At 65.1% G+C, this 91,500-nt stretch carries 64 protein-coding genes and 1 tRNA gene; 13 read left to right on the top strand and 52 right to left on the bottom strand.

Annotated features, from left to right (window positions below):
• Positions 1-51: 51 nt before the first annotated feature.
• From A39O_RS0111260 to A39O_RS0111245, 5 genes are all read right to left on the bottom strand, one after another.
• Positions 52-2,829: an nSTAND1 domain-containing NTPase gene (locus A39O_RS0111260; protein WP_020504760.1), complete on the bottom strand. Its 2,778-nt coding sequence runs from the start codon at positions 2,827-2,829 to the stop codon at positions 52-54.
• Between the two features lie 173 nt (positions 2,830-3,002).
• Positions 3,003-3,254 (bottom strand): type II toxin-antitoxin system Phd/YefM family antitoxin, encoded by a 252-nt coding sequence (locus A39O_RS0111255; RefSeq protein WP_020504759.1) that lies wholly within the window; start codon positions 3,252-3,254, stop codon positions 3,003-3,005.
• A 318-nt stretch (positions 3,255-3,572) separates the two neighbouring features.
• The gene (locus A39O_RS38315; RefSeq protein ID WP_211211570.1) at positions 3,573-3,668 is read right to left on the bottom strand and encodes a type II toxin-antitoxin system HicB family antitoxin; all 96 of its coding nucleotides are present in this window, start codon (positions 3,666-3,668) and stop codon (positions 3,573-3,575) included.
• Positions 3,669-3,674: 6 nt separating this feature from the next.
• Complete coding sequence (locus tag A39O_RS0111250) at positions 3,675-5,237, bottom strand: ATP-binding protein (protein WP_020504758.1); 1,563 nt, start codon at positions 5,235-5,237, stop codon at positions 3,675-3,677.
• Complete coding sequence (locus A39O_RS0111245; protein WP_020504757.1) at positions 5,234-7,366, bottom strand: DUF2235 domain-containing protein; 2,133 nt, start codon at positions 7,364-7,366, stop codon at positions 5,234-5,236. The genes A39O_RS0111250 and A39O_RS0111245 overlap by 4 nt, the downstream gene beginning before the upstream one ends.
• Before the next feature lie 530 nt (positions 7,367-7,896).
• Here A39O_RS0111245 and truD point away from each other — a divergent pair.
• Both truD and A39O_RS0111230 read left to right on the top strand, forming a co-directional pair.
• Positions 7,897-8,940 carry a tRNA pseudouridine(13) synthase TruD gene (truD, locus tag A39O_RS0111235; RefSeq protein ID WP_020504755.1) on the top strand — a complete coding sequence of 348 codons (1,044 nt, stop codon included), beginning with the start codon at positions 7,897-7,899 and terminating at the stop codon, positions 8,938-8,940.
• A 214-nt stretch (positions 8,941-9,154) separates the two neighbouring features.
• A complete protein-coding gene (locus A39O_RS0111230; protein ID WP_020504754.1) occupies positions 9,155-10,042 on the top strand; it encodes a DNA ligase in 888 nt (295 codons plus the stop codon).
• Positions 10,043-10,282: 240 nt separating this feature from the next.
• Here A39O_RS0111230 and A39O_RS0111225 read toward each other — a convergent pair whose 3' ends face one another.
• The 7 genes from A39O_RS0111225 to A39O_RS36510 all read right to left on the bottom strand — a co-directional run bounded on the left by A39O_RS0111225 (position 10,283) and on the right by A39O_RS36510 (position 21,796).
• On the bottom strand, positions 10,283-11,161 hold the full coding sequence (locus A39O_RS0111225; protein ID WP_020504753.1) for a transglutaminase family protein: 879 nt from the start codon (positions 11,159-11,161) through the stop codon (positions 10,283-10,285).
• Between the two features lie 10 nt (positions 11,162-11,171).
• Positions 11,172-13,757, bottom strand: a complete 2,586-nt coding sequence (locus tag A39O_RS0111220; protein ID WP_020504752.1) for a circularly permuted type 2 ATP-grasp protein — start codon at positions 13,755-13,757, stop codon at positions 11,172-11,174.
• Between the two features lie 457 nt (positions 13,758-14,214).
• The gene (locus A39O_RS0111215) at positions 14,215-18,783 is read right to left on the bottom strand and encodes a pilus assembly protein (RefSeq protein ID WP_026199321.1); all 4,569 of its coding nucleotides are present in this window, start codon (positions 18,781-18,783) and stop codon (positions 14,215-14,217) included.
• Between the two features lie 184 nt (positions 18,784-18,967).
• Positions 18,968-19,492 carry a pilus assembly PilX family protein gene (locus A39O_RS0111210; protein ID WP_245561875.1) on the bottom strand — a complete coding sequence of 175 codons (525 nt, stop codon included), beginning with the start codon at positions 19,490-19,492 and terminating at the stop codon, positions 18,968-18,970.
• Positions 19,489-20,667: a PilW family protein gene (locus A39O_RS0111205; protein ID WP_020504749.1), complete on the bottom strand. Its 1,179-nt coding sequence runs from the start codon at positions 20,665-20,667 to the stop codon at positions 19,489-19,491. The genes A39O_RS0111210 and A39O_RS0111205 overlap by 4 nt, the downstream gene beginning before the upstream one ends.
• Entirely contained in the window at positions 20,664-21,254 is a 591-nt protein-coding gene (locus A39O_RS33130) for a prepilin-type N-terminal cleavage/methylation domain-containing protein (protein WP_020504748.1), read from the bottom strand. The genes A39O_RS0111205 and A39O_RS33130 overlap by 4 nt, the downstream gene beginning before the upstream one ends.
• Positions 21,251-21,796, bottom strand: a complete 546-nt coding sequence (locus A39O_RS36510) for a GspH/FimT family pseudopilin (RefSeq protein WP_245561874.1) — start codon at positions 21,794-21,796, stop codon at positions 21,251-21,253. Before A39O_RS36510 ends, A39O_RS33130 begins: the two co-directional genes overlap by 4 nt.
• Before the next feature lie 709 nt (positions 21,797-22,505).
• Between A39O_RS36510 and A39O_RS0111190 the strand changes: the two genes are divergently transcribed.
• Complete coding sequence (locus A39O_RS0111190) at positions 22,506-23,714, top strand: lytic murein transglycosylase (RefSeq protein ID WP_020504746.1); 1,209 nt, start codon at positions 22,506-22,508, stop codon at positions 23,712-23,714.
• Between the two features lie 280 nt (positions 23,715-23,994).
• Here the strand turns inward: A39O_RS0111190 and A39O_RS33120 are convergent, their stop codons facing one another.
• From A39O_RS33120 to zwf (A39O_RS0111120), 13 genes are all read right to left on the bottom strand, one after another.
• Complete coding sequence (locus A39O_RS33120; protein WP_020504744.1) at positions 23,995-24,471, bottom strand: type IV pilin protein; 477 nt, start codon at positions 24,469-24,471, stop codon at positions 23,995-23,997.
• Between the two features lie 279 nt (positions 24,472-24,750).
• Positions 24,751-29,532 (bottom strand): pilus assembly protein, encoded by a 4,782-nt coding sequence (locus A39O_RS36505; protein ID WP_157639974.1) that lies wholly within the window; start codon positions 29,530-29,532, stop codon positions 24,751-24,753.
• Between the two features lie 41 nt (positions 29,533-29,573).
• Positions 29,574-30,086: a pilus assembly PilX family protein gene (locus tag A39O_RS0111170; protein ID WP_245561872.1), complete on the bottom strand. Its 513-nt coding sequence runs from the start codon at positions 30,084-30,086 to the stop codon at positions 29,574-29,576.
• A complete protein-coding gene (locus A39O_RS0111165) occupies positions 30,083-31,186 on the bottom strand; it encodes a PilW family protein (RefSeq protein ID WP_157639972.1) in 1,104 nt (367 codons plus the stop codon). The genes A39O_RS0111170 and A39O_RS0111165 overlap by 4 nt, the downstream gene beginning before the upstream one ends.
• A gap of 86 nt (positions 31,187-31,272) precedes the next feature.
• The gene (locus tag A39O_RS36500; RefSeq protein WP_020504740.1) at positions 31,273-31,887 is read right to left on the bottom strand and encodes a type IV pilus modification PilV family protein; all 615 of its coding nucleotides are present in this window, start codon (positions 31,885-31,887) and stop codon (positions 31,273-31,275) included.
• Positions 31,884-32,405: a GspH/FimT family pseudopilin gene (locus tag A39O_RS36495; protein ID WP_157639970.1), complete on the bottom strand. Its 522-nt coding sequence runs from the start codon at positions 32,403-32,405 to the stop codon at positions 31,884-31,886. The genes A39O_RS36500 and A39O_RS36495 overlap by 4 nt, the downstream gene beginning before the upstream one ends.
• 599 nt (positions 32,406-33,004) lie before the next feature.
• The gene (locus tag A39O_RS0111150; RefSeq protein WP_020504738.1) at positions 33,005-33,802 is read right to left on the bottom strand and encodes a Cof-type HAD-IIB family hydrolase; all 798 of its coding nucleotides are present in this window, start codon (positions 33,800-33,802) and stop codon (positions 33,005-33,007) included.
• Between the two features lie 54 nt (positions 33,803-33,856).
• Positions 33,857-34,519: a tetratricopeptide repeat protein gene (locus A39O_RS0111145; RefSeq protein ID WP_020504737.1), complete on the bottom strand. Its 663-nt coding sequence runs from the start codon at positions 34,517-34,519 to the stop codon at positions 33,857-33,859.
• Entirely contained in the window at positions 34,516-36,054 is a 1,539-nt protein-coding gene (gene zwf / locus A39O_RS0111140; protein ID WP_020504736.1) for a glucose-6-phosphate dehydrogenase, read from the bottom strand. The genes A39O_RS0111145 and zwf (A39O_RS0111140) overlap by 4 nt, the downstream gene beginning before the upstream one ends.
• An 80-nt stretch (positions 36,055-36,134) precedes the next feature.
• On the bottom strand, positions 36,135-37,151 hold the full coding sequence (gnd, locus tag A39O_RS0111135) for a phosphogluconate dehydrogenase (NAD(+)-dependent, decarboxylating) (protein WP_020504735.1): 1,017 nt from the start codon (positions 37,149-37,151) through the stop codon (positions 36,135-36,137).
• 391 nt (positions 37,152-37,542) lie between these two features.
• A complete protein-coding gene (gene glgX, locus A39O_RS0111130; protein ID WP_040527733.1) occupies positions 37,543-39,651 on the bottom strand; it encodes a glycogen debranching protein GlgX in 2,109 nt (702 codons plus the stop codon).
• A 16-nt stretch (positions 39,652-39,667) separates the two neighbouring features.
• Entirely contained in the window at positions 39,668-41,314 is a 1,647-nt protein-coding gene (gene pgi / locus A39O_RS0111125; protein ID WP_020504733.1) for a glucose-6-phosphate isomerase, read from the bottom strand.
• 214 nt (positions 41,315-41,528) lie between these two features.
• Positions 41,529-43,010: a glucose-6-phosphate dehydrogenase gene (zwf, locus tag A39O_RS0111120; RefSeq protein WP_020504732.1), complete on the bottom strand. Its 1,482-nt coding sequence runs from the start codon at positions 43,008-43,010 to the stop codon at positions 41,529-41,531.
• A 126-nt stretch (positions 43,011-43,136) separates the two neighbouring features.
• Here zwf (A39O_RS0111120) and glgA point away from each other — a divergent pair, with 126 nt between their 5' ends.
• The gene (glgA, locus tag A39O_RS0111115; RefSeq protein ID WP_020504731.1) at positions 43,137-44,672 is read left to right on the top strand and encodes a glycogen synthase GlgA; all 1,536 of its coding nucleotides are present in this window, start codon (positions 43,137-43,139) and stop codon (positions 44,670-44,672) included.
• A 146-nt stretch (positions 44,673-44,818) separates the two neighbouring features.
• On the opposite strand, the gene panD is transcribed toward glgA, so the two are convergent.
• The 5 genes from panD to pcnB all read right to left on the bottom strand — a co-directional run bounded on the left by panD (position 44,819) and on the right by pcnB (position 49,370).
• Positions 44,819-45,199 carry an aspartate 1-decarboxylase gene (gene panD, locus A39O_RS0111110; protein WP_020504730.1) on the bottom strand — a complete coding sequence of 127 codons (381 nt, stop codon included), beginning with the start codon at positions 45,197-45,199 and terminating at the stop codon, positions 44,819-44,821.
• 154 nt (positions 45,200-45,353) lie between these two features.
• Positions 45,354-46,205: a pantoate--beta-alanine ligase gene (panC, locus tag A39O_RS0111105; RefSeq protein WP_020504729.1), complete on the bottom strand. Its 852-nt coding sequence runs from the start codon at positions 46,203-46,205 to the stop codon at positions 45,354-45,356.
• Between the two features lie 160 nt (positions 46,206-46,365).
• Positions 46,366-47,166: a 3-methyl-2-oxobutanoate hydroxymethyltransferase gene (panB, locus tag A39O_RS0111100; protein ID WP_020504728.1), complete on the bottom strand. Its 801-nt coding sequence runs from the start codon at positions 47,164-47,166 to the stop codon at positions 46,366-46,368.
• Between the two features lie 339 nt (positions 47,167-47,505).
• On the bottom strand, positions 47,506-48,036 hold the full coding sequence (gene folK, locus A39O_RS0111095) for a 2-amino-4-hydroxy-6-hydroxymethyldihydropteridine diphosphokinase (RefSeq protein ID WP_020504727.1): 531 nt from the start codon (positions 48,034-48,036) through the stop codon (positions 47,506-47,508).
• Between the two features lie 2 nt (positions 48,037-48,038).
• Positions 48,039-49,370: a polynucleotide adenylyltransferase PcnB gene (gene pcnB / locus A39O_RS0111090; RefSeq protein ID WP_020504726.1), complete on the bottom strand. Its 1,332-nt coding sequence runs from the start codon at positions 49,368-49,370 to the stop codon at positions 48,039-48,041.
• Positions 49,371-49,497: 127 nt separating this feature from the next.
• Between pcnB and A39O_RS0111085 the strand changes: the two genes are divergently transcribed.
• The 4 genes from A39O_RS0111085 (at position 49,498) to A39O_RS33095 (ending at position 52,184) form a co-directional block, all read left to right on the top strand.
• Positions 49,498-49,573 (top strand) — tRNA-Glu (locus tag A39O_RS0111085).
• A 155-nt stretch (positions 49,574-49,728) separates the two neighbouring features.
• A complete protein-coding gene (locus A39O_RS0111080) occupies positions 49,729-50,448 on the top strand; it encodes a Crp/Fnr family transcriptional regulator (protein ID WP_040527731.1) in 720 nt (239 codons plus the stop codon).
• A gap of 256 nt (positions 50,449-50,704) precedes the next feature.
• On the top strand, positions 50,705-50,824 hold the full coding sequence (locus A39O_RS38305; RefSeq protein WP_245561868.1) for a thioredoxin domain-containing protein: 120 nt from the start codon (positions 50,705-50,707) through the stop codon (positions 50,822-50,824).
• A 7-nt stretch (positions 50,825-50,831) separates the two neighbouring features.
• Positions 50,832-52,184: a hybrid sensor histidine kinase/response regulator gene (locus A39O_RS33095; RefSeq protein WP_020504723.1), complete on the top strand. Its 1,353-nt coding sequence runs from the start codon at positions 50,832-50,834 to the stop codon at positions 52,182-52,184.
• Between the two features lie 46 nt (positions 52,185-52,230).
• Here the strand turns inward: A39O_RS33095 and A39O_RS0111065 are convergent, their stop codons facing one another.
• From A39O_RS0111065 to bioB, 8 genes are all read right to left on the bottom strand, one after another.
• Positions 52,231-52,899, bottom strand: a complete 669-nt coding sequence (locus A39O_RS0111065) for a response regulator transcription factor (RefSeq protein WP_083924630.1) — start codon at positions 52,897-52,899, stop codon at positions 52,231-52,233.
• 435 nt (positions 52,900-53,334) lie between these two features.
• Entirely contained in the window at positions 53,335-54,519 is a 1,185-nt protein-coding gene (locus A39O_RS0111060) for a PAS domain S-box protein (protein ID WP_157639968.1), read from the bottom strand.
• A 165-nt stretch (positions 54,520-54,684) separates the two neighbouring features.
• A complete protein-coding gene (locus A39O_RS0111055; protein ID WP_157639966.1) occupies positions 54,685-55,836 on the bottom strand; it encodes a hypothetical protein in 1,152 nt (383 codons plus the stop codon).
• Positions 55,837-56,042: 206 nt separating this feature from the next.
• A complete protein-coding gene (gene bioD / locus A39O_RS0111050; RefSeq protein WP_020504720.1) occupies positions 56,043-56,717 on the bottom strand; it encodes a dethiobiotin synthase in 675 nt (224 codons plus the stop codon).
• On the bottom strand, positions 56,717-57,589 hold the full coding sequence (gene bioC / locus A39O_RS0111045; RefSeq protein WP_020504719.1) for a malonyl-ACP O-methyltransferase BioC: 873 nt from the start codon (positions 57,587-57,589) through the stop codon (positions 56,717-56,719). The genes bioD and bioC overlap by 1 nt, the downstream gene beginning before the upstream one ends.
• Before the next feature lie 199 nt (positions 57,590-57,788).
• Positions 57,789-58,601 carry a pimeloyl-ACP methyl ester esterase BioH gene (gene bioH / locus A39O_RS0111040; RefSeq protein ID WP_020504718.1) on the bottom strand — a complete coding sequence of 271 codons (813 nt, stop codon included), beginning with the start codon at positions 58,599-58,601 and terminating at the stop codon, positions 57,789-57,791.
• A 40-nt stretch (positions 58,602-58,641) separates the two neighbouring features.
• A complete protein-coding gene (bioF, locus tag A39O_RS0111035) occupies positions 58,642-59,853 on the bottom strand; it encodes an 8-amino-7-oxononanoate synthase (protein WP_020504717.1) in 1,212 nt (403 codons plus the stop codon).
• Positions 59,854-59,904: 51 nt separating this feature from the next.
• Complete coding sequence (gene bioB, locus A39O_RS33090) at positions 59,905-60,936, bottom strand: biotin synthase BioB (protein WP_020504716.1); 1,032 nt, start codon at positions 60,934-60,936, stop codon at positions 59,905-59,907.
• 341 nt (positions 60,937-61,277) lie between these two features.
• Here bioB and A39O_RS0111025 point away from each other — a divergent pair, with 341 nt between their 5' ends.
• Positions 61,278-61,736: a PAS domain-containing protein gene (locus tag A39O_RS0111025; protein WP_020504715.1), complete on the top strand. Its 459-nt coding sequence runs from the start codon at positions 61,278-61,280 to the stop codon at positions 61,734-61,736.
• Positions 61,737-61,861: 125 nt separating this feature from the next.
• Here A39O_RS0111025 and A39O_RS0111020 read toward each other — a convergent pair whose 3' ends face one another.
• Both A39O_RS0111020 and A39O_RS0111015 read right to left on the bottom strand, forming a co-directional pair.
• Entirely contained in the window at positions 61,862-62,302 is a 441-nt protein-coding gene (locus tag A39O_RS0111020) for a DUF29 domain-containing protein (protein WP_020504714.1), read from the bottom strand.
• 16 nt (positions 62,303-62,318) lie between these two features.
• Positions 62,319-62,741 (bottom strand): hypothetical protein, encoded by a 423-nt coding sequence (locus tag A39O_RS0111015; RefSeq protein ID WP_020504713.1) that lies wholly within the window; start codon positions 62,739-62,741, stop codon positions 62,319-62,321.
• Between the two features lie 82 nt (positions 62,742-62,823).
• Here A39O_RS0111015 and A39O_RS0111010 point away from each other — a divergent pair, with 82 nt between their 5' ends.
• Complete coding sequence (locus tag A39O_RS0111010) at positions 62,824-64,035, top strand: glycosyltransferase (RefSeq protein ID WP_020504712.1); 1,212 nt, start codon at positions 62,824-62,826, stop codon at positions 64,033-64,035.
• A 208-nt stretch (positions 64,036-64,243) separates the two neighbouring features.
• Complete coding sequence (locus A39O_RS33085; protein ID WP_020504711.1) at positions 64,244-65,035, top strand: metallophosphoesterase; 792 nt, start codon at positions 64,244-64,246, stop codon at positions 65,033-65,035.
• A gap of 96 nt (positions 65,036-65,131) precedes the next feature.
• Here A39O_RS33085 and A39O_RS0111000 read toward each other — a convergent pair whose 3' ends face one another.
• The 5 genes from A39O_RS0111000 to A39O_RS0110980 all read right to left on the bottom strand — a co-directional run bounded on the left by A39O_RS0111000 (position 65,132) and on the right by A39O_RS0110980 (position 68,876).
• Entirely contained in the window at positions 65,132-65,896 is a 765-nt protein-coding gene (locus A39O_RS0111000; protein WP_020504710.1) for a queuosine precursor transporter, read from the bottom strand.
• A 40-nt stretch (positions 65,897-65,936) separates the two neighbouring features.
• Positions 65,937-66,503, bottom strand: a complete 567-nt coding sequence (gene dcd / locus A39O_RS0110995; RefSeq protein ID WP_020504709.1) for a dCTP deaminase — start codon at positions 66,501-66,503, stop codon at positions 65,937-65,939.
• A 74-nt stretch (positions 66,504-66,577) separates the two neighbouring features.
• Positions 66,578-67,369 (bottom strand): Uma2 family endonuclease, encoded by a 792-nt coding sequence (locus tag A39O_RS0110990; protein ID WP_020504708.1) that lies wholly within the window; start codon positions 67,367-67,369, stop codon positions 66,578-66,580.
• Positions 67,370-67,528: 159 nt separating this feature from the next.
• On the bottom strand, positions 67,529-67,972 hold the full coding sequence (locus tag A39O_RS0110985) for a tetratricopeptide repeat protein (protein WP_020504707.1): 444 nt from the start codon (positions 67,970-67,972) through the stop codon (positions 67,529-67,531).
• A 91-nt stretch (positions 67,973-68,063) separates the two neighbouring features.
• Positions 68,064-68,876 (bottom strand): inositol monophosphatase family protein, encoded by an 813-nt coding sequence (locus tag A39O_RS0110980; protein ID WP_020504706.1) that lies wholly within the window; start codon positions 68,874-68,876, stop codon positions 68,064-68,066.
• A 316-nt stretch (positions 68,877-69,192) separates the two neighbouring features.
• Between A39O_RS0110980 and A39O_RS0110975 the strand changes: the two genes are divergently transcribed.
• Positions 69,193-71,151, top strand: coding sequence for a transglycosylase SLT domain-containing protein (locus A39O_RS0110975; protein ID WP_020504705.1), 1,959 nt, complete (start codon positions 69,193-69,195; stop codon positions 71,149-71,151).
• Positions 71,152-71,435: 284 nt separating this feature from the next.
• Here A39O_RS0110975 and A39O_RS0110970 read toward each other — a convergent pair whose 3' ends face one another.
• The 4 genes from A39O_RS0110970 to A39O_RS0110955 form a co-directional block, all read right to left on the bottom strand.
• Positions 71,436-74,909, bottom strand: coding sequence for a PAS domain-containing protein (locus A39O_RS0110970; protein WP_020504704.1), 3,474 nt, complete (start codon positions 74,907-74,909; stop codon positions 71,436-71,438).
• A gap of 172 nt (positions 74,910-75,081) precedes the next feature.
• Positions 75,082-81,351 (bottom strand): PAS domain S-box protein, encoded by a 6,270-nt coding sequence (locus A39O_RS0110965; protein ID WP_020504703.1) that lies wholly within the window; start codon positions 81,349-81,351, stop codon positions 75,082-75,084.
• A 105-nt stretch (positions 81,352-81,456) separates the two neighbouring features.
• Positions 81,457-82,638, bottom strand: coding sequence for an EAL domain-containing response regulator (locus A39O_RS36490; protein ID WP_020504702.1), 1,182 nt, complete (start codon positions 82,636-82,638; stop codon positions 81,457-81,459).
• 78 nt (positions 82,639-82,716) lie between these two features.
• A complete protein-coding gene (locus A39O_RS0110955) occupies positions 82,717-83,262 on the bottom strand; it encodes a response regulator (RefSeq protein WP_157639964.1) in 546 nt (181 codons plus the stop codon).
• A gap of 222 nt (positions 83,263-83,484) precedes the next feature.
• On the opposite strand from A39O_RS0110955, the gene A39O_RS33075 reads away from it, so the two are divergent.
• Positions 83,485-84,225, top strand: coding sequence for a response regulator transcription factor (locus tag A39O_RS33075; RefSeq protein ID WP_020504700.1), 741 nt, complete (start codon positions 83,485-83,487; stop codon positions 84,223-84,225).
• Positions 84,226-84,869: 644 nt separating this feature from the next.
• On the opposite strand, the gene A39O_RS0110945 is transcribed toward A39O_RS33075, so the two are convergent.
• The 3 genes from A39O_RS0110945 to A39O_RS0110935 form a co-directional block, all read right to left on the bottom strand.
• Positions 84,870-85,646 (bottom strand): Uma2 family endonuclease, encoded by a 777-nt coding sequence (locus tag A39O_RS0110945; RefSeq protein WP_020504699.1) that lies wholly within the window; start codon positions 85,644-85,646, stop codon positions 84,870-84,872.
• Between the two features lie 347 nt (positions 85,647-85,993).
• Positions 85,994-88,027 carry an oligopeptidase A gene (gene prlC, locus A39O_RS0110940; protein WP_020504698.1) on the bottom strand — a complete coding sequence of 678 codons (2,034 nt, stop codon included), beginning with the start codon at positions 88,025-88,027 and terminating at the stop codon, positions 85,994-85,996.
• Between the two features lie 194 nt (positions 88,028-88,221).
• On the bottom strand, positions 88,222-91,233 hold the full coding sequence (locus A39O_RS0110935) for a type I restriction endonuclease subunit R (RefSeq protein ID WP_281170072.1): 3,012 nt from the start codon (positions 91,231-91,233) through the stop codon (positions 88,222-88,224).
• Positions 91,234-91,500: the final 267 nt, after the last annotated feature.

Genomic DNA, 91,500 nt, shown 5'->3' with positions numbered 1-91,500 from the left:
CTGCCGGGGCCGAGCCCATCCAACAACATCGCATACCGCGCTGGGCGCGGTTTAGTGTTCAGTGACCAGTGGATCAGTGTTCAGAGGAATGGGGCACGCACACACCACACGGAACCCAACCGAGCTGACACGGTTCGAGGGGAAGTCCCAGTTGCGGGAGACGACGCGCGCGCTGGCAGGGTCGAAGCTCCAGGAGCCGCCGCGCAAGGCACGGGCAGCGTCACCTTTCGTGTCCGTATCAGCCGGGTTTTTGTGCTTGTTGAGACACCATTCCCAAACATTACCGGCACAATCGAGCAGCCCGGCGGGTGAGACGCCCTGCGGATAGAGACCGACCGCCGTGGTCTGGTCCAGCTTGTGTGGTCCGGTCTGGTCATAGCGCTCATCCACGTTGGCGTAGCCGACCCGATAGTCCGTCCCCCAGGGGTAGTCCCGCCCATCCGGGTCGCCGGCCGCGCTTTCCCACTCGGCTTCGGTCGGCAAACGCACCAGGGTGTCGCCGCCGATCAGGCCGGCCGCCCGATAGCGGGCGGTGAGCCAGCGACAGAAGGCCAGGGCCTCGACCCAGGCGACATTGACGCGCGGGCGGTTGGGTGGCGTCCAGCGCGGATCACCCGGGGTCGGCCCAAGATAACCCTCCTGCCACCAGTCGGGGTTGTCATAGTCCGGCGCGTCGATGAACGCCTGGTACTGCGCATTGGTGATGGGATAGCGGGCGATGCGCAACGGCCGATCCGCGGTCGCGATCTCGATCCAGTCCAGATCCGGCAGGCCGTCGGCGCCCAGTCCCACCCCCGGCCGGTCATCACCCAGGGCGGCCAGCAGGTCGCCGATGCCGGGCCGGCGCTGATGCCAGGACAGGGCGTCGTCCTGCGCCAGCAAGCGGAGCACTTCGACCAGGCCGGCCCGCAGCCAGTCGGTCAGTGCCGGTGCCTGCGCCACCGCCCAGCGGCCGAACGCGGCACGGGTCTCCCAGGTGCGACCGGCCGCGGTCAGCCACAGCACTTGGGGCAAGGCGGCCGCGGCGCCGGCGGTGCCGCATTGTTCGAATGCGCCGAGGGTGAGGTCGCGCAGGTCGGCAAAGTCGTCGCGGGCCAGAAAGTAGGCCACCCGATCATCGCGGCGCAATTCGTCCCAGAGCCCGGCCTCCGCGAACTTAGCGCGCACTTCGGCCACCACGTCGGGGTGCGGGAGCAGGGTGTCGGGGCGCCCGCGCGCGTCCCAGCGGGCGGCGTCGCGCAGCACCTCGTCGCGGCGGATCAGCGCCTCGCGCTGGGTGCGAATCCACAGGGTCAGGCGCGGCCATTCGCGCAGCAGGGCCTCGTGGGCGACCTCGACCGTCGGCTCGCCGCCACGCCCGCGGTCGCAGACCAGCAGGCGCACGGCGTCCTGCGGGCGGTCGGCATCGCGGGCGAAACAGTCGATCAGCCGGCGTTCCGCGCTGTCGGCCGGCCATTGGGCGAGCGGTGCCCGGCGGCGGGTGGCGGCGCCGGTCTCGGGGTCGATGTGGACCAGGTGTGCGAAGACGCGGGGCAGGGCGGCCGGACCCTCGTCACCCAGCAGGGCGAGTCCGCGCTCGGCGCGCGTACTCAGCACGCCCGCGAGGCCGCCGACCACCTCGCGATAGCAGGCCAGCTGCAGGGTCCGGTCGTCGCCGGCGGCGAGACCGATGTCCTGCAAGGCGGCGGCGAGCAGGGCCAGGCCGCCGGGTTCGCGGTCGGCCTCCTGCACCAGTTGCGCGGTGAGTTGGGGTTCGATCGCCAGGCCGACGGCTTGGGCCGGACCTTCGATCATCCGTGCCAGGGCGAGCGGTCCGGGTGCGCCGAGGCCGTAGCCGCCGCGGTTCTGCGCCCGGCACAGGCCGGCATGGGCGATGACTTGGGGCAGGAAGTCGGAGCGCAGGGTGGCGATCACACGCAACTGCGGTGCTTCCAGGGCGCTCAGCAGCAGGTCGATGAAGGCGTCCCGGTCGGTGTCGGCGGCGGGCGTGAAGAGTTCTTCCAGTTGGTCGAGGATCAGCAGCCAGACGGGGCGGCCGTCCAGTAACTGGTGCAGGAACTCCGGGAAGGCGGCGGGGTCGGCGCGCAGCCGCCGCGCCGCCTCGGCGGGACGCAGGCGGCCGTCGCGCCAGTGCTCGCGGACGCTGTTGACCAGGGTGAAGAAAGGGTCGCCGTCGAGGGTCGGGGTCATGGCGCTAATCACCCAGTCACGGCAGCCGGGGATGGGCTCGGGTGTCGGGTGCTGCGGGTCCGGCGGTTCCGCCAGGGCGCGCCACAGACCGGCCTTGACTAGCGAGGACTTGCCGGAGCCGGAGGCGCCGCTGACGATGAGCAAGCGCCCGGCCGCGGGGTCGCGCAGCCGTTCCAGCAGATCCAGGGTCTCGGGCTCGCGGCCGAACAGCAGCCGGGCGAGCGCGGGGTGCCGGCCCCAGTCATAGGCCATGAGTCCGGGATAGGGTGAGCCGGCCAGGGCGACGCGGGGCGGCGGGTCGCAGCCGAAGAAGCGGGCGAGGACGGTGCTGCGCTCGGCGGTGTCGCGGTTGCCATCCTCGCGGCGGGTGCGGATTTCGCGGATCAGGGCGCAGACCGGGGGTGCGGCGGCGGGGTCGGGCAGGGCGCGGTAGTCGTGTGCACGCAGCCGGTTCACCAGCTCGGCGGCGACGGTGAGCGGTTTGCCGCCGAACTGAAAATCAGCGAGGGCCGGGTGGCCGTGCAGGGTCAGTTCCAGGAAGGCCCGCCGGTCGCGTTCCTCCTGCCATAGCGGCAGGCCGACGAGCAGGTCGCGCAGGGTCTCGGCGATCGGCAGGTCGCGTTGGGCGTGGGTGGGCATCCGCGTCGGCTCCGTGCAGGTTCGGGGGATGGTTTTCCGGCGGTGGGGCCGTTGTCAATGCCGTACCACCAAGGTATCCGTCAAATAGCGCTTAAACAGGTCGTCATTCGATTAAACCAACGGTCGCGCGATCGGTCAGCGCGTCCAGCATTCAGTCATAAATGATGCAGGTATCAAGCAGCAGGCGCATCACCGTCTCCGAGAAACAGGTTCTCGACCTGCGCCTGTGTCTCTGCCGAATTCCAATCGGCGCTGCGGGCAACCAGGCCCTTCCAGGCACCGGGCGGTTTTACCCGTGCTCGCTCGTAGGGAACGATCTTTGCTACCGGTACGCCGTTGCGTGCGAGCAGCACTTCCTCGCCGCGCTCGACGGCGGCGACCAGACTGGACAAGCGGTTCTTGGCTTCCAACAGATTGACTTGCATGAGGTCACTCCGCGGGCTGATGCTTTGCCAAGCTTAGCCAATGAGGCTCCGAAGTGCCATCGTCCGGACGGCCGTGCGTCGCGCACCGGTGGGCCTTGATCATCCTTTCGGCCAGCGACGGCCTGTCCGCAACTGGAGGTCGAGGCTTTAGCCGGCGGCAATTCCCGAGATCTCAAAGAACATCAGTGGTGCCTGCGCGCCGGACCGGCTAAAGCCTCGGCCTCCAGTCGCCGGAACGACGATCAAGGCCGTGAAGGGCCTCGATCATCATCTCGGCCATTGTGCCAACAACGAGGCCGCTGGTCCGCACAGCGGACCCTACGGGGCTGCCGAAAAACAGCCGGGTAGGTCCGGGACCACCACGCCAAAGGCGTTGCGGTCATCGCCCGCTTCGATCACGATTGGATATCTCACAGGGGGTTACCTCGTTTTCAGACCGGCCTGCGTCTCGACCTCGAACCCGACCACGGTGCGGCTGTCCCGGCTGAACTCGACCCCGATCAGGTGAATCGGTTGGCCGGCGGCGCGGTATTTGTCCGCGTAGCCGCGGTCTTTGATTTGCTGGAGTGCCCGGCCGTCGGGGGTCAGTTCGACGACTTTGAATTCAAAGAGATAGATGTGCCCATTGAAGCGTAGGGCCAGGTCGAGTCGGCCGTGGTTGCTGCTGTCTTCCGGCGTGAGGTCCAGACCCAGGGCGGCGAAATAGGTGTAGAAGACGCTGGCGTAGTAGCCTTCGTAATGCGCGATCCGGTTGTTGCGGTACCAGTCGCCGGGGATGCCGGCGAAGAAGGCGCTGAACAGGGCCTGCAGGCCCGGGAAGTCGTTGCTCAGCAGCAGTTGATGCAGCGATTTGCGGTGGCGGACCGACGCCTGTGCATCGGGCACCCAGGCGCGCAGCAGGCTGGCGTTGAGGCTTTGGTAAACTTCCCGATTGGGGTAGCGCAGCCGGTAATAGTAGTTGCCGCTGATCTCTTCTTCGCTCGCGATGGTCAGATAGCCGGCCTGGAACATCAGCGCCGCGGTGGGGATGTTGCCCACGTCGAAGGTCGCGAGGATGTCGGCGTCGGTCTCCAGCCGCCCCAGGTCGGGCAGCCAGCTTTCGCGCTCGGTGAGCAGATCGACCAGGAAGGTCGGGGTGCCGGTTTCGAACCACCAGGGACGGAATTTGCGCTCCGTAAAGAGCAGCAGCAGGTCGAACGGGTTGTAGACGGCTTCACCGGTCCAGTTGTACCCGTTGTACCACTCCCGAATCCGCTCGCGGTCCAGTCCGTCCAGTTCGGCGGCGAACACCTGGTCCAGGTCCACCTCGGTGTAGCCGCAGAGCGCCGAGTGCGCCGCCGACACCGTGAGGTCGCGCAGGTTGTTCAGCCCGGAGAACAGGCTGATCTTACTGAATTTGGACACGCCGGTCAGGAAGACGAAGCGCACATGCGCGTCTTCATCCTTGATGACTGAATACAGATCGCGCAGTCCGTTGCGCAGTTCGCGCGCGACCTCCGGCGTGCCGAGATTGTCCAGGATGGGCTTGTCGTACTCGTCGACCAGGATCACCACCCGCTCCCCGGCGGCGGCGTGGGCTTTGCGGATCAGTTCGCCGAAGCAGCCGGAGGTGGTCGGCTGTTCGCAGTGCAGCCCCAGGGCGTCCTGGTTGATCGAGAGCAACTCACGGATCTTCAGCGTCAGCCCGTCCGCGCTCTGGAGCAGGCCGCCGCCGAAGCTCAGGCGGATGACCGGCGCGGGCCGCGACCAATCCCAGCGGTCATGGATGAAGAGCCCGCGAAACAGCGGCTCACTGCCGGCGAAGATCTCGGCCAGGGTATCCAGGAACAGCGACTTGCCGAACCGGCGCGGCCGGGAAAGAAAATAGTGTGTGCCCTCCTCGATCAGCTTGAGGGCAAAGTTCGTCTTGTCGACGTAGTAATAGTCATCCTCGCGGATCTTGCGGAAGGTCTGGATGCCGATGGGCAGTCGCTTGCGGGTCATGGGGGGCTCGTGGCGGGGTGGATCGGGGTATGGCCCACGTCGGTCGTTGCGACGGTAGCAGGCAGCCGCTCGATCCTGATGCGGGCGACGCCGCGGTTGTTGCAGTAAAAGATGTCATCGAGCATGGGAAGGCGCAAGTCGACGTCGTTGACAAAGAACTCCAGCTTGCCGGTAACGTTCGGCTCGAAGATGGCGTCATAGCCGATGCTTTTCATACCGCGCCCCGATACGCCCGCGAGCAATGCGAACACCGGCTGGTCCGGGCGGCGAAAGAGCGGCTTGGCAAGTTTCAATAGCAGCGGCGTGGCGCCGCACAGGCCCTCGGGGCTGGCCGGCAAGGTGTCATCAGTCCATCCCGACCAGCGTTCGACCTGAATGCGGTACCGCTCGCCGACCTTGACCTGAAACCCGGTCTTGCAGCTGAAGGCGTTGGTCATGAACTCCAGGCGGTGGACCTCGCCGACGTCGAGCGTGCGCAGATCCGTCAGTTTCAGCTGTTCGTGTTTGAGCCTGTTGCGGGGAGTGAGCCTGCGGAAGCACCAAGCCGAGTGGATTTTACGACCCAACCAGAGCGGCAGATAGACGATCAGGGCGAACAGGCGAACCAGGAGGACGCGCGACAGGAAGGCGATCCAGCGCGCAGCAGACGTCTTGCTGATGCGCTCCGCCAGCGCGAGCAGGCGATACCGCGGTACCGTGCCCGAAGGGTGCGGGCGGTGGTGCGGGCACAGCACGGCCCACCCGGCGGTGGCGAGCTGATGTTGCCGGGATTTGAGCTGTTGCAGCAGCACCATGAGCAGGAGGAAGAACGCCGGGGGTCCCCACCGGGTCCAGGGCTGCGACAGGAATCGGTCGAGCCACTCGGGCATCCAGCCGGCCCAGGGTGTGGCGAGCGGTCCGGCGCCGCCGAGCCAGGCCCAGCTTTCCCGCAGCAGAAAGAGCACCACCGAGCACAAGACCGCGAAATAAACGAGCCGCCGCAGCCAGACGATCGCCCCGCATTGCGCCATCGCCCGGCGCCACTCGGCCAGTTGCTGCTGCGTGGGGGCGAGGCTCTTGATCAGCGAAGAATGTTCGGTGAGGTTGTGCGGCGCGTACTGATCGGTGGCTTGCGCGATGCGCCGCTGCACGCTCGGATGAATGACCAGATCGGCCTCGGTATAATCGGTGCGGATCGTTTCGGTGTCGCGCGGCGCAAAACGGTAGATGGCGCCCGGGCCGCTGCGCGAGTCGTTCAGGCGCCCGTGGGCGTTGGCCGTGCTCCGGATATGGTCCAGAACCGCGGGGTGCAAAAGCAGCCCCGGCGCGCCCGTGGCGGCCGGGCTCTGATCGAAGGCGGTGACCCGCTCGATCATCCACTCGAGGCTGAGCAGCGCCAGTTGCGGTTTGGGATAGCCGCCGCCGACGTTGGCGTGCACGCCGGCGAACCAGACCTGCTCGATGCGGCCGGGCTGGTCCTCGATGCGCTCGTCCCACAAGACCGGATGGAAGGTCTTGCGGGCGTCGTCGATGGACAGCGCCTGACAGCCGTGTGCGACCTGCGCGCTCAGAATCCGATCGGGAAAGTTGTAGTGAATGACCTTGTCAATGGCGTCGCGCAGTTCATCGAAGGGTACGCCCAAAGCGTCAACCGTATCCCAGACGCCGACGAAATGAACCGGTGTCGGTTCCGGGCGCGCGTAGTCTTGCCGAAAGTGCATGGGGATTTGGGGGTCGTTTTCACTGCGGCGCGCGGCGCAATAGGCGGCACGCAGGAGGCGCTCAAGATGCGCTTCGGAGCGGATCTTGTTGAGGTCGAGGATGCCGCACCGGGTGATCAGACCAGTCAGCAGGCGCACGGTAAAGGCGCCGCGACTGAAACCGAACAGGTAGATGCGGTCACCCGGCTCCCATTGCCGCACCAGAAAGCCGTAGAGGTCGCGCACGTTGCGGCTCAGGCCCCAACCGAATGCGCCGCCAATGGCCCGCAGCAGCTTCAGGTCTTGGGAGCCGACCCCATCGTCGTAGCAGCAGACTTGCCCGGGGTGATCTTGGACCAAGGCCTGATAGAGCCGCCAGACGTTGGTCTCGTAGCCAACCCCGCCGCTCTGGCCGGTACCGTCCGATAACAATACGATGTTTTTCGACATGGTCCTCTTCCGTTGGTGCCCGACCACCGGGCCTTGATCATCGTTGCGGCCGTCGGGTGGACAAGCGACAGCGCAGTCCACCGAATCCCGCGCCGCCGCTGGTGGACTGCGCTGCGCTTGTCCACCCTACGACGCCGCGTGGCCGGAACCCTGACCTAAGGCCCAAGATCGCAATGTGCGCGCGAGTCCCGCCCCCGGCCAAAATCTAGTACCCGCTGCCGGGTTTGTCAAAGACGGTCGGTACTGCTCAACGGCGCAACCCGTGGATTCCACATGAGCACTGCCGGCCGCAACGAGGCATTGATCGTCCAGGCACCCGCCGAAATGGTGATCAAGGTGGTATGGGGTTTGCGGGAAATCGCCTAAGATGCGCGTTTCGCCGCTGATGCTGGCCGGCAAATCCCTTGCGCTGGGCGGCTGTGTCGGCAATCTGCACGCAAACACTGGATTTTGTTTTTTTCATGCGAACGGACACCGTTATCGTGTGCGATGCCGATGAGCACTTATCGGTGAGAACTCCCTTTCACCAATTGCCGCGCGCTCATGGCCTGCCGCTGGGCAGCGGCCGGTTGCGCGTCGAGCCGGCGGATTTCGTGGTGGATGAGCAACTCGGCTTTGCCCCGGACGGCGAGGGCGATCATCTGCTGTTGTGGGTGCGCAAGACCGACACCAACACCGAATGGGCGGCGCGGCGGCTCGCGGAGGTTTCCGGGATCGCGCAGAAGGATCTGGGCTATGCCGGTCTCAAGGATCGGCGCGCCGTCACCAGTCAGTGGTTCTCCCTGCCGCGCCCGCGTGACCGGGAACCGGACTGGTCGGTGCTGGCCGCCGAGGGGATCGAGGTCCTGGCGGTCCATGCGCACCGCCGTAAGCTGCGTCGCGGCAGCCTGGCCGGCAATCGCTTTCGCATCCTGGTGCGCGAGTGGGCGGTCGACCGGGATCTGCTTGCCGACCGGAGTGCGGCGATCCGCCTCAAGGGCGTCCCCAATTATTTCGGTGAACAGCGCTTTGGCCGCGACGGTGCCAATCTGGCCCGCGCGGATGCGCTGTTCCATGGCGCCATCCGCCGTCCCTCGCGTCATCAACAGGGTCTGTGGCTGTCCGCCGCCCGTTCGCAGATCTTCAATGACGTGCTGGCCGCGCGGGTGCAGCGCGGCGATTGGGATCAGCCGCTGCCGGGTGACTGTCTCAACCTGGCCGGCAGCCATTCGTTCTTTCCGGCCGAGGCGATCGATGCGACCTTGATCGAGCGCTGCGTCCGGCTGGATCTCCACCCCACCGGCCCGCTGTGGGGCCGCGGCGATCCGCCCACCAGCGGCGCGGTGCGCACGCTCGAAGACGCGGTGGTCGCCGGTCTGCCCGGCTGGCCCGCCGGCCTGGCCCGCTTCGGCCTGGAGCAGGAGCGGCGCGCGCTGCGGCTGCCGGTGCCGGATCTCGCTTGGGCGCAGGCCGAGGGCGGTTGCGAGCTGACCTTTCAACTCCCTGCCGGGGCTTACGCGACCGCGGTCCTGCGTGAACTGCTGGAGTGGACGCAGGGCGGGGAGGACGAGTCAGGTTCCTGCGCGCTATCATAGCAATCTGCTATCCATTTCAACCGGCAAAAGGTCTTCGTGCGTGCGGTGTTGAGCCATGCCGACTATAACCTTGAAGGTTGGCAGTCGTGAGCAGAATCGAATCTCGATGAACAGCAGGTCGCTTCCGACCCTTCGTCTTCGCGCTGAACCGGACCCGTTCAGACTCCGCGCCCGGTGGCTTATTCTCCCGTTCGCGTTCGCCGTTTCCGTTGGCGTGCTCGCCCAGGAACCCGGAGTGTCCGGCGGCGGGGATGCGCCGATTGCGCTCCCAGGGACGGACGGCCCCGTTCCGAAGGGGCAGACCCAACCCGCCAAACCGGACCTGATGCTCGCCGAGGTCTACACGCCTGGCATCGATCTGTCCGATTACTGGGTCAGCGAGAAGCTCGACGGGGTGCGGGCCTACTGGGACGGTCAGCGCCTGATCACCCGTGCCGGCCATGTGATCGCGGCGCCGGACTGGTTTACCGCCGGCTTTCCCGCGGTTGCCTTGGACGGGGAACTCTGGCTGGGCCGCAAGGGGTTCGAGGCGCTGTCCGGCACCGTGCGCCGGCTGGAGCCGGACGCGGACGCCTGGGCCAAAGTGCGTTACATGGTCTTCGACCTGCCGGCCTCAAAGGACCCGTTCGGCCGTCGGCTGAGTGCCTTGCGCGCCCTGCTCGCCGAGTCTCCAAGCCCCTACCTGACACTGGTCGAGCAGTCGCGGGTGGCGGACCATGCGGCCTTGATGGCGCGGCTTGCGGCCGTGGTCCGCGACGGCGGTGAGGGGCTGATGCTGCATCGCGATTCCAGCCTCTACCGCGGCGTGCGCTCGGCCGATCTACTCAAGGTCAAACCCTACGAGGACGCGGAGGCGCGGGTCATTGGCCATCTCCCCGGCCAGGGCAAATACGCCGGGATGCTCGGCGCCCTGCTGCTGGAGGACGCGGACGGGCGGCGGTTTCGGATCGGTACGGGTTTCAGCGACGCCCAGCGCCGGGCGCCGCCGCCGCTCGGCAGTCTGGTGACCTACCAGTTCCACGGCCGTACCGAGCAGGGGTTGCCGCGGTTTGCGAGTTTTCTGCGGGTGCGTGAGCTTCCTCAAGAAGCCATTCGCGAATAAGCGCAACAAGCAAGTCCTCTCGACCGCTGCGTAGTCAGGGCTTCCAGCCCTGACCGTTTCAGTCCCGACGCCGTCAGGCCAGGATGGCCTGACGACGCACTTTCACGGTAAGCCTCGACCTCCAGCGTGGGAATGCCGTCCAGTCACTCCAGCGGCCGGTGGCGCCACGCGACGCTGGAGCGTCGCGACTTGCTCCCACGCTGGAGCGTGGGAGCCAGATCACAGCAACGGCGTCTCCTCCTAACCCTCCACCCGATTCACGTCCACCGCCACCGTCAGCTCATGCGAGCCGCCGCCGTAGAAGATCCCGCGCATGGGGGTCACGTCGTGGAAGTCACGGCCCAGCGCGGTGGTGATGTGCTGCTCGCCGGGAATCAGGTTGTTGGTGGGGTCGAAATCGATCCAGCCCAGTTCGGGGACCAGCACGGCGAACCAGGCATGGGAGGCGTCGGAACCCTGCAGTTTGGCCTGGCCGGGGGGCGGCAGCGTTTCGAGGTAGCCGCTGACATAGCGGGCGGCGAGCCCCAGCCCGCGCAAGCCGGCGATGGCGACGTGGGCGAAGTCCTGGCAGACCCCGCGCCGATGCTCCATGACCTCGGCGATCGGGGTGGCGATGGTGGTGAAGTGGGGGTCATAGGCGAATTCAGTGAAGATCCGTGCCATGAGGTCGCAGGTGGCCTCCAGGAGCGGTCGGCCGGGGGTGAACGAGGCGGCGGCGAAGGCACGCGCGGCGGCGTCCAGGGGGATCTGCGGCGAGGGCAGGGTGAAGATCTGCTTGGTCGCCAGCCGGGGGTGTTCCCGATCGCCCAGCAGGTCACGGACCAGTTCCCAGGCGGGGGTGCGTGACAGGTCCGGGATGTTTGGTCTCGTCACCTCGACTTCACTGACCGCGGTGACTTCCAACGCCTCGTGCGGCTGCTGGATCGAGAAATAGTTCACCCGGTTACCAAAGAAGTCCTCGTGCTCACGGTTGACCGCCGGCCAGGGGTCGACCCGCAGTTGGCTCAACAGACAGCGCTGATAGTGGCCTTGGCGCGGTTTCAGGTGAACCAGGCTATGACAGAGCGACACGGGCTCCGCGTACTGATAGCGGGTCCGGTGGCTGATGCGGTACTTCATCGTGCGTCTCTCACTTGACCACCCCGACCCGTCGCAACAGGCTGTGGGGTTGTTCCTCGTGGCGGAAATACTGGCCGGTCAAGGCGTCCGAGATCGCCGCCAAGTCGGATTCCAGATCTTTGAGTACGCGCTCCAGGATGATGCGCCGATGGGTGTGCGGGTCGGCTTGTGCCAGGGTGTCGATCTCGGCCAGACGCACCCCGGTCAGGCACTTCATCACCAGTTTCTGCGCCGGCGTGCGCCCCACCGCCAACTCGCCCTTGGGCATCTCGGTGACCAGCTTTTCCAGCGCGATCAACTGATAGGCCAGGGCGCGCGGGTTGCCTTCATCCTGTAACACCAGATCGAGCAAGGCGCCGACGCGGGTGCCGGCGCGATAGCGGCGACGGTAGGTGATGGTGCTGTCGGTGACCCCGAGGATGGCTTCGATCAGGGTCGCTTCATCCAGTTCGGAGTTCAGCGGAGTCAGGGTCGAGCGCAGCAGACCGGCCAGAGCCGCGCCGCGCTCCAGCCGGCGGCCGGTCTCCAGGAAATGCCAGCCCTCGTTGTGGGTCATGTTCTCCTGCGTCAGCCCGGAGAAAGCGACCAGCGAGGTGACCAGCGGGTCGAGTTCGTCCAGGGCTTGCGAGGGCTGGGTCGGTGGGTTGCCGGTCAGGGCGTGCAGCCGCGTCTCGATATCGCTGACGATGCGCCAGGTGTCCACCGAGAGGCGCTCGCGCACCGAATAAGCGGCCAGCCCCAGGGCCTGCAGCGTCTGGGGCAAGCCGCCCAGCCGCGCCGGATCGGCGATCAGCGACAGCAGTTCGGGCAGCGGGCTGCGCAGCCGGGCCTCCGCGCCGGCGCCGATGAAACCGGGGAACGCCTGGGTCTGATGCGTCAGGGCCTCGAGCAGTGACCGCATGAAGTAGGTGTCCGGCTTGGTGGTCACCAGATCGGCCCGTTCGGACAGCTTGAAGATGGTCATGCGCAGCAGCCGCACCAGACCCTCGGCCCGTTCCGCGTAGCGCCCGATCCAGAACAGGTTGTCGGCCACCCGGCTGGAGACCTCGCTCTCCTGGGTCACGGTTGGGCTCTGCGCTTCCCCGCTGATCAGCAGGGATTCCTGGCGCTCCGGTTCCGAGGCGAGCACCCAGGCATCCTTACCGATTCCGCCCAATTGGTTGCTGACCAGGGCGGCCCCGCCGGTGGCGAGCGCCACCCGTCCGAGCCCGCCGGGCATGACCGCGTAGCCGTCATCCTCGGCGCACAGGAAGGTGCGCAGCGTGATCGGACGTGGCTCTAGGCGTTGACCGATCAGGGTCGGGGCGGTGGAGGGCGTGACGCGCTCCTGAGCCACATAGCGGTGCGGAGCGGCCTGGATCGCGCTGACCAGGGCGGCGCGCGCCGCCGCATCCATCTCGGCCGGGAAGACACAGCGCCGACCGGGGGGCTTGCCGGCCAGTTTGACCACCAATTCATTCAGGTTGGCCAGCACATAGGTCCGCGCCCGCGGATCACCGCACCACCAGGTAGGGGTGTCGCGCAGGTGCAGGTCCTCACCCATCAGGTGGCGGCACAGTCCCGGCAGGAAGGCCATCAGGCCCGGGTGCTCCAGCACCCCGCTGCCGAGCGCATTGGCGACCACCAGATTGCCGGCCCGCACCGCCTGCACCAGGCCGGGCACGCCCAGGTAAGAGTCTTCGCGCAACTCCAGGGGATCGCTGTCGCTGCTGTTGATGCGGCGCAGGACGGCGTCGATGCGCTCCAGGCGCCCCAGGGTGCGCAGCCAGAGCGCGCCGTCGCGCACCGACAGGTCCCCGCCCTGCACCAGGGTATATCCCAGGTAGTTCGCCAGATAGGCGTGCTCGAAATAGGCCTCGCTCTGCGGGCCGGGGGTGAGCACCACCACCCGCGTGTGGCCGTCCCGCCCCGGGGCGAGCCGGGTGAGGGTGCGGCGCATGGTGCGGAAGAACCCGGCCAGGCGATGGACGTGCGAGTCGCGGAACAGGCTGGGGATGACCCGCGACAGCACCACCCGGTTCTCCAGCGCATAGCCGGCTCCGAGCGGGCTCTGGGCGCGGTCGCCAATCACCCGCCACTCGCCGTCCGGCGTGCGGGTCAGATCGGCGGCATAGTGGACGAGCGGGCGCCGACCGGCGACCTCGATGCCGTGACAGGGGAACAGGTACTCGGGATAGCCGTCGATGAGTTCGGCCGGCAGCAGGCCGCGCTTGATCAGGTCGCGCGGGCCGTAGAGGTCCAACAGGATCAGGTTGAACAGCTCGGCACGCTGCATCAGGCCGCGCTCCAGCACCGCCCATTCCTCGCTGCGGATCAGCAGCGGCAGCAAATCCAGTTCCCAGGGCCGGGACATGCCCTTGGTGTCGCCGTTCAGGTTATAGGTGACCCCGTTGTCGCGAAACATCCGTGCCGCTTCGCGGTAGCGCTCCTCGATGCCCGCGGGGCCCAGGGTGCGCAAGGCGTCCAGCAGATAGCGCCACTGCGGGCGCACCTCGCCCGCGCCCGGCCGCATCTCATCGAAGCAGTTGGGGAGCGGCAGGTAATCATCGACCAGTCCAGGGCTGGCCAGGACTTCTGCGGCATTGGGAAGGGGCATGGACAGGGACTCTTGGACTCTTGGCGTGTCGCTAGGGGTCGATTAGACACGGCGAAGGCGGGGGTGACAAGCATGAACCTGCCAAGATTCCGGCAGCCAAGCGGCGATCCTGACCCACCCCAGGCTTTCCGGTGACTTGCCCTAACCGCTTCGGAGGCGCCCCGATGTCCATGGTACTCACGTCCGAACCCCTGCCCTTGGTCGTCGACACCGACGGCGCGGTCCGAGTCGCCAAGACGCTCCCACGCTTCAGCGTAATAGTAAGTCGCGCCGTCGCGTATGGCACCACCGGCCGCTGGAGCGGCCGGACGGCATTCCCACGCCGGAGCGTGGGAACGAGAAACAATTTGGATATCGGTGAATGTAGGTGCGACTGAATTCGCACCTACATCCGATCCGATGGCGGGTGATATTCATGGGGCCGCCGGTCGGACCGACGTCCGGCCGGCGGTGGGGGTCAATGTACCTGCAGCCAGGAGCGCCGTCCGCCTTTCAGGTCGACCGGGTTCTCGGTGGTGACTTCGACACCGGCGTCCTTGGCCCCGCTTGCGAACTTATATTCGCGGGTCCCGGCGGCAATGATCGCCGGCTCTTGAATCGGCCCGACCTTGGACTTCTTGCCGGAGGGGGTGATCAGGACCGTCTGTCCGTCCTTTTGTTGGATGGGCGCCAGATCGAGCACGTTGAAGACCCCGTCGCCGTTGAGATCGAACAGCACCTCACTGACTTGTTTGCCGTCCAGGAGATTGAGTTCCATCAGCCAACCCTCGCCGCCGAAGTCGCAGACCACGTCGGAGGGGATCATGGTCGTGAAAATGATGCGGCCGCCGCGCGCCCGCGGCTCGGTGACCTGAATCTCGCCGAGCGCGCCCTCGTCCGGGTGCACGAGTCTGAGATACCAGCCGAGGTGAGTGCTTGGCGGAGTGCCCTCGGGTTTGTCGTCGGTCTTGTGCCAGACGATCTCGTTGGAGGTCGTCACGCGGATGTCGAAGTCCCCGAGGGCCTGCTCTTTGACGATTTTCTGCTCCAACAGGTGCTCGGTGCGGATATCGCTGGTCTCGTCGAAGCGATCCCAGACGCCGTAGAAGGCATTGATCTTCGCCTGGTCGGTGTTGGGGATGCGATCCGTGGTCCGGTAATAGGAGCCGGTGCCGAACAGAACCATGACACCGCCGAGCGGGTGGCGGACGACTTCCGGGCGGACCGTGATGGGTTGGTCATCGCCGCCAGCCACGGTTTGAGTCACATCTTCCGAGCGGCAGACCTCCTCCCACTTCTTGCATTGCCCTTTCTTCTTGCCGGCCGTGTAGTAACCACCGGTGCACTCGGTCTTGCATACCCTTTCAGACACCGTTACGGGTGTCCCGCTTTCCCCATTTCCGTTCTTGAACAGCGCGCGTCCGCCGAATGAAACCTCCCAGCCGCCGGCCGCGTTGGGCTCGAAACGCCACAGATGTCCTTTCAGATCACCCGCGTAGATGTAGTCCACTCGTGCATCACCGTCATGATCGATCGGGGCGACGCTGGAGAGTCCGTTCCCCGGGCCGGCGTCAGCAACGACCTCTTCCAGTAGTTCACCGGTCGCGGCGTTTACGAGATAGAGTGCGGCTATCCCCTCGGCACTTTCGTAGCCATTGCCAAAGGCCGCGGCCCAGACTCCGTTGTAGTTGTTGTCGGGCAGCCGCACGACGGCCGGCTTGCTGAAGGTGTAGCCCAGATCTTCGAAGCCCGTATCCCCGCCGACGATGTCCCAGAGCACTTGGCGGCGTGCATCGGCCTCGCTGCCCTGGAATTCCGCGGGATCGGTCACATCGATCGCGAACATGCCGGCCCCGCCGGCGCCGAGTCCGGCGACCAGGATGCTGCGCCATTGCTTACTGGCGCCCAGATAGGCGTCAGTGACCGTGGGTCCGAGGTCGACATAAAATTGGTGATTTGTCTGGTAAGCGAGCGTGGTGAGCACGCTCAATTTCGGGTAGAGGGCACGCGGTACGTAGGCGAACAGTTCCGCGCCGGTGTCGGCCTTGAAGGCATGCAGCATCCCGTCGTTCGCGCCGACATAGAGCACATGGGCGCGCCCGACCTGCGTGTTGGCAAAATCCTGGTAGCTCTCGGTCTCGAGGTCGTTCGGGAAAAAGGCGGCGGGCGGGCCGACGTATACCGGCTCCGAGTTGACGATATCCCCCAGCAGGGCATCGCGCGTGCGCAGTGTGCCTTTCGGCTGGCTGAGTTCGTCCGTTCGGCTGCCGCGCAGATAGTTGAGCCGCTGCTCGCCCGCGGTGTCCGCGGTGCAGGTTGGACAGGTCCGGTTCAGATTGGCTTTCTGGGCGGCGGCGATGCCGTCAGCGTTGGTGCTCTCCTCATCACCCCACCGGAAGGGCACGCCAGTGCGGCTTGCTTCGTTGGTGGTGAGAATGCGGCGGGTGCCGGCTTTGGCCTGAAGACCAACCTGGTCCTGGGCGTGCCAGGCGGCATCGTCGAGTGTGCCGTCGGGCTTGATCGGGAAAGCGATCAGGTCTCCGGTCCAGTTATCGGTGTCGTAGCGTGCCTGATAGATGCGGGTGTCGGTATTGAGCGTCACCGAATTGGCCGCGACCGAGGCGGAGGATGAGGTGGTGGAGATGATGTCGAGGAAGCGCGCGAGCGACGGGCCTAGTTCGGTCGGGTTGCTGGCGAAGAAGAATCCGTCCGGGCGTTTGTCCCCATCGGCATCCCACTCGGCCGGCTGATCCTGATCCGGGAATTTGTTCTTGTTGCCGTCGATGAAGCTGCCGTACTTGGCGGCGTACCACATGGGTTCTTCCAGTAAGCTGGCGGTCGAGTCGCCGAGGGTATAGGTTACGCTGGTTGCGGCCAGCGTCACATTGCAATTCGAGCACGCCTTCGGCTCGGTTGGGCACGGGAGCTTCTCGGAAACTCCGTTTGAGCACACATCGCAGATCGTGCAGCCGGTGACGCCGTTCGGATCCGTGTACTTAAAATTGTTGACCCCGGTGTGTACGTGAAACCCGTCTTGGGTGGTGCCGCCGATGACATAACCGAATCCCAGCTTATGATCAGTCGATTTCCGGTCGACCTTGGTCGTCACCGTCACGGTATTGCCGGTGATGGCATAGCTCAGGGTGCCTTTCATATCCTGGTCATAGTCACCCCCTTGTTCGCTGTCCTCCCAGTTGACGTAGACCTCGCCGGTACCAGCCGCGATGTCCTGATCGATGATCTTGAAGTCGACGATGGCGCAGTTGCCGTCCGGATTGGGGGTGAGGTTGCGGCAGGCGGGCAGAATGGAGACGGTGCGCTCGCCCCCGGGAACCGGGATGACCAGCTTAGGCGCGGCGGGCGACAGGGTAACGGCGCGGGTGGTCACCGTTTGCTCACCGGTCAAGGAACGGATATCGTTGGTGTGCGCCCAATGTGCCAGGCCGGCGGCGTAATAGGTGCCTGAGAGACGCGGCGCGCCGGGGCAGGCGCCACGGACGTCGCCTAGCGCGGAGACCTGTTTTCCGGTACACAACTGATTATTGTCCGTGCCGTTCTCCCCCACGAAGAAGTTATGGCCGCTGATCCCCTCGCTGTCCCCGACCGCGTCGGTTTTATCGGCGGCGCTTGGAGATCCGTTCAAGCCGCTTGAATTCATGCGGTCGTTATCGTAGGACGACTCGCTGGCGTTCAGCACGATAATGTCGCAGTGAGCGCACCAGTGTTTGTCCTCCAAGGGGTCATTCTCGTCGTTCAAGGGGTCAGTCCAGTCCGCTTTGGTCAGCCCCGTGATGTACGTATCATCGGTCGCGCTGAACTCTGAGGTGGCTGTCAGTCCGGCCATGTAGCGCAGCGATTCCAGATACATTTCGCTCAACGGGTTACCCCAGTTGCTGCACTTGCCTTCGTCGAAGAGGGATAAGGCCCAGGGGCAAGAGTCGGTCTCGTTGTAATACCCTTGACCACTGCCGTATTGATAGCGAGCGATGCGCAGGCGATCAAGGGTCGCGACGATTCCCGCCGCTCCGGTGAAAGTGCCGTCGGTTTTGGTATTGACCTCGTTGCTGAAGGCGGAGACGTTCTTGCGCAGCACGCCGCCCGATTTATTCTTGGCATAACTTCCGGTCAGCAGGCCGAACAGAAGCTTATCATCCTCGCCATAGGTGTGCAGGAGCCCCACCGGTTTGTAATGACTGTCGGGGTAGCGTTTGCACTCTTCCGCCCCGATCTTTCCCGCGACACAGACCTGGACCCGCGCGCTATAGTTCTTTTCGCCCAGCCCGTCGTTGCTTTTGTTCGGATCGGTGGTTTTCGATCCGGTGGTGTTGTCTCCGCTGGAGTTGGAGCCTTGCTCGTTGTCCCAGGTGCACTGCCAGCGCTCGTTCGCGGCCCAGTAACGAAAATCGCCCTTGGCGACACGGATTTGCGGTGGAGTCGTAATGTCTTGAGATTCCCCGGAGTCGGCGTAGGTGGTGTTGCACAGCGTCAGCTTTGGCGTATTGAAGGGGGTGAGTTTTGCGCTATCCGTTCCTTCATAATACTTGGCGAAGCTGTGGGCGTCACTCGGAATGTAGGCGCGTTCCAAGACGGTCGTCGTAGCGGTGTCGGTGGAACGGTGGCCACCATAAAGCACCTTGCGCACGATGTCCATGCGCGACATGGTCGCCCAGTTGAGAAAATTGCCGCTCCATTCCCCGGCCACCTCATCGCAATACGGCGTATTCGGGTTGGGGGCCGTCGCTTGTGGTTCGAATCGCCCGCCGTCGGTGGTGACGTAGCTGTAGCATTTCGTGGAATCAAAGTACCCGTAATATGCGAAATCAGGCACATAGCTGGTATCCGGAATACCGTCGCCGGTCAGGTCATTCCAGTCGGTATAGGCCTTGTAATAGAGCGCGTGATCGTTGGAGAGTACGAACAGGACGCGCGGCTTGACCGACTGGGTGACGGTCAGCGGGGTTGTGGCGATGTCGCTGACGGCCGCGGCGGTCGCCATGACGGCGGCGGCGAGCAAGCCGATGAGGGAGCTGAGTGATGGGTGCTTCATGTTCTGGTCCTCGCTGGAACGTTCCTGACTCCACTGCAATGCACGTAAGTCAAACCCGCTGACCGGGTGACGGCAGTTCCAAATCTCGGGAATCGCCACCGGCTAAAGCCTCGACCTCCAGTTGCGGACAGGCCGTTGCCGGCTGCGGTCGCCCAAATCGGGATCTGCTGGTTCGGCGGCCGGCTCAACGCCGATAGGTACTCTGTAATACCACGCGGGTGGTCGCCGAGCCGCCAAACCCCAACGCGGTGATGCGAAAGGTCGCGCGCTTCTCGCTGACGTTATTGACCCCGATGAGCAGGCTGTTACCCGGCTCTACCCCCGCCTCCATCATCTCAATGATGTAGCGCGGGCGCAGCGCGATCCCGATCAGATCATGCCCATAGATGCGGGCATTGGTGCTGTCGAGGTTGAACGCGGCCGGTACCTTCGCGTCGTCGAAGCGGTAAAGCCCGTTGCTGCCAACGAAACTCGGCAGCGAGGGCTGCACCAGCAATTCCTCGGCCTCCCGCAACGCCGATTCGGCCGCCTGGAAGGCCAGGTTGCGGTCTTGCAGGTTGCCGGCCATGCGCTCATCGGTCTTGATGGCCTTGAGTACGGTCAGGCTCACCACGCTCATCAGCAGCAGCAGAAACATCCCGACGATCAGGGTGCTGCCGCGGCTGCGGCGCCCGGCCATCAGGGGCATGAGGTGCGGCTGAGTGCTCACGGCACATACTTGCTGTTGCGCAAGGCAACCACGCTGCCGACGACGCGCCGTAAGCGGCGGTCCGTGGGTGCGGTGCTGATGCGCCCACTGGCCGGGATTTCGGCGTTGACGAGCTTCTCGTAGGTCAGACTGGCCGCTTGGGTGCGGATGTTCGGCTCCTGCGAGCGCAGCAATAGCAGGAAGCGCACGCTGACAACTTGCTCCCAGTCGGTCACCCGGTCGGCGGTCACATAGTCGTCTACCGACAGGCTGGAGTTCTTCACGGTGTCACGGCCGTACAGGACCTGGAAGTCTTCCACGTCGCGGATCAGTGTTTCAGTGATCACGTCGGCCTGCCCATCGACAAGTCCCAGGCTCTTGCGTGTCAATGCTGGTGAAGCGCCAGCGGTCACATAATAGGCATGGACGGCAAAGCGGCTGACCACCGAACCGGGGCGGAAGCTGCCGGTCTGAGCGTCGCCAGGGCTGTTGCAGTCGAAACTGCCGAACAAGCGATCGGTGCAGTTGCCTGGCTCCAACGCGGATGTGTCATGCAGGATCGTGTCGAAATTGGCCGTACCGCCCGGCTTCGTCTCAGTAGTAAGACCGGTTACCTGAAACACGGACGTTTGGGTGCAGGCAGAATTGGATGCCACCAGCACTTCGCCGACCTCAAACCCGTGTTTGAGCCCAAGCTGCATCTTCGCCGCGGTCGCATTGTCTTTGATCACGCTCCGTTCAACATCGATGGCGGCGCGCCGCACGATCAGGATGTCGGTGCCGGGTTGGAACTGACCGGTGAAGTCGGACGGCGGGGCTTTGGTTGCGGTGGCGTCGCCGTCATAGCCTTCGATTCCGCCGGTCCGCAACAGCCAACTGCCGCCGGCCTGGCCACCCTTGACGGCGTTACCCAGGGACGCGGTCGGGCCGCCGCAGGAGAGATACCCGGCCATGCGCAGATCGGTGGCGATAAAATCCACCGCGAAGCGCCCATGTTCGTCGAGTCGGGCCATGGTATCGCTCAGGACAGTGGCCTGCCTGGTACCGGCGTAGAGTTGGCCCAAGGCGGCAATCACGACCAAGCCGAGGGTGAGTGAGATCATGATCTCGATCAAGCTGAAGCCGCGCACAGCGCTACCGGGGGCCGGCGCTGCCGGACCCTGGCGGAACCCGCGTTGGGGCTGCTCGATCCTCATAGCTGGGTCATCACACAGACTTCCTGAATGGCGCCTGAGATCGCCGGGCCAAGGCAGGAGTTGCGTTGGGGTGCGGACGCGTTTTCGGCACGGGAGTCATTCCATTGTACCGCGACCAGGAAGCGGTCGTCGGTCCGCTTGATCCCTGCGTACCAATCGGGGAGCTTGGCGGAGTCGATGGCCTGCCACCAGGCGAGCAGGTCCAGGGTGACCCGATCGTCGTCATCGAACGCCAGGAGGGTGCCGAATTGGCACGGGCGCTGATCGTTCGTATCCCGAGTGGAGGTATTACAGAGTGTTGCGTCGTCGTAGCCGCCGCCGAGCGCCGTGACCAGAAGTCCGTTCTCACCCCGATTCACGCGCATCCGATCCACGATGTCGTAGGCGAGGGCGGTGGCCTGGGAGCGCGTCAAGGTGCTGCCCGCGGCCCGCAGCGCTAGCACTTGGGCCGTCGCCAGGCCGGCGAACGCCACGAGCGTGACCACCACGGTGACCAGGACCTCGACCAAGGTGAAGCCGCGCGGGTCAGCCCGCGACCCGCGACATTGAATGGCAGAGCCCCCGTGGCGGCGAGCGCGGACGATCATGAGCAGCCCGAGTCACTCTCGTTGATGTTGATACGTCCAAGATAGTTCAAGTCCAGGCCGCGGGATGCACCGCTGTCACAATAATTGAAGGTGCCGGCCACGTCCGGGTAGCCGGTGCCGCGGAAGGTGACGCCATCCGGCCGCGACTCGGTGGCGCTGGTGGCGGACGGGGGAACGATCGAGAACGCGGTCTGCTCGAAGCGGGCGACATGGATGATCTCATCGGTGCCGGTGTCGGCCACGTGATCTTCGTCGGCGTCGGTGAACACGATCCAGCCGTTGCGCCAGTTCGGCAGGTCGCCCGCGGTGCAGGTTTGCCCGTCGGTCGACGCACAAATCGACACGGAAACGCCGCGGCGGGCGGCCTCGCTGCGGGCGAGCGTGAAGGACGAGACCATCTCGGAGACGGCCTGGCCGCGCTGCATACTGGTCTGGATACCACCGAAAGCCGGTATGCCGAGACCCAAGGCCAAGGCGGCGGTGCTGACCGTGATCATCAGTTCCACCAGGGTGACGCCGTGCATCTTCTTTAATGTTTTCATCGTATTCTCGTAGAGGCTGTGCGTGTGATTCGTGAACTTGATCGTGATCGCGCGGGGATCGGGCCGGCTCAGTCGGGATGCGAGTCAGGCAGGGTGCGTTGCGTTAATGTGACTAATGCAGAAACCGTGCCATTCAAGAAGCGCGACACACGCGCCGTTCCGGCGCGGTCGGTACCACCAAGGGATGGCAGTAACCCTATGTCGCGTATGCTTTCTTTCTGCGACAGGACGGCGCCGGCGGTGGTGTGCTCCGTCGGTTCCTCAATCCCGGCACGGGTCGGGCGATTCAGGCGCCCCTCAGGCGTAAATTGGCAATTGCGCAAATTGCGAATTGATTTGCAATCCCTAGTCGGCCACTCTGGTAAAGTCTTGAAAGCTTGGCAAGAATATTGCTTTTTAAACGAGGGTTTGCTCGGGCACGTCGGGCAAACGGGCCTTGATCTTAATCCCGGCCAGCGGCGTGCGTAGTCAGGGCTTCCAGCCCTGACGGTGTCAGGCCAGGATGGCCTGACTACGCACCCGAGCCCTGACGGTATCAGGCCAGGATGGTCTGACTACGCACTTGAGCCCTGACGGTATCAGGCCAGGATGGCCTGACTACGCACCCGACGAGCCCAAGTGGCCGGAATCTTGATCGAGGCCTCCGGTTGCCAAGGCGCTATGACCTTATCATTAGGGCCGGCGTGGGCCGCGCGACGCGGAGGATCGCATGAAGGTGTGGTGTCTTGGTCTGGTGTTGCTCTGGAGCACCGCGGGTATCGCTCCGGCGGGGCGCGCGGAGTGCGGCGGCGACTTCGGTGACTGGCTGCAAGGCGTGCGGGTGCAGGCGCAGACTGCTGGAGTCGGCCCGTCCGCGGTCGCCCTGCTCGCCGGGGTGCGGCGCAGTGAGCAGGTGTTGACCCGCGACCAGTCACAGCAGGTTTTCAGCCAGGATTGGCAGACTTTCTCCGGGCGGATGGTGAATGCCTTTCGCTTGAAGTCCGGTAAGGCGCAGTTGGAGCGCTTCGCGGAGTCCTTCGCCGAGGCGCAGCAGCGTTTCGGTGTGCCGGCACCGGCGATTGCCGCCTTCTGGGGGCTGGAGTCGGACTATGGTGCGGTGCAGGGCAGGTTCAGCACGCTCGATGCCCTGTCCACCCTGGCGCATGACTGCCGGCGCCCGGACCTGTTTCGCCCTCAGTTGCTCGCCGCGTTGCGGTTGGTTGATCTGGGTTATGTGCGGCCGGAGGCCCTCACCGGTGCCTGGGCCGGGGAACTGGGTCAGCTCCAGTTGCTGCCGGCGGACTATCTGGCCTACGGAACCGACGGGGATGGCGACGGCCGGGTGGATTTGAAAACCAGTGCGCCGGATGTGATCCTGACCGCCGCGCGGTTTCTCCAGCAGTTGGGTTGGCGCGCCGGTGAGCCCTGGCTGGAGGAGGTCAGCCTCCCCGAGGCGTTGCCCTGGGAGCAGATCGCCTCCGCCGACGCATGGCCCCGGCGGCAATGGGCTGCCTGGGGGGTGCGTGGGGTAGCTGGAGCGGACCTGGTTGGCGACGAACTCCCCGCCGGTTTGCTGCTGCCCATGGGGCACAAGGGTCCAGCCTTTCTTGCCTACCCGAACTTCGCGTGCTTTCAGCGGTGGAACCAATCGATGGTTTACGCGACAACAGCCGCCTATTTCGCCGGCCGATTGGCCGGGGCGCCTGCGGCCCGGCGCGGGACTCCAGACCCCGGTCTATCGATTGATGAACTCAAGCGGTTGCAGGAAAAGTTCCTGGCGCTTGGCTATGCGGTCGGTGCCGCGGACGGCATCCTTGGCGCCAAGACCCGCGCGGCGGTGCGTCGGGAGCAGTTGCGGCGGGGGCTGCCGGCGGATGGTTGGCCGACCGCGGGGCTGGTAGCGGGCATTCCCGTTCCTGCGCAGGCAGTCGAACCCTGAACGAATGCCGTGTCGTTGTCGTAATCTGAGAAGCGATGCAACTTGGGCATGAGGTTTCGATCATCACCTCGATTACGACAACGACCGAGATGCCGGCCTCGATCGTAATCCCGGCCGGCGGCATGCGTAGTCAGGGCTTCCAGCCCTGACGGTGTCAGGCCAGGATGGCCTGACTACGCACCCGGCGAGCCCAAGTGGCCGGAATCTTGATCGAGGCCGAGATCCCAAAGGTGTTCCCTAATGAAACTGTTTAGCTTATTAGTGAACGGCTCCTAAGAGGCTACCAGCAAAGATCGGTTGTGCTTTCAGGAGTGGCTGCGGCATTGAATGCCGCACGGGCCGTCGTGTGATTGTACTGTAATCTGGCGCAGTCGGTATCGTCCGCCTGGCGGTCACGGGGGGTTGCGACTAGGGTGAACGCCTCGGCGGTTAGCGTGCCGGAGAGCAGATAATGACCGTCGATAGACCAGCCGTCGTCGTCTGTTGAGGCCGTGTCATTGTGAAAGGTGGGGCTGATGGCAGTGGAGTCTTCGTCCGACACCTGTGGACAGTCGGCATGATTGTAGCGGCGATAGCGGCTATAGCAGCGCTCCAACTGCTGGGCAACCTGCAGCAGTGACTGCTGCGCGTCGGTCCGCCGCATCTTACGGATTTGGCTCTGATAGCTCGGATAGGCGATCATGGCCAGCACGGCGATGATCGAGATGACGACCAGTAACTCGACGAGGGTGAAGGCTCGTTGCGAGCGATGTGACATGGATTTTTCTCCGAACCTGTTCATGGAGTATGACACGGGTGTAGCTCATCGGTCCGGCCATAGAAGCGGCTTCCAGTATCGTAGGGTGGACAAGCGCAGCGTAGTCCACCAGCGGCGGCGCGGGATTCGGTGGACTGCGCTAGCGCTTGTCCACCCTACGATCGGAACGACGATCAAGGCCGGTGCGGTGAGGAACGCACCGCACCAACCGCCGGTGGTTCGTTCCTCACCGCACCTGACCGCCTGACGCATCCGGCCGGCCGTAATGATGATCAAGCCTCATTGCAGTTGCATCCACGCGCGTCGGCCGCGTTCCGGGTCGCCGGGGTTTTCGAGTGTCACTTCAATCGCCGCCTCGCGTGCGCCGCTTGTATACTTATACTCCTTGGTGCCGGCGCTGATGATGGCAGGTTCCTGGATAATGCCGACCAGCGATTTCTTGCCGGAAGGTGCGCGCTTGACATCAGTTCCTTGCTCCCGCACCGTCACCAGGTCGGCGGCATTGAAGTAGGTATCCGCATTGAGGTCGAACACCACCTCGGTCATCCGTCCACCAGTCAGTGCGTTCAGCTCCATCAGCCAGCCGTCGCCGCCAAAGTCGCATAGTTCGGTGGTGGTGTCGGCGGGTATCAGCGTGGTGAAGATGATCCGTCCGCTACGCGCCTGCGGGTTGGTCACCTGCAACTCACCCTCGCCGGCGCCGTCCAATGGTTGGCGAAGCTCCAGGTACCAACCCAGGTGGGTGGGCGGGTCGCTGGTGGTCGGCTTGCCCGTGCCGAGATGCCAGTTGATTGGGTTGTTGGTGGTTACCCGCACGTCATAGGTGCCCGCGACGGCCTTTCCCAGAATCTGCTGCTTCAACAGATGACTGCGCTCGATATTGCTGGTCCCGTCGCGCCTGTCCCATATCCCGTAAAAAGCATTGATAATACTCGGGTGGGGGATGCGGTCGTTCTTGGGGTCGCTGTTGCCGCCGTCGCCCTTGCGGTAATAGGAACCGGTCCCGAACAGGACGACGACACCGCGCACGGGGTGGCTGACGACCTCGGGACGGACCGTGATCGCGGTGGTGACCGGGTCGGCGCCCTCGACGCTGCTGACCCCGTCGTTGAAGAGTGGGTCGCCGGCGAAGGAGACGATCATCCCCGCGTTGCCGCCTGGCTCGAAGCGCCAGAGATTGCCTTTGAGGTCGCCGGCATAGATGTAGTCAACGCGCGCATCTCCGTTATAGTCCACCGGGGCGACACTGGACAGTCCGTTGTCCGGACCATCATCGACGACGATCTCGGCTTTGAGTGTCCCGGTCTCGGCGTCGATCACATAAAGCACGGCCTTGCCGGCCGGGCTCTCATAGCCGTTGCCGAACACCACGGTCCAGCGACCCCCATAGGTATCGTCCGGCATGCGCACGATTGCCGATTTGCCGTAAGTATAACCGAGATGGGTGAAGCCGACATCGTCGCCGGTGATGTCCCACATGACCTGCGCAGCCGCTTCCTCCTCGCTGACCAGGTACTCGGCAGGGCGCGTAATGTCCAGTGCATAGACCCCGCGCCCACCCGCGCCAAGACCGCCGACCAGGATGGTGGTCCAGCTCGCTTTCCCCGGCAAATAGGCATCTCCCGCCGTGGCGCCACTGTCCACGTACGCCTGGTGATACTCCCGGTAATTAGATGCCGTCAGGGCCGCGAGCTTCGGGTAGACGGCGCGCGGGACATAGGCAAAGACCTCGGTACCGGCATCACCGCTTCCGGCGATCGTGTTGGCTGCTTTGAAGCCGTGTAACATGCCGTCGTTGGCGCCGACATAGATGACATGTTGGCGCGCTGCTTGCGCGGCGGCAAAGGCACTGTAAGGCGCTGCATCCAGATTGTCCGGATAGAAGGCCGCGGGCTCTCCCACATAGATCGGATTGGAGTTCACCACGTCTCCCATGAGATGGATACGGGTGCGGAGCAGCCCTCCATTGGCCGCCTCGTGCGTCCGACCGCCTCTCAGGTAGTCAAGCCGGATCTCACCGAGAGTCAGTTCCTCTGCGGTACAGTCAACACAATTGCCACTCAAGGCCCGCTTCTGGCTGTCCGCAATCCCGTCGTCGTCATCGCTGGTGGTATTGCCCCACGCGAAAGGAACGCCAATGGCGGCGGACGCGTTGGCGACGCGATCCGCGTTGGTGGTAATGATCCGGCGGTTGCCGGCGGCGCCTTGGATGTCGATCTTCGACCGGCCACTCCAGACCAGCGTGGACAGCGACCCATCAACGAGATTGACCGGGAAGGCGACCAAATCACCAGACCAGTCCGCACTATCGTAGCGGCCCTGAAAGATGAAGGTATTCTCTTGCAGGGTCACCGAGTTGGCGACGACCGCGGCGGAAGAGGAGACGGTGGCGATGATCTCTAGGAAGTTCTCCAGTGATTTACCCAGTTGCGCCGGGTTGTCGGCAAAGAAAAAGCGGTCCGGAACACCGTCGCTATTGGCGTCCCACTCGGACTTGGCGTCCGGGAGCGCATTACCATTGGCGTCGATGAAGCCGCCGTACTTGGCGCCATACCACAGCGGATGCTCCAGGAGTCGGGCGGTGTTGGTGCCGGCCTGAAATTTCCGGACGCAGTCGATCGGCTTGTTGGACGGCGTATCCTGCGGGTCTGTCAGCATGCTGAAGTTCTTGCCGCCGGTACGAACGACCTCCCGATAGACGCCGTCGCCATGGTAGACTCCATCACATTTCGTGTTTGTCGGGGTGCTGCCGCTGACGGTTCCGGCGACGGTATAGCCGAATAACAGTGCATTGCCGGCAGACGCCTGCTGAACGGACGTCGTGATCTTGAGTTCATTCTCGGCGACGGTGGTGTTGCATTCACTCGCGCAGGTGTTGGCGCAGGTCGTCGTGCAGGTCGTGGGGCAAGCCGCGTTGCAGGTCGTGCGCGTGTTGAGGCATTTGGTACTGCAACTGGGGTCACCGCAGTCATTCAGACATGTTTGGTATTTTGTCTCGCAGGTGGTGGTGCAGGAACTGTTACAGGTCGCGTTGCAGGGAATGCTGCAGGCGTTGCATATCTGCGTGCAGGCCGTCGGGCCGACGCAGAACTGGATACGCTCGACGCCGTCCATATCGTAGTCGTTGCCCCAAGTGGAGTCCTCCCAGATGACCCGCAGGCTGGCGCTGACGAGTCGACCCGACTGGTCCTTGGTCAGGTTTTCCACGATCAGATCCTGGAGCGTTCCGGCGCGCCAGCCGGCCGTGCTCTGGACCGCGGCGCTGTCCTTGCTGGCTTCCATGTGCGGCAGCAAGGTCACGGTGTTGTTGCCGACCGGGATATTGAAGCGTGGCAGGTCGCGGGCCAAGGCAACCGTTTGGGTGTTGACCTTTTGTTGCTGATCTTTCACACGGCGCAGGCCGGTGGTGTGGGCGAAGTGCGCGACTGCCGCCACTTGGTAGCCGCCGTCCAGGGTCGGCCCTTCGGGGCAGATGCCTTGAGCATTGGCTAACCCATTGACCGCCTTGGCCGTGCATTGCCCGGTGGTGCTGCCGCCGACGATCAGGTTGGTGCCGATATCCTCCTGAGCGCCGACCAGGTTGGTGCCGGTGGTCAGGTTGAGATCGGCAAAGTCGCTTGAGAACTCATCGCGGTCGAATGAGTTCACCCCGGTGGACAGGAAGATGATGTTGCTCTTGGCACACCATTCGGTCACGGGCATGGGGTCGTCCCAGGTGTTTGGGGTCAGCGTACCGAAGTAGCTGTGGTCATCGGCGTTGTAGGGGGCGTACGGTTCACGCTTACCGGCGAGGTAGCGCAGCGACTCGAAGAATATTTCCGAGACCGGGTTGCCCCAGTTCGTGCAAACACCGTTCTTTAAACAATACTCATTGGGCTTGAGCGTGCACAGCGGGATACCGTACGTATTGCAATCCGAGTACTTGCGGCCTGAAAAGCTATATTTGTTGATCCGGAATGCATTGATGGTGCCGATAATTCCGTTGTTGATGAACTGCCCCGTTTTCAGGTTGATTTCATCGAACGCGGCATTCGCTGCCGTATTGCCTGCGATCAGTCCGATCTTGCGGCGCAAGACGCCCCCGGACAAATTCTTGTTGTAGCTTCCGCTCATCAGCCCGAAGCGCAATGAGCCGTTTTCACCGTATTTCTGGAGCAGACCGGTCGGTTTGTTATGGACGACGCTGATGTCGTCCTTATAGTCCCGGCAGTTGTCCTCCAGCCACCCGGAAACACAGACCGCGACGCGGGCATTCAGTTGATAGATTTTGGATCCAACGCGTACGGGGCTAACGCCACTATTGTTGCTTTCCCAAGGCGCGGTCGTGTCGGCACTCTTGGCCTCGCGCCAAGCACACTCGGTCACTTCACCGGAAGCCCACATGGGCCAGTTCCCTTTGGCGACGCGGATCAGCGGCGGGTACGTGCTCGTATTCAGTGATTGGCTCTCTCCGTCGCTAGCCCAGGTGACGTTACAGAAGGTGATGGTCCCATAGTCGTTGGTGGGTGTGTGCCGCCCCATTTCGGTGGTGCCGCCGGGGGGGGTAAAGACCTTCGCGAAGGCATGCGAATCGGTCGGCAGCAGCACGCGCTCCAGGATCGTCTGCGCCGGGTCGTCGATGGAGCGGTAGCCGCCGTAGAGCACCCGGCGCAGGATGTCCATCCGTGTCATCGTTGCCCAATTCAGCAGGTTACCGCTCCAGGTGCCGCTGTCTTGACCGGAGATCCCAGGATTGCAGCGATGGCCGGGGGTGGCCTTTCCGGTCGGTTCAAAGTAGCCTGCGACACTGTACACGTAGCATTTCTTAGGGTCGAAATAGCCGTAATACTCGTAGCCGCTCTGATACGTGGTGTCGATTGCTCCATCGCCGTCCAGATCGGAATAGTCGTTGTACGCCTTGCGGTAGAGTTGGTGGTCGTTCGATAAGGCGAGCAGGACCATCGGCCGGACCGTTTGGGTCACGCTGAGCGGGGTCTGGGCAAGATCGCTGGGAGCCCCCCAGGCGACGCCGGCAGTGATGACGATAAGTCCACATAGCATATGGTGGAGTTGTTGGTTCATGTCTCGTGCTCCGCTTGGCCGGCGTGTGGCCATCACATCGCTTAACGTCGATAGGTTGTTTGGAGGACGACGCGGGTGGTCGCCGAGCCCCCGAAACCGATGGCGGTGATCCGATAGGCCGCCCGCCACTCCCGCCCGTACTTGACCCCGATGAGCAGGCTCGAACCCTGCTCTACGCCGCCCTCCATTTGTTCGAGGATGTAGAGTGGCTGCTGTGCAACATGCGCCGTGCCGGTCAGATCGCGGGTGTACTCATGGGCATTTTCGCTGGTGAACTCATAGGGGCTGGGAATGCCTTCCTGATCGAAGCGATAGAAAGCCGGAAGGTTGGGCTGTGACAGCGCGTGCTCAGCCTCCCGCAGCGCGGCTTCGGCGGCTTGGAAAGCCAAATACTTATCCTGCAGATTGGCGGAGATTCGCTCATCGGTGCGGATTGCCTTGAGCGCGGTCAGACCGACGACACTCATGAGGAGCAGCAGGATCATACCGATGATCAGGGTTGCGCCGCGGTTGGGTCGCGGTCCGCCGGTTGCCCGCGGAGCCATAGCGGTCATGGCAATTGATTCCGCACGGCCACCAGGCTGCCGAAGCTGCGGTGCAAACGGCGATCCCCGGCCAAGGTGACGGTTTTTCCCGGCAAGATAAAGTTCGGACTCGCATCCGCGGTGCGCACATGCTCCTCGCTTGAGCGCATCAGGAGTGCAAAATGGACACTGATCACCCGGCGCCAGTCGGTGACCTGATCTGCTGTCAAGTAGGCATCGACCTGATGGTTACTGTCCGCCACCGTATCAAAACCATAGAGTATCTGGAAATCCTCGACGTCCTGGATCAGTTCCTCTGAGAGAATTTTCGCTTGCCGATTGATCTGGATCAGACGTTTGCGTGCGAGCGCTGGAGGGTTGGTATTGGCAACGTAATAGGCGTGGGCAATAAAGGGAGTCACCATGGACTCGGATCGAAAGGCGTCGCTCTCGGCGTAAACAAGACTGTTGCAATCGAACGAGCCGAATAGACGGTCGGTACAGTTTCCGGGATCCGGCGGGTTCTCATCGCTCGCGATCGCGCCATACTTGATGCCGCCGGTGCCGGTGTCGGGGTCGATCGCCAAGGTCCCGGTCACCTGGAACAGGGAAGCCTGAGTGCAACTGGGGTTGGAGATGACCAGGATTTCACCGGGCATGAACCCATGGTTCGCATCGAGCGTGATGCCGTGGGTTGCGGTGTCGTCCTGAAGCACCTGCTGTCCCAGGTCCAAGGTCGCCCGCCTGATCACGAGGATATCCGTACCCGGCAGGATGTTCTGCAAATCGGCTGGGACCGGGGCGCCTTTCTCATCGATATTGGTTTCGTCGTCATCCGCGAATGCGGGGGTATCAACACCGCCTTCGTAACCTTCGAGGCCTCCGGTCTGGAAAAACCATTTCCCGCCGCCATTGATGGTATTGGCGATGCGTGCGGATGAGCCTCCGCAGGACAGATAGCCGGCCATGCGCACGTCGGCGGTGATGAAGTCCACGGCAAAACGGCCATTCTCGTTGATCCGGGTAATGGCGTCGCTCAGGCCATAGGTCCGCTTGGTGCCGGTGTAGAGTTGGCTGAGGGCGGCAATGATCACAAGACCGAGCACGAGGGCAATCAGAATTTCGGTCAAAGAGAATCCGGTCGCCACCCGGCCCAGGCGCTGCCGGAGTCGCTGCGGTGCCGGCCGTTCCATTCTCCGAGTGATGGGGTCGAATGTCATAGTTGCGTCATCACGCAGACCTCTTGGGTGGAGGCCGATAGGTCGGTTCCCAGGCACGAGGGTCGTGTTGCTTCCTGATCGTCTGAGCCATTCTCGGCGCGCGCGTCATCCCATTGCACCGACACCGTGAAGACCGTTTGTTGTGGTAGGTGGGCAATGCCGGCAAACCAATTCGGTAGTCCGGAGCGGTCAATGGCGTTCCACCAAGCGCTAAGATTGCTGTTGGCAGTCGGTGTGTCGGGATTGGAGAAACCCGCCGGGCTCGTGACGGCGTTGTCCACGGAACAGGTCTTGCAGACGCGTACTTGGTCGTAGCCGCCCCCCAGAGCGCTGTCAATGGGCTTGGGTTTGTTTTCGCGATTCAGGCGCATCCGATCGACAATATCATAGGCGAGCACGGTCGCCTGGGAGCGCTCGAACGAACTGGTGGCGGCGCGCAACCCGAGCATCTGGACGGTCGCCAATCCGACAAAGGCGATCAGGGTCACTCCGGCCGTGATCAGGACCTCGACCAAGGTGAAACCCCGCGTGCACGCTCGCGTGGGCGGACCCTGATCGCTACGCTTGGGCTTGGGCTCGGGCTCGGGCGGGATGCGGGCCAGTGCGTTCATGAGCAACCTGAATCACTTTCGACGATTTTCAAGCGACCGATGTAGTTCAGGTCGATCTCCCGTGATGCTTGCTCGTCACAGTAGCTGAAGGTACCAGTATCCTCAGGACAGCCGGTGCTGTCGAACACGATTCCACCAACCACGGAGATGTCGCCGGTGAGCGAAAAGGTCGGGTGCTCGAAACGGGCGATGTGGATGATCTCATCGGGGTCGATCGTATTATCCTGATCGGTATCGGCAAATACGACCCAGCCGTGATGCCAGCCCGGATCATCGCTGGTGGAGCAAGCGGTCCCGCTCTGCGACACGCAGATCTCCACGGAGCCGCCGCGGCGAGCCGCCTCGCTACGGGCGAGTGTCAAGGACGTGACGAGTTCAGCAATCACTTGGGCACGTTGCATGCCTACTTGGAAATTCTGGAACGTCGGCACACCAAGGCCGAGTGTCACCGCAATCATGCTGAGCGTGATCATCAACTCGATCAAGGTAACTCCATGGGTATATTTAAGCGTTTTCATTTCGTTTCGCTCGTGTTCCGCGCCTGGCACCGGGGTGGCCGCTGGCCGGATTTTGACGATTTCGGTTAAACAGGCACCATCGCGTTTGTGTTCGCCCCGCCTTCCACGTCGACCCGGTGGTCACATCGTCCGGCGATGCCTCTGTCGGCGAACCTCGCAGGCAGACGAAGATCCCCGCGATCTGGTACATGAATTTCCGCCAATCGTCTTGGTCCCCGTTGGTATCGGAAGCCTCTGAGGTAAAGAATAGTGAAGGGCGGATTTATTGCCGTGATTGGGCTCGCAAGTCCCCCCGAAGGTGCGGCGGACCGACCATCCAGAGGTTTGTCGGGGGGGGCGGTGTGATCGCGGGTGGGCCGCGCTCGACGCGGCCGATGGGTGGGCGCGGCAGGTGTTCGACGATGGCGGGAGCCGATCCGGATTCCCGAGGGGCAGCGGGCCCTGAGTTGGGCCGGGGGACGCCGGCCTGCATGCGTGCAGCGGCTCGGCGAAGTGGCCGGGAGTCTGGTCAACGCCCGCTACGGGAATCTGCGGGGATTGGGCGCGGCCGCAGGCCCGCTCCCACAGGGCGTGGGCGCGACCAGTGATCGCGCTGGAGTTCAGTCGACCAGGAACAACTGCTCCAGATGCCGCGCGACCGACTCATCCGCGTTGCTGCCGATCACTTCCAGTTTCGGCAGCACCTGTTTGAGGCGCGGATCCGCATTCGCCATGATGACCCCGGTGCCGACCTGGGTGAGCATCTCCAGGTCGTTCATCCCATCACCGAAGGCGAGAATCTGCGCCAGGTCGATCCCCAGTCGTTGCGCGACCCCGGCGAGCGCGGCGCCCTTGGAAACGCCAAGGGCCATGATCTCGAGCGTCACGGGGAGCGAAAAGGTGGTGGTGACGCGATCACCGAAGCGATCCAGCACCGACCGCTCGATCTCCAGCAGACGCTCATGATCGCCGAAGAAAAACACCTTCAGCGCATGGGTGCCGTCGATGGTCGCCAGATCGACGATGCGATAGCTGAAGCCGGAGTCCTGATGGTAGCTCAGCAGGTAAGGCTCCGGGCGGGCGACCAGCCAGTCAGTGGTGCGGTAGACATTCGTGTGGACGTCCGCCCACGCGGGGTTGTTGATGAGTGCACGCACACACGCCGGGTCCAGTGACCAGCAATCGACCAGGCGCAGCTCACGGTCGTGGACCGCGGCGCCGTTGGATGAGATCAGGCAGCCGTGCCCACCGAGCTGGTTTGCGTAAGTCCGGATGTCCTGAAAGTGGCGGCCCGAGGCCAGCATCAGATCGACACCGCGTTCGCGCAGCCGGGCGAGGACCGCCAGGGTGTAGTCGCCGAGCCGATGCTCCGGAGTGAGCAGGGTCCCGTCGAGGTCACAGACCACGAGTTTGTACATAAGGGTGCTCCTGTCGGATGGGGCGAGCGCAGCGAACCCCATCGCTTTGACTCGTTAATCAGGCGATTCCCGGAGATCGCCGCCGGTACGCGCCTGCAAGCGGGCGAATTTCTTCTTCAAGGCGCTGGATGTGGGCTTGACCTTGAGGCCGGCTTGCAAGATCGCGACGGCCTTGTCAATGTGACCCTGGGTTTCGTACAGGTCGCTGAGTCCGGCATAGGCAGGCGCATAGTCCGGCTTGAGCTTCAGCGCTGCCCGATAATGTGTCTCGGCTTCTTGGGGTTTGCCGATCAGGAGCTTCATTTCACCCAACTTCGTATAGCTTTCCGGAAAGAGCGAACAGGTGTTTCCGGGTTCCGAGTTCGCGAAAATATATCGAAAATCGGAAATCGCCCAGTCGAAATAACTGCGTCGCAGCGCCTGATCTTCGGTGCTGGTAAAGTAGCCGCGATTGGCCCAGATCAGCGCCCAACAATAATGATGGAAGCCGTTGCAGCCGGAGTTGTCCAGGGCACGGATTTTGGCGCGCACTTGGGGGTCGGGGATCTGGTCGACCCGGTTGTTGGTCTTTCTCGCGGACATCGCGAACCGACACCAGGCCGGGACCATGGCCCAGTCCGCCTCGGTCGCCTGTGGGTCGCCGGCGATGGCCGATCCGGCCCCCGGCAGGCCGCTCAGCGCCATCGCGATCAGCAGCAAACAGGTTCGCAGGGTCATTGTCCGCAGCGTGTTGGACTCGGAGTGGCGATCGGCCGCCAGCGCCGCCCGTCGTTCCGCAACAGGTCCTCGGCGGCCTCCGGTCCCCAGGTGCCGGCGGCATAGTTGGGGAAGTTGCGGGCCGGCAGGGCCTGCCAGACGTCCATCACCGACTCCACGATCTCCCAACCCTTCTCGACCGTATCGGCGTGCTTGAACAGGGTGGCATCCCCGTGCATGCAGTCGTAGATCAGCGTTTCGTAGCCGGTAGCGGGGGCGTTGCCGAAGTAGTCCGCGTAACAGAAGTCCATGTTGACGGTGCCGATGCGCATGGTCGGCCCCGGAACCTTGGCGCTGAAGCCCAACTGGATGCCCTCGTCCGGCTGAATGCGCAGCACCATCATGTCCGGATTCATGTCCTCGAGATCCATGCCCTTGAACATGGTGGTTGGCGCCTTCTTGAACTGAATAGCGACCTCGGTGTATTGGGCGGGCAGGCGTTTGCCGGTGCGCAGATAAAACGGCACGCCGGCCCAGCGCCAGTTGTCCATGGTGAGTTTCAGCGCGGCGAAGGTCTCGGTGCGGGAGTTCGGAGCCACTCCGGGTGAGCTGCGATAGGCTTGCACCTGTTCCCTGCTCGGCATGCTGCCCTCGCCGTACTGGCCGCGTACCGCGTGAGTCAGCACCTGTTCCGGGGTCAGCGGTTGGATGGCGTCCAGGACCTTGTTGATCTCGTCGCGTACCGCGCAGGAGTCGAATGAGTTGGGCGGTTCCATCGCCAGAAAGCCCAGGAGGACCAGCAGGTGGTTGGGGATCATGTCGCGCAGGGCACCGGCTTCCTCGTAATAGGCTCCGCGGTGTTCGACGCCCACCGACTCGGCCACCGTGATCTGCACATGGTCGATGTGCTGGCGGTTCCACAGCGGCTCGATGAAGCCGTTGGAGAATCGGAAGACCATGATGTTCTGAACCGTCTCTTTGCCCAGATAGTGGTCGATGCGGTAGATCTGCTCCTCGTCCAGGGTCTCATGGAGCATCCGGTTCAGATCCTGAGCCGACTCCAGGTCGTGGCCGAAAGGCTTTTCGATGATCACCCGGCGCCAGTCGTCCGCAGCCTCGGCGGTGAGTCCGACCTCACCCAACAGACGGGTGATGCCGCCGAACAGGCTGGGCGGAACGGCGAGATAGAACAGATAGTTACCCTCGGTGCCGCGGTCGGCGTCAAGGCGCGTGAGATGCTCGCACAGCGCCATGTGACTCTCGACGTCGGTGAAATCGGCCTTCATGTAGTGCAGTTGGCCGCACAGCCGATCCCAGGTTTGCGCGTCCCAGGCGCTACCGACGTGTTGGCGGACCTCCGCGGCCAGCAGGTCGCGGTAAGCGCCGTCATCCAGATCCAGCCGGTCGAGCCCGAGGACCGCGAAGGTGTCCGGCAGCAGCCCGCCATGGCACAGGTGGAACAGCGCCGGGATCAGCTTGCGCTTGGTCAGATCACCCCCGGCGCCGAAGATGATCATGACGCAGGGCGGGGCCGGCGCGGCTGTCTCGGAACTCATGTGCTGGTGTGACACGGATCTCTCCTGAGGTCGGCGAAGCAAAAGGTCTATAGATACGTCTCGTTTATGGGTCGAGGTGTTTACTCCTTGGGTTTTTCATGGTGCCCGCCGAACTGGTAGCGCATGGCCGAGAGCAACTGATTGGCGAAGTCGGCCTCGCCGCGGGAGTTGAAACGTTCATAGAGCGCGGTCGTCAGCAGCGGCGCCGGGGTTCCGGTTTCGATGGCGGCGAGTGCCGTCCAGCGTCCCTCGCCGGAGTCGGACACCCGTCCGCCGAACTGCTTGAGGTCCGGATCGGCCAGCAGGGCGTTGGCGCTCAGATCCAGCAGCCAGGAGGCGACGACGCTGCCGCGCCGCCACACCTCGGCGACCGCGGCCAGGTCGATGTCGTACTGATAGTGCTCCGGATTGCTCAAGGGCGCGGTCTCGGCATCGGCCGGCCGGTCGGCGCGGCCGACGCCGGCATGTTTGAGGAGATTGAAGCCCTCCGCATAGGCGGCCATCAGGGCGTACTCGATGCCGTTGTGGACCATCTTCACGAAGTGACCGGCGCCGCTCTGGCCGCAGTGCAGATAGCCATGTTCGGCGCGGTTCGGCGGGCCGTCGCGCCCGGTGGTGCGCTCGATCGAGCCGATGCCGGGGGCAAGGGTGGCGAAGATGGGGTCGAGACGCTCCACGGCCTCGGTATCGCCGCCGATCATCAGGCAGTAACCGCGCTCCAGGCCCCAGACGCCGCCGCTGGTGCCGCAGTCGACGAAGTGAATGCCCAGGGGCCGCAGCCGTTCGGCATGGGCCAGATCGTCGCGATAATTGGAGTTCCCCCCGTCGATCAGGGTGTCGCCCGCGCTCAGGTGGGGTACCAGGTCATCGATGACATGATCGACCACGGCGGCCGGCACCATGATCCAGGCGTTGCGCGGCGGGGCGAGCCGGGCGCAGAAATCGGCCAGGTCGGCGGCGGCCACCGCCCCCTCCGCGACCAGCGCGGCCGCCGCCGCGGCATCCCGATCGTAGACCACACATTGGTGCCCGGCGCGCAGCAAGCGCAGGACCATATTGGCGCCCATCCGGCCGAGACCGATCATTCCGAGTTGCATGGCGTGATTCCTCTGGTTGATGTACCGCTGTGGGCTGATCTTGAAGGCGCGTAGCGTAGCGTCGTTGTCGTTGTCGTAATCGTAATCGAGGTTTTTTCTCGTTTTTCTCGTTCCCACGCTCCAGCGTGGGAATGCCGTTTTCTCGTTCCCACGCTCCAGCGTGGGAATGCCGTCCGGCCGCTCCAGCGGCCGGTGGCGCCGAGCGACGGCTTCCGCGTCGTGACTTGGCTCCACGCTGGAGCGTGGGAGTCAGATCACAGCGTCTTACGCCCAAGCCGCGGACCGGGTCGAAACCCGGTAGACATCGTGTTGCTCATGACCCGTGGCATCGCTTCTCCGATTACGATTACGACAACGACAACGACAACGAAAGCCACAACGACACTGGATTTCAGGTCTGGTTGATTTCAATGGTTGCGCGCACGCTACCCTGCGCTTCGAGCACCACCAGGCTGCGCGGTCCCACCCGGATGCAGCCGGCGACGAGCGGTGCCGGGATATCCGGCGGATAGACGCCCGGTTCCGCGGTGGTGTCGACCGCCAGGGTCCAACGCCGGCCCGGCAGCACCGGCACCGCGAACGTCTGCGCTTCCTCCCCCATGTTGAACATCGCGTGCAGCGGCGCTTCTTCCTCCGTGGTTCCCGCCAGGGTGAAGGCGAGGGTGCGCGCCTCGGGATCATCCCAGGCGGGGGCGTCGAGGCTGACCCCGTGCCAGGCAATGTCGGGCAGCGTCTGGCCGGATTCGGGCCGGCCGGTGAGAAAGCGGTCGCGCGTCAGGCTCGGGTGGCGGCGGCGCAGACAGATCATGCCGCGGACGAAGTTCAGCATGGGCTGGTTCGCCTGCACCTGGTCCCAGTCGAACCAGGACAAGGCGTTGTTCTGGCAGTAGGTGTTGTTGTTGCCGCGCTGGGAGTGCAGGACTTCGTCGCCCGCCAGCAGCATCGGTACCCCCTGGCTCAGCATCAGGATGCCGATGAAGTTACGGGCCTGGCGGCGGCGCAGCGCGACAATATCGGGGTCGTCGCTCGGCCCTTCGACGCCGCAGTTCCAACTGATGTTGTGATCGCCGCCGTCGCGGTTCTGTTCTCCATTGGATTCGTTGTGCTTGCGGTCGTAGCTCACCAGATCCCAAAGGCTGAAGCCGTCATGACAGGTGACGAAGTTCACCGAGTTGATGGGCAGGCGCCCGCGCGCTTCGTAAAGGTCGCTCGAACCGGCCAGGCGGGTGGCCACCTCCGGGATCAGGCCAGGGTCGCCGCGCACGAACGCGCGGATCAGGTCCCGATAGCGTCCGTTCCACTCGGCCCAGCGGAAGCCCGGGAAGTCACCCACCTGATAGAGCCCGGCCGCGTCCCAGGCCTCGGCGATGATGTGGGCGCGGTGCAGGTAGGGTGACAACTCGGTTTGCCACAGCAAGGGGGCGTGGTATTGCGGATTGCCGTCCTCGCCGCGGGCCAGCGCGCTGGCCAGGTCGAAGCGGAAGCCGTCCACATGCATCTGCTGCACCCAGTACAACAGCGAGTCCACCAGGAAGCGGGTGACGATCGGATGGTTACAGTTGACGGTGTTGCCGCAGCCGGTGTAGTCCCGATACAGTCGCCGATCGTCGAAGTCCAGGTGATAGAAGACCTCGTTGCCCAGGCCCTTGAGGTTGATGGTCGGCCCGTCCACGCCGCCCTCGGCGGTGTGGTTGAAGACGACATCCAGCAGGACTCCGATCCCGGCCCGGTGCAGGGCCTTGACCAGATCGCGGAACTCATCGCGGGCGCGTGCCTGATCCACGGCGAAGTGGGGGTGGGGAGCGAAGAAGCTGTGAGTGCTGTAGCCCCAGTAGTTCGTCAGCCCGCGCCCGGCGGTATCGGGCGGGACGTCCTGGGGGTCGAACGCCATGATCGGCAGCAGTTCCACATGCGTGATGCCGAGTTGCTGGAGATAGGGGATCTTCTCGATGAGCGCCCGATAGGTGCCCGGGTGGGTGGTGCCCGAGGCGGGGTGGCGGGTGAAACCGGCGAGATGCATCTCATAGATGACCGCGCGGTTCATCGGGACGTGAATGGGCGCATCGCCCTCCCAGTCATAGTCGTCACGTACCACCATGGCGCGCATGGCGCTGTCCAGATTGTCGCCGCGGACCTTGGCGCGCTTGCGGTCCCACAGCCGATCACTCACGGTGGTCGCCCAGGGGTCCAGGAGCGCCTTGCCGGGGTCGAACCGACAGCCGCTCTCGCGGGTGTCGCACGGGCCCGCGGCGCGCCAGTTGTAGCAGGTACCGTCGGGGAGTCCCAGGACCAGCACATGCCAGAAGTAGAAGGTGCGGTTGACCCTGGGGTCGAGTGAGATGATCTGGAAGGGCGCGGCGGCCTCGACGTGATCGAACAGCAGGAGTTCAAGCCGGTCGGCCAGCCGGCTGAAGACGCAAAAGTTCACCCCCGCCGCGGTAACGGTGGCGCCGCCCTGATCCCAGTGGCCGGGTGCGATCTGATAGTGGGACTGATTCATCCGCATACCCGCCTGACTAAGCCCGCGCCCCGCGCATGAAGTGTTCGAGCAGGGCGCTGGTGGAGGCGTCATGATCGGCGGAGACTCGGCCCTCCTGCAGTTCCTTCAGGATGACCCCGGCGAGCTGTTTGCCCAGTTCCACGCCCCACTGATCGAATGAGTTGAGGCCCCAGAGAATGCCCTGGGTGAAGATACGGTGTTCATAGAGTGCGATCAGGGCGCCCAGGGTGTGCGGCGTGAGCCGATCCATCAGGATGCTGTTGGTCGGCCGGTTGCCGGGGAAGGTGCGGTGACTGGCCAGGAACTGCGCGCGCTCCTCCGGCATTCCGGCCGCCCGCAGTTCGGCCAGGGCCTCCTCGAAGGTGCGCCCGCGCATCAGCGCCTCGGTTTGGGCGAAATAGTTCGCCATGAACTTGGCGTGGTGGTCGCCCAGCGGGTTGTGACTGTGGACGGCACCGATGAAGTCCGCCGGGATCATCTGGGTGCCCTGGTGGATGAGTTGGTAGAAGGCGTGCTGGCCGTCGGTGCCGGGCTCGCCCCAGACCACGGGTCCAGTGGTGTAGTCCACGGCGACCCCGTCACGGGTGACCCGCTTGCCGTTGCTCTCCATATCGCCCTGTTGCAGATAGGCGGGCAGGAAGCGCAGATACTGGTCATAGGGCAGCACGGCGTGCGTGCGGGCGCCGGCGAAGTTGGCATACCAGACCCCGATCAGGCCCAGGATGGCGGGGATGTTTTCACTGAGGTCCGCATCCCGGAAGTGCTCGTCCATCGCATGGGCGCCTTCCAGCAGTTCCACGAAACGGTCGAAGCCGACGGCCAGGGCGATCGGCAGGCCGATGGCGGACCACAGTGAGTAGCGTCCGCCCACCCAGTCCCAGAAGCCGAACATGTTGGCGGTGTCGATACCGAATTCCGCGACCTTGTCGCCATTGGTCGACACGGCCACGAAGTGACGGGCCACTGCCGCCGGGTCCTGCAGCGCCGCCAGGGTCCAGTCCCGCGCGCTGTTCGCGTTGGTCATGGTTTCCTGGGTGGTGAAGGTTTTGGAGGCCACCACGAAAAGGGTGGTGGCGGGGTCGAGATGGCGGACGGTCTCGGCGAGGTGGGTGCCGTCGATGTTGGACACGAAATGGACGCGCAGCGTGTCGCTGAGGTAAGGACCCAGCGCGGCGCAGACCATCTTGGGTCCGAGGTTGGAGCCGCCGATACCGATGTTGACCACGTCGGTGATGGCGCGGCCCGTGAAACCCTTCCAGTCGCCGGAGCGGACCTGCGCGACGAATACGGCCATGCGTTCCAGCACCGCGTTGATTTGCGGCATCACGTCCGCGCCATCGACATAGATCGGCCGGTTCGACCGGTTGCGCAGGGCCACGTGGAGCACGGCCCGTTGCTCGGTGTTGTTGATCTGGTCGCCCGCGAACATGCGTCGGGTCCAGCCCTGCAGATCCACGGCCTGCGCCAGGTCGAACAGGAGCTTGAGCGTCTGGGGCTCGATCAGGTTCTTGGAGAAGTCGACCCGCAGTCCGGCGGCGGACAGGGTCATGGCCGCGGCGCGCTTGGGGTCGGCCGCGAACAGGTCGCGCATCCGCGTGTCTTTCAGTTGCTGCCAGTGCCGTTCCAGGGCCTGCCATTGGGGGGTCTGTGTGACGAGCGACATGGGCTTCTCCTTTGGTTGGTAACTCTTGTTGGCGGTAGCGTTATAGCCTTCGTACCTGACCCTTAGTGTAGGGGCGGGTTTAAAACCCGCCCCTACGTCTGGTTATCACGTCCGAAGGCTGTATTCTGGTTCGGTCGATGCTGTCCGAGCCCCGTGCGGAGCGTGCCAAGCCTAGCACGACCGGTGGTTCCAGGCTGGCCGCAATTGGGCCGCTTCAGTCGGCGTCGTCGAGCCCGTTGCGCCAGTCCTGATCCTCCCGATCGAACAGCCGGCTGGCCTCTGCCGGTCCCCAGGACCCGGCAGCGTAGGTCGGAATGTAGTCCCGCTCGGTGGCCCACAACTGCAACACCGGGTCCACCACCTGCCAAGCCCAGTTGACCTCATCGGCACGCAGGAAGTGGGTGTGATCCCCGGCGATCACATCCAGGATCAGGGCCTCGTAGGCTTCGTTGTGCTCGGGAGACAGGGTGCAGGAGGAGGCGTCCAAACGTTCGGTGCGGGTGCGCATCTCGAGCCCCGGCTGCTTGACCTGGAGTTCCAGGCGCATGCACTCGTGCGGCTGCAGGTTGAGCAGGATCCAGTTTGGCTTGAGCCGTGTGATGGGGGTCGGTTGGAACAACTGCTGCGGCGGGTGCTTGAAGCGGATGGCGATCATGGAGTTGGTGCCGGTCAGTCGCTTGCCGGTGCGCAGGTAAAAGGGGACGTTGCGCCAGCGCCAGTTGTCGATATAGAGCTTGAGTGCGGCGTAGGTCTCGGTCGTGCTGTTCGCGGCAATCCCCGGTTCTTCCAGGTACCCAGGCACCTTGCCCTGGGAATCCTGGCCCGGCGCGTACTGGGCGCGCAACGCCTGGGCGTGGACTGCCGACCGCGGGATCGGCCGGATCGAGCGCAGCACCTTCACCTTCTCATCGCGCAGGGCCTCGGCGTCCAGACTGGGCGGCGGCTCCATGGCGACCAGGGTGAGCAACTGCAACAAGTGGCTTTGAATCATGTCGCGCAGCGCCCCCACCCCGTCATAGAAGCCCGCCCGCTCGCCGATGCCCTGGGACTCGGCATGGGAGATCTGCACATGATCGATATAGTTGCGGTTCCACAGGGGTTCGAGCATGAGGTTGGCGAAGCGGAACACCAGGATGTTCTGCACCGTGTTCTTGCCGAGATAGTGATCGATCCGGTAGACCTGGTCCTCGGTGAAGCAGCGGCGCAGGTGTTGGTCCAGGATGCGGGCGCTCTCCTGATCGAAGCCGAAGGGTTTTTCCACGACCAGGCGGGACCAGCCGTGGTCCTGCGCGTGCAGTCCCCGCGCCGTCAGTTGCTCCGCCACGATGGCGTAGTGATGCGGTGCGATGGCAAGATAAAAGACCCGGTTGTTCGGGAACTGCGCTTCGTCGCGCAAGCGCCGGGCGAGTTCGGCATAGCCCGCGGGGGTCTCCAGGTCACCCTCGGCGAAATGCAGGCGGGCCAGCAGCGGCTCCAGCACCGCCGCTTGCGGGCCGCCCTTGATCCGCGCGGCCAGCATGCCCTGGACCACGTCGCGCCACTGCGCATCCGACCAGGGCCGACGGCCGCAGCCCAGGATGCGGGTCTGCGGATGCAGGTGCCCCGCCGCCTCCAGATAATAGAGTGCCGGCAGGAGCTTGAGACCCGCCAGGTTGCCGGTGGCCCCGAAGATGACAATGGTGCATGAATCCAACATGGAAGCCCCTTTCGACGAAGGAAAAATGTGCTAACGTGGCCGTCGTCAAAAAACTGCCACATCTGGTGGCAACCCCAATCCACCCCAAGGACGCCCGCGGCGTCCTGCCAGATGCAGGGACCCGTTATGGACCAATCACCCGATCGGCACCCGAGCCTGGCCGGCCTGCGGGTCCTGGTGGCCAGCAGTGAGGCGCACCCCCTGATCAAGACCGGCGGCCTGGCCGACGTGGCCGGCAGCTTGCCCATCGCCCTGCATGATCTCGGGCACGACGCCCGGTTGATTATGCCTGGCTATCCGCGTGCCGCACGACAGCTACGTGAGTCCAGCGCGCTCTGCGAGGTTGCCATCGCGGGGGCCAAGGGCCCGGTGCGTATCATCGAGGGCCGGCTGCCGGATCATGAAGTGCCGGTCTATCTGGTCGATGCGCCTGAGTATTTCTGCCGTGAGGGCAATCCCTATACCGACCTGTCCGGGCGCGACTGGGGCGATAACGCGGAGCGCTTCCTGTTGTTCAGCCGAGTCGTGGCGCAGCTTGCCGCGGGGCTGCCCGCGCTTGGCTGGCGGCCCGATGTGCTGCATGCCAACGACTGGCAGACCGCGCTCGCCCCGGCGCTGCTGCATGGTGTTCCGGAGCGCCCGGCGACCGTCTTTACGATTCACAATCTGGCGTATCAGGGGCTCTTCGACCGCGCAACCTTCGATCGTATCGGTTTGCCACTGGCCCTGTGGAGCGTGGGCGGGCTCGAGTTCCATCAGCGCATGTCCTTCATCAAGGGCGGGATCGTGTTCGCGGATCGGGTGAACACGGTCAGCCCGACCTATGCGGAGGAGGTGCGCACGGTGCGCGGCGGCTGCGGGCTGGAAGGGCTGCTGCGCCAGATCGGGTCACGCTTTTCCGGCATCCTGAACGGAATCGACTATCGGGACTGGAATCCCGCCACCGATCCGCTGATCCTCCAGAACTATGAGGCGGCGACCTTCAATCTGAAGGCGGAGAACAAGCTGGATCTCCAGCGCGAGTTCGGGCTGACCCGCAATGAAGGCGCCTTCCTGATGGGTTATGTGGGCCGCCTGGTGGAACAGAAGGGGCTGGACCTGATTCTCGGCGTCCTGCCGGGGCTGCTGCAGGATCCGGATGTGCAGTTCGTGGTCCAGGCCTCCGGCGAGCGGCCGCTCGAAGAGGCGCTCCAGGCCCTGGCGACCGAGCGTCCGCGTCAGGTCGGGGTGGCGTTCGGTTACGACGAGACGCGCGCGCACCGCATCGAGGCCGGCTGTGACGCCTTTCTGATGCCGTCGCGGTTCGAGCCCTGCGGGCTCAATCAGCTTTACAGCTTGCGCTACGGCACGCCGCCGATCGTTCACCGCACCGGCGGCCTGGCCGATACGGTGGTTCATGCCGGCGCCGAGACGCTGGCGGCCGGGGCCGCGACCGGTTTCCTGTTTGAGGAGCCGAGCGTGGCCGCGCTCGGGCAGGCGCTGAGGCAGGCGCTGGCGCTGTACCGCGGCAATCCGGACGGCTGGCGCGCCTTGGCGATCACCGGGATGGCGCGGGACTTCAGTTGGGAGGCCAGCGCGCGCTCCTACGTCCGCCTCTATGAGGAGGCTATCGCCGATCGGCGCATTGCCACGTCCGGGGTGAACGAGGCGGCGCCGGGCTGATATCCGGGCGCGGTTGGCATTGGGCTCGCCGGGTGCGTAGTCAGGCCATCCTGGCCTGACACCGTCAGGGCTGGAAGCCCTGACTACGCACGCCGCTGGCCGGGATTACGATCAAGGCCCACACGATCGCCCCGTCGATCACTCGCTCAGGCGGCCTGCGCGGGGATCGATTCGCCGGTGCGGGTCACCCGATTGGCCTCGTCCAGGTAGACCAGGGCGGGTTTGAAGAGTCGTGCCTCTTGTTCGCTCATCCCGGCGTAGGCGCAGATGATCACCCGATCACCGGGGGCTGCCCGGTGCGCGGCTGCCCCGTTGACCGAGATCACCCGTGAGCCGGCCGCGGCGCGGATGGCGTAGGTGGTGAAGCGTTCGCCATTGGTGACGTTATAGATTTGGATCTGCTCATACTCCCGGATGCCGGCGAGACGCAGCAGCTCCTCGTCGATCGCGCAGGAGCCCTCATAGTCCACTTCGGCATGGGTCACGCAGGCCCGGTGCAGCTTGCATTTCAGCAAGGTCAGTTGCATGTGTTTTGTCCTCCGCTTGGCCGCTCGGGCCGGGGGGTCGTTAGGGCCTGAAATCCCGTAAAAAAACCCGATTTATTGCAGATAGGTGAAGATTCTAGCGCAGAATTTGCTGCGCCGCACCATCGTTTGTGTGGTCAAATGGCTCAAGCAGTCATCAGTTCGGCCGAATCAGGCGCAGGTTATCGATCAGTCGCGCCCGGCCCAGATAGGCCGCTGCCAAAATGACCAGATCCCGATCCGCCGCGGTCGGCTGCCCCAGGTCCACGGCCCGTCGCACACTGACATAGTCAGGTCGCAGCCCCGCGTCCGCAATGGCCGCGATCACCTGGGCCTCCGCCTCAGGCGGTGCTGTCCCGGCGCAAAGTTCCTGGGCCGCGGCGGTCAAGGCCCGGTGGATCACCGGCGCGCGCGCGCGCTCGGCGGCGGTAAGATATCCGTTGCGCGAGCTCATGGCCAAGCCGTCCGCTTCCCTGACCGTGGGCACCGTGATGATGGCCACCGGCAGCGCCAGGTCCGCAACCATCCGGCGGATGACGAGGCATTGTTGGAAATCCTTTTCCCCGAACAACGCCAGGTCCGGTTGGACCATGTTCAGGAGCTTGCAGACAATAGTCGCCACGCCGATGAAATGGCCCGGCCGACTCGCTCCACACAGGAGGTCGCTGACCCCGGGCACCTCGACCCGGGTGTGCGTCTCCTGTCCGTGCGGGTATATGGTGTCGACGCCTGGGGTGAACAGCAGGTCACAGCCGGCGTCGGTGAGCAGCGCCGCGTCGCGTTCCGGGGTCCGCGGGTAGGCGGCTAAATCCTCGGTGGGGCTGAATTGCAGCGGGTTGACGAAGATGCTCGCCACCACCCGCGGCGCGTGTTTGCGCGCCTCGCGGATCAGGGTGATATGGCCCTCGTGGAGGTTGCCCATGGTTGGCACGAAGGCGATCCGTTCGCCCGCGGCCCGCCAGGCGCGGCACTGGCCGCGCAGGTCATCCAGTAGTTCAACGATGTGCATTGGGGGGGCCTCGGATTCCTCAGTTTCTCGTTCCCACGCTCCAGCGTGGGAATGCCGTCCGGCCGCTCCAGCGGCCAGTGGCGCCACGCGACGCCGGAGCGTCGCGACTTGCTCCCACGCTGGAGCGTGGGAGCCAGATCACAACGATAGTATTTGTTGTTTAATAGGGCGTTTCTTCGGTACCGGGGAAACTGCCGGCCCTGACGGCCGCCACATAGGCGGCGAGCGCCTCCGACACTGCACCCTGACCTTTCAGGAAATCCCTGCTGAAACGCGGCGGCCGGGAATTCAAGCCCAGCATGTCGTGGAGGACCAGCACCTGGCCGTCGCATCCGGCTCCGGCGCCGATGCCGATGACCGGGATGGTCAGCGCGCGGCTGATGGCCTCGGCCAGGGCGGCCGGTACGCATTCCAATACCAGCAGACTGGCACCGGCCTCCTGGAGTGCCAGGGCATCCTGGCGGATGCGCTGGGCCGAGTCCGGGTCGCGCCCCTGAAAACGATAACCGCCGATGCGGTTGACTGATTGGGGCAGCAGCCCGAGGTGGGCGCAGACCGGCACCCCCTGTTCGGTCAGGCGCCGCACCGTTTCCACCACGCTGGCGCCGCCCTCCAGTTTGACGACCTGTGCGCCGCCTTCCTGCATCAGGCGGGCGGCATGGGTGAGCGCCCATTCCGGGGTGGCACAGGCAAGAAAGGGCAGATCGGCGATCAGCAGGGCATGGGTGCGACCGCGCGCTACGCACGCGGTGTGGTAGACCATCTGATCGACCGTGACCGGTACCGTGGTCGAGTGTCCTTGCAGGACCATCCCGAGTGAGTCGCCGACCAACAGGACGTCCAGGCCGGCGGCATCGAGCAGTCGGGCAAAACTCGCGTCATAGCAGGTCAAACAGGTGATGCGCTCGCCGCGGGTTTTCATGGCGGCGAGCGTCGCGACTGAGATCGGCGCGGCGGGCATTGGGGGGACTCCGGGTTGGATCGCGGGGGTGGTCGCAGCGGGCGCTATGGCATTCGGTCGGGTGCGGGTGTCCCAGACAGCCGCAAGGATAATGCGGGCGGCGCAGGCGCGCCAGTCGGTTTAGGCGATTGCCGGAAATGAACATCCCGACTGGGTATGCCGGCAAGATCCGTAACATGGCATTCGGACGTGATAACCGGACGTAGAGGCGGGTTTCAAACCCGCCCCTACACCAAGGGTCTGTCTGGATATCAGGTACAAAGGCTATCGCTGTACGGCGGATATAAGGGCGACTTTAGTCGCCCCAACACGTCGGTAGCCCCTTCCCCGGAAATCACCTTAAACCTGTCCGGCCTGATCCGGAATCAGTTGGACATCGTACGGGCCATCGAGGGCGGCGACCAGATCCATCAGCAGCCCCTGCCCGGGGATCAGGAGCCGGGACGGCGCGATCTCAGCGAGCGGGACCAGGACGAAGGCGCGGCGTGCGATCTCGGGATGCGGCAGGACCAGAGCGGGCGTATTCAGCGTGAGTTCACCGAAGACCAGGAGGTCCAGGTCGAGACTGCGCGGTCCCCAGCGGACGCCGTCGCGCACCCGGCCATGGGCATGCTCGATCGCTTGCAGCGCCGCGAGCAGTGCCGGCGGTGTCAGCGTGGTCGCGATCGAGGCCGCCGCGTTGATGAACTGGGGTTGTGCCACCGGGCCGACCGGCGCAGTGGCATAGAGCGAGGAGCGAAAGCACAGGGTGCAGCCGGGAATCAGGGCGAGTTCGTCCAGGGCGCGCAACACCTGCGTCTGCGGATCCGCCAGGTTGCTGCCCAGTCCGATATAGGCCATGACCGGCGGATGTCGCTCAGGTCGCGCCATCGCTACCCCGCGATCGGGCTGGCCGCCGCGGGCTTACGCCGCCGCCGCGGGCGTTTGCGTTTGACGCTGCCCTCGATCATGGTCGTGCGGTTCGCCGGGTCGGCCTCCTGATAGCGCGTCCACCAATCGGCAAGTTCCGGATCGGCCTCCCCGGCCTCTGCCCGCAGCACCAGAAAGTCATAGGCGGCGCGGAAGCGGGGATGACCGATCAGGCGTGACGGCCGCTTGCCGTCGCGCTGCAGCAGGCGCAACTGGAGATACCAGATCTCGCGCATCGGCAGCGAGTAACGTTTCGGAATGGACACCAGGGGTTGCTGGCGGGCGCAGACCTCGTCGGCCGCCTGCAGCATCGCGTCGGTGTCCACCGTCCCCTTGGCCAGGAGTTGTTCGTAACGTTGCCGCACCGGCTCCCACAACAGGACCGCGTACAGAAAGAAAGGCGCCACGGGCTTGCCTTGCGCAATCCGCTCGTCCGTCGTGCGCAGGCCGCGGCTCACGAAGGTGATGGGGAAGGCGTGGTCCTCCTGCGCCAGGCAGGTTTCGGTGGCCGGGAACAGATATCCGAAGAGTCCGTAATGACGGAGTTTCTCGAAGGTTTCGAGCCCGTAGCCGGTGTGGAACAGCTTGATCAACTCGTCGAACAGGCGGGCCGCGGCGATGTCGCCGAGCAGGTGCCCGAGTTCGAACAGGGGGCGCTCGCTGTCGGGTTCCACCGCGAACCCGAGTTTGCAGGCGAAACGCACCGCGCGCAGCATCCGCACCGGGTCCTCGCGGTAGCGTCGGGTGGGGTCGCCGATCAGGCGCAACTGCCCGTTGCGCAGATCGTTGATGCCCCCGGTGTAGTCGATCAATGAGAAATCATTGATGTTGTAATAGAGCGCGTTGATCGTGAAGTCCCGCCGCAGGGCGTCCTCCTCGATGGATCCGTACACATTGTCGCGCAGGATCATGCCATTCTCGACATGGCGCTCCGCGTCCACATCGTCCGCCCCGCCGGCGCGGAAGGTGGCGACCTCGATGATCTCGCGGCCGAAGTGCACATGGGCGAGACGGAACCGGCGGCCGATCAGACGGCAGTTGCGAAAGACCTGACGAACCTGTTCAGGGGTGGCATCGGTGGCCACATCGAAGTCTTTGGGCTCGTGGCCCAACAGCAGGTCGCGCACGCCGCCTCCCACCAGATGGGCAGCGAAGCCTTCCTGCTTCAATTTGTAGAGCACCTTCAGGGCCTGCTCGCTGATATTGGCGCGTGAGATGTTGTGCTCGGGGCGCGGCACGATCAGCGGACCCGCCGCGGTGGAGGTGCGCGGTGCCTCGGGGTCGTATTCCTGCATCACGTGATCGGGGAGTCCTTACAGGTCTGGAGTGGGGTTCGACGGTTGCCTGACATCGACTGAGTGTAACCGCCGCTTGTTGTGCGGCGGGAACTCCGTATAATACGCGCTTCTTCGCATCCGTACCGCTCCCTTCGTCTAGTGGCCTAGGACACCGGCCTCTCACGTCGGTAACAGGGGTTCGAAACCCCTAGGGAGCGCCAATTAGATCAGGTGGTTAGCTCGGTTTCTCCGACTGTCGCCGTGACCGTCCGAAGCTTTTCCGAATATTTGGTCTAGCTCGGGCGGTTTTTTATTCCCTTCGTTACTCGCCCGATCGGTGGGACGCGCCGACCCGGTATTTGCTGCGGAGCGGACGATGATCGAGAGTTTGCGGAACACCCCCTTGCTGTCCGAACTCAGCGATGCCCAGTTGCAGCGGGTCGCCGCTCGTGGCGTCCGCCAGTGCCTGGACGAGGGACAGTGGCTGTTCCGTCAGGGCGATCCGGCGCGTTGTTTCTATCTGGTGGAGTCGGGTCAAGTCCGTCTCTTTCGACTCTCGCCGGACGGGGCCGAAAAGGTCATCGAGATCGTCTCGCCCGGCCAGACCTTCGCCGAGGCCCTGATGTTCCTCAAGGCCCCCCGCTATCCGGTGTGCGCGGCGATGCTGGCGCCCACCGTCCTGATCGCAATCGATGCCCAGGACTTCGCCGCGATGCTGCGGGAGTCGATGGATACCTGCTTCGTCATCATGGGTGCGCTGAGCCGGCGCCTGCGGGGGCTGGTCGGGGAGATCGATAACCTGACGCTGCACACCGCCAAGAGTCGGGTCGCCCGCTATCTGCTCGCCCACTGTCCGGAAGACCGGCGCGCCTTTGCCCTCGACGTGCGCAAGGGGGTGCTGGCGTCGCGGCTGTCAGTGAAACCCGAGACCTTTTCACGGGTCATCAAACAACTGACCGATGACGGCATCATCGCGATCCACGGCGCTCACATCACCATTCTGGAGCGGGCCGTCCTGGGCGAACTCGCGGAGCTGGCGGCGACCGGCGAGTTGGGCCTCGCACCGGGTGAGATCGCCGCCGGCGCGATGCCCTAAACCGCGCCCCGTGCGGTATGCGATGTTCTTGGATGAGATCGGCCCCGGCAGACTCGACGATTGCTGGATCCGGCGCGGTTCAGTAGCGAGTAGTGACAAGTCAACTGGCGAAACAATGCTGACTTAGTATAATTTCTATTTATAATTCAATCTGTTCTAGTGCTTAGCCAGAGTCCTGATCGGTGCGTAGTCTTACGCATTGACCCAGCCTGCGGATCCTCTGAGAATCTGCCGTGTTGCGTTGGGGTCTCCGACCTTGATCAAGCACCTCCCGTTGCCGTTGCGCCGACTGATCGGCGATCTGGCCGATCAGCAGCGGGTCTTGGTGGGCCTGGACCTGCGGACCAAGGACGGCCAGACACCGCGGACCGGATGAACACGCCATGTACGATGCCGAGTATGCTGACCAGGCCTGCCTCCAGGTAGAGAACGCCGCGCTGCGGCTGCGGCTCGACGAAGCCGAGGAGACGCTGCGGGCGATCCGCGAAGGCGCCCCCGCCCTGGTCGCCCGGCTGGTCGAGCAACGACAGGCACTCCTTACCTCCCAGGCGGAGGTCGTCGCCTTGATGGCCCAGGCAGCGGCCGCGCGGGAGCAGACCGCCGCCGCCGTCGAGGAGTTGCGCGAGAGTGATCGGCGCAAGGACATCGTTCTCGCCATCCTTGCACACGAATTGCGCAATTCGCTGGCCCCAATCCGCAATGCACTCGAAATCCTGCGTCTGCGGGGTGCCAACGACACGCTCGCGCGCGAAGCCCAAGAGATCATGGGGCGTCAGCTCGCCCATCTGGTGCGGATGATCGACGACTTGATGGAGATCTCGCGCATCAGTCGCGGCAAGCTCGATCTGCGCAAAGAGCGGGTCCAGCTCTCCGCGATCGTCGATAGTGCGGTGGAGACGGTGCGCGCGTCGATCCTGGCGGCCAGCCAGCGGTTGGCGGTCATGCTGCCGGTCGAGCCGGTGTGGCTTCACGCCGATCCCGTGCGTCTGACCCAGGTCGTGGGCAACCTGCTCAACAACGCCACCAAGTATACTGCGGCTGGAGGGGATATCCGGGTCACGGCCCGGCTGGACGGGACCGAGGTACGGATCTCGGTGCAAGACACCGGGGTCGGCATCTCCGCCGAACTGTTGCCGCACATCTTTGACCTGTTCTATCAGGGCGCCAGCGAGCAGCGTCAGGCCCAGGGCGGACTGGGGATCGGGCTGTCACTGGTGCAGGGCTTGGTCGCCCTGCACGGCGGCCGGGTTGAGGCGTACAGTGCCGGGCCAGGGCGCGGCAGCGAGATCGTGGTGTACCTGCCGGCGGCGCATCCGGCGCCGTTGCCGAGCCCCTCCGGACACTGTGGCGTGACCGATCCGGCCAAGGGACTGCGTATCCTGATCGTGGATGACAACCGCGACGCCGCCGATAGCCTGGCCCTGCTGCTCGGGTTGCGGGGGGCCAAGGTGCGGGTCGCCTACGATGGCCCGGTCGCCCTTGCGATCCTTGACGATTACCCCCCGAACCTGGCGATCATCGACCTCGGTATGCCCGGCATGGATGGGCACGAACTGGCGCGGCACATCCGAGCACGGGCGCAGTATCGGCACCTTCCCCTGGTGGCGGTGACCGGACGCGGCCAGATGAGCGATCGGCAGCATTCGCAGGACGCCGGGTTCGATCTGCATCTGGTTAAACCGGTGGCAATCGAAGCCCTGGATGCGATGCTGACCGAACTCGGGCACCGCAGCTGAACCTGAACCCGGCAATTGCGCACATTCGCCGTGGGCTGCGAATGCCTCACAGGAGCCCGTGCTCGCGTGCCCGTGACACCGCCTGTGTTTGGGAGTGGACATCGAGTTTGCGATAGAGGTTGCGGATATAGGACTGGACGGTTGATAGCGCCACGCCCATCGCGGCGGCCGCCTGACCATAGGACTTGCCGCCCGCGAGGTGTTCCAGCAGTTCGGTTTCCTTGCTCGTCAACCGGGGCAGATCGGCGGCGCCGGCCGCCGGCCCTTGTCCGGCGAGCTTGAACAGATAACGCGCCAGTTTCGGGCTGATCGGATAGTTTCCCGCCATGATCTGCTCGATGGCGCGCGTCATCGAAATACTTGAATCACCCTTCAGGATATAGCCGAGCGCACCGGCGCGAATGGCGTTGAGCACCCGCGTTTCGGCGGAGACGACTGAAATGACCATGATCGGCACGGTGGGGAAGCGAAGATGCACGGCACGGATGACATCGATGCCGTCGAGGTCCGGCAAACCGAGATCGACCAGGGCCAGGTCAAGGCGGGCCGCGGGGGCGTTGCAGCAGGCCAGGGCCGCGGTTCCGGTTCTGCAGCCATGCACCAGCCACGGGGACCCCAATTGGCCCACCGCTTCGCCGATGGCGCGTTGAAAGTAGGGATCGTCCTCGACCACCAATACCTGTCGCAATGCGTGAATAGGAGTCGCTGAAGACATGCTTGCTTATCGGATACCTTGGTGGACGGTTCCTTGCAGATCGTTCCTTGGAGGCTGACATGACCCACTTCACCCATAAATATGGGTGCCGTCACCTATGGATATGGGGTTTACGCGGAGCGCGCGCCACATCAAAATTGACCAGGAATCGTAGGCACCTGAAAAGCGGTGCGCCTCACCCAGACCGCCTTGGAATGTAGGACGGACACGCAACAATTCAAGGTATATCCGTCGGGAATAGGGACGTTCGGGACGAGGAGGCTGGAGACAGGGACGCTCGGGACAGGGATGTTCGGGACAGGGAGATCGGGTACAGGAAGGTTCGGCGCGCAAAATCGCCATCCAGGCGGTTTTGCGCTGTCCCCGCGACCTCCACGAAAACAGGACATCATCTCAAGGATCTACCGCGTGTTACCGACGCCGGAGCATGGACTGTCATGAGGCTGGGGTTGGCGCCGGGCTCAGAGGTAAGGTCAGGGACACGTTGGTACCTGGTTCCAGCGGGGTGAAATCAAGCAGGCCGCCAATGTCGCGCGCCCGTCGTTGCATGTTCGCCAAACCACGACCCATCTTGGGGACGGCGGGCAGCCCGATGCCATCATCGCACACGGCGATCCGCAACTCGCCATCCGGATGATACCCGGCGGCTATCCGGATCTGTCGGGGTTGGGCATGCTTGACCGCGTTGTTCAGGCTCTCCTGCAGGATACGCAGCACATTCAGCAGTGTCCGCTGCTCCAACGGCGGGCAGGCCGACAGCGCGATCTCCCAGTCGACCCGCACCCCAAGGCCGGACAAACGCCTCTCGCAGCGATAGCGATAGTCGGCGATAGCGTCATTCAGATTGAGATCCTCGTGACCCAAGGTTTCGATGACCAGATGCAGGTCATCGAGACACTCACGAAGCAACTCGTCCATCTCGGCGCTGGTGAGCATGTTGTACTCATTGCGCAGGCAAGCGCTGGCCAGTTGAGAGGCAAAGCCGTCATGCAGGTCCTGCAGCAACTGTTCGCGCTCCTGCATCCGTGAACGTTCCGCCAGGCGCTGGCGCTGCACTGCTTCCGCCTGCTTGCGCTCGCTGATATCGCGAGTGATGCCAAGGATTTCCAGAAAAGTGCTGTCGGCACTGATCGGCAAGCAGGCAATCACATCGGTCCAGACGGTGGAGCCGTCTTTGCACTTATGTTCAAGCTCCAACCGCATGGTCCCCAGTGGCAAGCCGGCCTGTAACTCGGCAAGAAATCGACTGAACTGCTCTTGTACCAGGGCCAGCGAAACGGGCGTGAAGATGTCTTCAAATGTTTGCTGCATGACCTCCTCCGGCGTAAAGCCGCGTAATTCTTTCACCGAGGGGCTGACAAAGGTAAACCTGCCTTCCAAATTCATCGTCCAAATGACATCAACGGCAGTCTGAGCCAATAGCCGGTACCGTTCCTCGCTGATTCGCAAGCGCTCTTCCATCTGTTTACGTTCGGTGATATCGATCAGATCCGCTCGCGACTCCCGCAGTTGCTCATTCTCGATCTCAAGCTCGTGCTGGCGGATCAGCAGTTCGCGGATCCGGCGTTCGAGGTCGCCGACTGACTGCGCGGCGGTGGCGACCGGCGTCTGGCGGCGCAATTGCGCGGTCTCGATGCTGGCTGGATCAGGGGTCATCGGTGTTCGTTCGCTCGATTTTCGTGGGTCCGAGAGTGACGGCGGATGCGCCTCGACACCAGCGGCACGCGACCGACGCGTCCGGTCGCGGCTCTTGGGATGCCGAATCGCCGCGCGCCCGGCGTGCCGCTATGACCACAGACGCCATGCCAGGGCGATCCCCAGGATGATCAGGGTGGCGATCGATCCGGTCAGCGCACCGAGGAGCAGGAGGCGCCGCGTGGCAGCGGCGATCCCCAGTCGGACACGTTCGTTCATGGCCCGCTCCGACTTCAGTTCGCCGGCGGCGATCCGCTGATCGATCAGTTGGCTCCACTCGGTCCGGAGTTCGGCTTGCAGGCGGTCACGAAACGTCTGGTTCATTTCCAGAAGACGCTTCTCACGCTGGATGTGGGTCTCCAGAATCGCGGCGTTTTGCATGTCGTGTTCTTCGCGACAGCGTACCAGGCGCGGGCAGTCGGCGAGACTGCAGGGCACGCTGTCACTCTCCCCCGTGGTGACCGCGGACAGGTCGGGCCGCGGCGGGGCGACCGCAGGCTCCGGTGGAGGCCCGAGATGACTCGCGGAAACGGTCGGGGCGCGTGACGGCGCGGCTGGCGCCGCGTCCCTGGGCGTGGAGGGCGGCAACGGCTGGACCGGTACTTTCGGCATCCGCTCGGCGGTGGGTTGCTCTTCGCGTTGCGGTAACGCATCGGCCGAATCCACGTCGACCGAATCCACATCGACCGAATCCATGTCGACCGGATTCACATCGGCCACATCCTCGGCCACGGCGGCGGGCTCCTCCAGGCCAAGCAGGCGCCGGTTTCCAGGGATCGATAACCAGGTCTCCATGTCCATGGATTGCACCTCATAACCCTGATCGATCTTGTTCGCCGCCCATCCCGGCGAGCGAACACTCAAGTCATCGATCTGATTGACCTGCGCGACCTGTTGCACTAGTGGACCGACGCGTTGCTGCAACTCTTCGTGAGGGATCACCTGCGTGGCGCCGAAAGACTTGACGCGTTTGGCGTGCCGCTGCCCGGCGGCGTCCGTGATCACATAGATCGGCAGGGTCGCCAGACGTTGACGCAAGATGACCAGGGTGTCGACGGTCTCATCGACCACGGGGGCCAGGCCCAGCACAATCGCTTGAAGGTCGTCAGCGATCTGCAGGATCGCCGCCGCGTCATCACAGATCTGGATGCTCGCCCCGGCGGAACTGAGCATCCCGCACGCAAGTTGCCGCGCGACGCGATCCTTGATGCTCACGGCAATAAGAACTGGTTTCTTACTCATGACGTCCCCGATTGATAGCCCCGGACCGAAAGGCCCGCGATGCCCACTGCGCTTGACACGGTATAGCTGAGATTTCGCTCTGATTCTGACATGGTTTCCGCGCGGCTGGCTCGGGTAATCCGGGGTTTTACATGAAATCAGTGTGTTACGTCATTCTTGCAGGGTGCCGGAAGCCAGTGCCCGGCATCGCCGCTCGCCCCGCAGGGTCATTCCAGCAATTCGGGATGGAGGAATCCGGCCAGGGCGTCCGGCATGGGCCGCTCCAGCCAGGGGATGACGCCGAGGCAGGGTGCACCCAGCAGTGCGGCGAGTGTCGCGCGGTTCTCGTCGCCGGCTTGCAGTTCCGGGTCGATGCCGTTGCCGACCCAGCCGGCCAAGGGGCTGCCCTGGGCGCGGATGCTCTCCGCCGTGAGCAGGGCGTGGTTGAGGCATCCGAGTGTGAGTCCGACGACCAGGATCACCGGCAGGTCCAGGGCCTTGGGGATATCGTTGACCGACAGGGTGGGACTTAAGGGGACGCGCCAGCCGCCGACGCCCTCCACCACCACCAGATCGCAACCGGCGCTCAGGGCGCGGTAGGCGCCGACGATAGGCTCGAGCATGATCTCCACGCCGACCCGGCCGGCGGCGATGTGGGGGGCGATGGGAGGTACGAAGGCGTAGGGGTTGACCAGGTGATAGGGCGCGGCGGTACTGCCTTGCGCCAGGAGGCGCAGGGCGTCGGCGTTGTAAGGTCCCTGGGGGCTCGGGTGACAGCCGGAGGCGACTGGTTTCATGCCGAGCACCCGCGCACCGCGTGCCTGCCAGGCGGCCATCAGGGCCAGGCTGATCTCGGTCTTGCCGCAGTTGGTGTCGGTGCCGGTAACAAAGACCCCGCGCATCAGACACCCCGTCGGCTGCCGCCCCGACCAATGGCGCTGACCGGGACGGCAATGCCGCCGGCCATGGGCTTCTGCTGGGGCGCCCAGGCGTGTCCGTAGACCACCTCATAACTGGCGGGCAGCCGGCCCTCGCGGCGCCGGCTTTCGTAGGCGGATTCGAGTGCAGCCAGGCGGCGGGGGCCGGTGAGCCCGCGGGGGCGTTCGGCGGTGGCGTTGTGGGCGCCGATGCCTTTCAGGTCCTGCATCAGGTCGCGCAGCCGGGTGTAGGTGACCGTCAGCCGCTCGCTGTCCATCACCGGATCGGCGAAGCGTGCCCGCACCAGCGCGTCGCCGACATCGTGCATGTCCGCGAAGGGGCTGACGTGCGAATAGCCGTCGATGCTGGACCAGTCGGCGCGCAATTCCTTGAGCGTATCCGGACCGAACGTGGTGAACATCAGCAGGCCGCCGGGGGCCAGGACGCGCAGGCACTCGGTGAAGGTGGCGTCCAGGTCGTTGCACCATTGGAGTGTCGTGTTGGACACGATCAGCTCGACGGCCCCGTCGGCGAGCGGCAGATGTTCGGCGTCGCCGCATACACACAAAGGGCGACGCAGCCAACTGCCGCGGCGGCGGGCGTGCAGCAGCATGGGTTGTGCGAAGTCGAGCGCGATCAGCCGAGCCCCGCGGTAGCGGCGGCGCAGTGCGTCGAGCGCGTAGCCGGTGCCGGCGCCCAGGTCCAGCACCCGCCGGGGTTCGAGGCGGACATAGTCGAGCCGCTCCAGGAGGCGGTCGGCGATCTCCCGTTGCAGCACGGCGGCGGCGTCGTAGCCGGGCGCGGCCCGCTCGAATGCGCGGCGGGCGCGGTTTTTGTCGATGGGTGGCGGGGTCATGCTCGTGGGGTGTTGTAGAAATGGACTAAGGCGATTTCTTCTCGTTCCCACGCTCCAGCGTGGGAATGCCGTCCGGCCGCTCCAGCGGCCGGTGACGCCACGGCGACGCCGGAGCGTCGCGACTTGCTCCCACGCTGGAGCGTGGGAGCCAAATCATCCTTCCATAATGGATTGGTTTCGCATATTCGTGAACGGTTTCTTAGTCGTCGAGTCCCGCCAGGAATGACTGAATGGCATCAGCGGTTTCGCGCGGATGGGAGAGGAAGGGGGCATGGGCCGCGCCCTGGATGACCTGGGTCCGCGCTTTGTCGTTCAGCAATTCCACCCGCTCGGCGACGCCCGGCGGCACCAGGGTGTCGCGACTACCGAACAGCCACAGGGACGGACAGCGCAGGTCCGGCAAGGGGCCGCGCAGGTCTTCGTCGCGCAGCAGGTCCAGGCCGAGCGCCAGGGCGTCCGGGTGGGGCGCCCGGCGCCGGGCCAGTTCATGGCGCAGGGTGCGCAGCACCTCGCGCGCATGGTCGCTCCCGCGGACCTGGGTGACCAGGAAGCGGCTCAGGGTCCCGGCGGGGTCCGCGAGCAGGCCGTCATGGAACTGGGCCAGTGTGGACTCGGGCATAGCCGGGGTCCAGTCCGCGGCGCGGATGAAGCGTGGGGAGGTGGTCATGAGGATGAGCGCGCGCACCCGCTTGGGTGCCCGCAAGGCGGCGGCCAGGGCCACCAGGCCCCCGAGTGACCAGCCGAGCCAGACCGCCCGCGGCGGCGCGGCGGCCAAACAGGCGTCGGCCCAGCGCCACAGGCATCCGTAGCCCGCGGCCCAGGCGGGATCGAAGGGGCTTTCCCCGTGGCCGGGGAGCTCGATGCGGTGTTGGACCCGATCGGCGGTGAGGCCCGCCGGCAAGGCGTCCCAGACCGCGGCGTTCATGCCCCAGCCGTGGAGCAGGACCAGATCGTTGTCCGTGGTATTCTCCGGGGTGTCGAGGGCGCCGATGACTTCGGCCAAGGTGTTCATGCGGACTCCGCGGGGTTGTTCAATGGGCGTCGCGTGGCGTTCATGTGCGGCTGATCTTTGTTCTCGTGTTCTCGGTGACGGCTGAATCCAGACCAGGCAACGCGGCCAGTGCCGCGAGCAGCCGGTCCAGATCCGCATCGGTATGGGCGGCGCTGAGGGTGACGCGCAGCCGCGCCGTGCCCGCGGGGACCGTGGGCGGGCGGATCGCGGTCACCAGGATGCCGGCCGCTTCCAGCGCCCGGCTCCAGTCCAGGGCGCGGGCGCTGCTGCCGGCCAGGATCGGCTGGATCGGGGTCGGCGAGTCCGCGAGCGGCAGGCCGAGTTGGGCCGCGCCGTGGCGGAAGCGCGCGATCAGCGCGTGCAGCCGTTCGCGCCGCCAGTCGTCCCGGCGCGCCAGGCTCAGGCTGACCAGCGTCGCCTCCGCCAGGGCGGGCGGGCTGGCGGTGGTATAGATATAGGGGCGGGCACGCTGGATCAGGCTCTCGATCAGATCGTGCGACCCGGCGACAAAGGCCCCGAAGGTGCCCAGTGCCTTACCCAGGGTGCCCATCAGGATCGGCACCTGCCCGGTAGCGAGCCCGCAGTGATCCAGGCTGCCGCGTCCCTCGCGGCCGAGCACACCGAGTCCGTGCGCGTCATCGACCAGGAGCCAGGCGCCGGTTTGGGCGGCAATCGCGGCCAGGTCGGGCAGCGGGGCCAGGTCGCCGTCCATGCTGAAGACGCCGTCGGTGGCGATCAGTCGCACCCCTGCGGTCTGCGCGAGCCGCGCGAGCGCCGCGGCATCGGCGTGGGGGTAGCGGCGCAGGGTGGCGCGGGCGAGCAGGGCGCCGTCGAGCAGTGAGGCGTGGTTGCGGCGGTCTTCGAAGACGGTCTCGCCGCGTCCGGCCAGTGCGCTGATGACCCCCAGATTGGCCATATAGCCGGTGGAGAACAGCAGCGCGCGCGGATACCCGGTGAACTCGGCCAGGGCCTCTTCCAGGGCCTGGTGCGCGGCGCTGTGGCCGTTCACCAGATGGGCGGCGCCGCTGCCGACACCCCAGCGCGCCGCGCCCTGCTGCAGGGCGGCGATCACCTCCGGGTGATTGGCCAGGCCCAGGTAGTCGTTGCTGCAGAAGGCGAGCATGGGCCGGCCGTCGGTGCGGGCCTGGGGTTGCTGAGGGCCGCCCTGGACGCGCCGCTGCCGGTAGAGCCCGGCGGCGCGCCGGTGCTCGAGGTCGGCCCTGAGGCCCAGCGCGGGATCTACCGGCGGCATGAGCGGATGCCTCGCGTCGCCCGCCTGTCAAGGCGTCGGGACCGCAGTGGGTCAGGCATGCGGGTGGCCGTGGGGCCGATGACAACCGCCCGGCTCCCGGCGTTCCGGTTCCAGTGCTTCGACCCGCAGGCCCAGACGGTCGAAGAGCGCGTGATCGCGGTCGGACGCCGCGTTTGGCGTGGTGAGCAGGCGCTCGCCGTAGAAGACCGAGTTGGCCCCGGCGAAATAGCACAGTGCCTGGAGTTCATCGCTCATGGCCGCGCGGCCGGCGGACAGCCGCACATAGGAGCCCGGCATCAGGCAACGGGCGGCGGCCACCGTGCGGACGAACTCCAGCGGGTCCAGGGGGGCCGTGCCGAAGAGCGGGGTGCCCTCGACCTGAACCAGCAGATTGATCGGCACGGATTCGGGGTGCGCCGGCAGGTTGGCGAGTTGCCGCAGCAGTGATGCGCGGTCGCGCCGCGATTCGCCCATCCCGAGGATGCCGCCGCTGCAGGTCTTCAGGCCGGCGGCGCGCACGTGCTCCAGGGTCTCCAGCCGATCCTGATAGGTGCGGGTGCTGATAACCTGGCCGTAGAACTCGGGGGAGGTGTCCAGATTGTGGTTGTAGTAATCCAGCCCCGCCGCTTTGAGCCGCAGGGCTTGGCCGGCGGTCAGCATCCCGAGGGTGACGCAGGTCTCCAGACCCAGGTCATGGATGGCGGTCACCATGGCGGCCACCTGGTCCAGGTGCTTGTCGCTCGGGTGCCGCCAGGCCGCTCCCATGCAGAAGCGGGTGGCGCCCTGGGCCTTGGCGTCGCGCGCGGCGGTCAGCACCGCCTCCAGTGGCAGCAGGGGTTCGCGCGGCAGGCCGGTTTCATGGTGCGCGCTCTGTGCGCAGTAACCGCAATCCTCGGGACAGGCTCCGGTCTTGATGCTCAGCAGGGTGCTGACCTGAACCTGATTGGGCGCGAAACAGGCGCGATGAACTTGCTGGGCCTGGAGCAGCAGGTCATTGAAGGGGAGATCGAGCAGCGCCTCGACCGCGTCGAGGGTCCAGTCGTGACGGATCTGCGGATGGTCATCGCGAACGGGCATGCACATGGGTCCTTGGTTGGCCGGGTGTGACCGGCGGGTCGCGACGGGCGCGTGCTGCCGGTCACGACGATCGGGCAAGGCCCGGCGGCGGCGCCGGGGAGCAGGCCGACGCAGGGCGAAAACCGGGGATCCTAGCTGACCGCAGGTTGTTGTCAACCTTCGCAGGGAAATTTGGTTGACGGTGCGGTCGGCGTCGGAGCGTTCGTCGGCGTTGGGATAACCGTTGCAGCGCTCCACTATGCGCCTGTTAGCGCTCCTTGCAGCAGAACGAAAATCCCGCGCGATCTGGTAGGTGATTTTCCGCCAATCGCCTGATCGCAAGCGGGTCCATCCATCACGAGCAAATCATGGAATTCATCATCGACAACGACACGGGGCTGATCCCTCATGTGCTCGGGCAGATACTGGATACCTGTGTCAATGGAATCACGCTGTCCGACCCGAACCAGCCCGACAACCCGCTGGTCTATGCCAACGCTGCCTTCGAGTTGATCACCGGCTATGATCGCGCGGAGATGCTTGGACACAACTGCCGCTTTCTCTTGGGCGACGATCGCAATCAGCCGCAGGTGGAGCGGATCAGTGAGGCCATTCGTGAGCGCAAGCGGGTGACCGTCACCCTGCGTAATTACCGCAAGGATGGCACCATGTTTTATAACCGCTTCACCATTCGACCGCTATTCGACAAAGTCGGCCGCCTGATCTATTACCTGGGCATCCAATACGACATGTCTGAGTCGGTCCGTACCCGCGATGAATTCGATCGGCTCAATGCCATGCTGGAGCGGCTGGGCGAGGTCTCTTGATGGGGCTTCAGTAACACGTCGGAACGACGAGGCTTCAGCCGGACGCGGCACCGCCGCCCGCTAAAGCGTCGGCCTCCGGTTGCGTCGCCCGGGTTCCCGGAGGTTGATCTCGCGTGGTACGAAATTCAACCAGCGGTCGGCAGCCAGTTCTGCGCGAGAATATCCACAAGCGCCCAGGGACACTCGTCAGGGAATCCACCCATTCCGGTCTCATTGATGGCGAGCGTGACTGCATCCGCCCAGATCGCCCCTTGCCATTCAGGATCGGCGAGTCTGGATTTCAGGCTGGGGACTTGCTTGAGATGGAAGGCGAGTGCCCGGCGCTGCTCCTTGATGGTGCGTTTCCAACTGGTGCTTTGACGCTCCGGTTGATACTGCCATTTGAGCAGGTAAGCAATCAACACGGCCATGCGGCTGGCGAGTTCCCGTTGTTCGCTCTTGCCCACGTCTTCGATTTCCTCGGCAATATGTTCGAGATCAAGCTGATCGAACTGTCCCGCACGGATCAGCCGCGCCTGCTCGCTCGACCAGGCAACGACGTCTGTTTCGTAACTCGTGGCAGTCATACTTGTTACCTCATGGTCAGTCGGCCGCGCTCTTGCTCCCCTTGCCGGCCGGGCTTTTGTCGCGGCCGAGCGTGCGAATCAAGGTCATGCTAGCATTGAAAAAATCATCACTCGGATGCGCCTTGCAGTGGGTGCGGATGCGCCCCAGGGCGGCCTCCAGTTCGGCCCCGCGCAGCACATCCGAGGCGGTCGCCAGGTTGATCCCGGTGACCAACCCGGCCAGCCATTCCCGATAGCGCAGATAGTCCTCGCTGCCGACCGCGGCCGGCGTATCAGCGCCTGGCGCCGCGGCCACGAAGTCGCCGCACGACTTGACCCCATAGCCCCACAAGGTCGGGGCCGGCGCCGCGTGCGCGGGCCGGCCGGTCCAGGGCGCGGCGATGATGGCGGCGAGCAGGGCGGCGATCGCGGGTCTGGTGTCCCTGGTGTATCTGGTCATGTCATGATTCCTTAATCAGGCGGGCGGCGTCGAACCGTTACCATTTCAAGATTTGCCGATGACCAGGAGCACTCAAGCTTCCATGCGCGTACTCATGATCTCCGATGTCTACTTCCCGCGGGTCAATGGGGTCTCGACCTCGATCCAGACCTTCGCCCGCGCGTTCGTGGGCAAGGGCCATCAGGTGACCTTGATCGCCCCGGACTACGGCCAGCAGGCGCCCGAGCCCTTCGAGGTCATCCGCATTCCCTCCCGGTATCTGCCGCTGGACCCGGAAGATCGCGTGTTGCGTGTGCGTGCGCTGCGGCGGGAACGCGCGGGCCTGGCGCGTCGGGGTTTCGATCTGGTGCACATCCATACGCCGTTCATCGCCCACTACAGCGGGGTCGCCTTGGCGCGCCGACTCGGTGTCCCGACGGTGGAAAGTTACCATACCTTTTTCGAGCAGTACCTGGACAAGTATGTCCCGCTGATTCCGTCGGCCTGGCTGCGGCTGGCTGCACGGTATTTCTCGGCCGCCCAGTGCAACGATGTTGATGCCCTGGCGGTGCCCTCGTACGCCATGCTCGCGGTCCTCAAGCGTTATGGAGTCAAGACCCCGGCCGCCGTGATCCCCACGGGGATCGAACTCGATCAGTTCAGCCGCGGTGATGGGGCCGCCTTTCGCGCCCGACAAGGGATCGCGCCGAGCCGTCCGGTGATGGTGCACGTGGGGCGCCTCGCATATGAGAAGAATATCGATTTTCTGTTGCGGATGCTGGTCGAGGTCAAGCGACAGATCCCGGACGTGCTGATGGTGATCGCCGGGGAGGGTCCCGCGCGGGGCTCACTGGAGCGCCAGGCGCGCGCGCTGGGGCTTGCCGGCCACACCTGTTTCGTCGGCTATCTGAATCGCGACGGGGCACTGGAGGACTGTTACCGCGCCGGTGACGTCTTCGTGTTCGCCTCCAACACCGAGACCCAGGGCTTGGTGCTGCTGGAGGCGCTGGCCCTGGGTGTGCCGGTGGTTTCCACCGCGGTCATGGGCACCGCGGAGGTACTGGAGGAGGGCGGTGGCTGTCTGATCGCCCGCGAGGACGAGCGGGAGTTTGCCGACAAGGTGGTGCGGGTCCTCGCCGATCCGGATTTGCGGAATGGGTTGAGACGAGAGGCGAGCCGCTATGCCAAGTCCTGGTCCGCGCCGGTGATGGCGGACCGGATGCTGGCGTTCTACGGGGAGATCATCGGTCGGAGTCAGGGAGGCGGACATCCCCGGTCGGCGTTGAAAGGCCCGGCTCCGGCAAGGGTGCTCTGACCTGCCGTTCGTCTGACCTGTTTGCATCCCGGGTTTACGGGACATACATTCATGGCTGAAGCGCGGCGCGTATGCTCCACAAGGCGGGAGCAGCCAAGTCTGTTCTGCCCGGCCAACCGGCCGACGCGCATCGCCCAAGGGCGCCGCGGGAGCGGTCACCGTGTCCCACTGACCGAGCTGTTAGGCGATTGCCCTGACCCAATAACCCGTGTCGATCGTCGAACATGTCGATTTGTCCGCTCACCCGGGCCGCGTTTTCGTGGTCGGCGATCTGCACGGTATGGTGCATGCGCTGGAACGACTGCTGGACAGCGCCGGGTTCGACCCGAAACAGGATCTGGTCTGGTCATTGGGCGATCTGATCGATCGCGGTCCGTTTTCATCGCAATGTCTGGATCTGCTTGAACAACCCTGGTTTCGTGCCATCCGCGGGAACCACGAGCAACTGATGCTCGACGCCATCGTTGATGATGAGACTTGGCTGCAATGGATCGTCAACGGCGGCGACTGGGCACTGGATTACCCCTGGGATGATCCCGCGGTGCGCGGCCGGGTCGAGGCCTTGCCTTGGGCGGCGGACCTGGTGACGGGGGTGGGGCGGATCGGTCTGATCCATGCGGACGTGGAGCGGACCAGTGACTGGCCGCAACTCCTGGAGGCGCTGGAGCTGGGGCGCGGTGTGGTCCGCCAGACCGCACTCTGGTCGCGCGGCAGCGCCAATCAGGCGTGGCGCGGTCTGCCCAGCAGGCAGATTGCCGGGGTCGAACTGGTGCTGGTCGGTCACACCATCATGGATCACGCCTTCCAATGGGGCAACATGTGGTTCCTGGATTCGGGTGCCGTGATCAGCGATGACCCCAGCGCGGCACTTTCCATGCTGGAGATCCACCCCGCTATCAAGCTGTGGTCCTTGCCCACGACTCAGGACCCGGCTGCCGCGTATTGGTGGTCCCAGCAACTCGATCGGCTCGCCGCCGTGATGGCGCGGCGCCGTGCGTAGTCAGGGCTTCCAGCCCTGACGGTGTCAGGCCAGGATGGCCTGACTACGCACCCGGCGCGAGGCCCGCGGTCGGGATGCGAATTCCTGGGAATCGCTTTAGGCGCCCGCCGCGGCCCGTTCCTTGAGCGTTCGTGACTGCTCCGGACCCAGATAGGCGTCGATCAACGCCCGCCCCAGGTAGATCAACGGCGTGAGTGCGATGGCGACCACGAACTTATAGACATAGTTGACCGTCCCTACCGCCAGGAACAGCTCTGTGGGCCACTGTTGCGGGCCGAGCACGAAGGCGATATAGAGGACCACAAAGCTGTCCACCAGTTGCGAAATCAGAGTCGATCCGGTGGCCCTGGCCCATACCATCCGGTCTCCGGTGACCCGCCGCACCCGGTGGAAGACGGTCACGTCGATGATCTGGCCGATCAGAAACGCGGTGACCGACCCCACGATGATCCATTGTCCCTGACCGAAGATCACGGCAAAGGCCGCCTGCATATCCGGTACGCCCTGATTGGCCTGGATACCGACCCACCAACTCGCGGGTGTCAGGCCGATCGCCAGATAGGCGAAGACGAAGGCATAGATGATCAATCCGACCACGAGATACGACAGAAAGCGCACCCCGCGCTTGCCGAAATACTCGTTGATGATGTCGGTCATGATGAAGACCACCGGCCACAACAGCACGCCGGCGGTGAAGTTGAGTGACCCGGACTGGCCGAACAGGTTCCAGTCGAAGGGGGCGAGCCCCAGGGTTTCTTCCAGCGCGAAGATCTTGACGCCGATGAACTCGGCGATGATGGCGTTGGCGATGAAGAAACCCGCCAGCAAGAGGAACAGGATGGTGGGGCGGTCGAACTTCATGGGGTTGGTTCCCTGGGCTCCCGTGGCTTAAACGATTGCCTCAGGACTTGGGCAGGGTCACCCCGCGCTGTCCCTGATACTTGCCGCAACGGTCCTTGTACGAGGTCTCGCAGACTTGGTCGGCTCCGAAAAACAGGATCTGGGCCACCCCTTCGTTGGCGTAAATCTTGGCGGGCAGGGTGGTGGTGTTGGAAAACTCCAGGGTCACATGACCCTCCCATTCCGGCTCCAGCGGGGTCACGTTCACAATGATACCGCACCGGGCATAGGTCGATTTCCCGAGACAAATCACCAAGACATCGCGTGGAATCCGGAAATACTCCACCGTGCGGGCCAGCGCGAACGAGTTCGGCGGGATGATGCAGACATCGGACTTCAGATCCACAAAGCTGTTGGAGTCGAAGTTCTTGGGGTCGACGATGGCCGAGTTGATGTTGGTGAAGATCTTGAATTCGTCGGCGCAGCGGATGTCGTAGCCGTAACTCGAGGTCCCGTAGGAAATCACCCGCCCGGCCTCACCCTCGCGCACCTGTCCGGGCTCGAAGGGCTCGATCATGCCGTTTTCGACGGCCATACGGCGGATCCAACGGTCGGACTTGATGGTCATCGCATGCGCGGGTCTTGGTTGCTGCTGTGACCCGACAGGTTACACCGGTCGGGGGCGCCAGGGCAAAATTCCGCCTAATCAAACAGGGCGGCGGGATCGGTCACTCGCATTGCCGCCAGCAACCAGGTTTTGAGCTGGTCGCGGTCGCGGCAGGCGCGGATGCGTGCCGCGAGGTCCGGTGCCGCCGTCAAGCCGCGTTCCGCGAGCAGTGTCAGGATCGCATCGGCGATGCCCTCGCCGCGACCTTCCTCCCGTCCTTCCTCTCGCCCTTCCTCCCGTACCGCATCCAGATCCGCGTAGCCGGCCCGCTGCAACAGGTTGCGCAGCGCCGCCCGATCCGCCGCCGCGCGCTCGAACAGCGCCTCCACCGGGATCGGGTTACGCAGCACACCGGGCGCGGTGAGTGACTCGCCGATCGTCGCGACCCGCATCGGTTCGCCGGTACGATAAACCTCCACCCGGCGCGGACCCAGCAGCCGCACGACCCAGATGTAGCGGCTCCCGCCCTGCAGCAATTCGACAATCTTGGTCTGAAGGTCAGCCTCATCTTGCCCGACTCCAGCGTACTCGACCGCCAGGAGCGGCACGCCTGGGATCCACCCGCGACCGCCGGGTGGGGCCGCGACCGCGACGTCGGGTGCCCGCAGGGTTCCCGGCTCGGGTGCGAAGCCGGCGTCGACCCCGGCCCATTCGACGTCGGGGTCGCTCGCGATCACCGCGGCTCCGGTCAGGCTGCGGCCCGCGTGCTCCGGCCCCGCCGGAGCGCAATAAATCGGGTGTCCGCCGGACAGTTCGTAGCGGTCTCCGTCCTTCAACTGATTGGCCTGGAAGGGGCCCGGTGCGGATCGGATTGCTGATTCACCCATGGAATCGTCCTCTACAGCGATTGTGCCCGTCGTTGTCGGTTTTTCGTTTTCCTAACCCGATGCGTGGTAGGCATTAACGAACAACGAAAAACCGAAAACCGTTCCGTCTAACCGGACCGCTCGGCGTGCCGCTCGCGCGACGCGGATCGGCGCCCGCGGTCAGCGTTCATCGAAACCGGCGAGGCGGTAGAGCCGATTGGCTTCCTCTTGATCCTGAGGGACGCCGCGGCCTTGTTCATAGAGCATCGCGAGCGTGGTCTGGGAGCCGGCGAGACCTTGTTCGGCCGCCTTGCGAAACCAGAGGGCGGCTTGCGCCGGGTCTTGTTCCGCGCATTCGCCTTCGAGGTACATGAAGCCGAGTCCGTGCTGGGCGAGGCCCAGTCCGGCGGTCGCCGCGGCCTGCATATACCGGAGCGCGAGCGTCGGGTTTTCCTGCATGCCGAGTCCGTTTTGCGCCATGATGGCGACCCGGTATTGCGCCTCGGGATCACCCTCGGCGGCGAGTGGACTGAGCAACCCGGCGGCGCGGGAGAATTGTTTGGACTCGAAGGCGGCGATGCCGCTGGCGAGTTCCATGTTCAGACCGCGGGGGTCTTGGTTCATCGGTCGGGGTCCTCGTGGTGAGCGCTCTGGTCGGTTGCTGGTTCAGTGTGGGTCAAACTGCGGGTCACCGGGCGCGAATCAAGTTCAAGATTTACCGCGGGCGCAACGGTAGCGCGATGAAGTCGAGCCATTGATCCAGGAGTCCCTGGTTGGCCGCGGCGACCGCGAGCCGCTGGCCCAGGTCCAGCCCTTCCGCCGGAGCGCTGCCGTAGGGCTGGTAGAGCCGGGAGGGGACCCCGGCCTCGGTGGCGATCAGGCGCCCGGCGGCATAGTCCCAGAGTTTCTGCCCGCCATGGAGGTAGAGCTGAAAGCGCCCGGCGGCGAGCCAGCACCACTCCAGCGCCACCGCCCCCAGGTTGCGCTGGGAACGGAAGCCGCCGGCGCGCAACAGGGACGGGACCCGTTCGGGCGGCAGGCGCTTGAAATCGATGGCGGCCAGGCAGTCGTCGAGCGCTGGGCCGGGGGCGAAGGGTCGGATCGGCGCGTCGTTGCACCAGGCACCGCCGCCGCGCAGCGCACAGAAACACTCGTCGCGGACCGGGTCGAGGATGGCGCCCTGGACGGTGATGCCGCCCTCGATCAGGGCGAGTGAGACGGCGAAGCCGGGGAACCCGCAGGCGTAGTTGCTGGTCCCGTCCAGTGGGTCGAGCACCCAGACGGCGCGCCCGGCGGAGTCCAGCAAATGCGCTTGCTCCGCCGCGGTTTGTTCCTCACCGAGCAGGGGTATGCCGGGATAGTCGCGGGCCAGGGCGGCGGTGATCCGCGCCTGGACGGCCAGGTCGGTCTCGGTCACCAGGCTGCCGTCGGTCTTGCGGCTGGAACGGGTATGGCGAAACCGGGGCATGATCTCGGCGGCGGCGGTGGCGCGCAGCAGGTCACTGAGGTGGCGCAGTTCTGGGTGCATGAAGTCCTCGGGGGCGGGGGGAATGTCCCGTGGTGGGATAAGCGAAACAACTCCATCAGGATAACCCTTTGGCGTCCCGGTTGTTGTCGTTGTCGTTGTCGTAATCGTAATCGTAATCGTAATCGGAGAAGCGACTCGATGTCGGCATCCTGGCGGATATCATAAACTCGACAACGACAACGACAACGACAACGATTGTATTTCACTTGTCCTTCACTCGTTATTTATGATATCGCGTCGCCCTACCCCATATCGCAAATCTGGTCCATCCTCCACATGCGTCTCTTTACCGGTGCGCGCTAGCAAGAAGACCCTGATGTCTCCCACCGCCGCGGTTGTCCTCGGTGTCGCCGCACTCGCTGTGACGGCCGCCGCGGTCGGCTGGCTGTTCGCCTGGGTGCCGCCGCCCGACCCCATGGGAGGGGTCGCCGCCGAGCGGGTCCCCGCCGCTGTCGAGGCGGCGGCCGGCGCCGACCCCGGCGCCGACCCCGGTGCGGATTCCGGTGCCGATCCGCTCGACCCTTACACGCGCGTCGCGGACCTGGAGCGCAATCTGGATACGGCATCGGATGCGCAGATCGAGGCCTTGCTCGACGCCTTTCCCGCGACGCCGCCGACCGAGCGCTTACGCGGCGCCTATGTGAAGCGGTTGGCGGCGGCGGGGCGCTGGGCGGAACTGGCGCGGGTCTATCGCGCGGATGAATCGGTGGAGCGGCAGTGTCTGTACCTGCGCGCCTTGGTGGAGACGGGCCAGGCGGAGCTTGCGCTCACCGCGCCGCGGCTGGAGCCCCTGTGGCTCGTGGCGCAGTCGCAGCCCGCCGCCTGCGATCCGGTGTTCAGCGCCTGGCGCGCCCGCGGCGGCTTGAGCACCGAGTTGGTCTGGCGGCGTATCCGGCTGACCATGGAGGCCGGTGAGTTGGGGATCGCGCGTCATTTGGGTGCCCAGTTGCCCGCCGCGGAACGGCCCTGGCTGACCCGCTGGCTGGCCCTGCGCGAACAGCCCGCGGTGCTGCTGAAGCCCGGTGAGCCCTGGGGTCCGCATCCGCTGGGCGCCGCGATGTTGGCCGACGGGATCAGCCGGCTTGCCCGTACCGATCCGCGCGGCGCGGCGCGCGTGTTGGAGGCGAACACGCAGGTGCTCCAGGCGGACCCGGCGGCCTGGAATCTGGCCCATGCCGGGGTGGGTCGCGGGCTGGATCAGGTCGGCGATGCCGCGGGTCTGGCGGTCTGGGATCGGCTGTCGGAGCACCGGGATAATCTGGCGGAGCAGGAGCAGCGCCTGCGTGCCGGGATCGCGCGGCGCGACTGGCAGCGGGTTGCCGCCTGGGTGCGGCGGATGCCGGAGCTGCCCGAGAAAGGGGATCGCTGGCTGTATTGGCAGGGGCGCGCGGAGGCGGCCCTGGGCGAGGACGCGGCGGCCGCGGCGACTTTCAGGCTGGCCGCGCGACAACGCAGCTTCTGGGGGATGCTCGCGGCGGATCGGCTGGGACTGCCCTATGCGCTGGAGCCCCGCCCGGTTCCGGCGGAGCCCGCGCGGGTCCGGCGGATCGTCGCCGCGCCGGCCGTGGCGCGCATTCGCGCGCTCGACCGGGTCGGACGGGACGCGGACATGCGCCGCGAGTGGCGCCTGCTGACCCGCGATCTGGAGACGCCGGATCTGCTGGCCGCGGCCGTGGTGGCGGACGGGCTGCAGTGGCATGATCAGGCGATCTTCACCCTGGCCCGGACCGATTATTGGGACGATCTCGTGCTGCGCTTCCCGCTCGCGTATCGTGAGGTGGTGGCGGAACTGGCTTGGCAGACCGCCCTGCCGGAGGATTGGATCTACGCGGTGATTCGTCAGGAGAGTGTCTTCAATCCGACCGTGGCGTCGCACGCCGGGGCCTTGGGGCTGATGCAGTTGATGCCCGACACCGCGCGTGAGGTCGCGGCCGGGCAGGGGCTCGCGGCGCCGAGCCGCACGCAGATTCTGGAGCCGGGGCTGAATCTGCGCCTGGGCAGCGACTACCTGGCGCGGATGCGTGATCGTTTCGGACACGCCGCCCTGGCCACCGCGGCCTACAACGCCGGACCGCGGCGGGTGGCGCGTTGGTTGCCGACGCAGTGCACGCCCGCGGATCTGTGGATCGTCGCCATTCCCTTCGCTGAAACCCGTGCTTATGTCGAGCGGGTGCTGGCCTATCGGGTCATCTACCGGGCCCGGCTGGGTTTGGCGCCGGTGCGCCTGAGCGAACTGCTGCCGCCGGTGGGGGGTGAGGTGATTTCCGGGAAATGATCGACCGTAAGGTGATTTCCGCGAAAAATCCAACCCGTAGGAGCCCGCTTGCGGGCGACGGGTGGGGCACAATGACGCGATTCCGGCAGGTCACGTCGCCCGCAAGCGGGCTCCTACGGNGCTTGATTCTTGATAGCGTCTTATTCGGAAATCGCCTAAAGTCCGACAGGCTGCTAGATGACAGCAATCGCTTTAGGGGGCGGTCCCGAACAGCACGGCCAGCTTCGGAACTGGTTATTGCATCGCTTCTCCGATGACGACAACGATTGGATTCGTTCTTTCACTTATTCCTCATTCGTCCGCCCTGGGACGCGTGCGCCAAGGCGAACGCCCCGGCTGTTCAAGAGATTGGCAACGATCTGGAGCAGGTTCACCTCCGCCGCCGACCAGTCGCGGGTGTCGCGCACGCAGTCCAGGGCGAGCGCGCCGCGCAGGGTGTCGCCGGTCCCCAGGGGGACCAGGAGCACCGACTGGATTCCTCGGGCGCTGAAGTGCTCGCGTTCGCCGGACCAGTCCGTCGGCAGGTCCGCGACCCGCGGGATCATCACGGTCTCTCCCGCCCGCAGTCGGGCCACGAGGGCCGGCAGCCCGGCCGACGTCCGTGCCTGATGTTGCCATGGCCCAGGGGCCTGGCTGTCCGCCGTCCATTCCAGCGCCGTTGTGAGCGTGCCGGTCGCTGGAGCGAGGCGCAGCAGACAGGCATGGTCCGCCTGGTTGAAGCGGCCAAGGCGGGCGAGTGTCGGCGCGGTCAGGCGGTCGATGTCCTGGTCGGGAGGGGTCGCGAACCCGGCGGTCAGGACGAGCAGCTCGTCCAGCATGGCGTTGCGCTGGAGCAGTGCCAGTTCCGCCACCTTGCGGGCGTTGATGTCCTGGTGGGTGCCGGACATGAGCAGGGGTGCGCCCGCGCCGTCGCGCTGCACCACCCGGCCCTGGTACAGGATCCAGACCCAGTGTCCGTTCTTGTGGCGCATTCGCGCCGCGCATTCGTAGGTCTCCAGTTCGCCGGAGAAGTGTTTCTGTAACAGGTTTTTGCAGCGCTCGATGTCATCCGGATGAGTGAGATCGATCCAGGTTTGGAAGGTGGTCGGAGCAAGCTCGGCCAGGCGGTAGCCGATGATCTCGGCCCAGCGCGCGTTGAATACCGTGACGCCGGTCTGGATCTGCCACTCCCAGGTGCCCACGCGGGTGCCGGCGATGAGGTCCGCGAGGCGCTGGCGCTGGTCCTGTGCCCTCAGGGCCAGTTCCGCCGCCGTGTGGTCGCTGATGTCCTGGACCGTCCCGCGTGAGCGCAGCGGCGTGCCGTCCGCGGCGAACTCGGACTCACAGCGTTCGCGCAGCCATTTGATGCGGCCGTCCGGCATCCGCAGCCGGTGCACCAGATCATAGGGGGTGCGGTTGGCTAAGGAGTCCTGATAGGCGCGATCGACCATGTCCCGGTCATCGGGGTGGATGGCGGCCAGCACGGTCTCGTAGGAGGCGCCGAAGCGCTCTGGTGCCAGTTCAAAGATGCGGAAGACTTCCGGTGACCAGGCGATCCGGCCGGTCGCCAGGTCCAACTCCCAGGACCCCAGACGGGCCAGGTCCTGCGCCTTGAGCAGTGCCTCGTGCGCCTGTTCGAGCGCGCGGCGGGCCTGATATTCGGCGGTCGCGTCGGTGAAGAACAACATGAAGGCCCATTCGGGTCCGAGCCGTGTCAGGATCGGCGAGACTTTGCAGTAGAAGACGCTGCCGTCGCGGCGGCGGCAGGGCAGATCGAGGGCGGGCGCGAGGTCGCCCTCGATCATGCGGTTGAACTCCGACAAGACCCGATCGCGGGCGTCGGCCGGGTGCAGATCATCGAGGTGCAAGGCGTCGAGTTCGGCCGCCGAATACCCGAAGAGGCGCCGCATGGAGCCGCTGCACCAGCGCAAACGTCGGCTCGTGGGATCGGTTTCGACGATGCCGTGGGGGGCGTTTTCGATGAGCGTGCGCAGCCGATGCTCGGTCTGTTTTTGACGGGTGATGTCGGCGAGGGTGGCGAAGAGTCGCGGCGGGTCGGCCGGCGGCGCGCCGGGTTGAGGGTGACTGTGGACGAGCAGCCAACGCAGCGCGCCGCTGCGGGGTTCGAGGATGCCCATCACCGTCTCGCCCTGGTCATGGCTGGAGCGCAGGGCCGCCAGGGGCGGATGTCCCGCGGTCGGGATGGGCAGGCCGTCCTCCCGGACGGCCTGCCAGCGTGGGTCGATGGGGTCGCGGCCCTGGAGTTGCGCCAGCGAGAGCCCCAGCAGACGCAGGGCCGCCGGATTGGCCTCGGCGACGGCCCCGTCGGCACCTTCGCCAATGACCCCCTCGGCCATCGCCTCGAACAGGAAGCGAAAGCGCGCCTCCTGCCGCGACAGGGCTTCATGCAGCATCCGGCGCGCGTCGTGTTCCTCACGCAGCGCCCGAAAGCTCGCGGCCAGCGAGTCCGCCATGTCCGCCACCGCGTCCGCCAACTCACCGGTCTCGGCCAGCAGAGCGGGGACCGGCGGCGGCCGTGGCTGATCCTCGCGGATGGCCAGCGGCAAGGCGCGGGCGTACCGCGCCAGCCGATGCAGCGGCGTGACCAAGCGCCGGCTGAGCCAGAACGCCAGGACCACGCCCAGCAAAGCGAGCACCAGCAACAGCAGGAGCAGCCGGGCCAACCAGGCCTGGAGTTGATCGATCAACGGCGTGGCGCTGATCGCGACGACCAGCCGCCACCCGGGGGGCAGGGTGTGGTCCAGGAGCACGGGGGCGGTGTCGTCCGAGATCTCCATGCGGTAGCGTGCCTGGCGCCACCGCTTCAGGTGTGAGGGGTAGCGACCCTCGGGTAGGATCAGCTCCAGTCCGGGGGCCGACGTAGGGATGGTCTGACCCGGCCGGGGTCGATCCGCGAGCCAGCCGTGCGGCGGGGGCGGAGGCGGGGAGGCCGCACCCCGCTCCAGGCGCGCCGTGGGCGCGGCGGTCGCGGGCAGTGTCGCATCGATGCCGTAAAATTCCCGCGCGATCGTCACCGGATCAGTCGCGCCGTCGGCGTTGATCATGAGTTGATGTGCCGCCAACTCGCCGAAGAGCAGCAGGCGCTCGGCCTGCGCCGCTTCCAGGATTTCCCGCAACTCGCGGTTGTCCCATGCGCTCACCAGGACCGTCGGCAGCAACATGCCGGCCAGCAGGGCGCCGAACAGGACCCGGGCCAGCGGCAGCGCGGAGCGCTGCCCGGTCAGGAGCGCGATGGCCACCAGGATCAGACCGGCGAGCGTGGCGTTGAGGATGCCGTTGAGTGCCTGCTTGACGGCGATCAGCAGGGTGGTGCTCCAGTCCATCCCCAGCCCGAACCGATGGCACAGCAGCGCCAGTGGAATGCCGAGCAGCAGCCAGTAGAGGGTGACCGAGACCGCCAGCGGCGGCGGTGTATGCCCGCGTTTGCGCATCCACCCCTGGTGCCAGCCCACCGCCGCGGCCTCGGCGGTGAAGAGGATCAGTGCATAGGGTTGGCCCCACAGCAGCCAGGTATAGGCGCCGCCGGCCAGGGCTGCCACCAGGCCGGGGCCGGTGCCGAGATAGGCCAAGGCCACCAGTACGGCGATGGAGCCGAACAGGAAGTCCACGCCGAAGGGCAGGGCGAGGTTGAAATGATTGCCGGCGATGGCCGCCAGCGCCAGTGCCGCGGTGAGCAGGTGGCGGTACAGGCCCCGCGGGGCCGATGTGGGCTGGAGGTCGCCCATCTGCGCGGGGGCGGCGGTCTGGTCGGTGGTCACTGGGTTCTCCGGTGGGAGCGGCGTCCCGCCGCGAAACGCCCCGCGATGACACGCACGCCGGACGAGCGGACGCTGAGCATAGACCGACCGGAGTGAAGTTTTAAGTCATTATAGTCTTCGTCCCTGATATCCAGACAGACCCTGGGTGTAGGGGCGGGTTTGAAACTCGCCCTTACGTCCGGTCATCACGTCCGACGGCTCTACATTGTGCAAGGATCGCCGCCCGCAGCGTCGCGGAGTCAAGGGGTTTTCGCAGGATGAGCGGCGGTTTGTCCCCGGTGTGCGCGTCGCCCAGGGCCGGCTCCTGACCGGTCATCAGGATGACCGGGAGCTCGGGCCGCTCCCGCGCCAGCCGCTGCTGAAGGCGGATGCCGTCCAGTACCGGCATGGCAATGTCGGAGAGCACCAGATCGAAGGCGCCGTCGTGTTTGAGGAGATCGGAACACGCCTGTCCATGCTCGGCCAGGACCAGGCTGGCGCCCTCCAGGGTCAGGAGTCGGGCGAGCGCTTCGCGCACCTGCGGATCATCGTCGACCACCAACACCCGCAAACCGTCAAGCGGTGGGGGCCTGGGGCGGTCCGCCGGGCCGGGGCCGGCGGCCGGGCGCATCCAGTCCTTCCGGGGCTCGGCGCCGCCGGCCTCGCGGGGCAACAGCAGCCGGAAGCAGGTGCCGCTATGCAGCGTCGACTGGACTGCCAGTCCAGCACCGGAGCGGACGATGAATTCCTGCACCATGAAGAGCCCGAGGCCGTGGCCGCGTCGCGCGGCCTTGGTGGAGAACAGGGGATCGAAGATCCGCGGGAGGATGGCGGGAGCGATGCCGCTGCCGGTGTCGCTGACACTGAGATCCACACAGTCCATGGGAGCCAGGTGTCCGACCGCGAGCGGGGTGTCGTCGTTCCACTGTTGGGGACTCGCCTGAATGGATAAGCTGCCGCCGTCGGTCATGGCGTCGCGCGCATTGAGCACCAGATTGAGCAGCGCCGACTGGAGAAAGGCGCCGTTGCTCCAGGCGGTGAGTCCGGGTGCCACGGTGACCCGCAGCGCGATGCCGGACGGCAGGATGTGGTGCAGGATGCGCTCCAGTTCGGCGATGGTCTCCTCCAGGTCGACGACCTCCAAGGGCACGCGGCCGCCGCGGCTCAAGGCGAGGATGCCGGAGGTGACGACCTTGGCGTGTCCCAGCGCGCTTTGGGTCTCTTCCAGGACTTGGTGGACCTCCGCGTCGGGCGGGCACTGGTTGCTGAGACAACTGTCGAGATAGTAGATGTTGGCGCCGATCACGCCCAGCAGGTTGTTGAAGTCGTGAGCCACGCCGCTGGCCAGGTGGCCGATGGCCTCGCGCTCCCGGGCCTCCATCAGGTCGCGCTGGATCTGCTCCTGACGCTGCACCGAGGCGATGCGCTGGGCGATCAGACGGATGATCTGGCGCTCCGGTTCGTCCAATTGCGAGCGTGGCTGAAACCCCCAGAGTGCGAGTGTCAGGGTCGCGTGGGATCCGTCCGGGTGGGTGCCGTCGAAGGCGATGAGGATACTGCAGTTGAAACCCGCCATGGTCGCGGCGGGCGGCAGCCGCGTCGGCGATACGAGGCGGGGGTTGCCCCGTTCCGCCAGCGTCTCCGCCAGCAGCGCGCGGCTGAGATCGGGGATGGCACCGGTCGGCGCGTCGTCGCGCACCGTGGTCAGCGTCAGGTGTCCGTGCGTCTCGTCGATGATCCCCAGGACCGCCGCGGCCATCCCCAACGCCTGGCAACCCAGGCGCAGCAGGGCGCGGACCTGTTCCGGTGCCGGGTGCGGCAGGCTGATCAGGTCAACCAGTTGTTCGAGTTGCGCGGCATAGCGCGTCATCGCGTCTTCCAGAACCTGCTGACGTTCAGTGGCGGCGTGCAGCTCGGTGATGTCCTCGACCATTCCCAGCGGCAGGGGCGGTTCGCCGGGGCGGGTCGGCAGCAGGCCCACGCGCAGGTCGCCCCAGACCGTGCGGCCGTCCGCGTGCAGGTAGCGTTTGGTCATGCGGTACCCGGTCTGGCGGCCGGCGATCAGTGCGTCGAATGCCGTGACATCCAGGTCGCGGTCGTCCGGGTGAGTCAGGTCATCGAAGCGCATGCCGATCAAGTCCTCCGCGGTGCGCCCGAGGAAGGCTGCCAGGGCGCGGTTGCTGAGCGTGGTCCGCCGGTCCGGTCCGACCAGGGCCATGCCGATCGGCGCATTCTCGAAGACCGCGGCGAGCCGGCCCTCGCTTTCCTTGATGCGCTCCTGCGCCAGATAGCGCTCGGTAATGTCGGCATCCATCCCGCGGTAACCCAGCAGGCTGCCGTCGTCGGCCAGGAGCGGGGTGCCGTTGGTCAAGAACCAGACCCGGCTGCCATCGCGGGTCAGGCAGCAGTTGACGAAGTCTTTGAAGGGCGCCTGCTGAGCGAAGACCTCCAGGGCGGCGGCTTTGATCGCCGCCTGATCCTCCGGGGCAAACAGCGCGTAATAGAAGGTTCCCACCAGTTCCGCCGGCTGATAGCCCAGCACCGCTTCGCACACCGGGCTGACATAGGTGAAGCGTCCCTCGGCATCCACCTCCCAGGCGACGGCGCGGCTTTGACGAGCCAGTTCATCATAGCGGGTGTTGCTCGCGCGCAGTTCCGCGGTCGCGCGCGACCGCTCCATGGCCCCGGCCAGGATGCTGGCGAAGACCTGCAGGAAGTGTACCTCCACCTCGGACCAGTCCCGCGGGTTGCGCACCGCATCGAAGCCGATACAGCCCAACAGAGTCTCTTCGACGATGAGTGGCACCACGAGGAGCGACTGGATCTCTTGGGCGCGGAACAGCGCTTGTTCACTGGACCAGGTGGCGGGCAGGTCCGCCACCCGGGGGACCACGACAGCCGCTCCGGCCCGCAGTTGGATCATGAGGGCCGGCAGCGCGGTCAGTGGAATCGCCTGACTGTGCGCAATCATCGGGGCGATGCCCGCGGCCGTCCATTCGATGGTGTTGCTGAGGGTGTCCGCCGCCGCGTCGAGGCGGAAACAATAGCTGCGATCGGCCTGGCTGAAACGGCCGATGCGTGCGATCGCCCGCTCGGTCAGCGCGAGGATCGCCTGGTCGGGTACCTTGACGAACTCGGCGGCGAGGGCCAGCAACTCGCCCACCATGGATTCACGCTGGCGCACGGCCAACTCGGCCAGTTTACGGGCCGTGATGTCCTGGTGGATGCCGGACATGCGTCGCGGCGCGCCCGCGGCATCCCGTTCCATCACCCGGCCCTGATCGAGCACCCATACCCAGTGCCCGTCCTTGTGGCGCATGCGCAGCTCGCATTCGTAGTTGTCCAGCTCGCCCTTGAAGTGCCGGTCGAGCAGTGCCGCGCTGCGCTTGAGATCCTCCGGGTGAGCGAGGGAGCTCCAGGTCTCAATGCTGGTGGGGGCGAGTTCGTCCAGGCGGTAGCCGGCGATCTCGGCCCAGCGCGCGTTGAACACCGTGACGCCGGTCTGTATCTCCCACTCCCAGGTACCCACCCGGGTGCCGTCGATGATGCTCGACAGGCGCCGCTGCTGATCGGCCAGCGCCAGCGCGGCCGTTTCTTGTTCAGTAATGTCCTGGATGGTTCCGTGTGATTGGAGCGGCCGGCCGTCCGGGGCAAAGTCGGACTCGCAGCGGTCGTGCACCCATTTGATCCGTCCGTTTGGCAGCAGCAGCCGGTGAGTGATGTCATAGGGGGTGCGTTTGGCCAGGGAGGTCCAGTAAGCGCGTTCGACCATAGGTCGGTCGTCGGGATGAATGGCGGCCAGCAGCGCCGGGTAGTCGGGGGTGAAGTTCTCGGGTGCTTGCTCGAAGATGCGAAACACCTCGGGCGACCAGGACAGCTCACCGGCGGCGATGTCCAGCTCCCATGACCCCAGTTTGGCGATCTCCTGGGCTTTGAGCAGTGCGGTGCGGGTTTGCTCCACGGCGCGGCGGGCCTGATACTCCGGTGTCACGTCGGTGAAAAAGGCAATCAGGGTCGCGTCGTTACCGATCCGCGACAGACCGGGAGAGAGCTTGCAGTAAAAGAGGCTACCGTCGCGGCGGCGGCAGGGCAGGTCGAGTGCGGGCGCCAGATCGGCACTGGCGATCCGCGTGTATTCGGACCGAACCAGGGGCAAGGACGCGATCGGGTGCAGGTCTTCCATGCTCAGACACTGGTCTTCCCATTCGGCCGCGCTATAGCCGAAGAGACGCAACATGGAGCCGCTGCACCACAGCAGACGCCAGGTCAAGGGGTCCGCCTCCACGATGCCGTGCGGTGAGGACTCGAGGATGGCCGTGAGGCGATGTTCCGTCTGCTTGAGCCGGGTGATGTCCGAGAACGTGGTGAATACCCGATAGGGCCTGGTCTCGCCGGGCTTGCTCTCGGGGCGGGCGTGGACCAGCAGCCAGGTGGTGTCATCACTCAACCGCGGGCCGGTCGCCAATGGATTGAAGACACCCATCACGGTTTCGCCCGGGTCCGTGCCGGTGCGCAGGGCGATCATGGCCGGGTGCTCCTCGCCGGGGAAGGGGAGACCGTCCTCCCGCACGGCACGCCAGTGCGGGTCAGTCGAATCCAGCCCCTGGAGCTGGGCCAACGAGAGGCCGAGCATCCGCTCGGCCGCCGGATTGGCGTCGGTGATGGCCCCGTTGGCGTCTTGGTAAACCACCCCCTCGGCCATGGTTTCGAACAGGGTGCGGAAGCGCTGCTCGCTCTCGCGCAGGGCCTGTTCCGCGGCTTTGCGGTCGGTGATGTCGCGGCCCACGCCGACGATACCGATGACTTGGCCCTGGGCGTCGAGCAGGGCTTGATCCGACCATTGGAGCCAGCGCCATCCCGCGGCGGTCTGCGCGCGCTGCTCGACGGTGCATCGAAAGGGTGGACTGAACAGACTTGCGACCGCCCGGGTGGTGTCCGCCTGGTCGTCCGGGTGGACCAGCGGCAGATAGCATTGGCCGATCAGGTCGGCTTCGTGACGGCCGAAGGTACGGCAGTAGGACGGACTGACATACTCGAACCGCCCCTCCAGGTCGACGCGGACGATCAGGTCTTCGAGATTGTCGACCACCAGGCGGTAGCGTTCGCCCTGTTCGGAGAGAATCCTGACCAGCACTTCACGCCGATCCCGCTCTTCCCGCAGCGTCTGAAAGCCGGCGGCCAGGGAGCTGGCCATCTCCGCGACGGCCTGTGTCAACTGACGGGTCTCGATCAGCAGCCCGAGAGGCGGCGGCTCCCAGGGCTGGTCATCGCCGATGGCGGTCGGCAAGGCCCGGGTACGCTCCGCGAGCCGCCGCAAGGGCGTCACGATGCGTCCGCTCAGCCAGTAGGCCGTGGCCACCCCCAGCAGGGCGAGGGTCAGCAGCACCGCGAGCAGGTGCGTCACGCGCCGTTGCACCTGATGGATCAGGGGCGCAGCGCTGAACTCAAAGACCAGCCGTTGGTCGGCGCCCGGCGCGGTGGTCACGGGGAGGTCCATGCGGTAGCGTGCCTGGCTCCACAGTGCCATGCGCGAGGCCGCGCGGGCCTCGGGCAACACAAGAAAGAGTCCGGGCGCCGCGGTGGGAATGCGCTGTCCCGGTTGGGGCCGTTTGCCGCTGGTTGGGGCCGCGGCGGGCAGGGCGGGTCCGGACTCCAGGCGCACCTGGGGGTCGGCTGCCGCGGGCAGCAGTGCGGTCAGGTGTTCGCCGAGCCGCTTTAGCGGGGTCGGCAGACCGGCGGCGTCGCTGCTGCCGGCCGCGCGATCCGCGGCCAGTTGATCGAGTGTGATTTGACCCGCGAGCTTCAGATGCTGCGCGTGTTCGATCTCGAGGCGCTCTTTGATGCCGAGATTCTCCCAGGCGGTGATCAGGAGGGTGGGCCCCAGCATGCCGGCCAGCAGGACACCGAACAGGACCTCGGCGAGCGGCAGGCCGGGCCGGTGGCGCCCGAGGTGCACTGTCCCCACCAGGATCAGACCGGCGATGGCGGCGTTGAGAATGCCGTTGAGTGCTTGCTTGAAGGCAATCAGGAGGGTCGCGGTCCAGCCCAGTCCGAGTCCGAAGCGATAACACAACACCACCAGCGGGATGCCGATCAGCAGCCAGTACAGGGTTGCCGAGACCGCCAGCGGCGGCGGAGTCCGCCCGCATCGGCGCGCCCGCTCCCGGTGCCAGCCGATCGCCGCGGCCTCGGCGACCAGGATGATCAACGCGTAAGGATGATCCCACAGCAGCCAGGTATAGGCGCCTCCGGCCAGGGCCACGGCCAGCCCGGGGCCGGTGCCCAGCCAGGCCAGGGCCAACAAGACCGCGATGGAGCCGAACAGGATGTCGACGCCGAAAAACAAGGGCAAACTGAAATAGTTGCCGGCGATGGCCGCCGCGGCCAGCGCCGGCGTGAGCAGTTGACGGCGGCCGGCCGCGGCCGACACCTGTCGCCAGGCGGCATCGATGCGGTTAGCCATCGCGTACACAGCTTCTTGGGCCGGGGTGCAGGCGATGGTGTTGAAAGCCCTGGGTCACGATCGGCCTCATGCGGCTGGTGGTGTTGGCCCGCGGAACACGCCGGTTCAGGCCGCCTGGTCGGCGGCGCCGCGTGCGGCACCCTGGGTCTGCACGAACTCAAGGATATTCATCGGCCGCCCGAACAGGTAGCCTTGGAGCAGGTCGGCACCGTGCTCGATCAAGACGCGCCGTTGCGCCTCGGTTTCCACGCCCTCGGCGACCACTTTGAGACCGAGACCGTGTCCGAGGGCGATGATGGCGATCAGCATCTTCATGGCCTTGGCCGAGTCGAACATCTCGGCGACGAACGACAGGTCGACCTTGAGGGTATCGAAGGGGAGTTCGGTGAGCGCCCGGATGGAGGAATAGCCGGTGCCGAAATCGTCGACGGCCAGGGAAGCGCCGAGCAAACTGACTTGAGCAGCCAGTTCCCGCACCGGCTGGGAGTCGGCGATCCGCGCGGTCTCGGTCAATTCCACGCGCACATGGCAACGGCCGGCCAAGCCTTCGATCAAGCTCCGGACGAGGGCGATCGTCGGCTGCTGCTCCAGTGTCGCGGCGGAGAGATTGACGGCCAGGAACTCGAGGTGCAAGGGCTCGAGCTGACTCGCCAAGGTGATGATGCGGGTGAACAGGGCCGCGGTGAGCGGCAGGATCAGACCGGCGGCTTCCGCCAGCGGAATGAACGCCGGGGCGCCGAGGATCTGTCCGGAGGGCAGGCGGAGTCTGGCCAGGACTTCGGCGCCGCGTAACTGCCGGTCGGCGGCGGAGACGATCGGTTGGAAATACGGCTCGATGCGGCCCTCCCGGATGTAGCGATCGAGCTCGTCCGACGTCAGGTGCGGTGCCGCGGCGGGCCGGATGAGCCGGGGCTGCGCGCTGCCGCTGCGCTCGGCCAGCAGGGGCGGCAGGTCTCTGACGAGTTGCCCCTTGCTGACCGCCCCCAGCACCAGGATACCGCTCGCCGTGGCGATGCGTCGTGCGGTGTCGAGCAGGTCGTCTCCCTGACCCGAGAGCAGGACGATGGGCACCTGGACCTGAGCTTCGGCGAGCCAGGCGATGATATCGATGCCGCTTTCCTGGCCCAGCGACAGGTCCAGCAGCACGAGATCGGGCGCTTGACGCTTGATCTGTGCTTTGAAGGTTGCGCTGGCGGTATGAAACTGAACCTCGTGGCCCAACTGCCGCGCGAAACGGCGTAGCGCGGGTTCCATGCGGGGATCATCGTCGAGGCAGATGAGTTTCATGGTGGATTGTGGACTTGCCTGAATGACGCGAGCGGCAGGTCGCTGCTGAGGCTGCCGGGCCGGCCGTCGCGGCGCTGACTAAGCGGGTTCACGCCGCTGCCTCAGTGCGGTCGCCGAGGGTGCCGACGCGGCGACGTTGGTGGGGTTCGGGCAGGTGTCGGCGCGCATGGGATAGGACGGGTACCCCTGCCGGGATCGGTTCCAATCGCGGTTGGCGCGGAGCGGGGAGCGTAGCGCGCAGGCCAGTGCGGCGAAGAGGGCGATCGGATCGAGCGGCTTCGCGAAGAGGAAATCGGCTTTGAGCCGGTCACGCAACGGGCCGCAGTCGAGGCCGCCGCCAATGCCGAGCGCGCCCGAAACGCCGATGATGAGGGTGTTGGGGCAGCGTTGTCGGGTGAGTGCGGCGAGTTGGAAGCCGTCCAGACCGGGCATGAAGACGTCGGTGATCAGGACGTCAGGGGGCGCCGCCGTCATGGCCGCAAGCGCCGCCCGCGGGTCCTGGAAAGTGCGGCCATCCAGGTGCATATCGCCCAATGCCTCGCGGATTTGTTGCAGCGATGCCGCCTGGTCGTCGACGGCGACGATGTGCGGGCGATTGATAGTGATCTTATCGTTATGATTCATAATGAGATTTCCCTTGCGTCGGTGCGTCTTGGAACAGCGGACGTTGACCCGCTGACCGCGGGTTTGCGACATAAGGATAGTGTCGGATCTCGGCAGTCATGGTAAAGACGTGTAAAGATGCGAGCCGGCGAACCGCTTTTTTCAGGTTGACAGGATCTCGGTCTATCCTGAACAGTGTCGGGCTTCAGCGGATAGGAAGGGAGAACGACGCCGGGTTAGACCATGACAGACGCACCGCGAATCATTATTGTCGAGGACAACATCCCCTTCGCCAGAGCCGTGGCTCGCGGTCTGGAGCACGATGGCTATGTGACGGCGCTGGCGCCCAGCGGCGCCGAGTTGCGTCGCCTCTACCGCAGCCAGGGTGCCGATCTGGTCCTGCTTGATCTCGGCCTGAGCGGCGAGGACGGCATCGACCTGGCGGTTGAGTTGACCCGCACCACCCCGGTGGCGGTCATCATCATGACCGGACGCGACGAGATCGAGGACCGCATCCGCGGGCTGGACGCGGGGGCTGACGACTATGTGACCAAACCCTTTGCGCAGGGCGAACTGAACGCCCGCATCCGCGCCGTCCTGCGGCGTCGGCAACCCCTGCTGACCCAGGAAACGACGCTGCGCTACGGACCCGTGCAGCTCGATGCGAGCGCCCGCCAGGTGCGTTGCGAGGGGGTGGCTGACGCCGTTGAACTGACCGAGAGGGAGACCTTGATGCTCGAGCAGTTGATGCGCGCCGGGGGCCGGCCGGTCGGGCGGGGCGCCTTGGTGCAGCGTGCCAACTGGGACCCGGCTGACCGCGCTGCCGATGTGCACATCGGTCATATCAGGCGCAAGCTCAGTGAGGCCGGCATCGACGCCGTGACGATCTGGGCGGTCCGTGGCCGCGGTTACCGCTTGACATTGCGTGGGGAGTCCGACGAGAAGGAAGCGGCCGAGGGTCTTGATCGTTCCGATCGGCCGTGATCGCTCCGCGCCGCCGCTGGTGGACTGCGCTGCGCTTGTCCATCCTAGCAGCCTGTCGGACTTTAGGCGATTTCCGAATAAGANGCTATCAAGAATCAAGCTCCGTAGGAGCCCGCTTGCGGGCGACGTGACCTGCCGGAATCGCGTCATTGTGCCCCACCCGTCGCCCGCAAGCGGGCTCCTACGGGTTGGATGCGTCATTGTGCCCCCCCCGTCGCCCGCAAGCGGGCTCCTACGGGTTGGATGTGTCATTGTGCCCCCACCCGTCGCCCGCAAGCGGGCTCCTACGGGTTGGATTTTTCGCGGAAATCACCTGACGTTAGATTGTGGAGCAACAAAAAGCCTTTATGTTGACTCATACCCTAATCCTAGGGGCTAAGTCCGAACAGGCTGCTAGGATGCTGGAGTCCAAGGCTGAGGCCTTGGACTCCGAAGGTGCATCTCAAGGACCGCGAAACGACGCGGGACGAGAGCGTCGTCGCGGGTATCGTACAGGAGCATCAGCTACCCCGGACGATGCATATCCTCCGTGGGAGCGGCGTCCCGCCGCGATGCGGTGCCGCGGTGACCCCGAACATTGCGGGTACGCGCCCGGCCCGTCGCGGCGGGACGCCGCTCCCACGGGGTCGCTGCGCGACTTTCAGTCAGTCGAAGATCCGTGTCGGGTCGGTCACCCGCGCGGCGGCGATCAGCCAGGTCTTGAGCTGGTCCAGGTCGCGACTGGCCTGGATGCGCTCGCTGACCGCGGCGCTCGGCTCCAGGCCCCGCGCGGCGAGGAGGGCGATAATGGCGTTCGCCAGGCCCGCGCGGCCTTCCTCCCGTCCCTCGTCCCGCACCGCCTCCAGGTCCGTGTAGCCGGCCCGTTGCAGCAGATTGCGGAGCGTCGCCTGCTCCGCCACCGCGTGCTCGAAGAGCGCTTCCACCGGCACCGGGTTGCGCAGGACGCCGGGCGCGGTGAGTGACTCGCCCAGGGTCGCCACCCGCATGGGTTCGCCGGGGCGGTGGACCTCGACCCGGCGCGGACCCAGGAGCCGCACCACCCAAACAGCGCGGCTCCCGCCGCGCAACAGTTCGCCGATTTTGGTCTGCAGATCGGCCTCATCCTGGCCGACACTCGCATATTCCACTGCCAGCAGCGGCACGCCCGGAATCCATCCGCGTCCGCTCGGCGGCGCGGCAACGGCCACGTCCGGTGCCCGCAGGGTGCCGGGCTCCGGCGAGAACCCGGCATCGACTCCCACCCATTCCACGTCCGGGTCGCTGGCGATTACCGCCGCCCCGGTGAGGCTGCGGCTGGCGTGGTCCGGCCCGGCGGGGGCGCAATAAATGGGGTGGCCGTTCGATAGCTCGTAACGGTCGCCATCATGCAACTGATCCGCCCGGAAGGGGCCGGAGCCGGATTGGTGTTGGGACTGACCCATGGCGATTGGCCTCGCGCGTTGGTATACCCGGATTCTAGCAGCCTGTCGGACTTAGCCCCTAGGATTAGGGTACGAGTCAACATAAAGGTTTTTTTGTTGCTCCACAATCTAACGTAAGGTGATTTCCGCGAAAAATCCAACCCGTAGGAGCCCGCTTGCGGGCGACGGGTGGGGCACAATGACGCGATTCCGGCAGGTCACGTCGCCCGCAAGCGGGCTCCTACGGAGCTTGATTCTTGATAGCGTCTTATTCGGAAATCGCCTAAAGTCCGACAGGCGGCTAGGGGCGGGTTTCAAACCCGCCCCTACACGCGTATCTGTTAGATATCCGTTATGATGGCGATATCTCAGGCACTGATCCCCGAATGCCGCAACAGCGCATCCGTGGTCGGCGGGCGGCCGCGGAAGTCGACATAGAGGTCCATGGCGTCGCGGGACCCGCCTTTTTCCAGAATGTTTTCGCGGAAGGCGCGGCCGGTGGCGGCATCGAAGACACCGCGCTCTTCGAACAGCGAGAAGGCATCGGCGGACAGGACTTCGGCCCACTTGTAGCTGTAATAGCCGGCGGCATAGCCCCCGGCGAAGACGTGCGAGAAGCCGTGGGCGAAGCGGTTGAAGGCCGGCGGCCGAACCACGGCGACCTGATCGCGAACATCTTCCAGGATCTCGTAGATGCGTCCGCCGCGGGCCGGGTCGTACTCCAGATGGATACGAAAATCGAACAGTGCGAATTCGAGCTGCCGCATCATCTGCATGCCCGATTGGAAATTCTTGGCCGCCGTCATGCGTTCGTAGAGTTCCGGCGGGAGCGGCGCCCCGGTCTCCCAGTGGGCGGCGAAAAGGTCCAGGGGGGCGCGCTCCCAGCACCAGTTCTCCATGAACTGGCTGGGCAGTTCTACCGCGTCCCAAGCGACCCCATTGATGCCGGCGACCGCCGGATAGTCCACGCGGGTCAGCAGGTGGTGCAGGCCGTGGCCGAACTCGTGGAACAGGGTCTCTACCTCGTTGTGGGTGAGCAGCGAGGGCTTGGCGCCGACCGGCGGGCTGAAGTTGCAGACCAGATAGGCGACCGGGATCTGGTCGTAGCGCGCGGTGTGCAGCCGGTTGGTACAGACATCCATCCAGGCGCCGCCGCGCTTGTTAGGGCGGGCGAAGGCGTCGAGATAGAACTGGCCGCGCAACTGGCGGGTCTCCTGATCCCGGATTTCGAAGAAGCGCACATCCGGGTGATAGGTCTCGAAGGTCTGGGACTCTTCGATGCGCACGCCGAAGAGCCGCTGCGCGACCTCGAACAGCCCGGTGAGCACGCGCGACACCGGAAAGTAGGGCCGCAGCTCTTCCTGGCTGATCTGGTAGCGGTGCAGACGCAGTTTCTCGCCATAGTAGGTCAGGTCCCAGGGCTCCAGGGAGTCCATGCCATGGTGTTCGCGGGCGAACGCCTGGACTTCGGCCAGTTCCTGACGGGCCTGGGCGAGCGAGCGGTCGGCCAGATCGTTCAGGAAGGCCAGCACCGCGTCCGGGGAGGGCGCCATCTTGGTGGCGAGCGAACGTTCCGCGTAATTGGCGAAACCCAGCAGTTGGGCCAGCTCGTGGCGCAACGCCAGAATCCGTTCCATGGCCGCGCCGTTGTCCCACTGACCGGCGTGCGGTCCCTGGTCGGAGGCGCGGGTGCTGTAGGCTTGGTAGACCTCGAAGCGCAGGTCCCGATTGTCGGCATAGGTCAGCACCGGGATATAGGAGGGCATATCCAGCGTCAGCAGCCAGCCCTCCTGATCGCGCTGCTGGGCATTCTGCCGGGCCAGACCCAGCGCCGATTCAGGCAGGCCGGCCAACTGTGCCGGATCGGTGATCAGCTTGGTCCAGGCATTGGTGGCGTCGAGCAGGTTCTCGGAATACTTGCTGGTGAGCTGGGACAGTTCCTGGCTGATGGCCTTGTAACGGGCCTTCTTGTCCGCGGGCAGGTCGACACCCGACAGATGGAAATCGCGCAGCGCGTTCTCCACCAGCTTGCGCTGGGTGGAGTCGAGATGCTCCTGTGCCGCCACCGCCTGGTAGCCGCGGAACAGGTCCTCGTTCTGGCCGACCTCGGTGCCATAGTCGCTGAGTTTGGGCAGACAAGCGTTGTACGCGGCGCGCAGGGCGTCGCTGTTCATGACCCCGTTCAGGTGGCCGATGGGTGACCAGGTGCGGCTGAGCGTATCGTCCATCTCCTCCAGGGCCTCGACGAAATTCTCCCAGGTGGGGACCGGCACCGCGCTGGTCAGGCGGGCGATCTCAGTGCGGCAGGCCGCGAGCCGGGCATCGAGCGCGGGCTCGACATGTTCCGGCAGGATGCGGGCGAACGCGGGGAGACCAACGTGATCGAGGAGCGGATTGGACATGGTTCATCCTGTGACAGGTGCAATTGAAACGAGGGGGAGCAAGCCGCCTCCCGGTCGCCCTGGGATGGCGGCGGCGGGCGTGGTCTTCAAGCGCGCGGGGCGCGAGAGGCAAGGCCCCCGGCGGGATGACGTGCCTTCGATGGTCGTGACCTCGGAGCGCATGAAATCGTGTTGATTGGCGCGCCGCTGCCTGGCTAGGCCGCCCACTTTCTGTGGTTGATGGCGAGATCGAGCGTGAGATCAAAGACCTGGTCGCGCTTCTGCGTGAAGAGGTCCTTGTCGTAACCCGGCTCGGGAAGATGCAGGTCGAGAACCTTGCCGACCTCGTCGCGGACCGCCAAGCGGGTCTGGCTGTCTTTGAACCAGTCTTGGACGAGCACCCTGGGGGATTCTGCGGTCAGGCGTTTGAGCAGCGCCTTGGCCGCGAGGCGAACCCGCTGCTCTTCGTCCTTGGTCATGGTGTCCTTGCGCAGGAGGTCGTAAATCTCGAGTTCGTCTTCGGTGAGCCCCGTCCGCACGTGCCGCTCCTCTTCCTCCCGCAATGCCTGAGTAAATCGCAACAACGCGGCATAGTCTGCATCGGCTGAGGTGCTCCCCGCGTTGTAAGTGTCGATGATCGCCTGCAGGCGTTCCGCAAAGTCCCGCCTGGTGCGGTTCTGCTTGAGCATGTCGCTGAGCTTCTTTTCGAGGAAGGCCCGCAAATCGGCGATCTCGATATTCTTGCAGGCGGTCATCTTGAAGTCCTCCCTGAGCTTGTCGAAGTCGATCGTACTGAGGTCCCAGGATTTGCCCTGCTGCGCAATCCTGAAGACAGTTCCGGACTCCTTGGCGGTCGCAAAGCCAGTGTCGTCGACGACGAGACTCTCGTCGAGCAGTTCGCCGATCCGCCGGATGGCGGACTCGACATCCTGTTGCTGGATGATGCTGTCGACGATCCCCCGCAGGTATTGAAAGACGGCAACGGTGCGCACCACCGGCCGGCCGAGAACCTCCGGCTTCGCGGCTTCGTAGAGACCGGTGATGGTGTTTTCGTAGACGCTGAAGCTCTTGCGATATTCGTCTTTATACAGCAGCGCGTTGGCCCAACCCTCGAAGAGCCCGAGTTTCTGGAAGATATCGCGGCCTTCAAGTGCCTGATCGATCGGGATATTGATGGATGCGCAGAAGGCGCGGCCTTGATCGATGGCCTCTGCGAGTAGCCGGAAGATCTCGGACTTGTCTTTGACCGACGCCTCACCGGCGCTTTGATCACCCTCGCCATAGTCCTTGAGCGCCTTCTTCAGCCGTCCGAAGACCCCGTAGTAGTCGACCACTTCGCCGTTCTTCTTCTCGACACCGCCGATCTTATACGCGCACACCCGATTGGCGCGAGCGATGGTCTGCATCAGGGTGTGATCCTTTTGCGGCTTATCGAGATAGAGCGTCGAGACCGTGGGCGCATCGAAGCCGGTGAGCCACATGGCGCAGACGAAGACGAGCTGCAGCGGATCATCCGGGTCCTTGAAGCGGTATTCGAGATCGTGGCCGTTCTCGTCGACCTGATCCATCCGCTTGCGGTGCGGACGGATATCCAGACACTGCCGGTCGAATTTCTCCTCCTCACCGTTCTCCGCGCTGACCACCACGGCCATCTCGACCCGGCGCATGTACTCGACCATCCGCTTGAGCCGTGCCGCCAGCAGTTCGTCCGGTGTCTGCTTGATCCGGCCGCGCAGGGCCTTGATCTCGTCCTTCCACAGTCGCTGAACCTTGTCGTACAGCTTCACCGCGGTGAACTTATCCACGGCGATGACCATGCCCTTGCCGAGATAGCCCCGCCTGGGAAAATGGTAGACGATGTCCTTGGCGATGGTTTCGAGCCGGTCATCCCGTTTGATGACCTCCAGCTCGCTGGCGAATCGTTGTTCGAGCTTGGCCTGCGCGACTGAATCGAGGGTTTCTTCTTCCAGGATCGCGTAAAACTCCTCGCTCAGCGCGTCGTTCTGATTCTGCACCTCCGGCACGCGTTTGCTGTAGAACAGCGGCACGGTCGCGCCGTCATTCATCGACTGGCTGAAGTTGTATTCAGACACATAGTCGCCGAACCACGCATTGGTCTTGCGGGCGTTGCCGAGTAGCGGGGTGCCGGTGAAGGCGATGTATTGGGCCTTGGGCAGACCGACCCGCAGGTTCTCCGCGAGTGACTGGTATTGGGTCCGGTGGGCCTCGTCGACGATGACGATGATGTCATCACGGTCGGAAAGCAGCGGATAGGGCTTGCCCTTGGGCCAGCGGAACTTCTGGATCAGGGTGAAGACGAGTCGCTTGTTCTGGCCCAGGAAGGCGCGCAGTTGCTCGCTGTCCTTGGGCTGAGCGGTGTCCGCCTGGCGGACGGTGTCCGTGTTGAGAAAGGTGCGGTAAATCTGGCCGTCGAGATCATCGCGGTCGGTGATGATCAGGAAGCTGAAATTGCCCTGGCACTTACGCAGGATCTTCCGGACATAGAAGATCATCGAGAAGCTCTTGCCCGAGCCCTGGGTGTGCCAGAAGACACCGAGCCGGCCGCCGAATCCCGCGCGGCCGAGAAAGGTGTCGAACGCCTTGTTGACACCAATAAACTGGTGGTTCTGGGCGATGATCTTCTGGGTTTCTTTGTGGTACAGGATGAAATTTTCGATGTAATCGAGCAGTCGGTCCTTGGGGCAGAGACCGGCGAGGAACCGCTCGGCGCTGGTGCCTTGCGCCGCGATTTGCTCGCGCCTGATCTTCTCTTTCTCGTCCTCGGGGCGCAGCCAGTGGAAGAAGTGCTCCCACTCGGCGGTCAGGCTGCCGACACGGGTCTCGATGGCGTTTGAAAGGACACAGAGTGCATTGGTCAGGAAGAGTTGCGGGATCTCCGCCTTGTAGTTGGTCAGATTGTCGTCGTAGGCGCACCTGAGGTTGACGTTGGAGTTCTTCAGCTCGATAAAAACGAGCGGCAGTCCGTTGATATAGAGCAGGATATCCGGACGGCGGAAGCCCCGTTCGCCCAGAATCCAGAGCTGACTGACGGCGAGAAACTGGTTGGCGGTGGGGTTGTTGAAGTCGATGATCTTGACCCGCGCCTTGCGGGTGCGGCCGGTCGCGTCCTTGAATTCGACCTGCACCCCGTTGCGGATGAGGTCGTCCACCGCCCGGTTGGCGGCGATGGTGGAGTGCGCCTCACGCTTGTCGCACAACTGTTTGATGGCATCGTCGATGGCGGCTTCCGGGTATAGTGGACCCCATGTCCAGGACAGTTTTCCCCCGAATTTAAGTTGTCGTGCCGACGTTCATCGCAGCGGTTTGGCGCTGCCCCAGCCACCGCGGAGCGGTCGTTAAGACGGCATCCGCGCAGCGATTAAGAAAAGATCTGTTGCTGTTGCGCCGCAGGCGTTCTCAGCCAGCTCCGGCGGCCGTGCGGCGCAGTGTGGGCAAAGGGTGAATGAGTGTGGGCAAGGTGGGGGCAACGCGCC

It is taken from the genome of Lamprocystis purpurea DSM 4197, from assembly GCF_000379525.1.
Lineage (GTDB): Bacteria > Pseudomonadota > Gammaproteobacteria > Chromatiales > Chromatiaceae > Thiodictyon > Thiodictyon purpureum.
This window is presented reverse-complemented; position numbering and strand designations above follow the sequence as displayed.

What these genes read in the sequence shown, in the direction of transcription:
- A39O_RS0111260 (WP_020504760.1), bottom strand. Translation starts at nt 2,829, where the DNA reads ATGCCCACCCACGCCCAACGCGACCTGCCGATCGCCGAGACCCTGCGC.
- A39O_RS0111255 (WP_020504759.1), bottom strand. Translation starts at nt 3,254, where the DNA reads ATGCAAGTCAATCTGTTGGAAGCCAAGAACCGCTTGTCCAGTCTGGTC.
- A39O_RS0111250 (WP_020504758.1), bottom strand. Translation starts at nt 5,237, where the DNA reads ATGACCCGCAAGCGACTGCCCATCGGCATCCAGACCTTCCGCAAGATC.
- A39O_RS0111245 (WP_020504757.1), bottom strand. Translation starts at nt 7,366, where the DNA reads ATGTCGAAAAACATCGTATTGTTATCGGACGGTACCGGCCAGAGCGGC.
- A39O_RS0111225 (WP_020504753.1), bottom strand. Translation starts at nt 11,161, where the DNA reads ATGAAGTACCGCATCAGCCACCGGACCCGCTATCAGTACGCGGAGCCC.
- A39O_RS0111220 (WP_020504752.1), bottom strand. Translation starts at nt 13,757, where the DNA reads ATGCCCCTTCCCAATGCCGCAGAAGTCCTGGCCAGCCCTGGACTGGTC.
- A39O_RS0111215 (WP_026199321.1), bottom strand. Translation starts at nt 18,783, where the DNA reads ATGAAGCACCCATCACTCAGCTCCCTCATCGGCTTGCTCGCCGCCGCC.
- A39O_RS0111205 (WP_020504749.1), bottom strand. Translation starts at nt 20,667, where the DNA reads ATGAGGATCGAGCAGCCCCAACGCGGGTTCCGCCAGGGTCCGGCAGCG.
- A39O_RS33130 (WP_020504748.1), bottom strand. Translation starts at nt 21,254, where the DNA reads ATGATCGTCCGCGCTCGCCGCCACGGGGGCTCTGCCATTCAATGTCGC.
- A39O_RS36510 (WP_245561874.1), bottom strand. Translation starts at nt 21,796, where the DNA reads ATGAAAACATTAAAGAAGATGCACGGCGTCACCCTGGTGGAACTGATG.
- A39O_RS0111190 (WP_020504746.1), top strand. Translation starts at nt 22,506, where the DNA reads ATGAAGGTGTGGTGTCTTGGTCTGGTGTTGCTCTGGAGCACCGCGGGT.
- A39O_RS33120 (WP_020504744.1), bottom strand. Translation starts at nt 24,471, where the DNA reads ATGTCACATCGCTCGCAACGAGCCTTCACCCTCGTCGAGTTACTGGTC.
- A39O_RS36505 (WP_157639974.1), bottom strand. Translation starts at nt 29,532, where the DNA reads ATGAACCAACAACTCCACCATATGCTATGTGGACTTATCGTCATCACT.
- A39O_RS0111170 (WP_245561872.1), bottom strand. Translation starts at nt 30,086, where the DNA reads ATGACCGCTATGGCTCCGCGGGCAACCGGCGGACCGCGACCCAACCGC.
- A39O_RS36500 (WP_020504740.1), bottom strand. Translation starts at nt 31,887, where the DNA reads ATGAACGCACTGGCCCGCATCCCGCCCGAGCCCGAGCCCAAGCCCAAG.
- A39O_RS36495 (WP_157639970.1), bottom strand. Translation starts at nt 32,405, where the DNA reads ATGAAAACGCTTAAATATACCCATGGAGTTACCTTGATCGAGTTGATG.
- A39O_RS0111150 (WP_020504738.1), bottom strand. Translation starts at nt 33,802, where the DNA reads ATGTACAAACTCGTGGTCTGTGACCTCGACGGGACCCTGCTCACTCCG.
- A39O_RS0111145 (WP_020504737.1), bottom strand. Translation starts at nt 34,519, where the DNA reads ATGACCCTGCGAACCTGTTTGCTGCTGATCGCGATGGCGCTGAGCGGC.
- zwf (WP_020504736.1), bottom strand. Translation starts at nt 36,054, where the DNA reads ATGAGTTCCGAGACAGCCGCGCCGGCCCCGCCCTGCGTCATGATCATC.
- gnd (WP_020504735.1), bottom strand. Translation starts at nt 37,151, where the DNA reads ATGCAACTCGGAATGATCGGTCTCGGCCGGATGGGCGCCAATATGGTC.
- glgX (WP_040527733.1), bottom strand. Translation starts at nt 39,651, where the DNA reads ATGAATCAGTCCCACTATCAGATCGCACCCGGCCACTGGGATCAGGGC.
- pgi (WP_020504733.1), bottom strand. Translation starts at nt 41,314, where the DNA reads ATGTCGCTCGTCACACAGACCCCCCAATGGCAGGCCCTGGAACGGCAC.
- zwf (WP_020504732.1), bottom strand. Translation starts at nt 43,010, where the DNA reads ATGTTGGATTCATGCACCATTGTCATCTTCGGGGCCACCGGCAACCTG.
- glgA (WP_020504731.1), top strand. Translation starts at nt 43,137, where the DNA reads ATGGACCAATCACCCGATCGGCACCCGAGCCTGGCCGGCCTGCGGGTC.
- panD (WP_020504730.1), bottom strand. Translation starts at nt 45,199, where the DNA reads ATGCAACTGACCTTGCTGAAATGCAAGCTGCACCGGGCCTGCGTGACC.
- panC (WP_020504729.1), bottom strand. Translation starts at nt 46,205, where the DNA reads ATGCACATCGTTGAACTACTGGATGACCTGCGCGGCCAGTGCCGCGCC.
- panB (WP_020504728.1), bottom strand. Translation starts at nt 47,166, where the DNA reads ATGCCCGCCGCGCCGATCTCAGTCGCGACGCTCGCCGCCATGAAAACC.
- folK (WP_020504727.1), bottom strand. Translation starts at nt 48,036, where the DNA reads ATGGCGCGACCTGAGCGACATCCGCCGGTCATGGCCTATATCGGACTG.
- pcnB (WP_020504726.1), bottom strand. Translation starts at nt 49,370, where the DNA reads ATGCAGGAATACGACCCCGAGGCACCGCGCACCTCCACCGCGGCGGGT.
- A39O_RS0111080 (WP_040527731.1), top strand. Translation starts at nt 49,729, where the DNA reads ATGATCGAGAGTTTGCGGAACACCCCCTTGCTGTCCGAACTCAGCGAT.
- A39O_RS33095 (WP_020504723.1), top strand. Translation starts at nt 50,832, where the DNA reads ATGTACGATGCCGAGTATGCTGACCAGGCCTGCCTCCAGGTAGAGAAC.
- A39O_RS0111065 (WP_083924630.1), bottom strand. Translation starts at nt 52,899, where the DNA reads ATGTCTTCAGCGACTCCTATTCACGCATTGCGACAGGTATTGGTGGTC.
- A39O_RS0111055 (WP_157639966.1), bottom strand. Translation starts at nt 55,836, where the DNA reads ATGAGTAAGAAACCAGTTCTTATTGCCGTGAGCATCAAGGATCGCGTC.
- bioD (WP_020504720.1), bottom strand. Translation starts at nt 56,717, where the DNA reads ATGCGCGGGGTCTTTGTTACCGGCACCGACACCAACTGCGGCAAGACC.
- bioC (WP_020504719.1), bottom strand. Translation starts at nt 57,589, where the DNA reads ATGACCCCGCCACCCATCGACAAAAACCGCGCCCGCCGCGCATTCGAG.
- bioH (WP_020504718.1), bottom strand. Translation starts at nt 58,601, where the DNA reads ATGAACACCTTGGCCGAAGTCATCGGCGCCCTCGACACCCCGGAGAAT.
- bioF (WP_020504717.1), bottom strand. Translation starts at nt 59,853, where the DNA reads ATGCCGCCGGTAGATCCCGCGCTGGGCCTCAGGGCCGACCTCGAGCAC.
- bioB (WP_020504716.1), bottom strand. Translation starts at nt 60,936, where the DNA reads ATGTGCATGCCCGTTCGCGATGACCATCCGCAGATCCGTCACGACTGG.
- A39O_RS0111025 (WP_020504715.1), top strand. Translation starts at nt 61,278, where the DNA reads ATGGAATTCATCATCGACAACGACACGGGGCTGATCCCTCATGTGCTC.
- A39O_RS0111020 (WP_020504714.1), bottom strand. Translation starts at nt 62,302, where the DNA reads ATGACTGCCACGAGTTACGAAACAGACGTCGTTGCCTGGTCGAGCGAG.
- A39O_RS0111015 (WP_020504713.1), bottom strand. Translation starts at nt 62,741, where the DNA reads ATGACCAGATACACCAGGGACACCAGACCCGCGATCGCCGCCCTGCTC.
- A39O_RS0111010 (WP_020504712.1), top strand. Translation starts at nt 62,824, where the DNA reads ATGCGCGTACTCATGATCTCCGATGTCTACTTCCCGCGGGTCAATGGG.
- A39O_RS0111000 (WP_020504710.1), bottom strand. Translation starts at nt 65,896, where the DNA reads ATGAAGTTCGACCGCCCCACCATCCTGTTCCTCTTGCTGGCGGGTTTC.
- dcd (WP_020504709.1), bottom strand. Translation starts at nt 66,503, where the DNA reads ATGACCATCAAGTCCGACCGTTGGATCCGCCGTATGGCCGTCGAAAAC.
- A39O_RS0110990 (WP_020504708.1), bottom strand. Translation starts at nt 67,369, where the DNA reads ATGGGTGAATCAGCAATCCGATCCGCACCGGGCCCCTTCCAGGCCAAT.
- A39O_RS0110985 (WP_020504707.1), bottom strand. Translation starts at nt 67,972, where the DNA reads ATGAACCAAGACCCCCGCGGTCTGAACATGGAACTCGCCAGCGGCATC.
- A39O_RS0110980 (WP_020504706.1), bottom strand. Translation starts at nt 68,876, where the DNA reads ATGCACCCAGAACTGCGCCACCTCAGTGACCTGCTGCGCGCCACCGCC.
- A39O_RS0110975 (WP_020504705.1), top strand. Translation starts at nt 69,193, where the DNA reads ATGTCTCCCACCGCCGCGGTTGTCCTCGGTGTCGCCGCACTCGCTGTG.
- A39O_RS0110965 (WP_020504703.1), bottom strand. Translation starts at nt 81,351, where the DNA reads ATGGCTAACCGCATCGATGCCGCCTGGCGACAGGTGTCGGCCGCGGCC.
- A39O_RS36490 (WP_020504702.1), bottom strand. Translation starts at nt 82,638, where the DNA reads ATGAAACTCATCTGCCTCGACGATGATCCCCGCATGGAACCCGCGCTA.
- A39O_RS0110955 (WP_157639964.1), bottom strand. Translation starts at nt 83,262, where the DNA reads ATGAATCATAACGATAAGATCACTATCAATCGCCCGCACATCGTCGCC.
- A39O_RS33075 (WP_020504700.1), top strand. Translation starts at nt 83,485, where the DNA reads ATGACAGACGCACCGCGAATCATTATTGTCGAGGACAACATCCCCTTC.
- A39O_RS0110945 (WP_020504699.1), bottom strand. Translation starts at nt 85,646, where the DNA reads ATGGGTCAGTCCCAACACCAATCCGGCTCCGGCCCCTTCCGGGCGGAT.
- prlC (WP_020504698.1), bottom strand. Translation starts at nt 88,027, where the DNA reads ATGTCCAATCCGCTCCTCGATCACGTTGGTCTCCCCGCGTTCGCCCGC.